Here is an 84014-nt window from a genome sequence, read left to right as displayed (position 1 = left end):
TTCGTTCTTCTTGGTCGTTGAACCAACTACCGGAGACCTCTTCGTTCAACGATCACCGACACGCCTCACACGTGATCTTTCGAAACACGGCCTAGGAGACGCGGGCCAGCCACCGCCCGTGCGCCGTCCAGCACTCGGCGCCGGAGAAGCCGGCCGCCAGCGCGATGCGGCGCACGTCGTTGGCCGACACCGTGGCCCAGCCGAACCACTCCCCCGCCAGCGCACCCCGCCGCACCCGCAGCCGGTCCACCCTGCTGCGGGTGCCGGGCGGCGCGACCTCGGCCAGAATCGTGCCGCCCGGCCGCAGCAGCTGCCTGAGCCGGTGCAGCAGCGCCTCGGGGTTGCCGCCGATGCCGATGTTGCCGTCGGCCAGGAGCGCCGTCGCCCACCGCCCGCTGCCGGGCACCTCGTCGAAGACGTCGCGCAGCAGCGCGAACCCGCCCGCCCGCCGGGTCAGCGCGACCGCGCGCGGCGTGACGTCGATGCCGAGCGTGCGGATGCCGCGCCTGGTCAGCTCCGCCGTCAGCCGCCCCGGCCCGGACCCCACGTCGAGGGTGGGACTGTCGCAGCGGCTCAGCAGTTCCTCATCGCCGTCGATGAGCCGGAACCAGCGGGCCGCCTCCAGCGGGACGAGCGTGCCGTCCACGTACTCGATCTCGGCCGTCTCGCCCGCGAGCGCGTCGGCGTACAGGTCCCCGATCATCGGCCCAGCTCCCTGACGGTGGCGGCGAAGCCGGAGCCTGGCGCGGCGGCGGCCACGGCGGCGGCGTCGGCCGCGGTGTCCACGTCGATCAGCTCGGGCAGGTGATGCACGCTCAGCTCCGCGCGGTCGAGCCGGTCGAGCTGGTGCTTGCCGGTCTCCGGGTGCGACATGGGCACGCCCAGCAGCAGTGACGGGTCGGGCTCGCGCAGGCCGAGCAGCCAGAAACCGCCGTCGGCCGCCGGCCCGTACACCGCGTCGTGCTCCTCCAGCGCGTACGCCGCCTCACACAGCAGTTCCGGCGTGACCTGCGGGGTGTCCATGCCGATCAGCACGACGGGGCCCGGCCGCAGCCGGTGGGCGTCGGTGAAGGCCGCCGCGAGCCGCTCGTCGAGCCCGGCGCCGCGCTGCGGGATCACCACGACGTCCGGCGGCAGCCAGCGTCCCGGCAGCCCGTCGAGCGCCAGGACCGGCCGGGCGGCCACCGCCGACGCGGCGCGCAGGCTGTCGCGCAGCGCGGCCTCGGCCAGCGCCGCCGCCTCCTCCTGGCTGTACGGCGGCGTCAGCCGGGTCTTGACCTTCCCCGGCAGCGGCTCCTTGGCGATGATCACGATGTGCGGCTCGCGGGGGGTGTCGGAGTGGTTCAGGGTACTCATTCCTTCGCTGAGAGCCCGGCTGCGACGGGCCGCCTGGCGAGCAGGGCGACCATGACGGCCAGGGCGGACGCGGTGTAGAAGGCGGTGGTGAGGACGCCGGACCCGGCGGGGCCGTCGGCGTAGGCGATGGCGCCGGCCAGTGCCGTCCCCAGCCACTCCAGGCGGCCCGCCATCGCGGCAAGCGCGACGACGAGCAGCGCGTACCAGGAGTAGCCGGGGGTGAGCAGCAGCAGGAAAGCGCCGCTGACCAGCAGCGCCCCGTCCCACGGCCGCTCGGGGTCCCCGTGGCGCAGGACGAGCAGGGCGACGACGGCGAGCAGCACGATCGCCGCGTACGGCGCCCACGAATCCGGCAGGAGCAGGCGCAGCACGGCGTAGCGGTTGCCGTCGCCGGCCGCGTCGTAGCGCTCCTCCTTGAGGTAGCCGGGCAGGTAGCCGATCACCGAGGGGCCGGAGGCCAGCACGTACGGCACGTACGACAGCGCCACCACCAGCCCGGCGGGCCCGAGCGTGGTGAGGGCGCGCCGCCGGCTCAGGGAGCCCGCCAGAGAGCCCGCCAGGGCGCCCGGCAGTGCGGTGACGGGCAGCAGCTTGGCCGCGACGGCGGCGCCGAGCAGCGCGCCGCGCCCGCGTACGACGCTGAAGGCGAGCACCACCAGCAGCACGCCCAGCATGTCGACGTGCGCGTTGTTGACCGCCTCCACCGGCACGGCCGGGCACCACGCCCACGCCGCGGCCCTACGCGGCCCCGCCACCCGGTGCAGCACGACCAGCGCCCCCACGGCCAGCAGGAACCCCGCCACCTGCAGCGGCTTTTGCCCCGCGCCCTCCGGCGACAGCCAGTGGACGAGCAGGAAGTAGCCCTGCGCGAGCGGCGGGTAGATGGTCGGCACCGTCGGCCGGTTGATCCGCGTGCAGCCGCCGTCGGGCAGCGGATACAGTCCTTCGCAGTCCTGCGGGAACAACCAGGGGTCACGCAGCCCGGCCAGCGCCGGGTCGGACGGCGGATAGGCGTACGGGGAGATGCCCGCGGCCTGCACCTGACCGTCCCAGACGTAACGGAAGGAGTCGGTGCTGCTGCTCGGCGGAGCGGTGAGCCCGGTCGCGGCCAGCACGATCCCCCCGGCCAGGACCAGCGGGCCGAGCCGCCGCTCCGGCAGGCGCCGCGCCGCCCACAGCGCGGCTCCGAACAGCGCCCACGCGGCCAGGTACCAGCCCAGCCGGGGCGGCCCCGAGACCGTCACGACCAGGACGGCCGCCAGGGCGGCGAGCGCCGCGCCGGCGGCGAGCATGCTTCGACTCACGCGCCGCAGCCTGGCACCCCGCGGCGGGGGCCGGGGCGTCACCGCCGCTGCCGTTCCGGGTCCGTAAGAACCCTTACGAACCCCTTACGCGCCGTTGCGCCACGGTGGCGGACGGCTAGCGTCGGCGGCGTGAGAGTCATGGTCACCGGCTCGGCCGGTTTCATCGGGCGGCACGTCGCCGGCGCCTTGGAGGATGCCGGGCACGACGTCGTCGGCCTGGACATCATCGACGGCACGGACGTACGCGACCCGCGCGCACTCGACGAGCTGCTGCCGGGCGTCGAGGTCGTGGTGCACCAGGCGGCCAAGGTGGGGCTCGGCGTGGACGTCTCCGACCTGCCCGACTACGCCTCGATCAACGTGTACGGCACGGCGGTGCTGCTCGCGGCCATGGCCAGGCACGACATCAGGCGGCTGGTGCTGGCGTCCTCCATGGTGATCTACGGCGAGGGCCGCTACGCCTGCGCCGCCCACGGTGTCGTCAGGCCGGGCCCGCGCACGGTCGAGGACCTGGAGCTGGGCCGCTTCGACCCGCCGTGCCCGCACTGCGGCGAGCCGCTGACCTGGGCCGAGGTCGGCGAGGACACCCCGGCCGACCCGCGCAACGCCTACGCCACCAGCAAGCTCGCCCAGGAGCACCTGGCCGCCAACTGGGCCAGGGAGACCGGCGGCAGCGCGGCGGCGCTCAGATATCACAACGTCTACGGGCCGCACATGCCGCTCGACACCCCTTACGCGGGGGTGGCCGCGATCTTCCGCTCCGAGCTGCGGGCGGGGCGGGCACCGCAGGTGTTCGAGGACGGGCGGCAGCAGCGCGACTTCGTGCACGTACGCGACGTGGCCAGGGCGAACCTGGCCGCCGTCACCGCGCCCGTCCCCGATGGCACGCTGCGCGCCTGGAACATCGCCTCCGGCAGCCCGCACACCGTGGGCGAGATGGCCGCCGCGCTCGCCGCCGAGCGGGGCGGGCCCGACCCGCAGGTCAACGGCCGCTACCGGCTGGGCGACGTGCGCCACATCGTCGCCTCGCCCGCGCGGGCCGCCGCCGAGCTGGGGTTCCGCGCCGAGATCGGGTTCGACGCCGGGATGAAGGAGTTCGCGCAGTCGTGACCGTCGATGTGATCCTGCCCTGCCTCGACGAGGAGGCCGCGCTCGCCTGGGTGCTCGAACGCATGCCGGGCGGCTTCCGTCCGATCGTCGTGGACAACGGCTCGACCGACCGTTCGCCGCAGATCGCCGCCGAGCTGGGGGCCGAGGTGGTGCGCGAGCCCGTACGCGGGTTCGGCTCGGCCTGTCACGCCGGGCTGCTGGCCGCGTCCGCCGAGGTGGTGTGCTTCATGGACGCCGACGCCTCCCTCGACCCGGGCCAGCTGTCCCGGGTCACCGCGCCGGTGGTGGGCGGCTCGTCCGATCTCGTGCTCGGGCGGCGGGTGCCCAGCGCGGCCGGAGCCTGGCCCGCGCACGCCCGGCTGGGCAACGCGGTCCTGGCGGGCAGCCTGCGCCGGCACACCGGCGCGCCGCTGCACGATCTCGGCCCGATGCGGGCGGCCAGGCGCGCAGCGCTGCTCGCGCTCGGCCTGGCCGACCGCCGGTTCGGCTATCCGCTGGAGATGGTGCTGCGCGCGGCGGCGGCCGGGTGGCGGATCGGCGAGGTGGAGGTGGACTACCTGCCGCGCAAGGGCCGCTCCAAGGTGACCGGCACGCTGCGCGGCACGCTGACCGCCATCTCCGACATGCGCCGGGTGATGGCCGAGGTCCGCGCCGGCTGACCCGGCCGCAGGCGGCCGGTCACCTCCGCGGTGCTCGCCGGCTCAGGGGTGCGCGCCGGCTCAGGGGTGCGCGGGCCGGCCGGTCACGCTCTTCGGTGAAGGGCAAGCGCGACCGGGGCGAGCGCGAGCGTCAGCACGCCCGACACGGCCAGCACGAAGGCGATCCGACCGAGGTCGGGGGCGCCGTCCAGGAGACCGCGGGCCGCCTCCACCAGCCGCGTCACCGGGTTGACCGCCACGAAACCCCTGAGCCAGCCGGGCATCGTGTCCGGCGGCGCGAACGCCGAGCTCACGAACGTCAGCGGGAACAGGATCAGCGTGGAGGCCCCCATGACGGCGGCCGGCGTGCGCACGGTGAGGCCGATGATCAGCCACAGCCAGCTCAGCGCGAAGCAGAACGCCAGCAGCAGCGCGACGGCTCCCGCGACGCCCGCGAGCCCGCCCGGCGGCCGGTAGCCGATGGCCGCCGCGACGCCCAGCACCAGCGCGGCGGCCAGCCCGTAGCGCAGGGTGTCGCCGAGCAGCGCGCCGACCAGCGGGGCGGGCCGCCAGACGGGCTGCGCGCGGAACCGGTCGAAGGCGCCCCGCCCGATGTCGGTGTTCACGGTGACCGCCGTGTACATGGTCATGAACACGACCGTCTGCGCGAGGATCCCGGGCAGCGCGTACGCCAGGTACGCCTCGGGCGAGCCGGCCATGGCGCCGCCGAAGACGTACGTGAACATGAGCGTGAACAGGATCGGGAAGAGGGTCGCGTCCAGCAGTTGCTCGGGGACGTGCCTGATCTTCAGCAGGGCCCGCCAGGTGAAGGCCAGCGTGGCCGCGACGGGCCCGGCCCCGGCGCCCGGCGGCGGCGCGTCGCGGACGACGGCCGCGACCAGGCGCGCGTCCTGCTCGGCGGCGCTCATCGCGGGGCCTGCGGACGAACGGATGCCCCCGCCGCCCATCACGCCGCCTCCTCAGGAACGGGCCGGTCCGCCGCCCTGCCGGTGAGGGCGAGGAAGACCTCGTCCAGGCTGGGCTGGGCGAGCGCGTACTCGCCGACGGCGTAGCCGCGCGCGGCGACGGCGGCGAGCGCGGGCGCGACGGCGTCCGGCCGCTCCACCCGCAGCGTCAGCGCGACCGGATCGGCCTCCAGCACGGGTACGGCCCCCAGCAGCCCGCCGAGCAGGCCGGCGACCGGCGCGCGGTCGGCGGGGTCGGCGACCCGCACGCGCAGCGCGCCCGACCCGGCCAGCGCCTTCAGCCGGCCGCTGGTGCCCTCGGCGATGACGCGGCCGTGGTCCACGACGGCGATGCGGCCGGCGAGCTGGTCGGCCTCCTCGAGGTACTGCGTGGTCAGCAGCACGGTGGTGCCGGCGTCGGCGAGCGCCCTGATGCTCTGCCACACCTGGCCCCTGCCGCGCGGGTCGAGGCCGGTGGTCGGCTCGTCGAGCAGCAGCAGGCCGGGCCGGACGACGACGGAGGCGGCGATGTCGAGGCGGCGCCGCATCCCGCCGGAGTACGTCTTGACCTCCTTCCTGGCCGCCGCGCCCAGGTCGAAGGCGTCCAGCAGGCCGGCGGCGCGGCTCCTCGCCGCTTTGCCCCGGTGGCCGCGCAGGCGGGCGAGCAGGGTGAGGTTCTCCAGCCCCGTCAGGTCCTCGTCGAGGGAGGCGAACTGGCCGGTGAGCGCGAGCCGTTCCCTGACCCTGGCCGCCTCGGAGACGACGTCGTGGCCGAGCACGCGGGCGGTGCCGCCGTCGGGCCTGATGAGCGTCGCGATCATCTTGATCGTGGTCGTCTTGCCCGCGCCGTTCGGGCCGAGGACGGCGTACACGCTCGCCGCCGGCACCTCCAGGTCGATGCCGTCCACCGCCCGGTGCGCGCCGAATCTCTTGACCAGGCCCCTGGCCTGGATCGCCGGTGATGTCATGACGGCAGCGTGGCCTGGCGGCGGTGCGGCCGTCTTGCACGAATGTTCAGGCGGTCCTGTAGGCGGTGCCGTCGACCGACCAGAGCGGGTCGGCGGCGATCGCTCCTGGGGTGCGGCCGGTGAAGGCGAGCACGTCGCGGTGCAGGTGGGACTGGTCGGTGTAGCCGAGCTCGGCGGCGACCTCGGCGACGCCGCGCGCGGTGGCGAGCCTGCGCAGCGCCCGGTCGAAGCGGACGATCATCGCCGCCCGCTTCGGCGGCACGCCGATCTGCGCCGTGAACCGGCTCCAGAACCGGGTGCGGCTCCACCCGTAGCGGGCGGGCAGCGCGCCGATCGGCACCTGTCCGTGACCGGCCTTGATGCGCCGCCAGGCATCGGCCACCTCGGGGTCGAGGCGGGCCGTCGTCCGGTCGCGCCGGGCGAGCGCCGCGCCGACCAGCGCGAAGCGTTCGTCCCACGAGCGGGTCTCGATGAGCCGCGCCCGCAGCAGGGCCGCCTCGTGGCCCCACACGTCGGCGAGGTCGATCGGCGCGCCGTTGAGCTCGGCGGGCGGCACCCCGAGCAGGGCGGGCGCGACCGCGAGGTCCACCTGCAGCTCGACGCAGTCGACGCCGCGCCCGGCGATGCGGGCCGGCGCCGGCGCCAGGCCCGTGACGATGCCGCCCTCGACCCTGCCGGTCAAGGGTTCGAGGCTGCCGTCGGTGCAGTCGATGACGATCGCGACGGCGGGACCTGGCGGTACGCGCTCCTCGAACGTCCCGCCGGCCAGGTCGCGGAAGCCCGCCATCAGGACGCCGGGGATCGCGCGGGCCGGGGCGGCCACCTCCCAGGTGCCGTGCCGACGGACGCCGGGTGCTGCCATGAGGCGAGCCTACGTCCGCGCGGACGGGGTCAGCGGCTGAAGAACGCGAAGGTGCGGGCCTGCTCCTCCGGGGTGCCCATCGGGATGATCGTCAGGTCGGTGGCGCCGGCCGACGCGAACCTCTCGACGCCCTTCTCCACGTCGCTCTCGTCCCCGGCGATGAGCAGCTCGTGCACGCCCGACAGGCCCTGCCGGTCGAGCACGGCGCGGTAGGCGGCGAAGTCGCCGGTGAAACCCACCTGCGCCTGGATCTCGCCGCGCACCCGGTCGGGGTCGGAGGTGATGCAGACCATGGCGGAGGCGACCACGCGCGGCGCGGGCCGGCCGGCCGCCTCGGCGGCGGCGGTGATGCGGGGCACGATGTAGTCGCCGATGAGCGGGGCGCCCACCCAGGTGAGGATCGTGCCGTCGGCCAGCTCGCCGGCGACGCGCAGCATCACGGGGCCGAGCGCGGAGATCAGCACGGGCGGGGGCTCGGCGCCGGGCGCGGGGATCTGGCCGGTGACCGACAGCGTCTCGCCCTGGAAGTCGACGGGCTCGCCGCGCAGCAGCGGGCGCAGGGCGGTGAGGTATTCGCGGATGTGGACGGCCGGGCGCTCGTACGGCACTCCGTACATGGCCTCCACGAAATGCTGGTGGCTCGGGCCGAGGCCGAGGGTGAAGGTGCCGCCGCTGATGGCGTTCGCGGCGAGGGCCTGCTCCGCCATCGCGTACGGGTGCCTGGCGTAGGTGATGGCCACGCCGGTGCCCACCTCCATGCCGGGGTTCAGCCGGCCGGCCAGGCCCGCCACGCTGATGGCGTCGAGCGAGGCATATTGGTTGAAGAAGGCGCTCTCGAAGCCGGCTCTGCGGGCGGTGCCCACCTGCTCCAGCAGGGTGTCCAGGTCCGCGCCGCCGGTGGCCAGGGCGATGCCCAGTTTCATGTTGGCCTTCCTAACGTGAAGAGGAGATTCCGGTTCCGTTCTTGTACGGTACACTAACCTGAATCCAGGATTCACGTTAAGGGGATGGACGGATGATGCGGGCCGATGCGCGGCGCAACCGCGAGCGCATCCTGATGACGGCGCTCGAACTGTTCACCGAGCGCGGGCCCGGCGTCTCGATGGAGGAGATCGCCCAGACCGCCGGCTTGGGCGTCGGCACCCTCTACCGCCACTTCCCCGACCGCCGGGCCATGGTGGAGGAGCTGGCGGAGATCACGCTGGAGGGCCTGCGGACGCACATCCGCAGCCGGCTGGAGGAGCAGCCGGAGACGTACTGGGCGCTGCTGCTCGACGTGATGAACTACTGCGCCTGGCAGCCGCTGGCACTGATCGCGTCGCTCGCCGGGTCGGCGCCGGTGCCGCCGTCCTGCGCGAAGCTCTGGGACGAGGTCAGCGAGCTGCTGGCGGAGATCGCCGGGCGGGCGCAGCAGGAAGGCTCGGTGCGCCGCGACCTCACCCCCGAGCAGGTCGTGGACGTGCTGTACACCACCGTCTGCCGCCCCGCCTCGCGCCTCGACGACCCGCTCACCACGGTCGTCCTCGACGGCCTGCGGGCCAAGGCTCGCCAGGAGCCGTAGCCGCCCACCGGCCGGAAGCCTTCGAGACGCCGCCGGCGGAGCGGCGCCCGGCTCCGCACGAGCCGGGCCGCTCGCGGGGCGGTCAGCCGGCCGCGCGCCGGATGAGCTCGGCGATCCGCTCCTCAGTGCCGGCGTCGAGCCCCGTCAGCGCGTAGGCAGAGGGCCACATGACGCCGTCGTCGAGGCTCGCGGCGTCGTTGAAGCCGAGGGTCGAGTAGCGGGTCTTGAACTTCGACGAGGGCTGGAAGAAGCAGACGACCTTGCCGTCCCTGGCGTAGGCGGGCTGGCCGTACCAGAGCTTGGAGGTCAGGTGCGGCGCGTTCTCCTTGACGATGGCGTGGATGCGCTCGGCCAGCTCCCTGTCGCCCTCGGGGAACTCGGCGATCTTGGCGAGCACGTCGGCCTCGCCGTCGGCCTTGGCCTTCGAGCCGCGCCGCGCCGCCTTCTTCAGCTCCTGCGCGTGCTCCTTCATCGCGGCGCGCTCTTCCTCGGTGAAGCCTTCGTAGCTCGTGGTGCTCTTGGTGGCCATGACAAGGGGTCCTTTCTGAACAGATATGAGAAGTGAGAGACAGTATGGAGGCTCAGCCCCACGCGCCCGCGATCTGGCGGGTGCTCGCGTTGAGCCGGTTGAACAGGTTGGTGACGCCGACCATCAGGATGATCGCGGCGAGCTGCTGCTCGTCGAAGTAGGTGGCGGCGCGGTCCCAGACCTCGTCGCTTACCCCGTCGGCCCGGTCCGCCAGCCGCGTGGCGGCCTCGGCCAGCGCGAGCGCGGCCCGCTCCTCGTCGGTGAAGTACGGCGCCTCCCGCCAGGCGGCGACCGTGGCCAGCCGGTCCTCGTCCACGCCTGCCTTGCGGGCGGTCTTCACGCCGGCGTCGACGCAGGCGCTGCACCCGTTGATCTGGCTGGCCCGCAGGTGCACCAGCTCCAGCGTGGTCGCGTCGACGCCGCCCGAGTGCACGGCCTTGAACAGCGCCTGGATGCCGTCGGTCGCGCCGGGGAGGACGAAGGCGGGGTTCTTCATTCGGGGCTGCATGATGGTTCCTTTCCGGTTGCCGGCCCCGTCGGCCGGGGCGATGACTCCATCACAGCCGTACCGGCGTCCCGGCACGATGCCCGTGGGACACCGTGGGACAGCCGCGGCGGCGTTGGCCTGCGGAGATCCGTTCCGCTAGATTTGCCGCGCGATGGGACAGAAAGGCGGTCATACGGTGCATCAGCGGACGACGGCGGACCCCAGGGACGAGCTGGCCGCCCGGCTGCGGCTCATCCAGGAGCTGTCCCAGCGGGGCGTGCGTGCTCTCGCCCGCGACACCGGGCTCAGCTCCTCGTCGCTGTCGCGCTACCTCTCCGGCCAGTCGGTGCCACCGTGGCCCGCCGTGGTGGAGCTGTGCCGGCTGGTCAAGCGCGACCCGCGCCAGCTCCGGCCGCTGTGGGAACGCGCCACCAGCCCGCTGCCCGCCCCGCCGAAGGCCACCCGCCAGGTGCAGCCGCCCGCACCGCCCGCCGGCGCCCCGCAGACGCCGCGCAACGACCTGCCGCGCGACGTGCCCGACTTCACCGGGCGGCAGGAGCAGCTGGCCGCCGTGCTCGCCGCCGTGGAGGCCGGCCGGGTGGTCTCCATCGACGGCATGGCGGGCGTCGGCAAGACCTGCCTCGCGGTGCACGCCGCGCATCAGCTCGCCGCCGACTATCCGGACGCGCAGCTCTACATCGACCTGCACGGCTTCACCGAAGGCCGCGAGCCGCTCGGCCCCGACCCCGCGCTGCGCACGCTGCTGTCCGCGCTCGGCGTCGCCTCAGAGAAGATCCCGCAAGAGGGCGGCATCGAGCCGCTGGCCGCCTGCTGGCGGGCCGAGCTGGCCGGGCTGCGCGCGGTCGTGGTGCTCGACAACGCCGCCGACGCCGAGCAGGTACGCCCGCTGCTGCCGGGCGCGGGCCCGTCCGTCGCGCTGGTCACCAGCCGCAACCGGCTGCTGGGCCTGGAGGAGGTGCCGCCGGTCTCGCTCGGCGTGCTGACGCCTGAGGAGAGCGCCGAGCTGCTGGCCCGCGCCAGCGGCGACCCGGCGGGTCCCGGCGGGCGGCTGGCGCGCGACCCCGAGTCGGCGGCCGAGGTGCTGCGCATGTGCGGGCACCTGCCGCTGGCGCTGCGGCTGGCCGGCGCGCGGCTGCGGCACCGTCCAGGCTGGACGGTGGGGGTGCTGGCCGAGCGCCTGGCGGAGGGCGGCAGCGAGTTCGACACCGCGCTCGCGATGTCCGTACGCCAGCTCGACCGGGCACAGCGCCGGCTGTTCCGGCTGCTCGGCCTGCTGTCCGGGTCGTCCTTCGACGAGTACGTGGCCGCCGCGCTGTCCGGCCTCCCGCTGCGCGACGCCCGCACGATGCTGGAGGACCTGCTGGACGCCCACCTCGTCCAGCAGCCCTCCGCAGGCCGCTACACCCTGCACGACCTGGTGCACCAGCACGCACGCCGGGCCTGCGAGGAGCAGGACTCCCCCACCGACCGGCAGCAGGCGCTGCGCCGGCTGCTCGACTACTACGTGCACGCGGCCGCCGCCGCCGACGCGGCCATGCCGTACGCCTCCGGCAGCCGCCCCGCCACCGCGGGCCCGCCCCCGGCCGCGCTGCCCCGCCTCACCGGCAAGCACGCCGCGCTCGCCTGGTTCACCACCGAGTACCCCAACCTGATGGGCGCCTTCGAGCTGGCGATCGCCACCGGCGCCGACGCCCACGCCTGCGAGCTGCCGCGCTTCATGCGCGCGTTCTTCGCCCGCCGCTGCGGCACGACCCACCTCAACCTGCTGTTCGAGCGGGCGGTGCCGGCCGCCGAGCGGCTGGGCGACCCGTGGCAGCTCGCCGAGGCGCACAGCGACCTGGGCTTCGCCCGCTACAACGCGGGCCGGATGGCCGAGTCGGCGGCCGCGTACGAGGCGGCGGCGCCCCTGGTGGCCCAGGCGGGCGACCTGCGCTCCCAGGCCGACCTGCTCATGCGCCGCGGCTACCTGAGCTGGGAGGACGGCAGGGGCGACCCGCCGCTCACGCTGTTCGGCCAGGCCCGCGAGCTGTACGAGCGGGCCGGCTGCGCGGAGGGCGCGGCGCACGCCACCGCGTACGAGGCGTGGGCGATGCTCCAGCTCGGCCACCGCGAGGAGGCCGCGAGGCGGGCCCGCGAGGTGCTGGCGGTCGCCTACGACGACCCCGCCTGGCCGGCCGGGCTGACCGCGCTGATCACGCTCGGCATGGCCCTGGCCGACGAGCGGCCCGACGAGGCCGCCGAGCACCTGCGCCGCGCGCTCGACCTGGCCCGCGGCGACGGTCACCGGCACAACGAGGCGTGGTGCCTCAACTGCCTGGGCGTCGCGCTGCGCCGCATGGGACGCCACGAGGAGGCGCTGGCCAGCCACCGGCAGGCGTTCGCGCTGCTGGACGAGCTGTTCGAGGAGCAGTGGAAGGTGCACTTCCTCGACGGGTACGGCGAGACCTGCCGGCAGGCCGGGCTGCCCGGCGAGGCGCTGCGGCTGCACCGCCAGGCGCTCGACCTGGCCGCGCGGATGGGCCACCGGCACAAGGAGGCGCTGGCCCACGAGGGCATCGCGGCGGTGCTGGCCGACAGCGACCCGGCCGCCGCGGCCGAGCATCGCGCGGCGGGCGAGGCGATCAGGCAGGACCTCGAACTCGGCGCCTGAGTCACCCCGGGGACTCTGTACCGTACGGGGGCCGCGACCTAGGGTAAAGGGCGGCCCTGCCGGTAACGACCGCGTAGCGAGGGAGCGTCATGACCGCGCCTGTCAACACGCCCGACATCCTCTCCACGGAGTTCATGGCCGACCCGTACTCCGCCTACCGCGTCCTGCGGAACGAGGCGCCACTGCTGTGGCACGAAGGGATGCAGAGCTACATCATCTCGAGATACGAGGACGTCGAGCGTGCCTTCAAGGACGAGGTGTTCACCACCGCCAACTACGACTGGCAGCTGGAGCCCGTACACGGGCGCACGTTCCTGCAGATGAGCGGCCGCGAGCACGCGGTGCGCCGGGCGCTGGTGGTGCCCGCGTTCCGCGGCGCCGAGCTGCGGCGCACGTTCCTGCCGGTCATCGAGCGCAACGCGCGCGAGCTCATCGACGGCTTCCGGCACGCGGGCGAGGCGGACCTGGTGGCGCAGTTCGCCACCCGCTTCCCCATCAACGTCATCGTCGACATGCTCGGCCTCGACAAGGCCGACCACGACCGCTTCCACGCCTGGTACACCTCGATCATCGCCTTCCTCGGCAACCTCAGCCAGGATCCCGGCGTCACCGAGCGGGGGCTGCGCACCCGTGCGGAGTTCGCCGCGTACCTGATCCCGATCGTCCGGCAGCGGCGCTCCCAGCTGGGCGACGACCTGCTGTCCACGCTGTGCCGGGCGGAGATCGACGGCACCAGGATGAGCGACGAGGACATCAAGGCGTTCTGCAGCCTGCTGCTGACCGCCGGCGGCGAGACCACCGACAAGGGCATCGCCAGCCTGTTCGCGCAGCTGCTACGCCACCCCGACCAGCTCGAAGCCGTGCGGCGCGACCGGAGCCTGATCGCGCGGGCGTTCGCCGAGACGCTGCGTCACTCGCCGCCGGTCCACATGATCATGCGGCAGCCGGCCCAGGACGTGAAGCTGAGCGGCGGGGTGGTACCCGCGGGCAGCACGGTGACGTGCCTGATCGGCGCCGCCAACCGGGACGAGGAGCACTACGCCGACCCCGACGCGTTCGACATCTTCCGCCGCGAGCTGGACGAGTCGACCGCGTTCTCGGCCGCTGCCACGCACCTGGCGTTCGCCTTGGGGAGGCACTTCTGCGTGGGCGCGCTGCTGGCCAAGACCGAGGTCGAGGTGGCGGCGAACCAGCTCCTCGACGCCATGCCCGACCTGCGGCTCGCCGACGACTCCGAGCCGGGCGAGCAGGGCGTCTTCACCCGCGGCCCGGCCTCGCTGCGGGTCCGCTTCACCCCCGCCGCCTGACGGGCGCGCCGCCTGATCATCGCGGCGCCGGGCGGTGCTACGCGCCGCGCCGCCCGGCCGCCGCAGGCACCAGCGGCAACGTCGGCGTGAACACCACCGGCAGCCCGAACAGCCCGCGCATCCACAGCGACGGCCGCCACCGCAGGTCCTTGGCCGCCACCGCCAGCGTCACGTCGGGCAGCCGGTCCAGCAGCACCTCCACGGCCGTCCGCGCGATGATCTCGGCCAGCTCCGGCGCCGGGAACGGGCAGCCGTGCTCGCCGTGCCCGAACGACATGTGCGCCCGGTTGGTGCTGGAGTCGCTGTGGGTGCCCGGCTGCACGTTCGGGTCGGTGTTGGCCGCCGAGAAGCCGAGCACCAGCAGGTCGCCCTTGCGGATGCGGCGCCCGCCGAGGTTGCAGTCCTGCACCGCCCAGCGGCCGATGAAGTTCTGGGTGGGGGTGTCCTTCCACAGCACCTCGTTGAGCGCCTGCGCGGCGCTGCTGCGCCCGCCCTGCAGCGTGACCGAGAACTCGTCGTCGACCAGCATCAGCCGCAGCGTGTTGCCGATCCAGTTGCTGGTGGGCGCCTGCGCGGCGGCCATCACCACCAGCAGGTCGATGACGATCTCGTCGTCCGACAGCCGGGCCGGGTGGGCGAGCAGCGCCGACGGCACGTCGGGGCCCGGGCGGGCGTGCTTGTCGGCGACGAGCTGCGCCATCCTGGCGTGCAGGCGCTGGTGGGCGGTGACGGCGTTGTCGCCGACGTCGAGGGAGTCGAAGACGTCCTGCACGAGCGCGGGGATGTCGCCGTCGGGCAGGCCGTACAGGCGGGCCACGATGCGGGCGGGGATCTGGTAGGCGTACTGGGTGATCAGGTCGGCGCGGCCGTCGCCGGCGAAGGCGTCGATCAGCCGGTCGGCGACCTGCTCGCAGGTGGCGATCAGGTCGATGCGGTTGACCGCGTCGAGCGCGTCGCCGATGGCGCCGGCCCGCCGCTGGTGCTCGCCGCCCTCGGCGTACATGACCGAGGGGGTCCAGCCGACGTACGGCATCAGCGGCCAGTCGGCGGGCAGCCGGTCGTAGATGTTCCAGCGGCGGCAGTCGCGGCCGAACCACTGCGGGTTGGCCGTGATGTGGTGCACCTCCCGGTAGCCCAGCACGAACCAGGCCGGCAGGTCGCCGTCGAGCAGCACCGGCACGACGCTGCCCTGCCGGCGCAGCTGCTGGTAGAGCGTGCCGGGGTCCTCGGCGACGGCCGGCCCGTACAGCCGCACGGCGTCGGCGTGCTCGGGGTAGCCGGCGGCGAGCACCGGGTCGGCGCTGTGGCCGGTGGACGGGTAATGCTCGGGCGGGGAAAGGTCGGTCACGGCGTGCTCTTTCTCGGCGATGGGGCATGCAGGCACAGCAGGTGCCGGACGAGGGTGATCAGGACGTTCTTGCACGATTCGCGGTCGCGGGCGTCGCAGTCGAGCAGCGGCACCTCGGCGGGCAGCGTCAGCGCGTCGCGGATGCGGTCGAGCCCCGGGCCCGGCCCGAACCGGTTGACGGCCACCACGAACGGGGCGCGGTGGGCTTCGAGCCGGTCGATGGAGTACCACGAGTCCTCCAGCCGGCGGGTGTCGGCCAGCACGACCGCACCCAGGCTGCCGCTGAACAGCTGGTCCCACAGGAACCAGAACCGCTGCTGGCCGGGCGCGCCGAACAGGTAGAGCACCCGGTGCGCGTCGAGCGTGATGCGGCCGAAGTCGAAGGCCACCGTGGTGGAGCGCTTGCCGGTGACCCGGCTGATGTCGTCGATGCCGGCCGCGGCCTGCGTCATGATCTCCTCGGTGCTGAGCGGCCTGATCTCGCTCACGGCGCCGACCATGGTGGTCTTGCCCACGCCGAACCCGCCGACGATCACGATCTTGAACGCGTCGGTCGCGGTGGCCGGCAGCGATGTGCCCGGCTCGTCAAAGGTTGCGGAGTCCAATGAGCACCTGCTCCAGGGTTGCGATGTCGGGGACCGAGGCCCGCGCCGCGACCGGGTGACGGGCGGTGATCCGGCCGTTGTCCAGCAGGTCGCACAGCAGGATCTTCACCACGCTGACCGGCAGGGCGAGCCGGGCGGAGATCTCCACCACGGCCACCGGCCGCCGGGCCATCCGCAGGATCCGCACGTGCTCCGACTGCATCCCGGGCCGGGGATCGCCTTCGGCGACGATGAGGGTGACCGTGTCGAACGCGTCGGTGCCCGCGTGCGCGCGGCCTCCGGTGATGGTGTAGAGCCGGTCGGGGATCTCCTTGTCCAGCGCGCGCCCGCGCCCGGGCGGGCGGCGTCCGGTCATGCGTGACCGCCCTTGTGCGCGGGCTCGCGCGGCGGCGCGGTGAGCAGCCGGCCGATCTGCTCGACCACCTCGTTCATGTTGTGCGCGACGACGCCGACGTCGGCGTCGTCGCTCGCCACCACGGCGAGGTGCGCCCCCTCACCGGCCGGCACGACCACGAGCATGCCGCCGCCGAACTCCAGCAGCGCCTGCCCGAACCCGCTGCGGTCGCCGAACTCGCCCGAGGCGGCCAGCCCGAGGCTCTGGATGCCGGCGGCGATGGCTGCGAGCTGGTCGGCCTGGTCGGGATGGAGGCCGGGCGCGCCGGACATCGCCAGCCCGTCGCGCGACAGCACCAGCACGTGCCTGATCCCTGGGGTGTTGTCGCGCAGGTCGCCCAGGAACCAGCCGAGGTCGTGCTCGGCGGCACTCAAGGAATCTCTGGAGCTCATAGGTACGGCGGGGCTCGCGGGCGTGCCCCTTGCCTCCCATCGGTGATCGCGGCTGCGGGGAAGAGGTGAGGGTGGTGGGCCCGGCACTGCGGGTCGTCACGTCAGGTCGTCGTCCGCCGGGGACGTCCGCTGCCTGCGGAAGGCGGCCAGCCGGTCGGCGGCGGCCTGCGGGTCGCGCATCCGCGCCGTCGGCTGGGCGGGCAGCGGCTGCGCGGTGGCGAGGGTGCCGCCGCGCGGCCTCTTCGGCAGGTACGCGTCCGGCCCCTCGCCGGGCGGCGGCGCGGCGTGCCGGGCGGTCGCGGGCTCTTCGGCGCGCGAATCGAGGCGGCCCGGCGCGTCGTCGTCGACCGGCGGGTAGACGACGAGCTGGCGGGCGATCAGGACAACCACGCCGATGCCACCCCTGGCCGAGGGACGGAAGCTGACCGTCAGTCCGTATTTGCCGGCCAGGCGGCCCACCACGGCCAGGCCGAGCCGGGTGCCCGACAGCGTGGTCAGGTCGAGGGGGCGGCTGATCAGGCTCTCGGCCAGGCGGCGCTCGCGGGTGCGCATGCCGAGGCCGCTGTCCTCGATGGTGACCACCACGCCGGCGTCCTCCTCCTCGACGTACACGTGCACGGCGGTGCCGGGCGGCGAGAACTTGGCGGCGTTGTCGATCAGCTCGGCGAGCGCGTGGATGACGCCCTCGGCGGCGTAGCCGACGACCGCGGCGGTGCTGGTGGAGTGGAGCTGGACGCGGCGGAAGGCGCCGATGCGGCCGGCCGCGCCGCGCAGCACGCTCTCCATGGAGATGGGCTTGGTCCAGCGGCGCCCGGAACGGCCGCCGCTCAGCAGCGCGATGTTGTCGGCCAGGCGGCCCATCTGGGAGATGCGGTGGTCCATCTCCAGCAGGTGGGCGAAGACGGCCTCGTGCTCGCCGTACTCGTCCTCCAGCTCGCGCAGCCGGCCCAGCAGGCCGGTCACCTGGGCCTGGATGCGGGCGGCTGCCTCGGCGCAGGACGCCATCGCGGCGGCGCCCTGGCGGTTGCCGTCCTCCAGCTCGCGGGCGATCTCCTCCCACAGCCGCTGCACCGCCTTCTGGCTGGGCTGCAGCTCGTCGGGCAGCGCCGGCTCGCCCACGCCCTTGCCCGCGTGCAGCCGGGCGAGCAGGGCGGGCAGCTGCTCGTCCGCCAGCCTGCCCAGCTCGGCCTCCATGGCGGTGCAGGCGGCCACGGCGGCGGCCCGCCGCTGCCGCTCTCCCTCGACGGTCTGCGCCAGCGACTGCACCAGCGCCTGGGTGGCCGGGTGGGACGGCTGGCCCATCTCGGCGAGCACGCCTGGCACGGTCGCGCCGTTCCTGATGCGGTGGCCGAGCGCGGGCAGGATCTCGTGCGTCAGGCGTTTCAGCTCCTCCTGCAGCAGGCTCGTGGCGGCGTCGGTACGGCGCAGCCGGTCGCGCGACTCGCGTGCGGTCGTCGCGCAATAGGCGGCGACCGCGACCGCGATCGAGAACAGCGCGACGGCGCCGCCACTGCCCACCCCCACGAGCGTCCTGCCTTCCGCGGGGATCCGGGTGATGAGCCAGCCGCAGGCGGTGCTGGAAATGAGCGCCGCCGCGAGAAAGTACAGCAGGGCCCGCCCCATGGGCGAGGTCTGGAACCGCGGGCGTTTGGAGGCGTGTACTGACATCAATCAGGTCCTCGTGGGGTGTTGACGGCCAGGCACCGCAGGCGCATCGACCTGCCGATGCGGGGGACGGCAAGCCTTCATCTCGGATGTGCCGCGCGGTACTGTCCGCACGGGATCAGGTACAAACCGTAGCATCCCTGCAAATGGCGTGGACCCCTTAACGGCATTTCTTCAACGCCGATCCCAGGGAATGCATCATCGTCGAATGTCATTCACATTCCCCGCCATTCCATATGGCCTGCGGCAGCGTTTATGAATTTCTTTCGCTTTCCTCGCGAGGGCTCTTGAAGGGTCGCCATTCTGGGATATTCCGGGCATTTCAACCAAGATCATTCACTTCTTGGCGAAAATCTTGTCAATAAGCGGGCGTGGCTGGTGTGAGCCTTGGTGCTTCAGGGAACAACACCGTGCGGCGCCGCCCCTCTGCTCACGCACGGGAAGGGGGCGGCGCCAAACCCCCCACGCCAGGGCGTCCGCACGCCCGCCCGCGCCCTCGCGCCCGACATCCACCCGAGCCGCCCCGCTCCCGCTCGGCACCGGCCGCCCACCTCGCTCCCAGCCAGTCGAGCCTCGACAGAGACCTAGTCGTGACCTTTTCGTTATCAACTTTGGGTGATTAGCGGGGGATTTGCGGGCATCCTTGATCTCGAAGTCCAGCAGAGGGCTTCGTCACACGCGAAACTCAGCGTGCCTCTGCCTGGGCTTTTTGTGTTCTCAGGCGAGGCCGCCGCACCTTCTGGAGCAGCAGATGCCCGTCCTGAACCCCGCACTCGAGCAGTTCACCGCCGAAGAGCTCCTCGTCGAGCTGGCCGACCCCCAGATCTCCGAACTGCACGCCGTCCGCATCCGCGAGCGCCTGGTGGAGATGCACGAGGGACTGGTCAACGAGGTCACCCGCCGCTACCGCTACCGCGGTGAGCCGATGGAGGACCTGCGCCAGGCCGCGTACGTGGGCCTGATGAAGGCCGTCAACGGTTACGACCCCGAGCTCGGCCACGAGTTCAGGGGCTACGCCATGATCACGATGATGGGCGAGGTCAAGCGCCACTTCCGCGACCGTACGTGGGCGATCAGGGTGCCGCGGGTCTACCAGGAGCGGCGCATCGAGCTCAACAAGGCGACCGCCGAGCTGACCCAGACCCTGGGCCACTCCCCGACCGTGGCCGAGCTGGCCGCGAAGATGGGCATCTCGGAGGAGGACGTCCTGCTCGCGCTGGAGGCCTCCACCGCGTACAGCACGCTCTCGCTGGACGCCCCCGTCAACAGCGGCGACGACGACGCGGCCGAGCTGAGCGACTTCCTGCCCGCGCAGGACGAGTCGCTCAACACCCTGCTCGACAAGCACGCGGTCAAGCCGCTCATCGACGCCCTGCCGGCCCGCGAGAAGAACATCCTGCTCATGCGCTTCTACGGCAACATGACGCAGTCGGAGATCGCCAAAGAGTTCGGCATCTCCCAGATGCACGTCTCCCGCATCCTGCGGGCCGTGCTGACCCAGCTGCGCACGGCCCTGTCGGAGTGAGGGCCGCCGCCGGCGTCCAGAAGTCAGAAGGTGAAGCCGCCAGGGCGGCCGTTGCGGTCGGCGATCAGCCCCGCCACGGTCGCCAGGGCGATCTCGGGAGGGGTGCGCGAGCCGATGTTGAGCCCGATCGGCCTGTGCACCCTGGCGATCTCCTGCGGCGCCACGCCCAGCTCGGTCAGCGCCCGTACGTGCGGGCCCTCATGGCGTGGGCTGCCCATGATCCCGATCCATCGGGCCGGAGACTTGAGCAGGTCGCGCAGCACGGGCCCGATCTCGTCGCGGTGGTGGTCGGTGAGCACGACGTCGCAGGTGGCGTCGATGACGTCGTCCAGCCGGGCCACCGCGGGACGGTCGCCGGGATGCCGCCCCGGGTCGGGCTCGAAGAGCACCGTACGGAAGCCCAGCTCGTCGCCGAACCGCAGCAGATGCCCGGCCACGGGAGAGGCGAAGACGGCGACCAGCGTCCGGCCGGCCTCCGCCGCGGGGCTCGCGCCGTGGGCGACGTCGCAGGCCGGGTCCTCGTCGTGGATGTGCGTCATACCGGCAGTCTGACACGGGGCACGCGGCCAGGGGAGGCCGCTCAGCCCGGGGTGTCGCCTCCGGATGGGTTCACCCGTTCCAGGCGGGTCCAGCCGGTCCAGCCACGCCGCTTGAGCAGCTCGATCAGCCGGCGGGCGGGCGGCGCCGCGTCGAAGGCCAGCGTGTCCATCAGATGGACGAGCTGCGGTTCGAGCCCGCCCTCACCCAGATGCTCGGCCCCCTGCTCGTCGGCCAGCTCGGCGATGAACCCGGCCAGCTCGTCGGCCACCGCGACCAGCCGGGGATCGTCGCCGGTGTGATCGAGCGCCCGGCCCAGGGCGAGGTAGAAGCCGATGAGCCGGGGATCGGCGAGCTGCTCGTGCTTGCGCGCCATCCACCGCTCGACCCGTTCCGGTGAGTGCGCGGCCAGCAGGATCCACCCGTCGCGCTCGACCTGCACGATCCGCTCGTCCACGCCGAGCGCCCGCAACCGGTCGAGGACGGCCACCACGCCGGCCGGCAGCGCCAGGCTGTCGCCCGCCGCGAGCCGCGCGATCCGCTCGCGGTGCCGCTGCCGCTGCCTGATCTCGGCACGCAGCTGCCGGTCGATGTCGGCGACCGCCGCCGCGAACTCCTCGTCGCCAGCCCGCAGCAGCTCGCGGACGCGGGCCAGCGGCACCCCCGCCTCGGCCAGCGTCCTGATCCTGATCAGCTCGACCACGGCGGCGGCGTCGTACCTGCGGTAGCCGGAGCGGTCGCGGCGCGGCTCCGGCAGCAGGCCCTTGGCGTGGTAGTGGCGCACGGCCCGCACGGTCACCCCCGCGTACGAGGCCAGCTCACCGATGGTCAGCACCCGGCCAGTCTCCCATCACCCGACTTTGCGGGCCGCCCGCATGCCGGTGTAGACGTACGGGGTGCCGTCGGGCAGGGTGCCGAACACCAGCGGCAGCCAAGGCACGGCGACCGGCCCGAGCCCCGGCATGGCGAGCACGCTGTCCGACACCGGCACCAGGTCGGCCTCGATCGGCGCGGCGAAGCCGGCGTTGCCGCCGGTGAGCAGCCAGCGCACGCGCGGCCGTCCGTCCCGCTCGGTGATCGTGATGCGCACGCCGGCCCGCTCGTACGTGCCGGTCAGCGGCCCCACCTCGATCTCGGCCGGGTGCGGATCGGGCGCGAACAGGCCGGGCATCCGCACCCCCGCCAGCTCGCCGAGCAGTTCCTGGAACAGGCCGGCGAACAGCTCGCCCGCCAGGCCCCCGTTCGTCAGCAGCGCGGCGGCGACTCCGCTGCCGGGCACCACCCGCAGGTAGGAGAACTGGCCGAGCGCCGCCCCGTCGTGGCCGAAGCCGGTGACGCCGTCCCAGTCGTACAGCGCCCACCCGTGCCCCCAGGCGTCGGCCATGAACGACCACGTGTCCAGGCACTCGACGGCCCGGCTGCGCATGAGGGCGGCGGATCCGGCCGACAGCACGGGCGTACCGCCGTCGAGGTGGGCCCGCGCGAACCGGACGAGGTCGCCGGCGGTGGCGAGGACGCGCCCCGACGGCCCCGCCGAGCGGGGCAGCAGGTCCCACACCGGCGCGGGCTCCGGCCAGGCGCCCGGCTCGCCGAGATGGCTCATCGCGCTACGGAAGCGCAGCGCCTCCTCCGGCAGCGTCATCGTGTGCTCCAGGCCGAGCGGCTCCAGCACCCGCTCGCGCAGGGCCGCGTCCCAGGTCCGGCCGGTGAGCACCTCGACGACGCGGCCGAGGAGGGCGTACCCGGTGCTGCTGTAGGAGATGACGGTGCCGGGCGGGCAGTCCTGGCCCGCCTCCGCGCAGGCCGCCGCGTAACGGGCGAGGCAGTCGTCGCCGCGGCCGGTGTCGAGCGTGAAGTCGCCGGCGATGCCGCTGGTGTGGGTGAGCAGCTGCCCGATCGTCACGCCGCGCGTGACGTCCGGGTCGGCGACGGCGAAGCCGGGCAGCACGTCGGCCACCCTCGTGTCCAGGCTCAGCAGCCCGGCGTCGGCGAGCTGCAGCACCAGCGTCGCGGTGTAGACCTTGGCGATGGAGCCGGCCTGGAACACCGAGTCGGCGGTCGCCGCCACGCCGGTCCCCCGGTGCAGCACGCCGCTCGCCAGCTCGTGCAGCTCGCCGTCGGCCAGCACTGCGAGCGTCGCACCCGGCACGTGGTGGCGGGCGCGCAGCGTGTCGAGCCGGTCCTGCCAGTACGCATGATCGAATCCCATGGCGCCCCCTGATCGTGGTCGTGGTGGCGACCATGGTGCAGGGTTGACGCAGGGTCAGGGTCAACCCTCGGGTTTGCTCAGGTCGTGATCCATGAGGATGTCGATGAGCAGGCGGACGGGCAGGCCGGCCTCGGTCGGGTAGCGGAAGTGCTGCTCCAGGTTGAGCCGGTAGTGGTTGCGCCGGCCGATGCGCTCGCGCTGCACGTAGCCGGCCTCATAGAGGTCGGAGACGATGTTCTGGACGGCGCGCTCGGTGATGCCGATCCGCTCGGCGATGTCCCTGAGCCGCAGCTCGGGGTCGCGGGAGATCTCCACCAGCACGCGGGCGTGGTGCGTGAGGAACGTCCAGGTGGACCGCCGGTTGTCCGCGGCGCTCAATGCCTCTCCTGCGATCTCTCCGCCTGGGTGGGGGCGGTACGAGAACCCTTGTGGCAAAGATCTTATGACGAAAAGCCTTTCCTGTAACCAGGTTCGGCCGTAGCGTCTTAGACACAGGCGGCAGCCGCCGCGTCAGTGCCGTGTTCTCTTGGAGGTCTCCTGCCGTGTTCGCCGCTCACGCTCGTCCCCCGGTCCGCTGAACACCGCTCGCGAGACCGAGGTGTCTCCTCTCACCGTCCACCGCCGGCCCTCGACCTTCGGCGTGCTCATCGCCGTGTCCGGCGAGCTGGACGCCACCAACGCCGACCGCCTGGAGTCGTTCGCCGGCCGTGAGCGCATGCCCGGCCGGCCGCTCATCCTCGACCTGGACGGGCTGACCTTCATGGACAGCACGGGCCTGCACGTGCTGCTGCGCGTGCACGCCGACGTGCGCCAGGAGGGCGGGACCCTGCACCTGGCCGCCGTGCAGGACCTGCCCGCCCGGATGCTGCAGCTCACCGGAGTGTGGGACATCCTCAACATCCATGCCGACGTGCACGAGGCCGCCATGGCCCTGGCCACCGGCCGCTTGCGCCGCCTGTCCTGACCCTAGGGCTGGTGCTGGTGCGGCAGGCCGGACCGGTGCGCGGCGAGCAGGTCGAGCCCGAAGTCGCCGTCCGGGTCGCGCCACACCGAGTGCGCGTGGTTCGCGCCGCGCTGCGTGTTGTCGTACTCGATGAGCAGGCGCGGCCCCGACAGCCGGTAGTAGTGCGGCTGCCCCGGCTCGACGGCGCCCGCCCAGCCGAAGTGCACCTGGTCGAGGTGGTCGTCGGCGAGGTAGTGGCGCCGGTACGCCGCCGCCACCGGCTCGGGTGCGCGGCCGGTGTAGGCGTCGAGCAGGGCGCGCAGCACTTCGCGCTGACCGGCGGTCAGATCGGCGGCGGGCAGCCCGCGCGGCTCGCGGGTGAGCGCCATCGCCGCGTGATCCTCCTCGGTGTAGCCGGAGCCGCGCTCGGCGATCTCGTCGATCCTGGCGGCCTGCGCGGCCAGCCGCGGCTCCCGCAAGGGGCCGCGGAACAGCTCGGGGACGCGGATCATGCGGTCGCCAGGGCGGACGCGGGCGCGGTTGCCCGAGACGATGTCGGAGATCGCGCGCGGGTGCAGCAGGGCCCGCGCCCGCTCCTCGCGGCCCAGGCAGGTCATGAGGTCGCGGGCGAGGTCCTCCGTACCGCCGAGCGGGCGCAGCGTGCCGCCGGGCAGCGGCGCCGTGGCGGGGTCGGCGCCCAAAAACGACGGGGTCGCGGCGGCGACCGTGCCGTCGTGGATCAGCACGTTCACCGACAGGTGGTGGCCGCCCACCCGCCAGCCCCACACGCGCTCGCCCGGCCGGCCGAAGACGCGCACCCAGTACAGGCCGGGGTCGCGGCCCCGCTCCCTGCCCCAGTCGGTGCCCCAGCCCTCCACCGCGTCGAGCACGTTCTCCAGGCCGATCACGGTGCAGGCCGTGACGTACGCGGGCCGGCTCAGGCCGGTCGCGAGCAGCCGCATGACCAGGCGCTGCCGCCGGGGGTCCAGCTCGTTCAGCGGCACGCCGCCGTGGTCGGTCGGCGTGTAGAACCAGCGGACGCGCTCCTCCTCCACGTCCTGGTCGCCGAACGGGGCCAGCATCGCCCGGGCGGCCAGCTCCTGGGGCAGCCCGTCGAGCAACTCGGCCGCGACGGCCGCCATCTCCGACACCAGCTCGCGTTCGGCGTCCTTCTCTGTCTCCATCGCGTCCATCCTGTCATCAAGCATGATCGGTACACGGGTATCCGATGGGAAGGGAGCGACCGTGCTGGATGGCACGGCGCTGCCGCTGGTCGCCGGGGTGTCCGCGCCCCGCTTCGCGGGTCAGGCCCCGGTGTGCCGATCGTCGTGCAGGACCACCCGCTGACGTTCTCCGTCGTCATGTCGCCCGCCGTGCCGCGGCGCATCGCCGTGGAGGCGCCGGCGTTGGTGATGCTCAAGCACGAGGGCTGGCCGGGCCTGGAGAAGATCAGCGCGCGGCGGAGGCGGCGGGTGAGATGTCGCGCCTCTCCCTCCCGTGCGGCAACGGTTGCCTGTTCCCCGACCTGGAGCTGGGCCGCGGCGCCGACGGCACGATGACCGGCTGCTGCTTCCCCGAGCTGCTCGTGGACGGCGTCCGCCTCGCCGGCGAGGGGCGGGCGGACGACGTCCACGACCTGTTCGACGCGCTGCGCAGGCTCGCCCGGCCCGCGGGCCAGGCTGCCCTCGTCGCCGGTCAGCAGCGGGCGGCGGTGCCGTTCCCGGCCGAGCGGATGCCGCTGCCGACGCGTACGGCGTAGTAGTTCGACCGGAACCGGTCGAAGATCGTGTTGTCCTCCAGCTGCAGCAGCGCCTCGTCGGCCTGGCGCAGGGAGTTCCAGCTCCAGTTGTGGCTGCCGGTCCAGACGATCTTCCGGTCCGGCACGCCGTAGTACTTGCCCTCCACGAGCAGGTACTTGGAGTGGATCCAGATCGGGTCGGCGGTGCAGTAATAGCGGACGTTGATCCCGTTGTACGCGCCCGTCGTCTTGACCAGCTCGTTCATCGAGGACACCTCGGAGGCGCTGTCCTTGTTGTAGTTGACCGCCACCTCGACGTAGCAGCCCGCCCTGTCGAGGGCGAGCAGTTTCTGCGCCAGGTGCGTACGGCTGAAGATGCCCATCGCGACCCGCACGATCGTGCGGTGGGTGCCGTCCACCGTGCCGACCTCGCTGTTGCCGGTGCACGCCACGTGGTCGAGCACCGTGGTCAGGGTGTCCTCGGCCGGGTCGGTGGGGCTGCCGTCGCCCTCCTGGCGCGGGTAGAAGTGCACCTTGGCGGCGCCCGAGGTGACCGGCGTGCGGGTGTCGTAGTAGTTGTTGTCGACCCGGCGGTTCTTCAGGTCGGTGAAGTAGGCGGCGTAGGCGTTGTAGATGCCGGCGTTGCCGGCCAGCACCAGGGCGGAGTTCCAGCCTTTGAAGCCGTCGCGGCCGGTGTGCAGGTTGGCCGACGACTGCACCACGACGTTGTCGGTGCCGCCGGTGCGGGAGAACAGGAAGAACTTGTTGTGGTTCAGCGACTCCGACCCGTACAGCGGGCGGTCGCCGATGCAGCCACGGCCGCTCGGGCACACCAGCACCCACGAGCTCTGGCCGGTGTCGGTGCCGAGCGCTCCCGCCAGCGCGGCCTGGATGGCCGTGCCCGCCATCTTCTTGTCGAAGACGACCTGGACGTTACGGCCGGCGTTCTTGGCCGCGATCAGGGCGTTGGGGATGGTGGCGTCGGTGGCGTAGTACAGCGACACGCGGATCGTGGAGCCGGGGTCGGCGCCCTCGATGAGCTGCACGATCCGGTCCTGGATGGCGGCAGGGGCGCTGACCGGGTCGTTGAAGACGGCTTCGGTGGCGACGGCCGCGTGGGCGGGCGCCGTCGTCAGGGATAAGAGGGTGGCGGCGGTGGTGAGCAGGACGAGGAGGCGGCGGAACAACGGCTGTCCTTTCCCCGGCGACTATGAAGATCGCTTCCTGACGCTAGCAGCGCACGTCGCCGCCGGCACCGCGTTCACGCGAGGCGTTCGTGTTGCGCTTTCGCCTTCGTGCGGCGCTTTTGGCGGTGCTTTTGTGCGGTGCTCTTGTGCGGTGCTTTTGTGCGGGCGCGGTCCTCAGCTCTGCCACCAGGCGAGCACCCGGAGCGCGCGCAGGGTGTTCCAGCGGCTCGGCCGCCCGACGCCCTCCTCGTACGCGAAGTGCACACGTCCCGGATGGACCCGGTCGAGCGGCCAGCGGCCGTCGGGCTGCCGCTTCGCCCCGACGATCTCCACGGCCTCCGCCATCCGGGGGTCCGGCGCCGCCCCCGACCGGCGGAAGTAGTCGAGCGCGCGCAGCACGTCGTGCCGCCAGTAGTAGGGGAAGGCGAACTCCAGGAACGCCGGGTCGGCCACCTCGCCGGTGCTCCTGCGCCGGAACAGGCCGCGCTCCAGCAGGAACTCCTCCCCCGCGCGCCGCGCCTCCCGCACCTTCCCGTCGTCGGTCGCGCGCTCGAACTCGAGCAGGCCGTCCAGCACGCTGAGCGTGGTGTGGAAGGACGAGCGCACGGAGCCGTTCTCCGCCTCGCAGTTCCAGCCACCGTCCTCCAGGCGCTCGTCCAGCAGCCGCGCGACGATCGCCGAGACGTCCACCCCGAAGTAGGCGCCGGCCTCGACCGTCCTGCCGTTGATGCACGGTTCGACCTCGCCGTCGAAGTAGCGCTGCCCGGCGTGCTCCCACCGGCCGTGCTCACCGGCCAGCGCGACCGCCTGCCTGGCCTGCGGCGACTTGGGGTCAAGCCCGAAGATCTGCAGGGTCTGCAGGGTGTGCATGGTCGTCGTCCAGGGCTGACCCGGCTCGCCGCCGGCGTAGTCCTTGGGGAAGCAGGCGCCGCCGTCCCACATCCCGTCGGCGCCCTGCAGGGCCAGCAGCCTGGCCCCCCAGCCTTCTGTCGCCACGCGTTCCCGCTCGGCGGCGACCTCTTCCGGCGCGGCGCCGGTGAGGTCGCGCAGCACCTGCCAGCGGATGGCGGGGTCGGAGTCGAGCAACCAGCCGATCACGTCCATCGCCGCACCGTACGCCAAGCGGAGACCGGTATCAACGGGCATCCCGTACGCTGGGTGAATTCGGCCGCCCGGCACCGATGAGTTCTTCGAACAGTGGAGGTCTTCATGGGTATGACGACACACCTGCTCAAGACTGATGAAGTCGATCTGGCCTACGACGTCCACGGCCCGTTGCCGGCCGAGGGCGGGCACCGGCCGCTGTTCATGATCGGCCAGCCGATGGACGCCAGTGGGTTCAAGGCGCTCGCCGCGCGCTTCACCGACCGCACGGTGATCACCTACGACCCGCGCGGCCTCGGCCGCAGCGTCCGCAAGGACGGCCGCGACGACCACACCCCGCAGACGCAGGCGGGCGACGTCCACGCGATCATCGAGGCCGTCGGCGGCCCGGTGGACATGTTCGCCAGCAGCGGCGGCGCGGTGACCGCGCTGGCCCTGGTGGCCGCCCACCCCGGCGACGTGCACACCCTGGTGGCGCACGAGCCGCCGGTCCTGCCGCTGCTGCCCGACGCCGAGGCCGCCCTGCGCGCCCGCGCCGGGGTCAAGGAGGCGTACGACGGCAAGGGCTGGGGCGCCGGCATGGTGGCCTTCATGGGGATGACGTCGTGGCAGGGCGAGTTCACCGACGACTACTTCGCCCAGCCCGCGCCCGACCCCGCCACGTACGGCATGCCGACGGAGGACGACGGCTCCCGCGACGACCCGCTCCTGTCGGACCGCTCATGGGCGGTCAGCGACTACCGGCCCGACACCGCCGCCCTCCTCGCCGCCCCCACCCGCGTGGTGATCGCGGTCGGCGAGGAGTCGACCGGCATCCTCACCGCCCGCACCGCCGAAGCCCTCGCCACCCTCCTGGGCCAGAAGGCCACCGTCTTCCCCAGCCACCACGGCGGCTTCCTGGACGACGAGTTCGGCTACGCCGGGCAGCCCGACGCCTTCGCCGTCCGGCTCCGCGAAGTCCTCGACTCCGCCTGACCTCCGATCGCCCCAAGGGAGCCTCCTCCACCTGAGAGGAGGCTCCCCTTGGCACGGGCACGCGACGCTGCTTTCCCACTTCAGCCGAGCCACAGGGCGAGGGCCCTCCCCCTGGCGAAAGCCAGAAGCCGGGGCTCTCCCCGCCCCTGCCTGGGGAGGGCGGCTGCTTCTGAGCCGGACCGTGACCTCAACACCGCCTCGAAGCCCGTGCGTTGACTTTCCCCGTTGGAAAGTGATTGACTTTCCGCTATGGAAAGTCATAGTGCCGACGGCTTGGCCGCCATTGCGAGCGTGCGTGCGGCGCTGGCCGATCGGCTGGTCACGCCGTGGTGGTATCACCCCGGCTTCGCGGCGCTGCTGGGCGGATGCGTGCTCGCGCTCGGGCTCGGCGACGTCTTCGTCAAGATCGGCGGTTTCCTGCTGCTGATCGCGTGCAGCGCCCTGCTGGCCCGCGCTTATCGCCGGCTGACCGGTGTCTGGGTGTCCGGCTTCGAAGCCGGGCCCGCCGGCCGGTGGCTCGGCATGCTGGGCGTGCTCACCGGCCTGACGTTCGTCGGAGCGCTCGCGGCCGGGGCGGTGACCGGCCTGCAGTGGCTCGTGTGGTGCCTGGCCGTGATCGAGTTGGCCGGCACCCTCGTGCTGTGCCGGCGGTTCGACGCCGAGCTTCGCGCGGGCCTCAGGGCGGGCGCATGACCGGGCGGTTCGACGAGATCGTGCACGCCCCCAACCGCCTGCGCATCTGCGCCCTCCTCGCCGCGTCGTCCAGCGCCGAGTTCGGGATGCTGCGCGACGTCCTCGGCGTGGCCGACTCGGTGCTCAGCAAGCATCTCAAGGTGCTGCAGGAGGCCGGCTATCTGACGATCTCGAAACCGACCGGCCGGGGCCGGGTCCGCACCTGGGTGCGCCTCACGCCGGAGGGCCGCCGCGCCTACGCCGGCCACGTCGAAGCCCTCAAAGCCCTCTTCGACACCCCAGCCGAAGCGGCCTCGCCCGCCGAATCGTCCCCCGAGCCCGGACGACGCCGCTGACGATCACCCCCACCGGCGTCCCCGAGCCCGGACGACGCCGCTGACGATCACCTCCACCGGCCCCACTGCTACCGCGCTGCCCTGACCAGATCCGCCGGCGTGAGCGCATGGCGCGCCCCATGGGAGATGGGGCCGCTGTCGTGCTGCCCCACGCCCGGACAGCGTGACTCCACATCGTCCTGTCCATCCCGACCCCTGAGGTCTCTCATGACGAGCAACGCCATGCCTCCCACCGCCCGAAAGACGGCCACCGTCAAGAACCGGATCACGACGGCCGAGCAACTCGAAGCGATCATCGGACGCCCGTCCGCGATGGTACGGATGAAGGAACTCGCCGAACTGGACGACGCCTGCCGCGACATGCTGGCCGTCGCCTCACTCGCCGGCTTCGGCCACCTCGACGCCGACGGCCGCCCCCGGACGACGGTGATCGGCGGCTCGCCCGGCTTCGCCCGGCCCGAATCACCCACCCGCCTGGCCATCGCCACAGACCTGGACGTGACAGGGCCCGTCTCCTTCGTCTTCCTGATGCCCGGAGTAGGCGAGACCCTGCGCGTGAACGGCACGGTCGCCGACCGAACACCCGGCCATCTGGCCATCACCATCGAACAGGCATATGTGCACTGCGCCCGCGCGATCCTCCGCTCCCGCTTGTGGAGCCCCTCGGGCCAGCAGCGGCTCACCACCTCCGCCGGGCTGAGGGCGACCGCGATCACCACCGACGACCCACCGCCGCCGGGCAAGGACGCTCCCGGTCATCCGGCGGCTGACCGACCGCCAGAGGCCCTGGGCGATCACCTCCGGCCACCAGCCCAGGCAGGAGCCCCAGGGCAGCCGCCTGCGGATGCCGAAGGTCACGGCGGCCCGTTGTCAGAGCCCGGCGTTCGTGAGGTGCTGGCGGCGACGCCGTTCCTTGTCCTGTCCTCCTGGGACGGCAACGGGAGTAGTGACACGAGCCCGCGCGGCGACGTGCCCGGATTCGTACGAGTAGTGGACGGGCACACGCTCGCCATCCCCGACCGCCGGGGCAACAAGCGCGCGGACACCTCCCGCAACCTCCTCACCGACGGCCGGATCTCGGCAGCCGCGCTGGTGCCGGGGAGCACCGACGTCCTGCATCTCAACGGCACCGCCGTACCGACTGACGACCCGGACCTGCTGGCAGGCATGGCACAGGGCAGCGCCGTGCCCCAGCTCGCCCTCGTCGTCACCGTGGAACAGGCCGAGGTACGCCACAACCAGGCTCTGGCCGACGCCGACATCTGGGACGCGTCCGCACATGCCGACGACGCCACCCGCACCGAGCTGATGGCCTCGACGACGCGGCAACTCGCCGCGAAGACACCCGCCCTGCGCGGCCTCGCGAAGCTGCTCGCCGTCTTCGCGCGGCTGCTCCGGCGGGCCATCGACGCCACCTACCGGCGGGCCCTGCGCAAGGAGGGCTACGACCTGCCAGCCGCTCATACCGCGACCGGTGCCAGCGACCCGCACGAACGGCAGAACGACTGAGGCCGCGAAGACTCCGTCAGGGTGCACCACCCAGCCCAGGACCGCCGGCCTGGCCGGACTCACCACCTTGCCCAGAAGCGCCGGCCTGCCCGGGGTTGCCGCCGTCCGCGCGGTTGGAGGGGGCGCACCTGCCCTTGCAGTAGCCGTTGGCGAGGATCAGGCGTCCGCGCGCCACCGTGTAGGCGCCGGCCGGCACCCCCACCAGGACTCCGCGGCAGACGGTGCAGACGAGCGACTGATCGGCGCCGGCCGGGGTGGCGAGGTCCGGCGGGCCGTGGCTCGCTTCGGGAGCGACGGGGGTGACGGCGGTGACGTTCGCTGAGGTGGGGGCTGAGGTGGGGGCGGCGGGGTTGGACATGGCGATGCCGGCTGGTGACTCGGTCATGCGGTCACTCTGCCCAACGCCACCGACAAATCTCCTCCGGAGCATCTCCTTTTCCCGGCGGCCCCGTCATCCAACGCGGACCTCCCGTACGAATGTCCTGCGAACGACACGACACGAAGGAAGCAGGACACCGAAGTACGGGGGAGAGGCCATGAAGAAGACGATCACCGCTGTGCTGGCCGGGGGCGCGCTGCTGCTCACCGCCTCGCCCGCGCTCGCCGAGACCGCCGGGCCCACCCTGGGCCCGTACGGATACGGCACGGTCAAGCTCGGCATGAGCGCGGCGAAGGCCAGGGCCACGGGGAAGATCGTGATCAAGCGGCGGGCGGGGGCGTTCGGCTGCGCGGGCTATGACCTGCGGGCGTCCCCGACCGGACGGAACAACGTGGGCGTCTACGTCTCGAAGCGGGTCGGCGTGGCCGTGATCCTGGCGCGTAAAGGCATGCGCACGCCGCGCGGCATCGGACTCGGCTCCACGATGATGCAGGTCAAGAGGGCGTACCCGGGGCTGAGGACGGCCCCGAGCGGGTTCCGGTTCGTGACGGTCCCCGGCAACCCGCGGGCCTACTACGCGTTCCTGCAGTCCAAGGGCAAGGTGCGCCAGCTGGTGCTGGCCCTCGACCGCCAGGACTGCGTCAACTGACGACGCGGCGGCCGGACTCGCGATCCCACCGAGTCCGGCCACTTTCTGAGCAGGGCAGGATCGCCGTACCGATACCGTCGGCCGCAGCAGTACATCCACCCCATTCAGGGCTTTGTGACATTCGTCAGGTTCCTACGGGTGGGCTGCTGGTTAGGGTGGCTGGCATGAAGGCCCGGTTCTGGACCTCCGTTTATCTCGTCGTCCTGGTGTGGCCGATTCCCGGGTTCCTCGCCTCGGGGCCGTCCCCTGCCGGGATCGTGGCGGTGGTGGCGGGGGTGGTGGGATTCGCCGGGCTCTATCTGCGGGTCGCGTGGACGGCGCTGGAGCGGCCGCATCGCAACGCCACCCCGTACGCGCTGATCCTGCTGTACGCGGTCGCGGCGGCGACGGCTCCGGCGCTGGGCGTGATGTGGGTGTTCGCGACCTCGTTCTTCCTCATCACGGCGGTCGCCACGGCGCTGCACGAGCGGGCCCTGCCGCTGGCGGCGGGCGCGACGATCGCGGCGGGCACGGCCGCTCTGCCGCTGCTCGGCGAGTCCCCGGCGGAGCTGTGGTGGATCCCGCTGCAGGCGGCGGTGTTCACCGCGGCGATTCGCGCTTTTCTCCGGCTGAACGCCGCCAACCGGGCGCTGAGCGAGGCCAACGTCAAGGTGGAACGGCTGGCGGTGGACAACGAGCGGCTGCGGTTCGCCCGCGACATGCACGATCTTCTCGGCCACAGTCTGGCGGTCATGACGGTGAAGAGCCAGCTCGCCGCCCGGCTGGCCGGCGCCGACCCGGCACGGGCCAGAGCCGAGATGGAGCAGGTGGAGGAGCTGTCCAGGCAGGCGCTCGCCGAGGTGCGCGAGGCGATCTCGGGCTACCGGGAGCTGTCGCTGCCCGACGAGCTGGACGGCGCGCGCCGCGCGCTCGGCACCGCCGGTGTCCGGCTTGAGGTGGCGGCCGGGCCGCTCCCCCCGGCCGCGGAACCCTTGCTGGCCTGGGTGGTCAGGGAGGGCACGACGAACGTCGTCCGGCACAGCGGCGCCCGTACCTGCCGTATCAGGCTCGGCGTGGCGGACGGGCAGGCGTACGCGGAGGTGCGTGACGACGGCCGGGGATCGGAAGCCGCGGATGACGGATGCGGCGGCAACGGCCTGCGCGGCCTCGCCGAGCGCATCGAGGTCGCGGGCGGCACCCTCACCAGCGGCCCTGCGGAGGAGGGCGGCTTCCTGCTCAGCGCGCGCATCCCGGTGCCCGGCACCGCGCCACTGGCCCGCGCCTGCCCAGCGGACCTGTCGTGATCCGCGCGTCCCGTGGGGGGCGGGTCCAGCCGCCGGCCCGCACCGCTCCCGGAGATCCGTCATGATCCACGTTCCGCCGTCCGGCGGCGTGTCGCTCACTTCGCCTTCAGGGGGTCGCCGTGATTAGTGTGCTGCTGGCCGACGATCAGCATCTGGTCAGGGAGGCGCTGGCGGCGTTGCTGGGGCTGGAGGAAGGGATCGAGGTGGTCGGGCAGGTCAGCCGGGGGGACGAGGTCGCCGGGGCGGTGGAGCGGTGCCGGCCTGACGTGGTGCTGCTCGACATCGAGATGCCGGGGCTCGACGGGCTGACCGCGGCGGGGCTGCTGGACGGCGTCAAGGTGATCATTCTGACCACGTTCGGCCGGCCCGGGTATCTGCGGCGGGCGAAGGACGCGGGCGTGGCCGGGTACGTGCTCAAGGACGCCCGAGCCGGTGAGCTGGCCGACGCGGTACGCCTGGTGCACGCTGGTGGCCAGGTCTTCGACCGCGGGCTCGCCGCCGCCAGCCTGTCCATCGGCGCGAACCCGCTCACCAGCCGCGAACGGGACGTGCTGCGCGCCGCCGCCGAGGGCGGCACCATCGCCGACATCGCGGGACGCCTCTACCTGTCCGACGGCACCGTACGCAACTACCTGTCGTCGGCGATCGGCAAGCTGGGCGCGCGCAACCGGGCCGAGGCGACGCGTGCCGCGGAAGCCAGAGGCTGGCTCTGACGACCGCGACAACCCCTGACGATCGTCACTACCGGCCCGATCCGGCGCTCGCGAGGCTGGAGACATGCTCAAACGTGTCGCGCCCGCCATCGGGCTCTTCTTCCTCTCGCCGCTGGCCGGCGAGTTCCTGCTGGGCAACCTGCCCATCACCATGCTGCCGGCGCTCGTGGCGCTGGCCCCGCTGTACGGCGGCGGCGCCCTGCTCATCCGCGAACTGGCCAGGCGCTCGGGCGCGGGCTGGCCGGGCATCGTCCTGCTGGCGCTGGCGTACGCGCTGATCGAGGAGGGCCTGGTCACCCGCTCGCTGTTCGCCCCGAGCTTCGCGGGGATGGACCTGACGGCTCAGGCGTGGCTGCCCGGGGTCGAGATGAGCGCCTGGTGGGCCGGCTTCGTGCTCGGCGGCGTGCACGTCGCGGGCAGCGTCTGCGCCCCGATCGCGGTCATGGAGGCGCTGGTGCCCGCCAGGGCGTCGGAGCCGTGGCTGCGCGTGCCCGGCCTGGTGGTGGCGGGGGTGCTGTTCGTGCTGGGCGCGGTGATGGCCTCCGCGTTCGATCCGGGGGCGTACGTGCCGTCGGTCGCGCAGGTCGTGGGCGTGCTGGTGGCGGTGGCGCTGCTCGCGTTCGTGGCGCTGCGCCGCAGGACGGCACGGACGGACGCGGGCCAGGCACCCGGGCCGTGGCCGGTGCTCGGCTGCTCGATGGCGGCGGGGGCGGTGTTCTGGCTGGCGAACCTGGCCTCCGGGACGCTCGGCGCGTGGCCGACGGTGGTGATCAACCTGGCGGTGTACGCCGTCGTCTGCGTCCTGGTGGTCCGCTGGTCGCGCCGGCCGGGCTGGGGCCTGCGCCAGACGTTCGCGCTGGGGGCGGGGAGCATGCTCACGTACGCCTGGCACGGTTTCCTGCAGCCGCCGGCCGTACCGGTGGCGCCGGCGGCCGACCTGGTGGGCAACGCCGTCTTCGCCGTGGCCGCCGTCGCGCTCCTGGCGGTGATCGCCGCCCGCCTGAGGACGGACGTCATGGAGCTCAGCTGACGTCGGTCCCCTTGCGCGTCAGGCCCTGGCCGGTGCCGACACCGCACAGCAGGGTGTCGACCACGCGGGTGGCGGCGGCGTCGATCTCGCACTCGCGCATCTGCGCCGCCACCCCGATCAGCGCGTAATAGACCCACTTGGCCCAGGCCAGGTCCGCGTCGGCGCGCAGCACGCCGTCGTCCTTGGCCCGCTGCAGCAGGCGGTCGCAGCGCAGCTCCACCTCGGCGTGCGCCCAGGCGGGCTCGCTGTCGCCGGGCCTGTCGAGCTCGAGCGCGAACGGCCACTGCCGTTTGACCCGCAGCACGTTGACCGCGACCTGGTAGAGCGCGATCAGCGGCGGGGTGGTCTCGGGGTGTGCGGCGTCCACGGCCGCGCCGAACTCGCGGGCCGCCACCGCGGCCAGCGCCTCCAGCAGCGCCTCGCGGGAGGCGAAGCGGCGGTGGACGGTCGTGCGCGCCACCCCGGCCGCCTCGGCGACCTGCTCCATGCTCGCCGCCGGATCCGCGGCGAACACCCGCTCCGCGGCCTCCAGGATCGTGCGCACCGTGCGCTCGGCGTCGGAACGCAACGCCCGGGTCGTCCCACTCACGCCCCGAAGGATACGTGACCGATCCGCTTACGCGCGAACTTGCAACAGATCTGTGCAAGTTCTATGGTTATCGCAACGATATTGATGCGACTAGCACGTGGAGATGACATGGATCTGCAGCTCAGTGACAGGACGGCCGTGGTCACGGGCGCGAGCAAGGGCCTCGGCCTGGCGATCGTGCGGACGCTGACGGCCGAGGGCATGCGGGTCGTCGCGGCGGCGCGTACGATCACCCCTCAGCTCAAGGAGACCGGCGCGGTCACGGTGCCGGCCGACCTGGCCACCCCCGAAGGGCCCGGCGAGCTGATCGCGCAGGCGCTCGCCGAGCTGGGCGAGATCGACCTGCTGGTCAACAACGTCGGCGGCGGCGACGCGACCCCCGAGGTCGCCGGCCCGTTCGCGGACATGAGCGATGACCTCTGGCAGCGCACCTACGAGCTGAACCTTTTCAGCGCCATCCGCGCCACCCGCGCCGCCCTGCCCAGCCTGCTGCGGCGGCGCGGCGGCGTGGTCAACATCTCCTCCATCTCAGCGCGGATGCCGAGCGGCGGGCCGATGCCGTACGCGACGGCCAAGGCGGCGCTGACCGTGTTCGGCAAGGCGCTGTCGGAGGAGGTCGGGCCTCAGGGGGTGCGGGTCAACACGATCTCCCCCGGCGCCGTCCGCACCGCGATGTGGGAGGAGTCGGGCGGATACGGCGCTCTGCTGGCCGGGATGCACGGCGTGGAGCTGGAGCAGTTCCTCGCCGGCCTGCCGGCGGCCACCGGCGTGACGACCGGCCGGCTCATCGAGCCCGAGGAGGTCGCCTCGCTGGTGGCGTGGCTGGCCTCACCCCACGCGGCCAGCGTCACCGGCGCCGATCACATCATCGACGGCGGCGTCATCAAGACCGCCTGACCCGCCCGGGGAGACCGCGCCGGGCTCAGGGGTGCCGGCGTGCGGGCGGTCCGGTCGCGTTTCAGGCGGGTGCCGCGGCGGGGTGGGGCTCGCCCGCCTGGCGGGCGCGAGAGCGGTAGCGCAGGGGCGACATGCCCACCTCGCGCTTGAACGCGGTGCTGAACGCGCTCTCCGACCCGTAGCCCAGCTCGGCGGCCAGCGACCCGACGCGCACGTCGCCGTCCCGCAGGGCTCGCCGCGCCAGCAGCATCCGCCACCGGCCGAGGTACGTCAGCGGCGGCACCCCCGCCAGCGTCCTGAAGCGTTCGGCGAACGAGGTGCGCGACATCGCGGCGGCCCTGGCCAGTTCCTCCAGGCTCCAGGGCCGGCCGGGCTCGCCGTGCATGAGGGTGAGCGCGGGGCTCAGGCGTTCGTCGGTCATCACCCGCAGCCAGCCAGGGGGCAGATCAGCCTGGTCGACGTAGGCGCGCAGCAGCTCGAGCACCAGGAGCTGGGCGTACTGGCGGATCGCGAACGCCGACCCCACCCGGCCCGCGCCCGCCTCCTCGGCCAGCAGGCGCAGGTTGCGGTGCAGGGCGGAGGCCTCGGCGGCGCGTACGTGCCCCACGGGCGGCAGCGCCTGGGCGAGCAGCGTCCGCCCGACGTGGTTGACCTCGATGTGGCCGCCCACGACGACGTCGGGCGGGCCGTCGCCGTCGTCGTGGCCGTAGGAGTTGTAGCCGGGCCCCGGCAGGAACTCGCACACCGGCCCGTCGCCGGTGCCGCCCTCGATGTGCAGCCACGAGCGCCCGTTCAGGATGGCGACCTCGCCCGGCCCGAGCTCGATCGGCGTGTCGAGGCCGTCGGTGAGCAGCCGCCCGTGCCCGTGGACCATCGCGATGAGCTTCAGCGGGTCGCCGATCTCGTGCTGCGACCGCCAGGGGCCGTACACCTCGAACGCGCCCGTCATCTGGCCGCGCACCTCGACGAGTTCGAACACTTCCGAGAGCTGGTCACCGCGCATGGGCGTACTATCGAGCAGAAAATCCGGACTGTCAATTATTCAGCGTACGGACGGCGGCGGCCAGAGTGAGAGGCATGAACGACAGACACCACCCCATCGGGTCCGGATTCACCGCCGCCTCCACCGCCGACGATGTGCTCAAGGGCATCGACCTCTCTGGTAAGCACGTCATCGTCACCGGCGGCCACAACGGCATCGGCCTGGAGACCACGCGGGCGCTGAGCAGGGCGGGCGCGTCGGTCCTCGTGGGCGCGCGCAGCCCTGAGCGTGCGGCGCCTGCGCTGGAGGGCGTCGAGCGGGTCGAGGTCGACCGGCTCGACCTGCTCGACCCCGCCTCGATCGGCGCCTTCGCCGCCCGCTACCTCGCGTCGGGGCGTCCGCTGCACATCCTGATCAACAACGCCGGCATCATGTCCGGGCCGCTGGTCAGGGACGCGCGCGGGTACGAGTCCCAGTTCGCCACCAACCACCTCGGCCACTTCCAGCTCACGCTCGGCCTGCTGCCCGCCCTGCGCGCCGCGCACGGCGCCCGCGTCGTGAACGTGACCTCCGGCGGGCACCGGCTCTCCGACATCCGGTGGGACGACCCCCACTTCACCACCGGGTACGAGGGCATGCTCGGCTACGGCCAGTCCAAGACGGCCAACGTGCTGTTCGCCGTCGAACTGGACCGCCGATGGAAAGCCGACGGCATCCGCGGGTACGCCGTGCACCCCGGCATCGTCCACGGCACCGACCTCGGGCCGCACCTGGCCGTCGGCGAGGAGCGCCGGCAGTGGCTGAGCGACGCCGAACTGCGGGCCATGGGCATCATCGACGAGTCCGGCCGGCCGGTACACGACCCCGACCGCGAGCTGAAGACCCCGCAGCAGGGGGCCTCGACCAGCGTCTTCGCGGCGACCAGCCCGCTGCTCGACGACATCGGCGGCGTCTACCTGAAGGACAACGACATCTCACCGGTGGACGAACCGACTGACATCAACTTCGGTGCCGACGACAACATCCGCTCCTACGTCGTCCCCCACGCCCTCGACCCGGACTCGGCCCGCCGCCTCTGGGACCTGAGCGAACGCCTGCTCAACACCTGACCCCGCGGCGCTTGGACGTGCCTCCAGGCATGCGGGCCAGGGCGTCGATGGTGCGGAGGATGTGGTGACGGAGCAGGGTTGCCGCTTCGTCGGGGTCGCGGGACAAGGCCGCTTCCTCCAGGGCGCGGTGCTCGGCGTCGGCGTCCCGGTCGGGGGTGGCGGCGCCGGACCAGCGGCGGGCCAGTTCGCCTGCGGTCCAGAGCCGGTCGAAGCCGTCCAGCAGCACGTCGTTGCCGCAGCCTTCGAGCAGTGCGCGATGGAAGCGGCGGTGCGCCTCCGCCCATGCCTCGCCGTACGGGGCGTCGCGATCGTCCTCATACGGCGGGGTGCCGGCGAGGCGGTGATGGGCGGCCCGTACGCGCGCCTCCCACTCCAGGTCACCGCGCTCGATGGCCAGCCGCAGCATGGCCGGCTCGGTCAACGCCCTGGCCTCGGCGATCTGCCGCCACCGCGCCGCCCCGGTGTCGGGCACGGCGAAGCCACGGTTCGGGAGCCGTTCCGCCAGCCCCTCCCCCACGAGCCGCAACAGCGCCTCCCTGGCGACGGCGAGACTGACGCCGTGGCGGGTGGCCAGTTCCTGCGGCTTGAGCGGCTGCCGGGGCGCGAACTCACCGTGCAGCACGGCGGCCCGCAGCGCCGCGTACATGCGCTCGGACGGTGACCCTTCGATCGATTCACTAGCCATAAGTCACATCCTAGCCAAATAATCGATTTTGTGTAGAGTGGTCGATCGCGGCGTCCTTGTGCCGCATGTCCCCGAGACAGGAGATCCGTTCATGAGCAACAACCCGTTCGCCCGCCTGCCCGAGGTGCCGTCCTTCACGCTGACCAGCACCAGCGTGGAGGACGGCAAGCCGCTGCCCCCGCCCCAGATGGGCGGCAGCGACGCCTCGCCGCAGTTGTCGTGGAGCGGCGCCCCCGAGGGCACCCGGAGCTACGCGGTCACCGTGTACGACCCCGACGCCCCCACCGGGTCAGGATTCTGGCACTGGGCCGTCGCCAACCTCCCCGCCACCACCGCCTCGCTGCCGGAGGGCGCGGGCGACGACACCGGCTCCGGCCTGCCCGCCGGCGCTGTGCAGATCCCGAACGACGCCCGCCTGCCCCGCTACATCGGCGCGGCCCCGCCCGCCGGGCACGGCGAGCACCGCTACTTCATCACCGTCCACGCCCTCGACGTCGAGGACATCGGGGTGCCCGCCGAGGCGACCCCGGCCTATCTCGGCTTCACCATGGCCGGCCACACCCTCGCCCGCGCCACCCTCGTAGCCACCGCCGAAACCCCTGCCTCCTAACGCCCGCCTCCTAACCCCCGCGCGCTCTGACGCCCCACCCCGGAACGACCCCAGCCCGGTGCCCGCGAGGCGGCAGGGTGGGGGCAGGGTGGGAGCGGCACGGGCCGACGGGCGGACCGGGCGGCGCCGGCCGACCGGCCGGGCGGCGGCGCGAGGCGGTCGTGGTGGTGTCAGTGTGGGGTGAGGGCCAGGGTGGTGTGGGTGCCGGCGCGCAGCAAGGTGAGGCGGTCGGTGAGGCCGGCGGCGGCGAAGGCGGCGGTGAGGGTTTCGGGGCCCTGGGTGAAGTGGCCCCAGCCCTCGAAGTGCAGTGGCACGACGTGCGAGGCGTCCAGGATGCGGGCGGCCTCGGCGGCCTGGGCGCTGGTCAGGGTGAGGTTGGCGCCGTCCATGAGGGCGGTTCTGGCCGCGCCGGCGAACAGCACGGCCACATCCACGGCGAAGCGTCCGGCGATCTCGGCGACCAGGTCGAGTGAGGCGTTGTCTCCGCTGACGTACACGGTCGGCACCCCGTCGCCCGACAGCACGAACCCGGCGACCTCTCCCACGACGGGCTCGCTGCCCTCGGGCCCGTGCAGGGCAGGCACCCGGGTGACCCGCAGCGTCCCGCCGCCGGGGCGGGGCAGGCCGACGTGCTCCCAGACGGGCACGGCGCAGGTCGTCCCGCCCAGCCGCCCGGCCGCGCTCGCCGTCGTGAGCACGATCGGGACCTCGCCGAGGTAGTCGCGCCCGCCGTCGTCGAGGTTGTCCTTGTGCTGGTCGTGGGAGAGCAGCACGGCGTCGATCGGCCCGACCTCGGACGGGCCCAGCACGGCGGGCGCGGTCTTGGTGAGGACGCGCCCTGGCGCGACCTCGTACGAGCCGGCCGGGTCGAACGTCGGGTCGGTGAGCAGGCGCAGCCCCCCCACCTCCAGGATCGCGGTGGGTCCCCCGAGCGCGTGCACGCCGATCTGCGGTGCGGTGGTCATGGTCGTCCTTCGCGGAGTAGGTGGGCGGTCAGCCGGTGCGTTCGTCGTCGAGCGCGCCGGCGACGTCGGCCGCGAACCGGTCCCACGCGGCCTGCCGTGACACCCCCAGCGCCTCGCCGATCCTGGCCCACGTCACCCCGCGCTCGCGCAGCAGCCGCACCCAGGCGCGCAGGTCGCGTTCCGCCTGCTCCACGGTGAGGGCCTGGCGGGGCAGCATGGCCAGCATGTCGTCGTCGGACATGGTGGTCAGGTAGGCGTCGGTGCGGGGGTCGGGCCCGCGGTGCACCGGCTGGGGAGCGTCGCCGGAGGTGGGCGGGGTGCCGGCGATGATCTGGGCGGCGAGGTCCACGCAGGCGTCGCAGATGTAGACGCCGGGGCCCGCGACGACGCGGGCGGCCTCGGCGTACGGCTTGCCGCAGAACGAGCAGCGGGTCGGCAGGCCGTCGGCCGCGCCCACGGGACGGGTGCGTCTGCTGCGTGTCACGGCAGGATCATCCCATGGCAGCCTGTCAGCCCAAGCTTGACAGCCCGGCTTGTCAAGGGCAGGCTGACACGACTACCCGACGGGAAGGATGCCCCCATGCCCACTCCCCTGCCCGACCTGCGCCCCTGCCACGGCGGGCGCGGCCGGCCCTTCGACGCCGCCCGTCCCGGCGACGTGCCCGGCCGCCACGTCGAGGAGGAGTACGTGATCAGCGGCACCGCCGCCGCCTACCTGGAGGGCGGGGCCGGCGTGCGGGCGCGCGCCCCGTACGTCACGCGCCTGCTCACCCGGGCCCCCGAGCGGGGGTTCAACGGCGTGGTGATCGTGGAGTGGTTCAACGTCTCGGCGTACATGGACGCGGGCGTCGAGTGGGTCTACACGCACACCGAGCTGGTACGCGACGGCTACGCCTGGGTCGGCGTCTCGGCCCAGTGCGCCGGGGTGACCGGCAGCGCCCTGCCGCCCGAGGGCCCCGCACCCGGCGGTCTCCAGGCATGGGACCCCGCCCGGTACGGCACGCTGCAGCACCCGGGCGACGACTTCTCGTACGACATCTTCTCCCAGGCCGGGCGGGCGATCGCCGAGCTGTTCCCGGGAGCGCGGCTGGTCGCGGCGGGAATGTCGCTGGGTGCGCACCGGCTCACCACCTACGTCAACGCGATCGACCCCCTCGCCCAGGTCTACGACGGGTTCCTGATCCACAGCCGCATGGGCGCCGCAGCGCCGCTCGTCCTGCCCGATCCGCCCGCGTTCGACCCGACGCCTGTGCCGTTCCGCGACGACCCGCGCGTACCGGTGCTGGCGCTGCTCACCGAGACGGACGTGGTCACCCTCGGCTACCGGGCGGCCAGGCGTCCCGACGGGCCTGCCCTGCGCGTGTGGGAGATCGCCGGCGCCGCCCACGCCGACACCTACGCCGAGGCCGGCGCCGCGCACGACATGACCCGCCTCGACCCGGCCCGGCTGGCCGCCGCGCTCGCTCCGCGCCGGCGGGCGGCCGGGTTCGACTTCGGTCACACCGTGAACGCGGCGCCGCAGCACCATTACGTGGCCAACGCCGCCGTCCACCACCTCGCCCGCTGGGTGCGCGACGGCACGCCCCCGCCGCACGCCCCCCGCCTTGAGCTGCGGCCCGGAGCGTCGGCCGCGCTGGCCAGGGACGCGTTCGGCAACGCGCTCGGCGGCGTGCGCACCCCCTGGATGGACGCGCCCACCGCCGTCCTGACCGGCATCAGCCCGAACGACGGGCTCATCGAGCGGCTCTTCGGCGAGACCGTGCCGTTCGACGCGGCGACCCTCGAGACGCTCTATCCGGGCGGGGCGGCCGGCTACCTCAAGGCGTTCGGGGCGGCCACCGACGCGGCGGTGGCGGCCGGCTTCCTGCTGCCGGCCGACGCCGGCGAGATCAAGGCGCTCGCCGCCACCTCATACCAGACCGCTGTTGTGTGATCTTGCTCGGGCCCCGCCCGCCCTGGCTATTGTTGATCTCCACAATGCGGCGGAGGGGGATCACGACAGATGGCTCAGGACGAGTCCGAGGCGTCTCTGGGGAGCCGGTACGTGCTGCTGGAGGAGATCGGCGGCGGCGCCATGGGGACGGTCCGGCGGGCGCGCCTGCGCGACACCGGCGAGATCGTGGCGGTCAAGCTGCTGCGCGACGGCCTGGCCGCCGACCAGGACCTGGTGCTGCGCTTCGTCCAGGAACGCAACGTCATGCGCAGCCTGCGCCACCCTCACATCGTGCCGGTACGCGACTTCGTCGTCGAAGGCGACCGGCTCGCCCTGGTCATGGACCTCGTCGAGGGCGGCGACCTGCGCGGCCTGCTGCGTCAGCGCGACACCCTGCCGCCGTCGGAGGCGGCCCGGCTGATGGCGCAGGTCGCCGAGGCGCTGGCCGCCGCGCACGCGCTCGGGGTCGTGCACCGGGACGTCAAGCCGGGGAACGTACTGATCGACACCGCCGGGCGGGCGCGGCTGAGCGACTTCGGCGTGGCCCGCATCGTGCACGGACCCGGCCTGACCGGCACCAGCTCGATCATCGGCACCCCCGCCTACCTGGCCCCCGAGGTCGCCGAGGGTGACGCCGCCACGGCCGCCGTGGACGTCTACGCGCTCGGCCTCATCCTGTACGAGCTGCTCGCCGGCCGCCCGCCCTTCGCCGGCGACCACCCGATGGCGCTCCTCCGCCAGCACGCCACGGCCATGCCCCGTCGTCTCCCCGGCATGCCCGACGCCCTGTGGACGCTGATCTGGACCTGCTCCGCCAAGGACCCGGCCGCCCGCCCGACCGCCGAAGCCGTCGCCGCCTCCCTCCACCAGGCGGCCCCGGCCCTGACGGGCGTCCCCGCCTTGCCTCCTGTCCCCCGCACCGACCCCGCTTCCTCCACCTCAGAGCCCCTCCCCACCCCACCCAAGCCGGCCCCCACCCCGTCGCAGCCGGGCCCCTCGCCCACCCCGGATCCGCGGCCCGCCGTCCCCCACCCACTGGGGCCCGCCGCCGACCCGCAGCACTCCGGCCCCGGAGCCGCCACCAACTCCGAGCCTTGGCCCCCGGGCTCCGGCCCCGACCGGACTCCCAGCGCGTTCAGCACCTCCGCTTCCCAGCCGCCCGGTTCCGGCACCCTGCCCCCGGGTCACCACGCTCCCTTCGCCCCGGAGCCCCACTCCCAGGCGGCGCCTTCGCAACCGCCGCCCTCGCCTGAGCCGTCCACCTGGCCGCAAGGGGCCGGTGGCGGAGGGGCCGGTCGCGGAGGCGCGGGGAGCCCCGTTCGGCCGTCGCGGAAGCGGGGCGTGCTTGTGGCGAGCGGAGCTCTGGCGGTGGTGCTGGCCGGGACGGCGCTGGTCGTCGCGGCGCCTTGGCGGCAGGAGGCCGCTCCCGTGGCCGCTCCCACGACGCCGCCGTCCACCCCGTCCACGCCGCCCGCCACGCCGTCGGGGGCCGCGGCGGTGGACATCGCGACGCCGTCGCCGAAGTCGCTGGCCAAGCGCGAGAAACACCGGGAGACCCCGAAGGTGGTCGTCACGGTCACCGCCACCCCGCCGAGCCCGGCGACCACCGCGCCGACGCAGCCCGTACGGACGAAGTCGAGCAAGCCGAAGCCCCGGGAGACCGAGCCGGAGACCGAGGCGCCGCCGTCGGAGCCGCCGGCGCCGCAGTGGCGCTGCCGCTCCTGGCTCACGACGGCCGGCGGGGTGGACATGTCGCCGTGCATGGCGGTGACCGGCGACATCATCCATCTGAAGGGCCAGGTCAGGGGGTCGGCGCGATCCGACGTCCACGTCCAGCTCTACGACACCGACGCCGACACGAACCTGTCGCAGCCGTTCATCTGCGCGGGTGTGCTCGCGCCGGCGGGCGGGGTCGCCACGTGCGGCCCGTTCACGATCAGCGTCCCGCGCAAGGGGGCGAAGACGGACGTGCGGCAGCGCTGGCGGCGCACCGGCAGCGTGTCGTGGAGCGGCGGCGCGGAGAGCCCGTACATCGTCTGGTGACCCGCGGTTGACGATCCCGATCGCGACCCTAGTAAGTTTCCTATGCAAACTCAGTGAGTATGGAAATGGAACTTACTATGTCGCACCCCACCGAAGGCGATCACACCGTCAGGCCGACACACCCCTGCTGTCCCGTCCGCGGCGCGGCATAGGGCCGGGGTCATGGCAACCGTCACCGAGCTGACCACCTACCCCGTCAAGGGATGCGCCGGCGTCCCGCTCACCGAGGCGGCGATCACCCCCGCCGGGCTCGCACACGACCGCAGCTTCATGGTGGTCAGCGACCGGGGCGTGTTCAAGACTCAGCGCCGCGACCCCAAGCTCGCCACGATCCGGCCGCGCGTCGCCTCCGACGGCGGACTGCTCACCCTCGGCGCCCCCGGCTTCGAGGACCTGGACCTGCTCGTGGATGTCACCGGCGAGCGGCGGCCGGTGGACCTGTTCGGGACCGCGTACCGGGGCATCGACCAGGGCGACGCGGCGGCGCAGTGGCTGACGGAGGTGCTCGGCCGGCCGAGCCGCCTCGTGCGGGTGCCGCCCGAACACGACAGGAACACCAGCGGAAGCACCCCCGGCACCGCCGGTTACGCCGACAGCAGCGCCGTACTGGTGACCACCCGTTCTAGCCTCGACCTGCTCAACCACCGCCTCGTCACGCGCGGCGCGGCGCCCGTGCCGATGAACCGCTTCCGTGCCAACATCGTCATCGACGGCTGGGACGACCCCCACGCCGAGGACCGCGCCCGCCGCCTGACGATCGGCACCGCCGGCCTCGCCTACGCCAAGCTTGCCATCCGCTGCGCCGTCACCATGGTCGAGCAGGAGACGGGGGCGAAGGCGGGCCCGGAACCGCTGCGGACCCTGGCCGACTACCGCCGGGCGGCGAGGGGCGGGGTGGCGTTCGGGGTCCGGTACGCGGTGCTCAGGCCCGGAAGGGCGGCGGTCGGCGAGACCGTCCAGGTCACCGAGTGGGGTCCGTCCGAGCTGTAGCAATACGGATCGACAAAATGCGATATGTTGATCCGACTTGTCGGCATGATGAAGGAGAACTGCCATGAGCGGGAACGACCGCCTTGACCTCGGGCCTTTCGGCATCTACACCTTCGACTTCGAGCACCTGCCGGCGGCGCGGGTGCGGGATGCGGTCCAGGAGCTGGAGGAGCTGGGCTGGCCGGCCGTGTGGGTCCCCGAACTGCTCGGACGCGAGGCGCTCTCGCACGCCGGCTTCCTGCTGGCGAGCACCGAGCGGCTCACGGTGGTGAACGGCATCGCGCAGATCTGGTCGCGCGGGACCCGGTGGACGCACGGCGGCGCGCTCCTGCTGGCCGACGCCTACCCGGGGCGGCACGTGCTCGGGCTGGGGTTCGGCGGCGAGCCGAAGCCGGGGGTCAAGCCGCTGGGAGCGATGGCGGCGTACCTGGACGAGATGGACGCGGTCGAGACCGTGAATCCGGCGCCGCGGGGTCCGGTGCGGCGGATTCTGGCCGCGTACGGGCCGAAGATGCTGGAGCTGGCCCGCGACCGGACCGCGGGCGCCCAGACCTACCACGTGAACGTCGCGCACACCGCGCAGGCGCGCGAGTTGCTCGGACCTGAGACGTTCCTCGCCGTCGAACACCCCGTGCTCTTCGAGTCCGACCCGGGCAAGGCCCGGGCGATCGCGCGCGAGCACCTGAGCCCTTACCTGTCCCGGCCGTTCAACGTGGCCAAGTTCCGGCGGCTCGGCTACTCCGACGAGGAGATCGGCGGGGGCGGCAGCGACCGGCTGGTGGACGACTTCGTGTTCTGGGGCGAGCCGGACGTCATCGCGGACAAGCTGCGCGCCCATCGCGAGGCCGGGGCCGACCACGTCGCCGTCCAGGTGATCGGCGTGCAGCCGGGCGGGTCGGCGATGCCGCAGTGGCGGCTGCTCGCCGAGGCGCTCCTGCCAGTCAGTACGATGTGAGCACATCGATTTGACGGGGAGGCCGCGCGTTGCCGATCGTCCTGGCGCTGCTGTGCGCGGCGCAGTTCATGGTGGTCCTGGACGTGTCCGTGGTGAACGTGGCCCTGCCTTCCATCGCGGAAGCGCTGGCCGTCGGGCCTCGGGGGCTCGCCTGGGTCGGGAACGCGTACGCGCTGACCTTCGGCGGGCTGCTGCTGCTCGGCGGGCGGCTGGCCGACCTCTACGGGCACCGGCGGATCTTCGTCGCGGGCCTGGCCGTGTTCTCCGCCGCCAGTCTGGCCGGTGGGCTGGCGGACACGGCCGGGCTGCTGATCGCCGCGCGGGCCGGGCAGGGGGTGGGGGCGGCGATCCTGGCGCCGGCCACGCTCACCGTCCTGACCGCCGTCTTTCCCGAGGGGCCGCGGCGTACCCGGGCCATCGCCGTCTGGACGGCCGTCAGCCTGGCGGGCGGCACGGCGGGCAACCTCATCGGCGGGGCGCTGACGCAGTATCTGTCGTGGCGGTCGATCCTGCTGGTCAACGTGCCTATCGGGCTGGCCTGCCTGGTCGCCGCCCGCCGGCTGCCCGCCCGTCCCGGGCGGCGCCGCGGGCGGCTCGACGTGCTGGGCGCGCTGACGGCCACCGCCGGGCTGGTGGCGCTGGCGTACGGGGTGTCCGGGTCGGTCGTCGCCGTCGTCGGCGGGTGTGCGCTGCTGGGGTTGTTCGTGCTGGTGGAGACGCGGGTCGCGGCCGTTCCGCTCATCCCGCCCTCCCTCGTGCGGGCTCGGGCGATCTGGCTGGGCAACGCGGCGATGCTGCTGGCCGGTGCGTGCCTCAACCCGATGTGGTACTTCCTGACGCTGTCCCTGCAGAACGTCCTCGGATACGAGCCGCTGCTGACCGGGCTGGCGTTCCTGCCGCACACGCTGCTGACCATGCTCGTCGGGCTACGGGTGACGCCTTGGCTGATGCGGCGTACCGGTGACCGGGTGCTCATCGTCACGGGCGCGCTGATCGGAGCGGCCGGCTTCCTGTGGCAGAGCCGCCTCGGGCCCGGCGGCGACTACGTGACCGCCGTCCTCGGCCCGGCTGCGTTGATCTCGCTCGGCGGCGGCCTGCTGAACACCCCGCTGACCGTCACCGTCACCTCAGGCGTGGCCTCGGAGGACGCCGGGGCGGCCTCCGGCCTCATGAACACCGCCAAGCAGATCGGCGGCGCTCTTGGCCTGGCCACCCTGGTCGCCTTGACGTCCACGCAAGGGGCCGGCGCCAACCCGGCCGACCTGGCGGAAGGCTACGGACAGGCGTTCGTGCTCATAGCGGTGGCGCTGGCAGGGGCCGGCGTCCTGGCCCTCGCCCTACCGAACCGCCGGGACCCCGAAGCCACTCCCCCTGACCGCAACCAGACCTGGGCCGGCTCACGGCTCGGCCGCCGTTGGCGCTGAGGGCCTTCGGGGGGTTGAGGGGCGTGAGGGTAAGGCCGGTGGTGGGGCGGGTCGGCGTTCACCTGGGGTCGGCTGCCAGTTGGGTGGCGCGTTTCGCGAGGTCGGTGGCGAACTCCTCGGCGCGGGCCAGTTGGGTGCGCAGGGCGGCGCAGCGGTCGCGGGCCGCCCCCTCGAAGCGGGCGAGTCTGGCCGCCAGGTGAGCGCGTTCGGCCGGTGACAATACCTGCCGCTCGGTCGGTTGTGAGGCGGTCGGGGTGGTTTCGTCGAGGCGGTCGGTGATGGAGAGCAGTTCGCCCATCTCCTCCAGGGTGAAGCCGAGTGGCTTCATGCGGCGGATCACCATCAGGCGGGCGACGTCGGCCTCCGTGTAGAGGCGGAAGCCGCCCTGGCTTCGGGCGGACGGCCGGACGAGGCCGACCTCGTCGTAGTGGCGGATGGTGCGCAGCGACAGCTCGGTGCGGGCCGCCACCTCGCCGATGTGCATGTGACCTGATGTCTCCATGACGGGCGGCGCGGGCTCGTCCATCTCTCGTACGACCTCACTGCCCGGCGTGGTGGGTGCGGCGTGCCAGGCCCCGCCGGATCTCTACCCTAACGTTAAGGTAGAGTTACCGATGGCCGCGCCGGGAGAGGCGCGGACCCGACACCCCCGGCGCTCCGGCCACGACGACGTGTGCCGCCGCCGTCATCTCCGAGGTCAGGACTCTCGACGCGCGCATGCCTTTGATCATCACCGCCTGCTGCCCACCGTGACCTGCTCACCGTGACCTGCTCGCGGCGCGCATCGCCGCCCCGCCGCTCTCCCGCGTCTCTCCCCCCGTCTCGCTCCACCGCGCCGTACGCTCCGGCGCCGCCTCACCCTCATCAGAAGGATGTTCGTTGCCCAGCTCTTCCGTGCCCGCCCGCCCGTCCGCGTCCCTGGCCGCCCGGCTGCGGCCAGGCCGGCCTGCCTGGCTGTCGCCGTCGGTCGCACGTACCGAGTTCCTGTCCGGCCTGGTCGTCGCGCTGGCGCTGATCCCTGAGGCGATCTCGTTCTCGATCATCGCCGGGGTGGACCCCAGCGTCGGCCTGTTCGCCTCGTTCACCATGGCCGTGGTGATCGCGTTCGTCGGCGGCCGGCCCGCGATGATCTCCGCGGCGACCGGCGCGATCGCGCTGGTGGTGGCGCCGCTGACCCGCGAGTACGGCTTCGGCTACCTGATCGCGACGGTCATCCTGGGTGGGCTGATCCAGATCGTGCTGGGCGCGCTCGGTGTGGCCAAGCTGATGCGGTTCGTGCCGCGCAGCGTCATGGTCGGGTTCGTGAACGCGCTGGCCATCCTGATCTTCATGGCGCAGGTGCCGGAGCTGATCGACGTGCCGTGGGTCGTCTATCCGCTGGTGGGCGGGGCGCTGGTGCTGATGGTGCTGCTGCCGCGCCTGACCAGGGTGGTGCCGGCGCCGCTGATCTCGATCGTGGCGCTCACCGCGCTCACCATCGGCGCGCACCTGGCGGTGCCGACGGTCGGCGACCGCGGGGCGCTGCCGGCCTCGCTGCCCGTGCCCGGCCTGCCCGACGTGCCGTTCACGTGGGACACGCTCACCCTCATCGCCCCGTACGCGCTGGGCTTCGCACTGGTCGGGCTGATGGAGTCGCTGATGACGGCCAAGCTCGTGGACGACATCACCGACACCCGCTCGTCCAAGACGCGCGAGTCGATCGGCCAGGGCGTCGCGAACATCGTCACCGGTTTCTTCGGCGGCATGGGCGGCTGCGCCATGATCGGCCAGACGATGATCAACGTCAGGAACGGCGCCCGGACCCGGCTGTCCACGTTCACGGCCGGGGTCATGCTGATGGTGCTGTGCGTGGTGTTCGGGCCGCTGGTCTCGCAGATCCCGATGGCCGCGCTGGTGGCGGTGATGATCCTGGTGTCGTTCGGCACGTTCGACTGGCACTCCATCGCGCCCGCCACGCTCAGGCGGCTGCCGGTCGGCGAGACCACCGTCATGCTGGTCACGGTCGCCGTGGTGGTCGCCACGAGCAACCTGGCGATCGGCGTCGTCATCGGCTCGCTGACCGCGCTGATCATCTTCGCCCGCCGGGTCGCGCACCTCGCCGACGTCACCGCCTGCCTCGACCCCGAAGGCAGGCAGGTCGTCTACGCGGTCACCGGGGAGCTGTTCTTCGCCTCCAGCAACGACCTGGTCTCGCGGTTCTCCTATGCCACCGACCCCGACGACGTGGTCATCGACCTGACCGACGCGCACATCTGGGACGCCTCATCGGTCGCCGCGCTGGACGCCGTCGAGGCCAAGTACGCCGCCCGCGGCAAGAGCGTGCGCATCGTGGGCCTCAACCAGCCGAGCGCCCGCATGCACGAGACCCTCTCAGGCGAGCTGTCCGGCAGTCACTGAACCGCCGGCGTACCGGCTCCGGCGGTGCACCTCCAGGCTGACCCGGCCGGGCTGCAGGGTGTGCGGCTGCCGGTCTCTCTGATCAGTTCTTGCGTTTGTTGCGCTCGCTGCGGTAGGCGATGCCGATCGCGATCAGGATGGCGATGGCGGAGATGATCCAGACCGGTTCCACCGAGTTCCTCCCAACGCTGCGGATGGTGCGGCGCTCGCCCTACCCGGAGAGAGACACGCAAACGGATATGTGGGCATTGACGTGCAATGTCCTGATCTGACGGTTACAACGCTCACTTTCAGGAAAGAACCTTGCCCACTGACCGCTACCCCACCTGACCCCCGGGAGACCTCCATGCTCACACCCACTGCCCCCGTTCCCGCCGGCCCCCATGACGCGGCCGCGGGTGGAGGGGCGCGGGTGCTCTGCTCCGGCGACCCGTACGACCTGACGGGCACCGCGCATTCGTGGAGCGAGTTCGGCGAGGACGATCTGGGCACCCTCTACCGCTGCGACGTATGCGGCGTGACCGACGTCGCTCCCTGACCACGCGCCGCAAAAGGATTTGCGGACCGCGACCGGCCTCGGGCAACCTTGCCCCTCGTGAAAATGCACGCCGACCAACTGACGATCGAGGCCGGGACCGTACAGAAGCTCGTGGACGAGCAGTTCCCGCAGTGGCGCGGCCTGCCCGTCACCATGCTCGCCACCCAGGGCACGGTCAACGCCGTCGCCCGCATCGGCGACCGCCTCGCCGCCCGCTTCCCGCTGCAGCCCGGCGACCCCGAGGCGGTGCGAAGCCGGCTGGAGGCGGAGGCGGGCGCGGCCCGCGAGCTGGCCGCGGCCACCCGCTTCCCAGCGCCCGAGCCGGTCGCGCTGGGCGAGCCTGGCGCGGGCTACCCGCTCCCCTGGTCGGTGCAGACCTGGCTGCCGGGCACGGTGGCCACCGACGCCGACCCCGGCGAGTCGTCCGCGTTCGCCCGCGACCTGGCCGACCTCATCGGCGACATCCGCGCCATCGACACCCGCGGCCGCACGTTCTCCGGCCAGGGCAGGGGCGGCGACCTGCGCGCCCACGACGAGTGGATGGAGACCTGCTTCCGCAGCAGCGAGCACCTGATGGACGTACCCCGCCTGCGCCGCGTCTGGGCGCACCTGCGCGAGCTGCCCCGCGAGTCCCCCGACGCGATGAACCACGGCGACCTCATCCCCGGCAACGTGCTCGTCGCGGACGGGCGGCTGGCCGGCGTGCTCGACACCGGCGGCCTCGGCGCCGCCGACCCCGCCCTCGACCTCGTCAGCGCCTGGCACCTGCTGGAGGCGGAGCCGCGCGAGGAACTGCATGCCGCGCTCGGCTGCGGCGACCTGGAGCGGGAGCGCGGCAAGGCGTGGGCGTTCCAGCAGGCGATGGGCACGGTCTGGTATTACGTCGACAGCAACCCGCCGATGAGTTTCATGGGGCGGCGCACCCTGGAACGCATCCTTGCAGAAACCGGATGATTTTCCGCCCGCCCGCCCTGGAGAATACGGGCATGTCCCAGGCGAAGTTGCGTACTGACCGGATCGATCTCGTCCCGCTCGCCGACGAGCATCTCGAACACGAGATCGAGCTCGACGCCGATCCCGAGGTCATGCGCTACCTCACCGGCCGCGCCCGCACCCGCGAGGAGGTCGAGGCGGCGCACCGGCTGCGGCTGGAGGCCGCCGGCCGGGTCCCCGGGCTCGGGTTCTGGGCCGGGTTCGTGGCGGGGGAGTTCGTCGGGTGGTGGATCCTGGAGCCGCCTGAGCGCGCCGACCAGGGCCCGGTCGAGGGGCAGGCCGAGGGGCAGGCCGAGCTGGGCTACCGGCTGCTGCGCCGCTTCTGGCGCCGGGGCCTCGCCGGCGAAGGCGCGCGCGAGCTGCTGCGGCACGGCTTCGAGGACCTCGGGCTCAACCGCGTCTTCGCCGAGACGATGGCGGTCAACGCCGCCTCCCGCGCCACGATGGCCTCCCTCGGGATGACGTACGTGCGCACCTTCCACCAGGACTGGGACGACCCGCTGCCCGGCAGCGAGCAGGGCGAGGTCGAGTACGCCATCACCCGCGACCAGTGGCTCTCCCACCGCGCCACCCACACCTGAGCACCCCATCCGCCGCGACCCACGCCTGAGCGCTGGCACTCCACCCGCCGCCGACGCCTGACCGGCTCGCCCGCAGATACTCGGCACCCGCTACTCCGCCCTCATCCTGGCAAGCAAGGCCGGGCTCCAGTGCGTGCCGTAGACCTGCCGCAGCCGTTCGGACCGCCAGTCGGCGCCGGTGACCACGCCGCGGCACGACGGCGCCCCGCATCGGCACGCCATCGACCACCCCTCGACGCCGGTGTGCGTCGCGTAGTCGACGGTCAGCTCCTCCCCCGGCTCGATGTCGCGGCGCGCGGTGAGCGTGGTCGCGTCCTGGTGCCACAGGGCCGGGTCGCAGGAGTGGTTGCCGTACCGGACGGGGTGCGCGGGGTCGAGGAGCAGGTGGACGCCGTTTTCGACGGTGATGCTGCTGTAGGGCGGCGTGAGGGCGGCCAACGTGTCGTCGTCGATGACCCGGCCGCCGAGCCGCATCACCACCTCGCCCCGGCGGATCCGCCCGACCGCGAACAGCCCGGTGCCCTCGATCGGCGAACGGCGCGGCTCGGCGGTGGATGTCAGCCAGCTCTCGGCGTCGTACGTCACAGGGTGATCGTAGGGTGCCAAGGTGAGTACGTCCCGAGCATCCTGGCGCGACCGGGCGACATGCACGGTCACCCTCCACCCCGACGGCTCGGTGTCCGTCGCCGACGATGGGCGTGGCACCGACAATCGCCTTTACATTGTAGATCACCAAGGGAGGATGCCGTCCTCCTCCTGGAAGGTGCCGCTGGGGCCGTCGTTGCCCATCATCGCCACGCGGGCGACGACCTGCGCGCTCACCTCGGCGGACTGGCCGCCGGGGTGGTCCTTGGTCAGGTCCGTGTCGGTGTAGCCGGGCTCCACCGCGTTGAACTTGATGTCCGGCATCGCCTTCGCGTACTGCAGGGTGAGCATGGAGACGGCGGCCTTGCTGGAGCCGTAGACGAGGGACGGCACGTGGAACGCGGGCCGCTCCGGGTCGGTGACGGCGTGGAACGAGCCGAGCGCGCTGGACAGGTTCACCACCACCGGGTTGTCCGACCTGCGCAGCAGCGGCAGCGCCGCCTGGGTCACGCGGATCACCCCGACCACGTTGGTGTCGAACACCAGCAGCGCGTCCGGCCCGGTGGGGCTTGCCAGCCCGAGGCCGGCGTTGTTGATGAGCACGTCCAGGCGGCCCTGCTCGGCCTCGATGGTCTTCACGGCCGCCGCCACGGAGGCGTCGTCGGTGACGTCCAGCCGGACGAACCGTGCGGCGAGCTCGGCGGCGGCGCGGCGGCCGCGCTCCTCGTCGCGGGCGGCGGCGTAGACGGAGTGGCCGGCCGCGACGAGGAGGCGGACGGTCTCGTAGCCGATGCCCTTGTTCGCACCCGTCACCAGGGTCACAGTCATGATCGTTCCTCTCTTCGGTACGGGACGATCGTCCAGCGCCGGAGAGGGGTGGTGGCAGTGCCCCGGCGTTCCTGGGGGTGACAGGACCAGTCAGCGTCGGGCCCTACTGCATAGGCTCCATGCCATGACGGATGACGCCAACATCCTGGGCACCTACCTGCGCGCCCGCCGCGAGCAGGTCGCGCCGGAGACGGTCGGGCTGCCGAACGCCGGCCTGCGGCGGGTCCCCGGGCTGCGGCGGGAGGAGGTGGCGATGCTGGCCGGCATCAGCGCCGACTACTACCTGCGGCTGGAGCAGGGCCGCGACCGCCGCCCGTCGGAGCAGGTGCTGCGGTCGCTGGCCCGGGTGCTGCAGCTCGACGCCGCCGCCACCGACTACCTGCTCGGCCTCGGCGCCGCCCCGCCGCCGCGCCGCCGTCGCCGCCCGCGCCGCGAGGTCGTGCCCGAGGGCACCCGTACGCTGCTGGGGACGCTGCCGCTGCCCGCGTTCGTGGAAGGACGCTGTTTCGACGTGCTCGCCTCCAACCGGCCGGCCGTCGCGCTCTCCCCCAGGCTGGCGCCGGGCGGCAACCGGCTGCGGGACCTCTTCCTTGACCCGGCTGAGCAGGCGCTGTACGGCGACTGGGAGCGGGCCGCCGCCGCGCTGGTGGCCGGGTTCCGGGCCTCGGTGGGCACCGACGTGGACGACCCGCACAGCATCGAGCTGGTCGGCGAGCTGTCCCTGGCCAGCGAGCTGTTCCGGACGTTGTGGGCCCGCCACGACGTCGTCCGGTGGCGGAGCAGCCCGGTGGTCCTGCACCATCCGCAGGTCGGCGAGCTGCGGCTGCTCAGGGAGAAGCTGGCGATCACCGGCGTCACGGGGCAGCTGCTCGTCATGTACCACGCCGAGCCCGGGACCGAGCACGCCGACAAGCTCGCCCTGCTCTCCTCGTACGCGCTCCCGGACGGCGAGCCCACCCGGATCGCGTCCCGCGCCGACGTCACCTCCTGAGCGGTCAGTTCTCCTGGCCGACGGGGACGAACTCGGGCTGGTCGAGGACGCGGAGCCAGCTGCCGTCGGGCTGACGGCGGACGACCTGGGCGCGGGCGCCCGCCCCGTCCTTGGGCGAGGTGGAGGTGAGCGCGATGTCGCCGCTGATCAGCGTGGGCAGCGGCGGCTCCTGCTCGAAGTGCGGCCGACCGGCCAGCACCTTCTCCCACAGCTCGCGGATCGCCTCCCGGCCCTTCGTCCGGCTGCCGGGCGGGTAGGCGAGGACGGCGTCCTCCTCGTAGAGGGCGGCGACCCCGGCCGCGTCTCCGGCGTTCGACCGCTCGACGAACAGGCGGGTGATGTCTTCCGGACGCATGGCCTTCTCGTACATATATGTCCTCGTTCAATGGTGTTTTCCGCTTTTCTTCAGCATGGCAGCGGGCACTTCCAGAAGTCCAACAGCTGGTTGTGATGACAACTAGAATCCACAGTCATGGAACTGCGCCAGCTCGAATACTTCGTCGCCGTCGCCGAAGAACGGAACTTCACGCGCGCGGCCGAGCGGGTGCACATCAGCCAGTCCGGGGTCAGCGCCCAGATCAGGCAGCTCGAACGCGAGCTCGGCGCCGACCTCTTCGACCGCTCAGGGCGCACCGCCACGCTCACCGTCGCCGGCAAGGCCGCGCTCGAACACGCCCGCGCCACCCTCGCCGCAGCCGCCGCCGTCGGCCAGGCGGTGGGCGAGGTCACCCACCTCATCAAGGGCCGTCTCGTCGTCGGCATGGTCAACGGGTGCACGATCACGCCGCTGTTCGACGCGCTCGCAGCCTTCCACCGAGCGCATCCCGGGGTGCAGATCTCGCTGCTGGAGGGCAACTCGGATGTGCTCGCCGAGTCCGTCCGCGCGGGGAGCATCGACCTCGCCCTCGTCGGCACCGCCGCCACCGCCCCCGAGGGGCTGTCCGAGATGACGATCGTCAGCGAACGTCTCGTCGCCGCCGTGCCGCCCGCCCATCCCCTCGCCGAGCCGGGGCAGGTCACGCTGGCGGACGTGGCGGCGTACCCGGTCGTGTGCATGCCGCCGGGGACGGGGCTGCGGCAGGCGTTCGACCGGGCGTGCGCGGCGGGCGGGTGCCGGCCGGCGATCGCGTTCCAGGCCGGCGCCTCCGACGCCATCGCCGCCCTGGCCGAACGCGGGCTCGGCGTCGGCGTCCTCAGCGAGTCGATGGCGGCGGCCTACCGCGACCGGCTCGCCGCGCGGGTGATCGACGACGCGCAGGTGATCGCCCGGCTCGCCCTGACCTGGAAGACGCCGTACGGACCCGCCGTACGCGCCTTCCTCACCCACGCCCACCGCGCCTTCGCCCTCCCCGCCACCGCCTGACCCACCCCGCGGCGGGGAAGGCTTTGCCCCCTGCTGGGGGATTTCGCAGGGCGCGGCCGCTAGCGTGGGAAGCGTCTCGCGCCGAGATGGCGCCTTCCGGGAAGCCGCATCGTCCATGTGCTCGTGTCATGGAGGAGATCCCGATGTTCCCACGCCTGCTCGTAGCCGCCGCCGTCAGCCTGTCCGCCCTGATCGGTCCGGTCTGCACCAGCACGGCCGGAGCCGCCACGGTGGCGCAGGACCCGGTCCCGCTGCCGCCCGTGCCCGGCGGCTCGGACGACCCGTACCTCGAACAGCCGCCCGACGCCGAGCACAACGACCGCCGGGGACAGCGCTAGGCGGTGGTGACGACGATCTTGCCGAACTGGGTGTTCGACTCCATGTGCTGATGTGCCTGCACGATCTGCTCCAGGGGGAACACCCGGTCCACCACCGGCCGGAACGCTCCGGCCCGCAGCCCTGAAGTGATGAACGCGGCCGCGCGGCGCAGCCGTTCCTGATCCTTGGCGACCTCGAGCATCGTGTACGTGCGCAGGTTGAGCGCCGGCATGCCCAGCTCGAACCCCGGGTACGGAGTCGGCTGCCCGCTCAGCGCACCCCACAGGAACAGGGTGCCGTCCGCCGCCACGGCCCGCGCCAGGTCCACGACGCCGGGACCGGCGACCGCGTCGAAGACGTACTCGGCGCCCTTGCCGCCGGTCAGCTCCAGCACGCGCGCGGTCACGTCCTCCTCGTCGGAGACGATGACCTCGGCGGCGCCCTCCTCGGCCAGCTGCCTGGCCTTGGCGCGGGTGCGGGTGACGGCGAACGGCCGCGCGCCCAGCCGGTCCGCGGTGTGGATGGCGGCCAGGCCGACGCTGCTCGACGCCGCGTTGATCACCGCCACGTCCCCCGCCCTCACGTGAGCGACCTCGGCCATCGCGCCGTACGCGGTCAGGTAGGGCATCCAGACGGCGGCGCCGGAAACCGCGTCCACCTGCTCGGGACGCGGCACCAGGGAGGTCACGGGCACGACGGCCTGCTCGGCATAAACCCCATGGTCGTTCTGCGAGAAGTTGGGGATCACACTGACCCGCTGCCCGGGCGCGAATGCGCTCGCCCCCGGACCGACCGCCTCGATCACACCCGCGGCCTCGTTGCCGAGCCTGCCCGGCAGCCGCTTGACCGGCTCGATGTACTGCCCGCTGCGAAACAACGCCTCAGCCCGATTGACGCCGATCGCCTCGACCCGCACCCGCACCTCACCGACGCCCGGCTCCCCCGGCTCCTCGTCCTCCAGCCGCATCACCTCGGGCCCGCCGAGCTCGTAAAAGCGCACCGTCCGCGCCATGCCATCCCCCATGTGTACGATCATCATCGAACATTCAATACCGATCGTATCCCCCGAACGCGGAACCCCCGCACGCCACCCCGACGCCCATCGCGATCGTCACCTCGCCGCGGCGCCGTGGCTCATCAGGTCACGTCTCAGTGAGCGGCGGTCCGGCTCTTCGTGGGTCGCGGCTCGTCGCGTGTCAGAGCTTTCCGCGGACCGCGCCTCGTCGCGAGAGCGCGGCACCCGCACCCGCACCCGCGAACGGCCAGGCGGGGCGGGGGTCGGCTCATTTCGCGTCGAAGGACGACCTGGCCTCCACGATGCCGGCCGCGTTCTCCTCGGCCCAGCCGGCCAGGTCGCGGACGATCTGCAGGAGGCTCGCCCCGCGCGGGGTCAGCGCGTAGTCGACCCGCGGCGGCTTGGTGGCGTGGACGGTCCGTGAGACCAGGCCGTCGCGTTCGAGCCCCTGCAGGGTGGCGCTGAGCATGCGCTTGGTGATGGGCTCGCTCAGCCGGCTCAGCTCGTTGAAGCGCCGCGTGCCGTCGCCCAGCTGGCAGATGACCACCACGGACCACTTGTCACCGATGCGTTCGAGCACGTCGCGGATCAGGGCGCGGCGGGCCTGCTCGTCCAGCTCGACCTCGGCGATGGGTGGCGACATGCAAGGCAGTATACGACATATACCTGGTCCTGACGGGCTGGTGGTTCTCCCGGTGATACCAGGGCAGGTCAAAGTGCCTACTTGTGGCCGTACAAGGAGGAATGCGAGGGTGTCGGTGACAGACTAGGTATACAACAAGAACCACTAAGGAGCTGGGACTTTGCAAGCGATCGGCCTATACGAGTACGGCGGCCCTGAAGTTCTGCGCGTCCTCGACCTGCCGGAGCCGCACGCCGGCCCCGGCGAGATACGGGTACGCGTACACGCCGCCGCCGTGAACCCCGCCGACACGCTGCTGCGCGCCGGCGTCAGCGCCCCGTTCCTCGAGGGGGCGCCGCCCCCGTGGGTGCCCGGCATGGACGTCGCCGGGGTGGTCGACGAGATCGGCCCCGGCACGGACACCGACCTGACCGTGGGCGACGCGGTGATGGCGATGGTCGTCCCGCTCGGAACGGCCGCCGGCGGCTACGCCGAGCAGGTCGTCCTGCCGGCCGCCCGGGTCGTCCGCGCTCCCGCCGGCACCGATCACGGGGCGGCTTCGACGTTGCCCATGAACAGCCTCACCGCGCTCCTGGCGCGCGACCTGCTGGCGCTCTCCCCCGGCTCGGTGCTGGCGGTGACGGGAGCCGCCGGTATCCTCGGCGGCTACCTCGTGCAGCTCGCCAGGCACGCGGGCCTGACCGTGGTGGCCGACGCCGCGCCCACCGACGAGGATCTCGTACGCTCGCTCGGCGCGCACGTGGTCGTGCCCAGAGGCGCCGAAGTCGCCGACCACATCCTGGCCGCATTCCCTGACGGAGTGTCGGCGGTCGCGGACACCGCACTCATAGGTCCTGTGCTGCTCGACGCCGTACGCGACGGCGGCACCTACGCGCGTTTCCGCAGCCCGGGCGAGCCCGGATTCAAGAACGTCGAGAGCGTCCGCGACATCAGGATCGCCGCCGTGTTCGTCCCCGAGTACACGAACCGCCCGGACAAACTGCACGAAATCCTCCACCTAGCCGAGGCAGGCGTCCTGACCCCGCGCGTCGCCGCATCCCTGCCCGCCGCCGAGGCCCCCGAGGCCCACCGCCTGCTCGCAAAGGGCGGAATACGCGGCCGCCTGGTCCTCACCTTCTGAGCACGCCAGCCGAGCGGCCCGCCCGCTCGCCGCGGCGACCGGCGCAGAGCCCGGTCACCCGGCCGGTCGCACCGACCTCGCCACCGACTCCCCCCGACTTCCCGAACCCATGGGATTCCGCACTCATCACAAGGAGTCATCGTGTCCGCACGATTCACTGACAAAGTCATCCTGATCACCGGCGCCACCTCCGGCATGGGCCGTGCCGCGGCGGAGCGACTGGCGGCTGAGGGCGCCAAGGTGGTGCTGGCCGCGCGTGGCAAGGAGGCCGGGGACGAGGTGGTGGCCGGCATCCGTGACGCGGGTGGCGAGGCGACGTTCGTCCGTGCCGACGTCACCGTCGAGAGCGAGGCTGCCGAGGTGGTCAGGCAGGCGGTCAGCCGGTACGGCCGGCTCGACGGCGCGTTCAACAACGTCGGCGCCGCCACCGCGATGGGCGAGCTCACCGGAATCGGCGCCGACGCCTGGCAGGCCGAGCTGGCCCTGAACCTCACCAGCGTCTTCTACGGCCTCAAGCACCAGATCCCGGCACTGCGCGCGTCCGGGAGCGGCGGAGCCATCGTGAACAACGCCTCCGTCGCGGGCGCGAGCGGTCAGCCCGGCATGGCCGCCTACAGCGCCGCCAAGCACGGCGTGATCGGCCTCACCCGGTCGGCCGCGCTAGAGACCGCGACGGCGGGCATCCGCGTCAATGCCCTGGTCACCGGCGGCGTCGACACGCCTCTGACCCGCTCCAACCTGGGCCCGAGCCCCGAGGAGTCGCTGCGAGCGGCCGCCGCCATGCACCCGGTCGGGCGGATCGCCCAGCCAGAGGAGGTGGCAGCGCTGGCGGCGTTCCTCCTGAGCGACGAGGCCTCGTTCATCACGGGCGCAGCACTCGCGATCGACGGCGGCATGACCGCCCGCTGAATCGACCCAGCTCACCAAGCCGACGACACGCGGCACAACACCCGGCCGGCCACCGGCGCAACACACAACGCCCCGGCCGGCTCCCCACGGCAGAACGCCCACCGGGCTCGCTGAGCCAGAACGCTGAACGCCCCCGCCGAGCTCACTGGGGGAGGACGCAGAATTCGTTGCCGTCCGGGTCGGCGAGGACGGCCCACTCCGCGTCGCCCTGGCCGATGTCGACGCGGGTCGCGCCCAAGGCGAGCAGGCGCTCGATCTCCGCCTCCTGGCTCCCGCCGGCGGGTGGGGCGAGGTCGAAGTGGAGGCGGTTCTTGCCCTTCTTGGGGGCGATGGGCGGGCCGCCCCAGGTGATCTTGGGGCCGCCGTGCGGGGAGCGGATCGCGGTCTCCTCGTTCTGGTCCCACACCAGCGGCCATTCCAAAGCCGCGCTCCAGAAGTAGCCGACCTCCTGGGAGCCGTCGCACGACAGCGCCCCGATGAAGCCGCACTCGGCCAGGAACTTGTTGCCGAACCCGATGACGCAGAACTCGTTGCCCTCGGGGTCGGCGAGCACCACGTGATCCTCGTCGGGGCTCTGGCCGATGTCGATGTGCCGGCCGCCGAGCGCCAGCGCCCTGTCGACGGTGGCCTGCTGGGCGTCTGGGGAGGCGCTGGTGAGGTCGAAGTGGATCTGGTTCTGGCTGATCTTCTCCGCCTCGGCCGGCTGGAACCGGATGCGGAAGCCGGTGTCGTCGGGCGGCAGCAGCGCCACCCCGCCGCGCGGGTCGTCGGCGCTCTCCCAGCGCAGCACCCCGGCCCAGAAGCGGGCGAGGGCAGCGGGGTCGTGTGCGTCCCAGCTGAGTGCGACGAGCTGTGCCGTCATCCAGCGGCTCCCCTCTTGCAGGTTCGAACGGGCAGGCCAACGGCCTCCCGGCGCGGATCGCAGCCACCCTAGCCCGCGCGGCGACCGCCGCACCAACGATTAAAATCACCCGCCCAGCAGGGGCAGCCACACCACGTCGACGATCTCGACGATCTTCTCGTACGGCGCCGGCCGCATGGTCATGAACAGGTCGTGGCGCAGCAGATCGAGCGGCAGGTTGACGACGCGGGACGGGCGCGGCACGTCGGGCAGCTCGCCCCGGGCGACGGCGCGGCCCACGATCGTCTCGAACGGGGCGGGCCGGCCGGGCTCCAGGAGCGAGTCGCGCAGGCGCGACAGGCTGCTGCCGGTCTCGTGGAAGTAGCCGCCGAGCTGCACGCTCATCAGCGTGATCATGCCGCTCCTGTCGGCGTCGGCGTTGCGCAGGAACCCGATGGCGTCGTCGCGCAGGCTGCCGGTGTCGGGGATCTCGATCGGCCGCCAGTAGGTGGTGAGGGTGGCGAGCAGCAGGTCCTCGCGCTGCGGCCAGCGCCGGTAGAGGACGGGACGGCTGGTGCCGGCACGGGCGGCGACGGCCTCGTAGGTGAAGCCGTGGTAGCCGTGCTCGACCAGCACGTGCCAGGCGGCGTCGAGGATGGCCTCCTCCAGCCGGGCCCCCCGCCGCCGCGAACCGCTCTCAAGACTCACTTGTGTATCTTATCGCGCTGCTCTACGGTCTCCCTCGTTAGATACACATGCGTATCCTAAGGAGACGTCCTTGACGTTCGACGTCATCATCGTCGGCGGCGGTCCCGCCGGCCTCTTCCTCGCCACCGAGCTGCGCCTGGCTGGGGCCAGGCCCCTCGTCCTGGAGCGGCGGCCGGGGCCCGACCAGGCCGACAAGGCGCACGGCCTGGCCGGACAGGTCGTGCGGCTGCTGGACCATCGCGGCCTGCTCGACCGCTGCGGCAGCCCGGGGGCGCCGCGCCCGGCGCCGGGGTTCTTCTTCGGCGGCCTGCCGCTGCCGCTGCACCTGCTCGGCGCGGACAACCCGATGCACCTGCTGCCGATCAACCAGCGCGACCTGGAGCGGGTGCTCGCCGAGCGGGCGGCCGAGCTGGGCGCGGAGGTGCGGCGGGGCTGGGAGGTGCGCTCGTTCGCCCAGTACGGCGACCGGGTGGAGGTCGTGGCCCGCGGCCTGGACGGCACCGAGACCACGCTGGCGGCCCGCTACCTCGTGGGCTGCGACGGCAGCCGCAGCTCGGTCCGCAAGCAGGCGGGCATCGCGTTCGCCGGCGGCGAGGACGAGCACACCGTCGACCGGTCCGCGCTCATCGGGCCGAGCGACCGCATCCGGTTCCTGCCGGGCGGGCGGGTGGCGATCGAGGGCCTGGGCGAGATCCCGGCCGCGTTCCACCGCACCGGCAGGGGTGTCTTCACGCTGCTCGGGCACGACCCGCAGCGGCCGCTGATCAACACGGCGGAGTGGGAGCAGCACCCGGACGGCGACCATCCCGGGCCCGGCACGCCGATGACGCTGGCCGAGATGGAGGCCAGCGTGGAGCGGGTGCTCGGCGTGCGGCTGCCGCTGAGCCCGCCGCCGGAGGGCGCGCCCAGGATGCTGCGCCGCATGTCCGGCCGCAGCTACCGGATCGCCGAGCGCTACCGCGCCGGCCGGGTCTTCCTCGCCGGCGACGCCGCGCACGTCAGCCACGGCCCGACCCTGAACCTCGCGCTCCAGGACGCGGCCAACCTGGCATGGAAGCTCGCCGCCGTCGTACGCGGCAGCGCCGGGGACGGCCTGCTCGCGACGTACGAGAGCGAGCGGCGGGCCGGCGCCGAGCGCGTCATCATGCACACCAGGGCGGCGAGCGCGCTGCTGGCGCCCGGCGACGACGTCACCGCGCTGCGCGCCCTGTTCGCCGAGCTGCTGACCGGCGCCGGCAACCTGCGGCTGGTGGCCGGCCTGGTGGCGGGCTCGGACGTCCGCTACGACATGGGCGGCGACCAGCGGGCCGAGCCCACCGGCCGGTTCGCGCCGCCGCTCGACGTGACCACCGCCGACGGCCAGGTCAGGCGGCTGGCCGAGCTGCAGCGCGACGCCCGCCCGCTGCTGCTCGACCTGACCGGCGGCACCGCCCTGGCCGCCGTCGCCGAGCCCTGGACCGGGGTACGCCGGGTCGCCGCGACCGCCCCGGATTCCCCCGCGCCCGCCCTGTTGATCCGCCCCGACGGCTACGTGGCGTGGGCCGGCGACGACCCCGACGGGCTGAAGGCGGCGCTCATCCGCTGGTTCAGCCCGAGCTGACCGGCGCGGCCTGCTGCTCGGCGAAGTCCAGCTCGGGCGGCGGGACGCGGAACAGCCGGGTGAGATAGGCGAGATAGGCGGCGCCGGCCGCCAGCCAGACCAGCCCGAGCGTGATGGCGTGGCCGTCGAGCTGCGTGAGCAGGTAGAGGTCGATGACCGCGCCGATCGCCGGCGCCACCGCGTACGCGAGCACGCCGAGCCGCCGCCCGGCCCGGCGCTCGCGGACGTAGTGGGCGATCACCGCCACGTTGACGAACACGAACGCGGTGAAGGCGCCGAAGTTGATGAACGACGTCGAGGTGGCCACGTCCATCCGGACCGCGATCAGGCCGACCAGGCCGGTGAGCAGGATGGAGAAGACGGGGGTGCGCAGGCGCGGGTGCAGGTAGCCGAAGATCCGGCGGGGCAGCACGGCGTCGCGGCCCATGGCGTACAGCAGGCGGGTGGTGCTGGCCTGGGCGGCCAGGCCGGAGGTGAACTGGGCGACCACCAGCCCGGCCAGGAAGACCGCGCCGAACAGGCTGCCGCCGATGGTCCGCGCGATCTCCGAGGCCGCCGCGGAGGAGTCGGCGAACGCGCCGCCCGGGTGGACGAGCTGGGTGACGTACGAGACGACGACGAAGATGCCGCCGCCGATGAGCGCGACCAGCAGGATCGCCCGGGGGATCGTGCGGCGCGGCTCCACGGTCTCCTCGGTGAGCGTGGTGACGGCGTCGAAGCCGAGGAAGGAGTACGCGGCGATGGCCGCGCCCGCGGCGACCGTGGACAGGCTCGCGCCCTGGCCGGTGAACGGCGTCAGCTCGAACAGCGCCCCGGGCCCGCTGCCGCTGATGAGGTGCCCGGCGGCGAGCAGCACGAAGAAGCCGAGCACGAGGATCTGGAAGACCATGAGGAGCGAGTTGGCGCGGTCGGCGACCTTGATGCCGGCCAGGTTGAGCCCGGTGGTGAGCACGACGAACGCGACGATCCACACCGGCGTCGGCACGCCGGGGAACTGGGCCGCCAGGTAGGAGCCGCCGATCAGCCAGATGACCATGGGCAGGAAGAAGTAGTCGAGCAGCACGGCCCAGCCGACCAGGAAGCCGGCGCGGGCGTCCACGGTGCGGCGGACGTAGGTGTAGGCCGAGCCGGCGACCGGGTAGGCGGCGGCCATCCGGCCGTAGCTGAGCGCGGTGAACAGCATCGCGACCAGCGCCAGCGCGTACGCCGACGGCGCCGCGCCCGCCGTGGTCTCGGCGACGACGCCGAAGATGCCGAGCACGATGAGCGGCGTCAGGTACGCCAGCCCGAACAGGACGACGGACCGCAGGCCGAGCGTACGCCGGAGCGTGGGGTGCGGGGTGGGTGGCATGGTCACTCCGGGGGTGCGCCGGCCGGCCTCCACCGGCCGGGGTCGATACGCCCCTGGTAGAGGGGCAGGTCGATGGGCCGGTCGGCGTCGGTGAACTGCGACCAGACGCGGTTGAGCCCGGCGGTGCCGTGGCGGCGGACGCGGGTGACGTCGTCGAGGTCGAGCACGTCGGTCAGCACGGTGGCCGCCTCCCCCGCCTCGGCCCTGACCCGGCCTTCGGGGTCCACCACGAGGCTGCGTCCCGTGCCGGTGGGGGCGGCGGTGTTGACGGAGACCACGTACACCTGATTGACGATCGCGTTGGCGCGGGCCAGCACGAGCTCCTGCGCGCGGTCGGCGGTGGTGGTCATCACGGGGTTGACGATCACCTCGGCGCCCATCCAGGCGAGGTGCCTGGCCACCTCGGGGAACCAGGCGTCGTAGCAGATGGACAGGCCGATGCGGCCGGCGCCAGGCAGGTCGCAGACGACGAAGCGGTCGCCCGGCAGGTACGGCTCGTACGGCCGCCAGGGGAAGACCTTGCGGTAGGAGGCCGTCAGCTCGCCCTCCGGGGAGAGCACCAGCGCGGTGTTGTGCAGCGTGCCGCCGTCGCCGCGCTCGCAGATCGTGCCGGGCAGCAGCCAGACGCCGAGGTCACCGGCCAGCTCGGCCAGCTGCCCGACCAGGGGGCCGTCGAGCGGCTGCGCCGTGGCGGCCAGCTCGGCGTCGCGTTCGGCCGGGCGTACCCGGCTGCCGAACAGGTGCAGCTCCGGAAATATCACCATCCGGGTGCCGGGGAAGCTCGCCAGGGCGTCCTCCACGTGCTCGGCGAACCGCGACACGGGCGCGCCCGCGGGCAGCGGCTCGCTCTGCGCGAGCGCGACGGGGAGGGGCCTGGGCATCGTCCACCTGCGTTCTGACCAGCACGTCTGTGCGGTGGTGCCCCAAAATAGCTCATATTGAGCTTTTTAGGCAACGTACGGTGGTGACCATGGACGCCCTGACCGCGCTCAACTCGGAGGCCCTGGAGGGGCTGCGGCGGCTCACCGCGCTCGACACCGTGCGCGCCCGCATCGCCCTGGCCGTCGACCTCGGGCTGCTCAAGCCCGGCGAGCGCCTGCCCCCCACCGCCGACGTCGCCCGCGCACTCGACGTCGGGGAGATCACCGTGCGGCGCGCGCTCACCGCCTTGTGCGAGGAAGGCGTCCTGGTACGCCGCCGCGGCCGCTCGGGCGGCACCATGGTCGCCGACGAGCCGGCCATCGGGAAGGTGGCCGAGACCGCGGCCTACCGCACGGCCGCGGCCGAGGTGCACCGGCTCATCGACCAGCGTCTGCTGCTGGAGTGCGGCCTGACCCACCTGGCCGCGACCGCCGTCACCGCCGAGCAGCTGGCCGAGCTGAAGGCCCTGGTCGCCGAGATGGACCAGGCTTCGGGCTGGGCCGACTTCCACACCTGCGACGAACGCTTTCACCTGGCGCTCGCGGCGGCGTCGGGCGTGGAGTCGGCGGCGGCGCACTACGGGCCCGTGCTGCGCCGCCTCTACCGCTACTACCTGCCCTATCCCCTGGACTACCTGCGCGAGTCGAACAAGGAGCACGCCGCGCTGGTGACGGCGCTGGAACGGGGTGGCGCGGTGGAGGCGGTACGCGTGGCCAGGGCCCACGTGGAGGTCCTGCGCCGCACGATGTTCGTCGGCCTGCTCCGCTGAGTCAGCGGCCTTCCCGGACGTCGACCCTGAGGACGCGGTCGTCGCCCGGGCGGGGGTCGGTGCCGCCCCAGGTCGCGCGGTCGGTATTGGAGGTGACGAGCCACAGGGCGCCGTCGGGGGCGACCTCGACCGTACGGATGCGGCCGTAGTCGCCGTGGAAGTGGGCGATGGGGTCGGAGGTGGCGGTGCCGGCGGTGACCGGGAGCTGCCACAGGCGTTGGCCGCCGAGCGCGCCGATCCAGAGCGAGCCCTTCGCGTAGGCGACGCCCGAGGGGCTGGCGTCGTCGGGGTGGAGGGTGGCGATCGGGGGGACGCCGGTCGAGCCTTCCGTGCCCTCGGTCTCCGGCCAGCCGTAGTCGGCGCCCGCGCGCAGCACGTTCACCTCGTCCCAGGTGCGGTGGCCCAGCTCGGAGGCGTACGCGGTGCCGTCGGGGGCGAACGCGATGCCCTGCACGTTGCGGTGGCCGCCGGAGTAGACGGGTGATCGGGCCGGGTTGTCCGCAGGGATGGAGCCGTCGAGTGCGATGCGGAGGATCTTGCCGTTGAGCGAGTCGGGGGTGGCGGCGTTCTCGGGCTCGAACGCGTCGCCCGTCCCGATCCACAGGTGGCCGTCGGGTCCGATCACGAGGCGGCCGCCGTGGTGCCTGTCGGCGGTCTGGATGCCGTCGAGCAGCACCCGGTCCACGCTGAGCGCGTCGTAGCCGGCGGCGATGGTGAGCGCGACGATGCGGTTGGCGTCCCGGCCTGAGACGGAGGCGTAGACGGTGCGGTCGGTGGCGAAGCTCGGTGAGGCGACGATGCCGAGCAGGCCGCCCTCCGAGCCGGCGTGCACCTCCGGCACGACGCCCACCTCGCGGGCCGCGCCGCCGGCGGCGGGGATGCGCAGGATGCGGCCGCTGATGCGCTCCGACACCAGCGCCGAGCCGTCGGGCAGGAATGTCAGGCCCCACGGCGCCTGCAGGCCGGTGACCAGCTCGGCCGGCTCACCTAAGGTCGCCACCGGGCCCGCCGGTAAGGTCACCACCAGCCGGGACGGGTCCGCCACCGGAGCGGGTGCGGGCGCCGCCGAACAGGCCCCCGTCACCAGCACCGCGACCAGGGCCGCTGTAACGGTGCGGGCGGTCATCGCTTCAGCTCCAGGGTTTCGGCGAAGCCCAGGCGGCGGACGAAGGCTTCGCGGGTGAGGTCGCTGAGGGCCATGACGTGGTCGACCCCGGCCCGTGCGGCGTCCACGACCGAGCGGAACGGGCGGCGGCCGGCGGGCAGGGCGAGGATGCGGCGGATCTCGTCGGCCACGTCCTGCGGGTCGGCGGTCGTCCCCGCCTCGAACAGCTGCTCGTGCGCCTCGTGGGTGCGCTCGACGAGCGGGTCCAGCTCGGCGTACTGGGCGGTCACCTGCTGGTCGCTCGCCCTGGAGGCGTTGGCGAAGTGGCCGGTGCCCTGGGTGATCGCGCCGGGCATGACGATCGAGGTCTCGATGCCGAACTGCGACACCTCGTACGACGTCACCACGGCCAGCGCGTCGAAGGCCGCCTTGGAGGCCACGTACGGGCCGAGGAACGGCGGGGTGGTGACGAGGCTGGTGCTGCTGACGTAGACGAGCGTCCCTGAGCGGCGCTCGCGCAGGTGCGGCAGCGCCGCGCGGTTGACCCGCTGCGCCCCGATCGTGTTGACGTCGAACAGGTGGGCGACGTCGTCGCCGGTGAACGCCTCGGCGTACCCGATGAACAGGTGGCCGGCGTTGTGCACGACGACGTCCAGCTCGCCCGCCTCGTCCAGCACGGTGCGCACGGCGGCGTCGGCGGAGGTCTGCGAGGTGACGTCGAGGGCGACGACCCGCAGGGCGTGGCCCCGGTCGCGGGCGCGCTTCGTCAGCTCGGCCACGGCGGCGGCGTCGCGGCCCTCGGGGTCGCGCATGGTGGCGTAGACGGTGTGGCCGGCCGCGGCCAGGGTCTCGGCGGTCAGGCGGCCGATGCCGGTGGACGATCCGGTGATGAGTACGACGGGCATGGTGGGGGCTCCTCTCTGGCGCGCCGGGGTCAGGCGGCGCCGCCGTTGACGTGGAGGACCTGGCCGTTCACCCAGCGGCCCGGCCCGGCGAGGAAGGCGACCACCTCGGCGGCGTCGGCGGGCTCGCCGAGGCGGCCCATCGGGTTGAGCGAGGCGAGGCGGTCGATGGTCTCCTGGCTCTTGCCGGCGAAGAACAGCGGCGTGGCGGTCGGGCCAGGCGCGACGGCGTTGACGGTGATGTCGCGGCCGCGCAGCTCGCGGGCGAGGATGAGCGTCATCGCCTCGACGGCGCCCTTCGACGCGGCGTACGCGCCGTAGGTAGGGGTCTGCAGCCGGGTGAGCGAGGAGGACAGGTTGATGATGGCGCCGCCGGCGCGCAGGCGGCGGGCGGCGAGCTGGTCCACCACGAACGTGCCGCGCACGTTGACGCGCTGGATGCGGTCGAAGGTGTCGAGCGGGGTCTCCGCGATGGGCGCGGTCGGCATGATGCCGGCGGCGTGGACGAGCACGTCGATGCCGCCGAATTCGCGCTCGGCGAGGTCGAACACCTCGGCCATCGCGTTCTCGTCGGCGACGTCGCCGGCCGCGACGACGGCCCGGCCGCCGGCGTCCCGCACGGCCTGCGCGGTCTGCTCGGCGCGGTCCTCGCCGCCCGCGTAGTGCACGACGACGGAGAAGCCGGCGGCGGCCAGGCGTTCTGCGCTCGCCCTGCCGATGCCGCCGGACGCGCCGGTGATGAGGGCGACTCGCTGGATCTTGTCGGACATGCTGGATGCCTTCCGCTACGATATGGACCGTTCGTTCATTTCAACCATAACAGCGAAATGAACATTCCGTCCATAAGTGAGGTGCCGATGTCCGAGAGCGCAGCCGTACGACGGGGACGCGGGCGCCGGCCCGCCGCCGAGGTGCGCGCCGCCGTGCTGGAGGCGGCAGGGCGCATCCTGCTGCGCGACGGCATGCAGGCGGTCACGTTCGAACGGGTCGCGGCCGAGGCCGGGTCCAGCAAGACGACCCTCTACAAGTGGTGGCCGTCGCCGGGGGCGCTGGCCGCCGAGGCGTACTTCACGCACAGCAGGGCGCTGCTCGACTTCCCCGACACCGGCGACATCCGCGCCGACCTGATCACGCAGCTCGGCGCGTTCGTGCGGTGGCTGAAGGAGTCGGGCGCCGAGGGGCCGGTGTCGCAGCTCGTCGGGGCCGCGCAGCTCGACGGCGACCTCGCCCGCGCCTGGTCGCAGAGCTACGCCGTCCCCCGGCGCGACCTCGCCGTCGAGCGCCTGCGCATCGCCCAGCGCCAGGGCCAGCTGCGCGCGGACGCCGACCTGCACGTCATCGTCGACCAGCTCTGGGGCGCCTGCTATCACCGGCTGCTGGTGCTCAAGGTCGACTTCGACACCTCGATCGTCGAGCGCCTGGTGGACCACGCCCTCTACGGCGCGGCCCCGCGCGCGACGTGAAGGACCGCCCGCGGGGCGCGGGCGGTCCTTCAGAGGAGGGGTGTCAGCGGCTGTAGCGCGCGACGGTGATCTTGTCGATGATCGGCGCGAACTGCGAGCGCAGCAGCACGCCGGGGAAGGTGTCCGAGGCGTACGTCTCGCCGTCGAAGTTCGGCAGCTCCTCGCTCGCGAAACCGATCGTGTTGACCCCCTTCTTCAGCTTCACCGGGACGGTCAGCTCCCAGAAGTTGTTCTCGTGGAAGGTGTGCGGGAACGACACCCGCTGCGCCGCGCCGCCGTTGACGCTGATGTCGGCGTGGCGGGCCAGCGGGTCGGGGTTGTAGTGGGTGGCGGGCGACTGCTCGGGGTTGGAGTAGCGGACCCGCATCGCGTACGTGCCCGCCGCGTCGGCCCGCACGGCGAAGGTGAGCGTGTTGCCGTTGCCGGGCGGCCCTCCGACACCGGTGACGGCGGACCCGCCGTCGGCCAGGGTGAGCGGGGCGGCCTTGGCGGTGCCGGCGAGCCGGGCCGACTCGGCCTGGTACGCGGTCTCCGGCAGCGTCCCCGGCCGCACGTCGAGCCGGTCGATGACCGCCTTGCCCGAGCGGCCGGTCACCGTGACCTTGTTGACGCCGCCCGACAGCGACACCGTGGCGGTGGCGTGACCACGCGTGGCGTTGCCCAGCACCTCGACGCCGTTCACGGCCAGCTTCGCCGCGCCGGACAGCACCTTGAGGTCCAGGACGGAGGCGGCGTCGCGCGCCGAGTACACCCAGAACGTCGCCGGCTTGCCCTTGCCGAGCGACGCGCCGCCCGAGCCGGACACCGTGGCTCCCTTGATGTCATAGACCGTCCGCGCCTCGGTCAGCTCGGCCTCGTAGACGGCCGTCGCCGCCGCCGGGTTCGGCAGCCGCAGCACGATGCGGTCCACGATCGCGTCGCCCTTGGTGGCCCGCTTCCCGTCGAGGCTGCGCGCGGCCAGCGAGATGACGTGCCGGCCCGCCGTGAGCCGTACGGTGGTGTCGGCGTGGTCCCAGACCACCCACTTGTACCCGAGCGGCAGGAACACCTCCTGCTCCGCTCCCCCGTCCACGCGCACGAAGACGTTCGTGGGGCCCTGCTCGCGCACGAGGTCGTAGGTGTTGAGCGAGTTGGCGAACACGCTCAGGTCGTAGTCGCCGGTCTCGGGCACCTCGACGGTGAAGTCGAGCACGCCGTCGGAGCCGGTGCGCAGCCCGCCGACGTCGTAGCCGCCCGAGGTGTAGAACTTCGACACGTCCGACGGCGAGCCCTCGGGCCCGTTGCGGGTGTAGCCGGAACCGGTGTAGCGGGCGTCCTCGGCCTCGTACGAGCCCTCCCACAGCTGCGGCGCGGGCGCGGTCAGCGTGCCGGTCCCCGCCGGGGTCAGCACGATCTCGTACGCCGACGACTCCGCCAGCCTGGGCAGGTCACCGGAGCCGAAGTCGAGCGCCACGGCCCCGCCGGAGACGGTCAGGTCGCGCTCGGCGACGACGCGCGGCTGCGGCGAGTCGCCGATCTGCCCGGTCCACGGGATCTCCTTGATCCACGCGTGCACCTTGCGCCCGAACACCTTCTCCGGCACGTGCTCGAAGCGGATGTGCCCGGCGCTGCTCGCGCCGCCGATGATCGCGCGGGCCTGCCGCTTGCCGGTGTCCAGCGTCGCGACGCCCTGCAGCGTGTAGTTCTGACCGGGGTACGGCGGCGTGACCGCGACGGTGTGCCCGCTCATCTGCCCGTAGGCGTGCAGCAGCCACCACTGGCCGTTGCCGCGGTTCGCCTGCACGGCGGAGTCGCTGAGGTTGCCGTCGATGTTCCAGTACGCGATGTCGGCGTCCACCTTCGACTCCTCGATGGCGGAGATCCACTGGATCATCTGGCCGGGCACCGAGGTGTGGTAGTTGAAGGCGTACTCGTTGATGTTGATCGGCAGCTTCCTGCCCTCGTGGGCGGTCCCCGCGAAGACCTCGGCCTCCATCTCGCGGTAGCGCTTGACGCTGGAGCGCACCTGCTCGGGGTGACTGAGTTCGTGCCAGGTCATCACGTCGGGCACGGTCCCGGCCTCGACGGTGTGCTCCAGGAAGCCCTTGACCTGGGAGTAGAGCACGCTGGTGTTCGGGCCTGCGATGCGGGCCGAGGGCAGCTTGCCCTTGATGAGCCGGTAGAAGTCATCCCATGTCCGGAAATAGTCGGTGGGGTCGCTCAGCCAGCTGACGCCGTTGTAGCTCCACTCGCCGGTGCCGAACATGTTGCCCTCGGGCTCGTTGAACGGCACGAACACCACGTGCTCGCGGTACTCCGGGTCGAGCGTGAGCACCTGGTCGACCTGCCTCGCGACCTTCTCCCGGTACGTCGCGAGCTTCTCCTGCGGCGTGTCGCCCGGCCACTGGTAGGGGAAGCCGCGGTGGATGTCGGTCATGTAGATGTACACGTCGCCGCCGGTGCTGTCGGCCAGCGGCTTGACCACCTCCAGGGCGTCGGCGCCGGGATGCTGCGGGCCGTCCTGCGCCTTGGTGGAGACCGTGCGCAGCTTCATGCCCTCGATGAGGTTGTTCGTCGGCACGCCCGGGCCGTACAGGCCGTAGAGCGTGCCGGACGCGCCGCCGTGGAAGGCGCCGGTGTCCTTGGCCAGGTCGACGACCAGCTGGCCCTCGCGGATCACGGTGACCGTCGCGGTGACGGGCCGTCCCGCGGCGGCGCCGGTGACGGTGAACGTGCCGGCCTCGGCGTAGTCGTCCGGGTCCACGGGCTGCCAGGTGATGGGGACGTCGCGGTCGTAGCCGTCGGAGTAGGCGGCGCGGACGGCGGGCGGCAGGGCGGGCGCCTTGCCGATGACCGTGCGCACGTCGAAGGTGTCCTTGCTCGGCTCGCCCGGCTCGGGCGGCGGTCCGGCCAGCTCGGCGACCTGCTCGGCGGTGAGCGCGGCGCCGTAGATCCGGAAGTCGTCGATGGCGCCGTCGAACAGCGGGTCGGGGTAGAACGAGCGGCCGATGAAGCCGGCCGAGGTGGTGGCGGCGTCCACCAACTGGCTCGCCGTGATCGTGGTGGCGGCGGAGGCGACGGCGGCGCCGTCGAGGTAGGTGGTGACGCGCTCGGCCGCCGTGTCGAGGGTGACGGTCAGGGTCTTCCAGGCGTTCGCCGGGAGCGGCGCGTAGCCGGTGACCTGCGCCTCCGCGCCGCCGCCCCCGGTGGTGACCGCGGTGCGCAGCCGGCCGTCCCCGTTGTACGGGGTGCTGAACAGGTAGCGGGAGTTGTCCTTGCCGAGGGCGTAGATCCACTGCCAGGGGGCGGTGGTGCCGTCCCACTTGACGCGGGCGGACACGGTCAGGTCGGTCCTGCCCTTGATCGCGTCCAGGGGCAGCTTGACGTAGGCGCCGTCCGAGGTGGGGGCGCCGCCGGGCAGGCTGAGCGCGTGCCCGCCTGAGGCGCCGTCCACCAGCGCGGCGGTGCCGGCGTTGACCAGCTCGCCGTCCAGGCCGTTGCCCGAGGAGTCGGTGACGGTGCCGGTGGTGACGTCGTCGGCGTCGAACTCGTAGGCGAGCACGGGTTCCGGGGCGGCGGCCGCGGTCGAGGGGGTGGCGGTTAACGGGAGGGCGAGGGCGGCCGGGAGCAGCGCGGCGAGCACCGCCCTCCGGCGAGTAGCAGTCAGGCGCGGAAATGGCATGCGTACGTCCCTGGGATGTGAGCGCTAACAGAGCCGAGGGAGCTTCAGCGCAACGCGACCGCAGGGTTGCCGGTACGTTACGCAGCCCCGCCCGCGCCCGTCAATGGGCCCGGCTCCGCGTTTCCGTCATGTCACAATTCGGTATCGCCACCCTCGCTCCTCCTTGACGTCCGCCGTGCGGCGGAGCAACAGTCGAGCCACATCGTTCGAACCGGTTCGCTGCCTCCGGTGCCCACCGGCGGTCACCATCACGGTGTCCCCCACCCTGGAGCTCCAAGGAAGGCGATATCGGAGCGACGATGCGAGGGAGCATGGCAACGCGACCGTCGAACCGGTTCGATGAATTCGGGAGGTGAGAGTGGCGACGATCGGAGACGTGGCCCGGGAGGCCGGGGTGAGCCGGAGCACGGCGTCGTACGCGCTGTCGGGCAAGCGGCCCATCTCGGAGGAGGTGCGCCGGCGCGTGCTGGCCGCCGCCGAGGCGCTGGCGTACACGCCGAACGCGGGCGCCCGCGCCCTCGCCACCGCCCAGACCAAGGTCCTCGGTCTGCTCGCCCAGTTCCACGAGGACGAGTTCGCGCCCGCGATGATGCAGTACATCCTGGGCGTCACCAACACCGCCCGCGACCTGGGCTACGACACGCTGCTGGTCACCGAGGCCGACGGCGTGCGGGCACTGCGGCGGGTCACCGACTCGCGCATGGTCGACGGCGTCGTGCTGATGAACATCGCCGAGGACGACGCCCGCCTGCCCATCCTGCGCGCCGCCCCGCAGCCGGGCGCGCTGGTCGGGCTCCCGGGCGACTGCTCGGGGCTCGACGTGTTCGACCTCGACTTCGAGGAGGCCGGCCGGGTCATGGTGGACCACCTGCACCGGCTCGGCCACCGCGAGCTGATCCTCATCTCGCAGCCCGAGCACGTGGTGGAGCGGGGCGGCGCGTACGTCTGGCGCCTGCGCGACGCGGCACTGGAGCGCGCCCGCACGCTCGGCCTCACCCTGCACGCCGTCTACGGCGAGTCCCGGCAACCGGCCGTGGGCCGGCTGCTGCACGACCTGCTCGACGCCTACCCGGCGGCGACAGGACTGCTGATCAACAACGAGGCGGCCGCGGCGGCGCTGCCCTCGGTCACCTACGAGCGTGGGCTGCGGGTGCCCGGCGACCTGTCGGTCATCGGGCGCTACTCCGCCGACTTCGCCGCGACGTTCTCGCTGCCCTACTCCTTCATCGAGAGCGCGCCCGACCGGCTCGGCTCCATGGCGGTGCGCCAGCTCGTGCGCCGCGTGGAGTCGGCGTCGGCCAGGAAGGAGCCGTTCGTGGTGCGCTTCATCTCGCCGGAGCTTGCCGACCGGGGCAGCACCGCTCCCCCGCGCCCGCACGCTTCCTAGCCATCGTCCATCACCCCCCATCAGCCCGGCACGCTCCTGATGTGAGCGTTAACATTGGAGGAATCGATGAACCGTCCGTCGGTGTCCGCGAGGGCGGCGGTCTTCGGAACCGCGGTCCTGGCGCTGTCCGCACTCACCGCCTGCGCGTCCGCCCCTCAGGGCGGGTCCGGCACGGATTCGGCGAGCAGTTCCGGCGGCGGCGCGTACACGTGGTGGGACCCGTACCCGCAGCACGACAAGTCCTCCGCCTGGGCCGGACGGGTGAACGCCTGCGGCAAGGAGGCCGGCGTCACCATCGAGCGCACCGCCTACGACACGACCGCGCTGACCAACCAGGCCCTGCTGGCGGGACAGGAGGGCAACGCGCCGGACGTGATCCTGCTCGACAACCCGGCCGTCTCGACGCTGGCGGACGCCGGGATGCTGGCCACGATGGCCGACTTCGGTCTCGACACCTCCCGCTTCGACAAGAACCTCATCGCGGCGGGCGAGCTGGACGGGCAGACGTACGGCATCCCCATCGGCGCCAACACCCTCGCGCTCTACTACAACAAGAAGATCCTCGACGCGGCCGGCGTGGATCCGGACTCCATCAAGGACTGGGCCTCGCTCGACGCCGCGCTGAAGAAGGTCAAGAAGGCGGGCAAGAAGCCGATCACGTTCGCCGGCATCGGCACCGAGGAAGGCTCCTTCCAGTTCCTGCCCTGGTTCTGGGGCGCCGGCGCGCAGCTCACCGCGCTCGACTCGCCGCAAGCCGTGGAGGCGCTGGAGTTGTGGACGTCGTGGGTCAAGAGCGGCATCGCCCCCAACTCGGTCATCAGTAACTCCCAGAACACCACCTGGGAGGAGTTCCTGACCGGCGAGTTCGCCTTCGCCGAGAACGGCACCTGGCAGATCGACAGCGCCAAGAAGGCGGAGTTCCCGACCGGGATCGTGCAGATTCCCGGCAAGGACGGCGGGGTCGCGCCCACGCCGACCGGCGGCGAGTTCATCACCGTCCCGGTGCAGAAGGACACCAAGCGCTACGACGTCACCAAGAAGATCCTCGAGTGCATGACCACGCCCGAGGGCCTGGTGGAGACCGGCACCACGTTCGCGTACTACATCCCCTCCACCGCCGAGGGGCAGCAGCGCATCCTGGACTCGGAGCCGAGCCTGAAGCCGTGGGTGGACGCGGTCCGCTCGGCGAAGGGACGTACCAGCGACAACCTCGGCACCGACTACCCGAAGATCTCCGAGGCGCTGTGGACCGGCGTGCAGAAGGCGCTCAGCGGCTCGGCCAGCCCCGCCGACGCGCTCAAGCAGGCGCAGGCGCAGGCCAAGCAGGCGACCGGCGGCTGAGTGGCCCATGACCTCGCTGCACACCCGAGCGGGCGCGGTGCGGGAAGCGGCGCACGCCGCTCCCCGCCGGCGGCGGACCGGGCGGTGGACCGCCGCCGCCTTCCTCGCCCCGCTCATCATCTACATGATCGTCTTCTACGCCTATCCGCTCTACCGCAACATCGACCTGAGCCTGCACGACTACACGCCGCGGGCGTTCATCCAGGGGAACCCGGAGTTCACCGGCCTGGCGAACTACCGCGCCATCCTCTCCGACGACACCTTCCTGCGGGCGCTGCGCAACACCGCCGTGTTCACGCTGGCGTCCATCGCCGCGCAGTACCTCATCGGGCTGGCGCTCGCGGTCTTCTTCCACCGCAACTTCCGCCTGTCCGGCGTGCTGCGGGCGCTGTTCCTGGTGCCGTGGCTGCTGCCGCTGATCGTCTCGGCGTCCACCTGGTCGTGGCTGCTCAACAGCGACAACGGCATCGTGAACGCGGCGCTGCAGGCGTTCGGCATCGGCCAGATCAACTGGCTGACCTCGCCGGACACCGCGCTGCTCGCGGTCACCGTCGCCAACATCTGGCTGGGCGTGCCGTTCAACCTGGTCATCCTCTACGCCGGGCTGCAGAACATCCCCGGCGACCTGTACGAGGCCGCCGGCCTGGACGGTGCGGGGCCGTGGCAGCGCTTCACCCGCATCACGTTCCCGCTGCTGCGGCCGGTGACGCTGATCACGCTGCTGCTCGGGCTGATCTACACGCTCAAGGTCGTCGACATCATCTGGATCATGACGCGCGGCGGCCCGGCCGACGCCTCGACGACGCTGGCCATCTGGTCGTACCGGGAGGCGTTCGGCACCGGGCAGCCCGACTTCTCGCCCGCGGCGGCGGTCGGCAACCTGCTCATCCTCATCGCCTTCGTGGCGGGCCTCGTGCACGTGCGCCTGCAGAGGGAGGAAACGGCATGAAGACCCGCAGAAGCGGCTGGAAGACGGCGCTCGGCGTGGTGCTGGCGGGCGTGATGCTCTTCCCCGTCTACTGGATGGTCAACGTCTCGCTCACCAAGACGCGGGACCTGCGGGCCGACCCGCCGCACTGGTTCCCGTGGAACCCCACCTTCGAGGGATACGCCGCCGCACTCGGCCAGCAGCTGCCCGCGCTGGCGACCAGCCTGTTCATCGGCCTCGGCACGGTCGTGCTGACGCTGGTGGTGTCGCTGCCGGCCGGGTTCGCCCTGGCCAGGCTGCGCCCGCGCGGCACCCGGCTGCTCGACTTCCTGCTGCTGGCCGCGCAGATGATCCCCGCGGTCGTGATGGCCATGGGCTTCTACGCGATCTACCTGCGGCTCGGGCTGCTCAACACCGTCTGGGGTCTGATCGTGGCGGACTCGACGCTGGCCGTGCCGTTCGGGGTGCTGCTGTTCCGCGCGTTCATGGCGGGCATCCCGCAGGAGGTGCTGTCGGCGGCGCAGATCGACGGGGCGAGCACGTGGCGGTCGTTCCGCTCGATCGTGCTGCCGCTCAGCCGCAACTCGGTGATCACCGTGTCGCTGTTCGCGTTCCTGTGGGCGTGGTCGGACTTCATCTTCGCCTCGACGCTCAACCGCAGCAGCGACGTCATCCCGATCACGCTCGGCATCTTCCGCTACATCGGCAACAACACCACGCAATGGAACTCGATCATGGCCACCGCCGTGATCGCGTCGCTGCCCGCGGCGTTCCTCCTCGTCCTCGCGCAGCGTTACATCGCCGCCGGGGTCACCGCGGGCGCCGTCAAGGACTGAAAGAAAGGTAACGCCGTATGACCAGCCCCGTGCTGCCCTCGCACGGCCGGGTACGCCCGCTCGGGCTCACGCAGGTCTCGCTCACCGGCGGGTTCTGGGGCGGCCGCCAGACCGTGAACGCCACGGCGACGCTCGCCCACTGCGAGTCGTGGATGGAGCGCCTCGGCTGGCTCGCCAACTTCGACCGGGTCGCCGACGGCACCACCAGCCCCGACCGGCCCGGCTGGTCGTTCTCCGACTCGGAGGTCTACAAGCTGCTGGAGGCGCTGTCCTGGGAGAGCGCCAGGTCGGGCGACCCCGAGGCGGAGTCGGCGATCAAACGGCTGACCGCCCGCGTCGCCCGCGCCCAGGACCCGGACGGCTACCTCAACACCTGCTTCGGCCATCCCGGCAGGCCGCCCCGCTACAGCGACCTGGAGATGGGCCACGAGCTCTACAACACCGGCCACCTGCTGCAGGCCGCGGTGGCCAGGCTGCGCACCGCGGGCGACGACGACCTGGTCCGCGTCGCCCGGCGGGCCGCCGACCACGTGTGCCGCACGTTCGGCCCCGACGGGATCGACGGCGTCTGCGGGCACCCGGAGATCGAGGTCGGGCTGGCCGAGTTCGGCCGCGCGCTCGGCGAGCCGCACTACGTCGAGCAGGCCCGCCTGTTCATCGAGCGGCGCGGCCACGGCAGGCTGAAGGACATCCCGCTCGGGCGCGCCTACTTCCAGGACGACATTCCGGTACGCGAGGCGGACGTGTGGCGCGGCCACGCGGTGCGGGCCCTCTATCTGGCCGCCGCGTCGGTGGACGTCGCCGTCGAGACCGGCGACTCCGGGCTGCTCGACGCCGTGCGGCGGCAGTGGGAGCGCTCGGTGGCGCGGCGCACGTACGTCACCGGCGGCATGGGCTCGCGCCACCAGGACGAGGGCTTCGGCGAGGACTGGGAGCTGCCGCCGGACCGCGCCTACTGCGAGACCTGCGCCGGCGTCGCCTCGATCATGGTGTCCTGGCGGCTCTACCTCGCCACCGGCGACGTCCGCTGCGCCGACCTCATCGAGCGCACGCTCTACAACGTCGTCGCCACCTCGCCCAGCGCCGACGGTCGGGCCTTCTTCTACGCCAACCCGCTGCACCAGCGCGCCGCCGGACGGCCCGCCGACCCTGACGAGGTCAGCCCCAGGGCCGAGGCGGGCGTGCGGGCCGCGTGGTTCGACGTGTCCTGCTGCCCGACGAACGTCGCCCGGACCCTGGCCGGCCTGCACGCCTACCTCGCCACCGTGGACGACGACGGGCTGCAGCTGCTCCAGTACGCCGCCGGCGAGATCCGCGCCGAGCTGCCCGGCGGGCGGCCCGTGGCCCTCGACGTCGAGACCGCCTACCCCGACGACGGCACCGTCCGCGTCCGCGTCGTCGCCGGCCCCGACGAGCCGTGGACGCTGTCCCTGCGCGTGCCAGGCTGGGCGGACGGAGCCACGCTCACCGAGGGCGGGCGGACCACGACGGTCGCGCCAGGGCTGGCCCAGGTGCGGCGGGCCTTCGCGGCCGGGGACGAGATCGTCCTGGAGCTGCCGATGACGCCCCGCTTCACCTGGCCCGACCCGCGCATCGACGCCGTACGCGGCTGCGTCGCCGTGGAGCGCGGGCCCGAGGTGCTCTGCGTGGAGTCGGCCGACCTGCCCTCACCCGGCGTCCTCGACGCCCTCACCATCGACGCCGGTTCCGCCCCGCGCGCCGTCCCCGGCGGCGCCGTGGTCCGCGGCCGGGCCCGTGGCGTGCCCGACCAGGCCTGGTCCTACCGGGACCGGCCGCTCAGCGGCGACGGCGGCGACTGGTTCGACGTGCCGCTGCGGCCGTACCACGCCTGGGCGCGGCGCGGACCGTCCGCCATGCGGATCTTCCTCCCCATCGCCGACCAGCACCCCCCGACACAGGAAGGAGCCTGACCCCCCATGGCCCGTACGCTCACCGCAATCGCGTTAGCCCTGGTCACCACGGCCGCCACCGTGGTGACCGGCGCCGCACCGGCCGCGGCGGCCGGCGCGACGCTCACCGTCGACGTCGCGCGCCCGTTCCGCCCGGTCACCCACGCCGCCTCAGGCGGCCTCTACGGCCTGGCGGAGAACAACCGCCCCGCCGACTCGACCCTGCTCCCCATCAAGGTCAACTCACTCACCCAGCCCGCGCCCGGCGTCGGCCAGCGACCCAACGGTCAGCCGCCCGGCGGCGACTCCCTGCTCATCGCCCCGCAGGCCGACCGTGTCGGCGCCGGCCAGTACATCCGCATGCCCGACATCTACCCCGACTTCCCCTACCGGTGGGTGAGCTGGGACGACTGGCTGGCCAAGGTGAACACCATGGTCAGGGCGCGGCTCGCGGCCACCACCGTCACCAACGTGCTCGGCTGGGAGCTGTGGAACGAGCCCGACTACACCTGGAACACCAGCGCCGCCGGGTCGTTCAACGACGGGTGGGTGCGGACGTACCGGGCGGTGCGGGCGCTGGACACGCTCACCCCGATCGTCGGCCCCAGCACCGCCACCTACAACCGCTCGTGGATGCAGGCGTTCCTGACCCGCGCCCGCGACACCGGCACGCTGCCGGACATCATCTGCTGGCACGAGCTGCAGAACCCCGACCGCATCGCCGCCGACATCGCCGACTACCGCAACCTGGAGGCGTCGCTGGGCATCAGCCCGCGCCGCCTGTCGATCAACGAGTACGCCGCCCCCGCCGAGGTGGACGTGCCCGGCCGCATCGCCAGTTACGTCGCCAAGCTGGAGCGCGGCGGAGCCGAGTCGGCGCACCGGGCCTTCTGGTACGAGTACGGAACCATGAACGGCCTGGTCACCGGCAACTCCCAGCCGACCGGCACGTGGTGGCTGTACAAGTGGTACGGCGACATGGCCGGAAACATGGTCACGACCACCACCTCCTCGTCCGGGCTCGACGGGTTCGCCGCCTACGACCCCACGCGCAGGATCGTCAACGTGGTGTTCGGCAACGAGTCCGGCACCAACACCGTCAACCTGACCGGGCTCGGCGCGCTGGGCTCCAGCGTGCGGGTCACGCTGCTGTCCACGCCGTCCAGCGGCCGGTTCACCGCCGTCGGCGCGCCGGCCACGGTCTCCACCACGACCAGGACGGTCAGCAACGGGCAGCTCAGCGTGTCCGTGCCGAACATGGTCGCGACCAGCGCCTACCAGCTGCTCGTCGAGCCCGCCTCGGGCGTGCCCGCCTTCCAGCAGCGGTACGAGGCCGAGAACGCCTCTGTCTTCCGCGCCCAGCGGCTGACCGCCTCCAGCGCGTCGGCCGGCGGGTACGTGGGGCGCATCGACAACTCGGGTACGCCGCGTACCGACAGCTACGTGGACTTCGTGGTGAACGTGCCGAGCGCTCGGGCGTACACGCTGACCATCGGCTACGCCAACGGCACGGGGGCCACCGCCACGCAGGGGCTCGCGTACAACGGCGGGGCGTGGAGCACGGTCAGCTACCCGCCGACGGCGGCGTGGGGCCAGTTCGGCGCGACCGTCAGCACGACGGTGACGTTGCGGGCCGGCTACAACGTCATCCGCCTCGCCAAGGGCTCCCCGTACTTCGCCGGCGGCACGGGTTACGCCGAGCTGGACTACATCCAGCTCACCTGACCCCCGTCCGGACGCGCCGCCGCACGGATCACCATGACCCGCGCGGCGGCGCATCCGCGCAGCTCATCCCGCATATCCGGGCATGGGGTGGAAATGGGTCCCTCATGGGCACACCCGTGAATCGGCCCGGCGGGGAGCCGGCGGAATCGCCCAGCGACGTGGGCGACGAGCTTGCCGCTGTGCGGCCCTTTCTCGAGCCGATGTTGCTGCGCACCCCCATGGCGATCGCCATCTGGGACCGGGACCTGCGGTGCGTCTGGCGTAACGACGCGGCCAGGGCGTTGCAGCACGTGTTCCCCTACTACCAGGTCGGCCGCACCCTGTCGGACCCCGAGCCGGGCCTGGACACGCGCAGCGCCAGGCAGGCGATGCTGCAGGTGCTCGCCGACGGCGTCCCGCAGATCGACCGTGAGGCGCACTGGACGTCGCCGGGCCGGAGCGAGGAGCACAAGCTGTCCACCTCGTTCTTCCGCCTGGAGGATCCGGACGGCCGCCCGGTCGGCCTGTGCTCCATGGCGCTGGACATCGGCCACAGCCGCACCCACGACCGCCTGACCCTCCTGCACGAGGCCAGCATCCGCATCGGCAGCACGCTGGACGTCCGCCGCACCGCCCAGGAGCTGGCCGACCTGGCGGTGCCCGCGCTGGCCGACTACGTCACCGTGGACCTGGCGGAGGCGGTGCTGCCGGGGGCCGAGCCGCTGCAGCGGCTGGAGGCGACGGAGGACAGCGTGCCCGCCTTCTACCGGGCGGGCGTGACCTCCATCCACGACGGCCTGCCGGAGTCGCTGTGGGAGCGGGGCCAGGCGGTGTTCGTGCCCCCGTCGTCGCCGTTCACCACGGTGCTGGACTCGGGCCGCTCCCACTTCGAGCCGTTCCTGGTCACCGCCCCGGGCACCTGGCTCGACCGGGATCCCGACCGCGCCGAGATCATCCACGCCGTCGGCATGCACTCGCTGATCATCGTGCCGCTCAAGGCGCGCGGCGACATCCTCGGCGTCGCGGTGTTCGTCCGTACCGACAACAAGGTGCCGTTCACCAAGAGCGACCTCGCGCTCGCCGAGGGCCTGGGCGCGCGGACGGCGCTCGGCCTGGACAACGCCCGCCAGTACACCGTGGAGCGCACGGCCGCCCTGGCGCTGCAGCGCAACATGCTGCCGCCGCGCCTGACCGGCACCGGCGAGGTGGAGCTGGCCTCCCGCTACATGCCGTCCGACGTGCACGACGTGGGAGGCGACTGGTACGACGCGATCCCGCTGCCCGACGGCCGGATCGCGCTGGTCGTGGGCGACGTGACCGGCCACGGCATCCACGCCGCGGCCACCATGGGACGGCTGCGGATGGCGGTGCGCACCCTCGCGTACGTCGACCAGCCGCCCTGCGCGCTCCTCACCCACCTCGACGACATGCTGGTCAGGCTGGCCGACGAGAGCGCCGACGCGTGCCGCGCCCGCCTCGGCACGGCCGGCGCGACCTGCCTGTACGCCGTCTACGACCCCGCCACCGGGCGTTGCCGGCTCGCCTCGGCAGGCCATCCGCCGCCCGCCGTCGTGCACCCGGGCGGCACCGTCTCCTTCCCGCGCCCGCCCACCGGCACTCCCATCGGTCTCGGATTCGGCATGTTCGACTCGCTGGACGTGGACCTGCCGCCGGGCAGCAGGATCGTCCTCTACACCGACGGCCTCATCGAGACCAGGGAGGCCGACATCGAGGCGGGCATCGACCGGCTCGGCGCCGCGCTCGCCGCCGCCGCGCGGCTGCCGCTGGAGGACTTCTGCGACGCGGTGGTGCGGACGATGGTGGGCGACGGCGCGGAGGACGACGTCGCCCTGCTCGCCGCCCAGATCCGCCGCTGACGATCCGTCATGGAACGCGGCGGGCCAGGTGGAGGATGAGGTCGCCGGTCATCTCCACGGTCGCGGGCAGCACGTCCAGGATGCGGGCCAGCACCTGCTCGCGCTGCTCGTCCGGCAGCATCAGGTAGGCCGAGACGGTCGACAGGTGGCCGGCGTAGTCGCGGGCGCTGAGCTCGACGCGCCGCTCGATCACGTGCTGCTCCACGTCGCCGAACCACTCCGACCGCTCCAGCTCGCTGCCCGGCCACTGCATGGCGGCCTCGGGAGGCGTCCCGT

At 72.7% G+C, this 84014-nt stretch carries 85 protein-coding genes (1 of these 85 running past the window's edge); 43 read left to right on the top strand and 42 right to left on the bottom strand.

All coding sequences use genetic code 11. The features are described from left to right. Positions 1–91: 91 nt before the first annotated feature. Genes AB0K12_RS42350 through AB0K12_RS42340 form a run of 3 tightly spaced genes read right to left on the bottom strand, consistent with a single transcriptional unit; the run spans position 92 to position 2660 of the window. On the bottom strand, positions 92–703 hold the full coding sequence (locus tag AB0K12_RS42350) for a methyltransferase domain-containing protein (protein ID WP_364573872.1): 612 nt from the start codon (positions 701–703) through the stop codon (positions 92–94). Next, complete coding sequence (locus AB0K12_RS42345) at positions 700–1356, bottom strand: TIGR04282 family arsenosugar biosynthesis glycosyltransferase (RefSeq protein ID WP_364573870.1); 657 nt, start codon at positions 1354–1356, stop codon at positions 700–702. The genes AB0K12_RS42350 and AB0K12_RS42345 overlap by 4 nt, the downstream gene beginning before the upstream one ends. Then, positions 1353–2660, bottom strand: a complete 1308-nt coding sequence (locus AB0K12_RS42340) for a hypothetical protein (RefSeq protein WP_364573868.1) — start codon at positions 2658–2660, stop codon at positions 1353–1355. Before AB0K12_RS42340 ends, AB0K12_RS42345 begins: the two co-directional genes overlap by 4 nt. Positions 2661–2789: 129 nt before the next feature. Between AB0K12_RS42340 and AB0K12_RS42335 the strand changes: the two genes are divergently transcribed. Further along, on the top strand, positions 2790–3770 hold the full coding sequence (locus AB0K12_RS42335) for an NAD-dependent epimerase/dehydratase family protein (protein ID WP_364573866.1): 981 nt from the start codon (positions 2790–2792) through the stop codon (positions 3768–3770). Next, the gene (locus tag AB0K12_RS42330; RefSeq protein ID WP_364573864.1) at positions 3767–4429 is read left to right on the top strand and encodes a glycosyltransferase family 2 protein; all 663 of its coding nucleotides are present in this window, start codon (positions 3767–3769) and stop codon (positions 4427–4429) included. The genes AB0K12_RS42335 and AB0K12_RS42330 overlap by 4 nt, the downstream gene beginning before the upstream one ends. 83 nt (positions 4430–4512) lie before the next feature. Here AB0K12_RS42330 and AB0K12_RS42325 read toward each other — a convergent pair whose 3' ends face one another. Genes AB0K12_RS42325 through AB0K12_RS42310 form a run of 4 tightly spaced genes read right to left on the bottom strand, consistent with a single transcriptional unit; the run spans position 4513 to position 8126 of the window. Beyond that, the gene (locus AB0K12_RS42325; protein WP_364573886.1) at positions 4513–5376 is read right to left on the bottom strand and encodes an ABC transporter permease; all 864 of its coding nucleotides are present in this window, start codon (positions 5374–5376) and stop codon (positions 4513–4515) included. Then, positions 5376–6341: an ATP-binding cassette domain-containing protein gene (locus AB0K12_RS42320; RefSeq protein WP_364573862.1), complete on the bottom strand. Its 966-nt coding sequence runs from the start codon at positions 6339–6341 to the stop codon at positions 5376–5378. The genes AB0K12_RS42325 and AB0K12_RS42320 overlap by 1 nt, the downstream gene beginning before the upstream one ends. Positions 6342–6387: 46 nt before the next feature. Continuing rightward, on the bottom strand, positions 6388–7203 hold the full coding sequence (locus AB0K12_RS42315) for a helix-turn-helix domain-containing protein (RefSeq protein ID WP_364573860.1): 816 nt from the start codon (positions 7201–7203) through the stop codon (positions 6388–6390). Between the two features lie 29 nt (positions 7204–7232). Next, the gene (locus AB0K12_RS42310) at positions 7233–8126 is read right to left on the bottom strand and encodes a TIGR03564 family F420-dependent LLM class oxidoreductase (RefSeq protein WP_364573858.1); all 894 of its coding nucleotides are present in this window, start codon (positions 8124–8126) and stop codon (positions 7233–7235) included. A gap of 92 nt (positions 8127–8218) precedes the next feature. Between AB0K12_RS42310 and AB0K12_RS42305 the strand changes: the two genes are divergently transcribed. Next, positions 8219–8764, top strand: a complete 546-nt coding sequence (locus tag AB0K12_RS42305; protein ID WP_364573856.1) for a TetR/AcrR family transcriptional regulator — start codon at positions 8219–8221, stop codon at positions 8762–8764. Between the two features lie 82 nt (positions 8765–8846). Here AB0K12_RS42305 and AB0K12_RS42300 read toward each other — a convergent pair whose 3' ends face one another. Together AB0K12_RS42300 and AB0K12_RS42295 are read right to left on the bottom strand one after the other, a co-directional pair. Then, positions 8847–9293 (bottom strand): DUF1801 domain-containing protein, encoded by a 447-nt coding sequence (locus AB0K12_RS42300; protein ID WP_355431140.1) that lies wholly within the window; start codon positions 9291–9293, stop codon positions 8847–8849. A gap of 52 nt (positions 9294–9345) precedes the next feature. Continuing rightward, a complete protein-coding gene (locus AB0K12_RS42295; protein WP_364573853.1) occupies positions 9346–9801 on the bottom strand; it encodes a carboxymuconolactone decarboxylase family protein in 456 nt (151 codons plus the stop codon). 175 nt (positions 9802–9976) lie between these two features. On the opposite strand from AB0K12_RS42295, the gene AB0K12_RS42290 reads away from it, so the two are divergent. Together AB0K12_RS42290 and AB0K12_RS42285 are read left to right on the top strand one after the other, a co-directional pair. After that, positions 9977–12451, top strand: a complete 2475-nt coding sequence (locus tag AB0K12_RS42290; RefSeq protein WP_364573851.1) for a tetratricopeptide repeat protein — start codon at positions 9977–9979, stop codon at positions 12449–12451. A gap of 89 nt (positions 12452–12540) precedes the next feature. Further along, complete coding sequence (locus tag AB0K12_RS42285; RefSeq protein WP_364573849.1) at positions 12541–13758, top strand: cytochrome P450; 1218 nt, start codon at positions 12541–12543, stop codon at positions 13756–13758. Positions 13759–13795: 37 nt separating this feature from the next. Here AB0K12_RS42285 and AB0K12_RS42280 read toward each other — a convergent pair whose 3' ends face one another. The 5 genes from AB0K12_RS42280 to AB0K12_RS42260 all read right to left on the bottom strand — a co-directional run bounded on the left by AB0K12_RS42280 (position 13796) and on the right by AB0K12_RS42260 (position 18165). Further along, on the bottom strand, positions 13796–15049 hold the full coding sequence (locus AB0K12_RS42280) for a cytochrome P450 (RefSeq protein WP_364573884.1): 1254 nt from the start codon (positions 15047–15049) through the stop codon (positions 13796–13798). A gap of 53 nt (positions 15050–15102) precedes the next feature. Beyond that, a complete protein-coding gene (locus AB0K12_RS42275) occupies positions 15103–15711 on the bottom strand; it encodes an ATP/GTP-binding protein (RefSeq protein WP_364573847.1) in 609 nt (202 codons plus the stop codon). Then, the gene (locus AB0K12_RS42270; RefSeq protein WP_364573845.1) at positions 15692–16066 is read right to left on the bottom strand and encodes a DUF742 domain-containing protein; all 375 of its coding nucleotides are present in this window, start codon (positions 16064–16066) and stop codon (positions 15692–15694) included. The genes AB0K12_RS42275 and AB0K12_RS42270 overlap by 20 nt, the downstream gene beginning before the upstream one ends. Then, positions 16063–16479 carry a roadblock/LC7 domain-containing protein gene (locus tag AB0K12_RS42265; protein WP_364573843.1) on the bottom strand — a complete coding sequence of 139 codons (417 nt, stop codon included), beginning with the start codon at positions 16477–16479 and terminating at the stop codon, positions 16063–16065. The genes AB0K12_RS42270 and AB0K12_RS42265 overlap by 4 nt, the downstream gene beginning before the upstream one ends. Positions 16480–16593: 114 nt before the next feature. Continuing rightward, a complete protein-coding gene (locus tag AB0K12_RS42260; RefSeq protein ID WP_364573841.1) occupies positions 16594–18165 on the bottom strand; it encodes an ATP-binding protein in 1572 nt (523 codons plus the stop codon). A 748-nt stretch (positions 18166–18913) separates the two neighbouring features. Here AB0K12_RS42260 and AB0K12_RS42255 point away from each other — a divergent pair. Beyond that, entirely contained in the window at positions 18914–19687 is a 774-nt protein-coding gene (locus tag AB0K12_RS42255) for a SigB/SigF/SigG family RNA polymerase sigma factor (RefSeq protein ID WP_364573839.1), read from the top strand. A 23-nt stretch (positions 19688–19710) separates the two neighbouring features. On the opposite strand, the gene AB0K12_RS42250 is transcribed toward AB0K12_RS42255, so the two are convergent. The 4 genes from AB0K12_RS42250 to AB0K12_RS42235 are packed head-to-tail and all read right to left on the bottom strand — an operon-like array spanning position 19711 to position 22811. Beyond that, positions 19711–20226 carry an XdhC family protein gene (locus tag AB0K12_RS42250; RefSeq protein WP_364573837.1) on the bottom strand — a complete coding sequence of 172 codons (516 nt, stop codon included), beginning with the start codon at positions 20224–20226 and terminating at the stop codon, positions 19711–19713. A gap of 41 nt (positions 20227–20267) precedes the next feature. Then, positions 20268–21059 carry a MerR family transcriptional regulator gene (locus tag AB0K12_RS42245; RefSeq protein ID WP_364573835.1) on the bottom strand — a complete coding sequence of 264 codons (792 nt, stop codon included), beginning with the start codon at positions 21057–21059 and terminating at the stop codon, positions 20268–20270. Between the two features lie 15 nt (positions 21060–21074). Next, positions 21075–22433, bottom strand: a complete 1359-nt coding sequence (locus AB0K12_RS42240; protein WP_364573833.1) for a serine hydrolase domain-containing protein — start codon at positions 22431–22433, stop codon at positions 21075–21077. 60 nt (positions 22434–22493) lie between these two features. Beyond that, entirely contained in the window at positions 22494–22811 is a 318-nt protein-coding gene (locus AB0K12_RS42235; RefSeq protein ID WP_364573831.1) for a winged helix-turn-helix domain-containing protein, read from the bottom strand. 220 nt (positions 22812–23031) lie between these two features. Between AB0K12_RS42235 and AB0K12_RS42230 the strand changes: the two genes are divergently transcribed. Beyond that, a complete protein-coding gene (locus AB0K12_RS42230; RefSeq protein WP_364573829.1) occupies positions 23032–23397 on the top strand; it encodes an STAS domain-containing protein in 366 nt (121 codons plus the stop codon). A gap of 2 nt (positions 23398–23399) precedes the next feature. Here AB0K12_RS42230 and AB0K12_RS42225 read toward each other — a convergent pair whose 3' ends face one another. Then, entirely contained in the window at positions 23400–24560 is a 1161-nt protein-coding gene (locus AB0K12_RS42225; RefSeq protein WP_364573827.1) for a DUF3500 domain-containing protein, read from the bottom strand. Positions 24561–24853: 293 nt separating this feature from the next. Between AB0K12_RS42225 and AB0K12_RS42220 the strand changes: the two genes are divergently transcribed. Then, positions 24854–25135, top strand: a complete 282-nt coding sequence (locus AB0K12_RS42220; RefSeq protein WP_364573825.1) for a hypothetical protein — start codon at positions 24854–24856, stop codon at positions 25133–25135. Here AB0K12_RS42220 and AB0K12_RS42215 read toward each other — a convergent pair. Both AB0K12_RS42215 and AB0K12_RS42210 read right to left on the bottom strand, forming a co-directional pair. Then, positions 25072–26301 carry a phospholipase D-like domain-containing protein gene (locus AB0K12_RS42215; RefSeq protein WP_364573823.1) on the bottom strand — a complete coding sequence of 410 codons (1230 nt, stop codon included), beginning with the start codon at positions 26299–26301 and terminating at the stop codon, positions 25072–25074. The genes AB0K12_RS42220 and AB0K12_RS42215 overlap by 64 nt on opposite strands. A gap of 174 nt (positions 26302–26475) precedes the next feature. Further along, positions 26476–27405: a squalene cyclase gene (locus tag AB0K12_RS42210; RefSeq protein WP_364573821.1), complete on the bottom strand. Its 930-nt coding sequence runs from the start codon at positions 27403–27405 to the stop codon at positions 26476–26478. Between the two features lie 105 nt (positions 27406–27510). Here AB0K12_RS42210 and AB0K12_RS42205 point away from each other — a divergent pair, with 105 nt between their 5' ends. From AB0K12_RS42205 to AB0K12_RS42190, 4 genes are all read left to right on the top strand, one after another. After that, positions 27511–28380: an alpha/beta hydrolase gene (locus AB0K12_RS42205; RefSeq protein ID WP_364573819.1), complete on the top strand. Its 870-nt coding sequence runs from the start codon at positions 27511–27513 to the stop codon at positions 28378–28380. Positions 28381–28653: 273 nt separating this feature from the next. Next, complete coding sequence (locus AB0K12_RS42200; protein ID WP_364573817.1) at positions 28654–29073, top strand: hypothetical protein; 420 nt, start codon at positions 28654–28656, stop codon at positions 29071–29073. Then, the gene (locus AB0K12_RS42195) at positions 29070–29408 is read left to right on the top strand and encodes a transcriptional regulator (protein ID WP_364573815.1); all 339 of its coding nucleotides are present in this window, start codon (positions 29070–29072) and stop codon (positions 29406–29408) included. The genes AB0K12_RS42200 and AB0K12_RS42195 overlap by 4 nt, the downstream gene beginning before the upstream one ends. Positions 29409–29615: 207 nt before the next feature. Further along, the gene (locus AB0K12_RS42190) at positions 29616–30917 is read left to right on the top strand and encodes a pyridoxamine 5'-phosphate oxidase family protein (RefSeq protein ID WP_364573813.1); all 1302 of its coding nucleotides are present in this window, start codon (positions 29616–29618) and stop codon (positions 30915–30917) included. Positions 30918–30933: 16 nt separating this feature from the next. Here AB0K12_RS42190 and AB0K12_RS42185 read toward each other — a convergent pair whose 3' ends face one another. Then, entirely contained in the window at positions 30934–31302 is a 369-nt protein-coding gene (locus AB0K12_RS42185) for a hypothetical protein (protein WP_364573811.1), read from the bottom strand. Between the two features lie 151 nt (positions 31303–31453). Here AB0K12_RS42185 and AB0K12_RS42180 point away from each other — a divergent pair, with 151 nt between their 5' ends. From AB0K12_RS42180 to AB0K12_RS42165, 4 genes are all read left to right on the top strand, one after another. Continuing rightward, positions 31454–31945 (top strand): hypothetical protein, encoded by a 492-nt coding sequence (locus AB0K12_RS42180; RefSeq protein WP_364573809.1) that lies wholly within the window; start codon positions 31454–31456, stop codon positions 31943–31945. 164 nt (positions 31946–32109) lie between these two features. Further along, positions 32110–33228 (top strand): sensor histidine kinase, encoded by a 1119-nt coding sequence (locus tag AB0K12_RS42175; RefSeq protein ID WP_364573807.1) that lies wholly within the window; start codon positions 32110–32112, stop codon positions 33226–33228. Positions 33229–33347: 119 nt separating this feature from the next. Further along, on the top strand, positions 33348–33941 hold the full coding sequence (locus tag AB0K12_RS42170) for a response regulator transcription factor (protein ID WP_364573804.1): 594 nt from the start codon (positions 33348–33350) through the stop codon (positions 33939–33941). 64 nt (positions 33942–34005) lie between these two features. After that, positions 34006–34971, top strand: coding sequence for a hypothetical protein (locus AB0K12_RS42165; protein WP_364573802.1), 966 nt, complete (start codon positions 34006–34008; stop codon positions 34969–34971). Here AB0K12_RS42165 and AB0K12_RS42160 read toward each other — a convergent pair. Next, the gene (locus tag AB0K12_RS42160; protein ID WP_364573800.1) at positions 34964–35560 is read right to left on the bottom strand and encodes a helix-turn-helix domain-containing protein; all 597 of its coding nucleotides are present in this window, start codon (positions 35558–35560) and stop codon (positions 34964–34966) included. The two genes, AB0K12_RS42165 and AB0K12_RS42160, sit on opposite strands and share 8 nt — an antisense overlap. A 108-nt stretch (positions 35561–35668) precedes the next feature. Here AB0K12_RS42160 and AB0K12_RS42155 point away from each other — a divergent pair, with 108 nt between their 5' ends. Further along, on the top strand, positions 35669–36457 hold the full coding sequence (locus AB0K12_RS42155) for an oxidoreductase (RefSeq protein ID WP_364573798.1): 789 nt from the start codon (positions 35669–35671) through the stop codon (positions 36455–36457). A gap of 61 nt (positions 36458–36518) precedes the next feature. Here the strand turns inward: AB0K12_RS42155 and AB0K12_RS42150 are convergent, their stop codons facing one another. Further along, positions 36519–37460, bottom strand: coding sequence for an AraC family transcriptional regulator (locus AB0K12_RS42150; RefSeq protein ID WP_364573796.1), 942 nt, complete (start codon positions 37458–37460; stop codon positions 36519–36521). Positions 37461–37534: 74 nt separating this feature from the next. Here AB0K12_RS42150 and AB0K12_RS42145 point away from each other — a divergent pair, with 74 nt between their 5' ends. Next, complete coding sequence (locus tag AB0K12_RS42145; RefSeq protein WP_364573794.1) at positions 37535–38548, top strand: SDR family NAD(P)-dependent oxidoreductase; 1014 nt, start codon at positions 37535–37537, stop codon at positions 38546–38548. Here the strand turns inward: AB0K12_RS42145 and AB0K12_RS42140 are convergent. Further along, entirely contained in the window at positions 38538–39233 is a 696-nt protein-coding gene (locus AB0K12_RS42140; protein WP_364573792.1) for a GntR family transcriptional regulator, read from the bottom strand. The two genes, AB0K12_RS42145 and AB0K12_RS42140, sit on opposite strands and share 11 nt — an antisense overlap. Before the next feature lie 91 nt (positions 39234–39324). Here AB0K12_RS42140 and AB0K12_RS42135 point away from each other — a divergent pair, with 91 nt between their 5' ends. Continuing rightward, positions 39325–39843 carry a YbhB/YbcL family Raf kinase inhibitor-like protein gene (locus tag AB0K12_RS42135; protein WP_364573790.1) on the top strand — a complete coding sequence of 173 codons (519 nt, stop codon included), beginning with the start codon at positions 39325–39327 and terminating at the stop codon, positions 39841–39843. Positions 39844–40013: 170 nt separating this feature from the next. Here AB0K12_RS42135 and AB0K12_RS42130 read toward each other — a convergent pair whose 3' ends face one another. Both AB0K12_RS42130 and AB0K12_RS42125 read right to left on the bottom strand, forming a co-directional pair. Next, positions 40014–40808 (bottom strand): MBL fold metallo-hydrolase, encoded by a 795-nt coding sequence (locus tag AB0K12_RS42130; RefSeq protein ID WP_364573788.1) that lies wholly within the window; start codon positions 40806–40808, stop codon positions 40014–40016. 28 nt (positions 40809–40836) lie between these two features. Then, positions 40837–41292: a ClpX C4-type zinc finger protein gene (locus AB0K12_RS42125; RefSeq protein ID WP_364573786.1), complete on the bottom strand. Its 456-nt coding sequence runs from the start codon at positions 41290–41292 to the stop codon at positions 40837–40839. A gap of 96 nt (positions 41293–41388) precedes the next feature. Here AB0K12_RS42125 and AB0K12_RS42120 point away from each other — a divergent pair, with 96 nt between their 5' ends. From AB0K12_RS42120 to AB0K12_RS42100, 5 genes are all read left to right on the top strand, one after another. Further along, entirely contained in the window at positions 41389–42741 is a 1353-nt protein-coding gene (locus AB0K12_RS42120) for an alpha/beta hydrolase domain-containing protein (RefSeq protein WP_364573784.1), read from the top strand. Between the two features lie 69 nt (positions 42742–42810). Continuing rightward, complete coding sequence (locus AB0K12_RS42115) at positions 42811–44784, top strand: protein kinase (RefSeq protein ID WP_364573782.1); 1974 nt, start codon at positions 42811–42813, stop codon at positions 44782–44784. Between the two features lie 162 nt (positions 44785–44946). Then, positions 44947–45774 carry an MOSC N-terminal beta barrel domain-containing protein gene (locus AB0K12_RS42110; RefSeq protein WP_364573780.1) on the top strand — a complete coding sequence of 276 codons (828 nt, stop codon included), beginning with the start codon at positions 44947–44949 and terminating at the stop codon, positions 45772–45774. A 64-nt stretch (positions 45775–45838) separates the two neighbouring features. Beyond that, on the top strand, positions 45839–46729 hold the full coding sequence (locus AB0K12_RS42105) for a TIGR03620 family F420-dependent LLM class oxidoreductase (RefSeq protein WP_364573778.1): 891 nt from the start codon (positions 45839–45841) through the stop codon (positions 46727–46729). 29 nt (positions 46730–46758) lie between these two features. Next, positions 46759–48153 carry an MFS transporter gene (locus tag AB0K12_RS42100; protein ID WP_364573776.1) on the top strand — a complete coding sequence of 465 codons (1395 nt, stop codon included), beginning with the start codon at positions 46759–46761 and terminating at the stop codon, positions 48151–48153. A gap of 58 nt (positions 48154–48211) precedes the next feature. Here the strand turns inward: AB0K12_RS42100 and AB0K12_RS42095 are convergent, their stop codons facing one another. Then, a complete protein-coding gene (locus AB0K12_RS42095; RefSeq protein WP_364573882.1) occupies positions 48212–48655 on the bottom strand; it encodes a MerR family transcriptional regulator in 444 nt (147 codons plus the stop codon). Positions 48656–49083: 428 nt separating this feature from the next. Here AB0K12_RS42095 and AB0K12_RS42090 point away from each other — a divergent pair, with 428 nt between their 5' ends. The 4 genes from AB0K12_RS42090 (at position 49084) to AB0K12_RS42075 (ending at position 52662) form a co-directional block, all read left to right on the top strand. After that, on the top strand, positions 49084–50550 hold the full coding sequence (locus AB0K12_RS42090; RefSeq protein WP_364573880.1) for a SulP family inorganic anion transporter: 1467 nt from the start codon (positions 49084–49086) through the stop codon (positions 50548–50550). Positions 50551–50896: 346 nt separating this feature from the next. Continuing rightward, positions 50897–51088 (top strand): hypothetical protein, encoded by a 192-nt coding sequence (locus AB0K12_RS42085; protein ID WP_364573774.1) that lies wholly within the window; start codon positions 50897–50899, stop codon positions 51086–51088. A 63-nt stretch (positions 51089–51151) separates the two neighbouring features. Beyond that, positions 51152–52042: an aminoglycoside phosphotransferase family protein gene (locus AB0K12_RS42080; RefSeq protein WP_364573772.1), complete on the top strand. Its 891-nt coding sequence runs from the start codon at positions 51152–51154 to the stop codon at positions 52040–52042. Positions 52043–52074: 32 nt separating this feature from the next. Beyond that, positions 52075–52662 carry a GNAT family N-acetyltransferase gene (locus AB0K12_RS42075; protein ID WP_364573770.1) on the top strand — a complete coding sequence of 196 codons (588 nt, stop codon included), beginning with the start codon at positions 52075–52077 and terminating at the stop codon, positions 52660–52662. Positions 52663–52752: 90 nt separating this feature from the next. Here AB0K12_RS42075 and AB0K12_RS42070 read toward each other — a convergent pair whose 3' ends face one another. Together AB0K12_RS42070 and AB0K12_RS42065 are read right to left on the bottom strand one after the other, a co-directional pair. Continuing rightward, positions 52753–53247 carry an SET domain-containing protein-lysine N-methyltransferase gene (locus AB0K12_RS42070; protein ID WP_364573766.1) on the bottom strand — a complete coding sequence of 165 codons (495 nt, stop codon included), beginning with the start codon at positions 53245–53247 and terminating at the stop codon, positions 52753–52755. Positions 53248–53391: 144 nt separating this feature from the next. Next, positions 53392–54075, bottom strand: coding sequence for an SDR family NAD(P)-dependent oxidoreductase (locus AB0K12_RS42065; RefSeq protein ID WP_364573764.1), 684 nt, complete (start codon positions 54073–54075; stop codon positions 53392–53394). Positions 54076–54199: 124 nt separating this feature from the next. On the opposite strand from AB0K12_RS42065, the gene AB0K12_RS42060 reads away from it, so the two are divergent. Next, entirely contained in the window at positions 54200–55066 is an 867-nt protein-coding gene (locus AB0K12_RS42060; protein WP_364573762.1) for a helix-turn-helix transcriptional regulator, read from the top strand. Positions 55067–55070: 4 nt separating this feature from the next. Here AB0K12_RS42060 and AB0K12_RS42055 read toward each other — a convergent pair whose 3' ends face one another. Next, positions 55071–55421 carry an SgcJ/EcaC family oxidoreductase gene (locus tag AB0K12_RS42055; RefSeq protein WP_364573760.1) on the bottom strand — a complete coding sequence of 117 codons (351 nt, stop codon included), beginning with the start codon at positions 55419–55421 and terminating at the stop codon, positions 55071–55073. Between the two features lie 117 nt (positions 55422–55538). On the opposite strand from AB0K12_RS42055, the gene AB0K12_RS42050 reads away from it, so the two are divergent. Together AB0K12_RS42050 and AB0K12_RS42045 are read left to right on the top strand one after the other, a co-directional pair. Next, positions 55539–56429 (top strand): LysR family transcriptional regulator, encoded by an 891-nt coding sequence (locus AB0K12_RS42050; RefSeq protein WP_364573758.1) that lies wholly within the window; start codon positions 55539–55541, stop codon positions 56427–56429. A gap of 143 nt (positions 56430–56572) precedes the next feature. Then, entirely contained in the window at positions 56573–56767 is a 195-nt protein-coding gene (locus AB0K12_RS42045) for a hypothetical protein (RefSeq protein ID WP_364573756.1), read from the top strand. Here the strand turns inward: AB0K12_RS42045 and AB0K12_RS42040 are convergent. Both AB0K12_RS42040 and AB0K12_RS42035 read right to left on the bottom strand, forming a co-directional pair. After that, positions 56764–57771 carry a zinc-dependent alcohol dehydrogenase family protein gene (locus AB0K12_RS42040; RefSeq protein WP_364573754.1) on the bottom strand — a complete coding sequence of 336 codons (1008 nt, stop codon included), beginning with the start codon at positions 57769–57771 and terminating at the stop codon, positions 56764–56766. The two genes, AB0K12_RS42045 and AB0K12_RS42040, sit on opposite strands and share 4 nt — an antisense overlap. A gap of 259 nt (positions 57772–58030) precedes the next feature. Continuing rightward, positions 58031–58405, bottom strand: a complete 375-nt coding sequence (locus tag AB0K12_RS42035; RefSeq protein WP_364573752.1) for a helix-turn-helix domain-containing protein — start codon at positions 58403–58405, stop codon at positions 58031–58033. Positions 58406–58565: 160 nt separating this feature from the next. Between AB0K12_RS42035 and AB0K12_RS42030 the strand changes: the two genes are divergently transcribed. Next, positions 58566–59525 (top strand): NADP-dependent oxidoreductase, encoded by a 960-nt coding sequence (locus AB0K12_RS42030; protein WP_364573750.1) that lies wholly within the window; start codon positions 58566–58568, stop codon positions 59523–59525. A 141-nt stretch (positions 59526–59666) separates the two neighbouring features. Beyond that, positions 59667–60434: a glucose 1-dehydrogenase gene (locus AB0K12_RS42025; RefSeq protein WP_364573748.1), complete on the top strand. Its 768-nt coding sequence runs from the start codon at positions 59667–59669 to the stop codon at positions 60432–60434. 142 nt (positions 60435–60576) lie between these two features. Here the strand turns inward: AB0K12_RS42025 and AB0K12_RS42020 are convergent, their stop codons facing one another. Next, a complete protein-coding gene (locus AB0K12_RS42020) occupies positions 60577–61296 on the bottom strand; it encodes a VOC family protein (RefSeq protein WP_364573746.1) in 720 nt (239 codons plus the stop codon). Between the two features lie 105 nt (positions 61297–61401). Continuing rightward, positions 61402–61983, bottom strand: coding sequence for a TetR/AcrR family transcriptional regulator (locus AB0K12_RS42015; protein WP_364573744.1), 582 nt, complete (start codon positions 61981–61983; stop codon positions 61402–61404). A 70-nt stretch (positions 61984–62053) separates the two neighbouring features. On the opposite strand from AB0K12_RS42015, the gene AB0K12_RS42010 reads away from it, so the two are divergent. After that, the gene (locus AB0K12_RS42010) at positions 62054–63583 is read left to right on the top strand and encodes an FAD-dependent monooxygenase (protein WP_364573742.1); all 1530 of its coding nucleotides are present in this window, start codon (positions 62054–62056) and stop codon (positions 63581–63583) included. Here AB0K12_RS42010 and AB0K12_RS42005 read toward each other — a convergent pair. Beyond that, the gene (locus AB0K12_RS42005) at positions 63570–64934 is read right to left on the bottom strand and encodes an APC family permease (protein WP_364573740.1); all 1365 of its coding nucleotides are present in this window, start codon (positions 64932–64934) and stop codon (positions 63570–63572) included. The two genes, AB0K12_RS42010 and AB0K12_RS42005, sit on opposite strands and share 14 nt — an antisense overlap. 2 nt (positions 64935–64936) lie before the next feature. Beyond that, positions 64937–65815: a carbon-nitrogen hydrolase family protein gene (locus AB0K12_RS42000; RefSeq protein WP_364573738.1), complete on the bottom strand. Its 879-nt coding sequence runs from the start codon at positions 65813–65815 to the stop codon at positions 64937–64939. 89 nt (positions 65816–65904) lie between these two features. Here AB0K12_RS42000 and AB0K12_RS41995 point away from each other — a divergent pair, with 89 nt between their 5' ends. Next, positions 65905–66624 (top strand): FCD domain-containing protein, encoded by a 720-nt coding sequence (locus tag AB0K12_RS41995; protein WP_364573736.1) that lies wholly within the window; start codon positions 65905–65907, stop codon positions 66622–66624. Between the two features lies 1 nt (position 66625). Here AB0K12_RS41995 and AB0K12_RS41990 read toward each other — a convergent pair whose 3' ends face one another. The 3 genes from AB0K12_RS41990 to AB0K12_RS41980 are packed head-to-tail and all read right to left on the bottom strand — an operon-like array spanning position 66626 to position 69401. Next, positions 66626–67750 (bottom strand): PQQ-dependent sugar dehydrogenase, encoded by a 1125-nt coding sequence (locus tag AB0K12_RS41990; RefSeq protein ID WP_364573734.1) that lies wholly within the window; start codon positions 67748–67750, stop codon positions 66626–66628. Beyond that, positions 67747–68634, bottom strand: coding sequence for an SDR family oxidoreductase (locus AB0K12_RS41985; RefSeq protein WP_364573732.1), 888 nt, complete (start codon positions 68632–68634; stop codon positions 67747–67749). The genes AB0K12_RS41990 and AB0K12_RS41985 overlap by 4 nt, the downstream gene beginning before the upstream one ends. Before the next feature lie 29 nt (positions 68635–68663). Next, positions 68664–69401: an SDR family oxidoreductase gene (locus AB0K12_RS41980; protein ID WP_364573730.1), complete on the bottom strand. Its 738-nt coding sequence runs from the start codon at positions 69399–69401 to the stop codon at positions 68664–68666. A gap of 87 nt (positions 69402–69488) precedes the next feature. On the opposite strand from AB0K12_RS41980, the gene AB0K12_RS41975 reads away from it, so the two are divergent. After that, positions 69489–70094 (top strand): TetR/AcrR family transcriptional regulator C-terminal ligand-binding domain-containing protein, encoded by a 606-nt coding sequence (locus AB0K12_RS41975; protein ID WP_364573728.1) that lies wholly within the window; start codon positions 69489–69491, stop codon positions 70092–70094. A gap of 43 nt (positions 70095–70137) precedes the next feature. Here AB0K12_RS41975 and AB0K12_RS41970 read toward each other — a convergent pair whose 3' ends face one another. Further along, positions 70138–73755 (bottom strand): LamG-like jellyroll fold domain-containing protein, encoded by a 3618-nt coding sequence (locus tag AB0K12_RS41970; protein WP_364573726.1) that lies wholly within the window; start codon positions 73753–73755, stop codon positions 70138–70140. 358 nt (positions 73756–74113) lie between these two features. On the opposite strand from AB0K12_RS41970, the gene AB0K12_RS41965 reads away from it, so the two are divergent. The 7 genes from AB0K12_RS41965 to AB0K12_RS41935 all read left to right on the top strand — a co-directional run bounded on the left by AB0K12_RS41965 (position 74114) and on the right by AB0K12_RS41935 (position 83738). Then, entirely contained in the window at positions 74114–75142 is a 1029-nt protein-coding gene (locus AB0K12_RS41965; protein WP_364573724.1) for a LacI family DNA-binding transcriptional regulator, read from the top strand. A gap of 66 nt (positions 75143–75208) precedes the next feature. Then, positions 75209–76483 (top strand): extracellular solute-binding protein, encoded by a 1275-nt coding sequence (locus tag AB0K12_RS41960; RefSeq protein WP_364573722.1) that lies wholly within the window; start codon positions 75209–75211, stop codon positions 76481–76483. Positions 76484–76490: 7 nt separating this feature from the next. Beyond that, entirely contained in the window at positions 76491–77432 is a 942-nt protein-coding gene (locus tag AB0K12_RS41955) for a sugar ABC transporter permease (RefSeq protein WP_345405677.1), read from the top strand. After that, on the top strand, positions 77429–78247 hold the full coding sequence (locus AB0K12_RS41950; protein ID WP_364573719.1) for a carbohydrate ABC transporter permease: 819 nt from the start codon (positions 77429–77431) through the stop codon (positions 78245–78247). The genes AB0K12_RS41955 and AB0K12_RS41950 overlap by 4 nt, the downstream gene beginning before the upstream one ends. Positions 78248–78264: 17 nt before the next feature. Beyond that, positions 78265–80178: a beta-L-arabinofuranosidase domain-containing protein gene (locus AB0K12_RS41945; RefSeq protein WP_364573717.1), complete on the top strand. Its 1914-nt coding sequence runs from the start codon at positions 78265–78267 to the stop codon at positions 80176–80178. A 6-nt stretch (positions 80179–80184) separates the two neighbouring features. Further along, the gene (locus AB0K12_RS41940) at positions 80185–81882 is read left to right on the top strand and encodes a CBM35 domain-containing protein (RefSeq protein ID WP_364573715.1); all 1698 of its coding nucleotides are present in this window, start codon (positions 80185–80187) and stop codon (positions 81880–81882) included. A gap of 179 nt (positions 81883–82061) precedes the next feature. Further along, positions 82062–83738, top strand: coding sequence for a SpoIIE family protein phosphatase (locus tag AB0K12_RS41935; protein WP_364573713.1), 1677 nt, complete (start codon positions 82062–82064; stop codon positions 83736–83738). A gap of 7 nt (positions 83739–83745) precedes the next feature. Here the strand turns inward: AB0K12_RS41935 and AB0K12_RS41930 are convergent, their stop codons facing one another. Beyond that, positions 83746–84014 carry the 3' end of a class I SAM-dependent methyltransferase gene (locus AB0K12_RS41930; protein WP_364573711.1) on the bottom strand. It continues 493 nt past the right edge of the window, so the window shows 269 of its 762 coding nt (coding positions 494–762); the start codon falls outside the window, past its right edge; its stop codon occupies positions 83746–83748.

The organism is Nonomuraea sp. NPDC049419 (assembly GCF_040676995.1).
In the GTDB taxonomy this organism is placed as follows: Bacteria; Actinomycetota; Actinomycetes; order Streptosporangiales; family Streptosporangiaceae; genus Nonomuraea; species Nonomuraea salmonea.
This window is presented reverse-complemented; position numbering and strand designations above follow the sequence as displayed.

Bases quoted from the DNA above. Each gene is read 5' to 3' on its own strand.
- AB0K12_RS42325 (WP_364573886.1), bottom strand. From the start codon at position 5,376: ATGGGCGGCGGGGGCATCCGTTCGTCCGCAGGCCCCGCGATGAGCGCC.
- AB0K12_RS42175 (WP_364573807.1), top strand. From the start codon at position 32,110: ATGAAGGCCCGGTTCTGGACCTCCGTTTATCTCGTCGTCCTGGTGTGG.
- AB0K12_RS42295 (WP_364573853.1), bottom strand. From the start codon at position 9,801: ATGCAGCCCCGAATGAAGAACCCCGCCTTCGTCCTCCCCGGCGCGACC.
- AB0K12_RS41940 (WP_364573715.1), top strand. From the start codon at position 80,185: ATGGCCCGTACGCTCACCGCAATCGCGTTAGCCCTGGTCACCACGGCC.
- AB0K12_RS41950 (WP_364573719.1), top strand. From the start codon at position 77,429: ATGAAGACCCGCAGAAGCGGCTGGAAGACGGCGCTCGGCGTGGTGCTG.
- AB0K12_RS42130 (WP_364573788.1), bottom strand. From the start codon at position 40,808: ATGACCACCGCACCGCAGATCGGCGTGCACGCGCTCGGGGGACCCACC.
- AB0K12_RS42225 (WP_364573827.1), bottom strand. From the start codon at position 24,560: ATGGAGACAGAGAAGGACGCCGAACGCGAGCTGGTGTCGGAGATGGCG.
- AB0K12_RS42080 (WP_364573772.1), top strand. From the start codon at position 51,152: ATGCACGCCGACCAACTGACGATCGAGGCCGGGACCGTACAGAAGCTC.
- AB0K12_RS42145 (WP_364573794.1), top strand. From the start codon at position 37,535: ATGAACGACAGACACCACCCCATCGGGTCCGGATTCACCGCCGCCTCC.
- AB0K12_RS42350 (WP_364573872.1), bottom strand. From the start codon at position 703: ATGATCGGGGACCTGTACGCCGACGCGCTCGCGGGCGAGACGGCCGAG.
- AB0K12_RS42135 (WP_364573790.1), top strand. From the start codon at position 39,325: ATGAGCAACAACCCGTTCGCCCGCCTGCCCGAGGTGCCGTCCTTCACG.
- AB0K12_RS42075 (WP_364573770.1), top strand. From the start codon at position 52,075: ATGTCCCAGGCGAAGTTGCGTACTGACCGGATCGATCTCGTCCCGCTC.
- AB0K12_RS42035 (WP_364573752.1), bottom strand. From the start codon at position 58,405: ATGTCGCCACCCATCGCCGAGGTCGAGCTGGACGAGCAGGCCCGCCGC.
- AB0K12_RS41970 (WP_364573726.1), bottom strand. From the start codon at position 73,755: ATGCCATTTCCGCGCCTGACTGCTACTCGCCGGAGGGCGGTGCTCGCC.
- AB0K12_RS42185 (WP_364573811.1), bottom strand. From the start codon at position 31,302: ATGACCGAGTCACCAGCCGGCATCGCCATGTCCAACCCCGCCGCCCCC.
- AB0K12_RS42165 (WP_364573802.1), top strand. From the start codon at position 34,006: ATGCTCAAACGTGTCGCGCCCGCCATCGGGCTCTTCTTCCTCTCGCCG.
- AB0K12_RS42095 (WP_364573882.1), bottom strand. From the start codon at position 48,655: ATGGAGACATCAGGTCACATGCACATCGGCGAGGTGGCGGCCCGCACC.
- AB0K12_RS42045 (WP_364573756.1), top strand. From the start codon at position 56,573: ATGTTCCCACGCCTGCTCGTAGCCGCCGCCGTCAGCCTGTCCGCCCTG.
- AB0K12_RS42050 (WP_364573758.1), top strand. From the start codon at position 55,539: ATGGAACTGCGCCAGCTCGAATACTTCGTCGCCGTCGCCGAAGAACGG.
- AB0K12_RS42180 (WP_364573809.1), top strand. From the start codon at position 31,454: ATGAAGAAGACGATCACCGCTGTGCTGGCCGGGGGCGCGCTGCTGCTC.
- AB0K12_RS42260 (WP_364573841.1), bottom strand. From the start codon at position 18,165: ATGTCAGTACACGCCTCCAAACGCCCGCGGTTCCAGACCTCGCCCATG.
- AB0K12_RS41975 (WP_364573728.1), top strand. From the start codon at position 69,489: ATGTCCGAGAGCGCAGCCGTACGACGGGGACGCGGGCGCCGGCCCGCC.
- AB0K12_RS42115 (WP_364573782.1), top strand. From the start codon at position 42,811: ATGGCTCAGGACGAGTCCGAGGCGTCTCTGGGGAGCCGGTACGTGCTG.
- AB0K12_RS42005 (WP_364573740.1), bottom strand. From the start codon at position 64,934: ATGCCACCCACCCCGCACCCCACGCTCCGGCGTACGCTCGGCCTGCGG.
- AB0K12_RS42255 (WP_364573839.1), top strand. From the start codon at position 18,914: ATGCCCGTCCTGAACCCCGCACTCGAGCAGTTCACCGCCGAAGAGCTC.
- AB0K12_RS42020 (WP_364573746.1), bottom strand. From the start codon at position 61,296: ATGACGGCACAGCTCGTCGCACTCAGCTGGGACGCACACGACCCCGCT.
- AB0K12_RS42310 (WP_364573858.1), bottom strand. From the start codon at position 8,126: ATGAAACTGGGCATCGCCCTGGCCACCGGCGGCGCGGACCTGGACACC.
- AB0K12_RS42110 (WP_364573780.1), top strand. From the start codon at position 44,947: ATGGCAACCGTCACCGAGCTGACCACCTACCCCGTCAAGGGATGCGCC.
- AB0K12_RS41985 (WP_364573732.1), bottom strand. From the start codon at position 68,634: ATGCCCGTCGTACTCATCACCGGATCGTCCACCGGCATCGGCCGCCTG.
- AB0K12_RS42250 (WP_364573837.1), bottom strand. From the start codon at position 20,226: ATGACGCACATCCACGACGAGGACCCGGCCTGCGACGTCGCCCACGGC.
- AB0K12_RS42120 (WP_364573784.1), top strand. From the start codon at position 41,389: ATGCCCACTCCCCTGCCCGACCTGCGCCCCTGCCACGGCGGGCGCGGC.
- AB0K12_RS42105 (WP_364573778.1), top strand. From the start codon at position 45,839: ATGAGCGGGAACGACCGCCTTGACCTCGGGCCTTTCGGCATCTACACC.
- AB0K12_RS42150 (WP_364573796.1), bottom strand. From the start codon at position 37,460: ATGCGCGGTGACCAGCTCTCGGAAGTGTTCGAACTCGTCGAGGTGCGC.
- AB0K12_RS41945 (WP_364573717.1), top strand. From the start codon at position 78,265: ATGACCAGCCCCGTGCTGCCCTCGCACGGCCGGGTACGCCCGCTCGGG.
- AB0K12_RS42155 (WP_364573798.1), top strand. From the start codon at position 35,669: ATGGATCTGCAGCTCAGTGACAGGACGGCCGTGGTCACGGGCGCGAGC.
- AB0K12_RS42270 (WP_364573845.1), bottom strand. From the start codon at position 16,066: ATGACCGGACGCCGCCCGCCCGGGCGCGGGCGCGCGCTGGACAAGGAG.
- AB0K12_RS42300 (WP_355431140.1), bottom strand. From the start codon at position 9,293: ATGGCCACCAAGAGCACCACGAGCTACGAAGGCTTCACCGAGGAAGAG.
- AB0K12_RS42195 (WP_364573815.1), top strand. From the start codon at position 29,070: ATGACCGGGCGGTTCGACGAGATCGTGCACGCCCCCAACCGCCTGCGC.
- AB0K12_RS42065 (WP_364573764.1), bottom strand. From the start codon at position 54,075: ATGACTGTGACCCTGGTGACGGGTGCGAACAAGGGCATCGGCTACGAG.
- AB0K12_RS42060 (WP_364573762.1), top strand. From the start codon at position 54,200: ATGACGGATGACGCCAACATCCTGGGCACCTACCTGCGCGCCCGCCGC.
- AB0K12_RS42190 (WP_364573813.1), top strand. From the start codon at position 29,616: ATGACGAGCAACGCCATGCCTCCCACCGCCCGAAAGACGGCCACCGTC.
- AB0K12_RS41995 (WP_364573736.1), top strand. From the start codon at position 65,905: ATGGACGCCCTGACCGCGCTCAACTCGGAGGCCCTGGAGGGGCTGCGG.
- AB0K12_RS42210 (WP_364573821.1), bottom strand. From the start codon at position 27,405: ATGGACGTGATCGGCTGGTTGCTCGACTCCGACCCCGCCATCCGCTGG.
- AB0K12_RS42345 (WP_364573870.1), bottom strand. From the start codon at position 1,356: ATGAGTACCCTGAACCACTCCGACACCCCCCGCGAGCCGCACATCGTG.
- AB0K12_RS42205 (WP_364573819.1), top strand. From the start codon at position 27,511: ATGGGTATGACGACACACCTGCTCAAGACTGATGAAGTCGATCTGGCC.
- AB0K12_RS41960 (WP_364573722.1), top strand. From the start codon at position 75,209: ATGAACCGTCCGTCGGTGTCCGCGAGGGCGGCGGTCTTCGGAACCGCG.
- AB0K12_RS42285 (WP_364573849.1), top strand. From the start codon at position 12,541: ATGACCGCGCCTGTCAACACGCCCGACATCCTCTCCACGGAGTTCATG.
- AB0K12_RS42320 (WP_364573862.1), bottom strand. From the start codon at position 6,341: ATGACATCACCGGCGATCCAGGCCAGGGGCCTGGTCAAGAGATTCGGC.
- AB0K12_RS42055 (WP_364573760.1), bottom strand. From the start codon at position 55,421: ATGCGTCCGGAAGACATCACCCGCCTGTTCGTCGAGCGGTCGAACGCC.
- AB0K12_RS42000 (WP_364573738.1), bottom strand. From the start codon at position 65,815: ATGCCCAGGCCCCTCCCCGTCGCGCTCGCGCAGAGCGAGCCGCTGCCC.
- AB0K12_RS42085 (WP_364573774.1), top strand. From the start codon at position 50,897: ATGCTCACACCCACTGCCCCCGTTCCCGCCGGCCCCCATGACGCGGCC.
- AB0K12_RS42305 (WP_364573856.1), top strand. From the start codon at position 8,219: ATGATGCGGGCCGATGCGCGGCGCAACCGCGAGCGCATCCTGATGACG.
- AB0K12_RS41980 (WP_364573730.1), bottom strand. From the start codon at position 69,401: ATGTCCGACAAGATCCAGCGAGTCGCCCTCATCACCGGCGCGTCCGGC.
- AB0K12_RS42220 (WP_364573825.1), top strand. From the start codon at position 24,854: ATGTCGCGCCTCTCCCTCCCGTGCGGCAACGGTTGCCTGTTCCCCGAC.
- AB0K12_RS42315 (WP_364573860.1), bottom strand. From the start codon at position 7,203: ATGGCAGCACCCGGCGTCCGTCGGCACGGCACCTGGGAGGTGGCCGCC.
- AB0K12_RS42040 (WP_364573754.1), bottom strand. From the start codon at position 57,771: ATGGGGGATGGCATGGCGCGGACGGTGCGCTTTTACGAGCTCGGCGGG.
- AB0K12_RS42240 (WP_364573833.1), bottom strand. From the start codon at position 22,433: ATGGGATTCGATCATGCGTACTGGCAGGACCGGCTCGACACGCTGCGC.
- AB0K12_RS42140 (WP_364573792.1), bottom strand. From the start codon at position 39,233: ATGGCTAGTGAATCGATCGAAGGGTCACCGTCCGAGCGCATGTACGCG.
- AB0K12_RS41955 (WP_345405677.1), top strand. From the start codon at position 76,491: ATGACCTCGCTGCACACCCGAGCGGGCGCGGTGCGGGAAGCGGCGCAC.
- AB0K12_RS41990 (WP_364573734.1), bottom strand. From the start codon at position 67,750: ATGACCGCCCGCACCGTTACAGCGGCCCTGGTCGCGGTGCTGGTGACG.